Here is a 115343-nt window from a genome sequence, read left to right on the forward strand (position 1 = left end):
ATTTGCTCAAAGGAACAACCTAAATTAAAGGAAGTAGAGAAAGGGCATTTTGTTGCTTGTCATCTATATAATTAATAAGAGCGGTTTCATACCATAAATAGAATTAGTGTTATATCATTAATAAACTACATTTATATAATGATATAACACTTTAAATTTACTATATAAAATAAAGGAGAGTTACTTAAATTAAACATAGTCTGAATTTAGTAATTCTCCTTTTTATCTTAGTTATATTAAAAAATTATCTTGGAATAAATCCAATTTTCTTTTGCATTTTTCTAAGAGTTTTATTTGCTACATATGATGCTTTTGAAGCCCCTTCTTTATAAATAGCTTCTAAAGCTTTCTTATCTTTAAGAAGTTCATTAACTTTTGCTTGAATTGGAGCAAGTTCATTTACTAAAGCTTCTGCAACATCTGCTTTAAGCTCTGCATATCCTTTGCCTTCATATTTTTTTACTAAAGTTTCAGGACTCTTTTCTGTTATTGCAGACAAAATGTTTAAAAGATTTTTAACACCAGGTTGATCATCTGTATAATTAACAATTCCAAGACTGTCAGTTACGGCTCTTGAAATTTTCTTTCTTATAACATCTGGTGGATCCATGATTAAGATAAATGAATTTAAGTTATCATCTGATTTTGACATTTTCTTAGTTGGCTCTTGTAGATTCATTATCTTAGCACCAGTTTTAGGAACATATCCATCTGGTATTTTAAATGTAGGGCTGTAAGTATTATTAAATCTTGCAGCTATATCTCTTGCAAGTTCTAAATGTTGGATTTGGTCTTTACCAACAGGAACTAAATCAGTTTGATATAATAATATATCAGCTGCCATAAGTACAGGATATGTAAATAATCCTGCTCCTACTGAATCTCCGGCTTTCTTTGATTTATCCTTATATTGAGTCATTCTTGAAAGTTCTCCAATATATGAATTACAAGTTAAAAGCCATGCTCCTTCTGAATGAGCTGGTACATGAGATTGAATGAAAAGAGTATTCTTTTCAGGATCAATTCCACATGCTAAATATATTGAAAGAAGTTCTAATGTTCTTCTTCTTAAATCTGCAGGTTTTTGAGGAACTGTTATTGCATGTAAATCTACAACGCAGAAGTAACTGTTATATTCATCTTGAAGTTTCACCCAATTTTTTATAGCTCCAAGATAGTTACCTATTGTAAGGTCTCCTGAAGGCTGAATTCCACTAAAGATGACTTTTTTAGCTTCGCTATTTTCCATAGTGCTTCACTCCTTAATTTAAACTAAAGTCATAATATAAATTATAATTGGTATTGCCTAGTAATGTCAATTTGTATGTACTATGTAAATAGGCAGTTTACTTATATTATTTAGATATATATGGTACTTTGAACATATAAAAAATGCTTAGGTAAAATAATAAAACCTAAGCATTTGTGGGAATATTAATAATTAAAATTAGATAATAGATAGTAAACTTTGTAATAGACTTTACTGGTATATAGTGAGCTTTATAATGATCTTTAATTATAATTTTTCTATTCCTTTGACTGTGTGCCTGATGGGAAGAAAAAGTTACCGCTAATATGGGATTCTTTAAAATCTTGTTTACTATTAGTTTGATTATTACTTTCACTGTTATTTTGATTGTTATTTTGTGAATCAGTATAATTACCAAATACATAGGAGCCGCTTGATTCATCTTGATCACTACAATTATTAGTTTCATTTTGGTTATTATAATTATTATTGCTGTCTAAAGTACTTTGATTATTAGGATAATTTCCATTGCTAGAGTTAATTTGATTATTATAATTGTTCTGGTTATTTAAAATACTTTGAGCATTAGGGTAATTCCTATTGTTAAAGTTGTTTGGAGTAGTTGCACCATTATTAGTAGTACTATTAAAGTAATTTTGATTACCATAAATGTTTTGATTGATTTGATTGCCTTGACTACTTGGGATACCTTGATTATCCGAGTTGCCTTGATTAATTGGGTTACCATAATTATTTGGATTGCCCTGAGTGTTTGAGATACCTTGATTATTCGGGTTACCCTGAGTGTTTGGGGCACCTTGATTATTCGGGTTGCCCTGATTGTTTGGAGTATCATGATTATTCGGGTTGCCCTGATTGTTTGGAGTATCATGATTATTTGGATTGCCCTGATTGTTTGGGTTACCATAATTATTCGAGTTGCCCTGAGTGTTTGAGATACCTTGATTATTAGGATTGCTTTGATTAATTGGGCTACTTTGATTATTCGAGTTGCCTTGATTAGTCGGGTTATCATGATTATTAGAAGCACATTGATTATTTGCTGGAGTATTTACGTTTCCAGCAGCTTGAGCCTTTAAATTTTTATTCCATCTATAATAGTAAATAGCAAATGTTATAAATGGCATTATACCAAGTAGTACTAAAGCAATTAATTGATAATATTTTAAAAAGTCAAAGAAGATATAATGATTTTTTGTAATAAAAAATGCACATATATAGGCAATTATCGAATAAACAATGGCATATACCCTTTTGTTTGAGAACTTATCTTTATAAAGATAAAGTATAGCAACAGCACAAAGAACATATTTAAGAAACCATAAACAAGTTGTCTTTGATATAAATAATAAATCACCAAATTCTATAAACCCTTGAAGCTCTATACGCTGAGTTCTTAAAAATTCAGGATAATATATATTACTAGCTCTTAAGGGACCAAAGGTTGTAACAGCAGATGTAACACTTGCTACTGAAATGAATACAATAATTAATCCAGCTATAAGAGTAAATTTACTTAGCTTTTCCTTTTTCTCTACATATTTTAAGAATGGAAAAGTAACTGCTGTCGAACAAAAAGAACCAAGTATAAGTAGTATACATAGAATAAACTCTTTATTTATCCCAAGGCCCATTATAGGTAAAAGATAAGTGTAATGTTGATATGAGAAGGTAAATAACTCAACAATAAACATTGTTGAGAATACAAGTATAATGGTAACTGTTATTACAATTAATAATGTTTCAAGTCTTCTTGTAATTAAATAAGCAGCAGGTATTATAAAAAATAGTAAACTATACCAAATTGGTGTTTCGATAAATATATTAGAATGTATTGAATCACTTTGAGCTGCAGTAGATTCAATTGATGTTAAAAATAGTGTAAGTGCAAAAATAAAAATAAATATATTACCAATATTTTTAGGATATGCTCCTTTAAATATTAACTTAATATCGAAAGTATTTGTCTTTTTACATACATATATAATGAAGTATAAATAAGCTAAGTAAATAATTCCTGCAATAATTCCAGCAATCCATGTATCAGCACCCCCCATACTAATAAAAATGGAAGAATAACTTCTTAAACCTATAAATGAAACAACGCATATAAAAAATAAATAATGTTTGCTTGATAGTTTATTCATTAAATCACCTCTAAAACTCTAAGTTACAACATTCAAGTATAGTATTAGCAAAATAATGAATATTAAACATTTCTGGAGGAATAATATTTTTAGGTGATGCAGATGAAAAATAATTTAGAAATAATCAAAGAAAGATTTAAAGATAGCTTTGATGTCAAGTATAGAGAAATTAATGGACCTTTAGGTAAGACAACATTAGTTTTTATTGATAATCTTTGTAGTACACAATTTCTTAGTGACTACATTGTAAGTCCAATAAGAAGTAAAAAGGTAAGATGTCAAAGCCTTGAAGATCTAATTACTAATGTATTAGAAATTAATATTGCAAACTTTGTAGAGAACAAAACAAGTATAGATGATGCAATGCTTCATATAGTTTCAGGAGATGTTGTCATATTTGTTGAAGGCTATGAAGAAATGATTTATTGCGAAGTTAAAGGTTATGTAAGAAGAGGTGTTGGAGTCCCTCTTACTGAATCAGTAGTAAAGGGTCCAAGAGAAGGTTTTAATGAATTATTTGTTGATAACATAGCACTTATTAGAAGAAGAATAAAAAATCCAGATCTTAAGTTTGAACCTATATATGTAGGTGATAAAAGCCAAACAGTTGTATGTGTAGCGTATATAAAGGAAGTTGCGCCAGACAATTTAATAAATTACATAAAAAGTGTTATTAAAAATATGGATATGGAGTTTATATTAGATACTAATTATGTAGAAAGCCAACTTAGAGAATCAAATTCAGCATTTGACACTATTGGATATACAGAAAAGCCAGATGAAGCAGCTTCTAAGATAATGGAAGGAAGAGTAGCTGTATTAGTTGATGGTACACCATTTGTAATAACAGCTCCATATTTTTTTATAGAGAATTTTCAAGCACCAGATGATTATTATTTGAATAAAACCTATACTAATTTTACAAGGGTAATAAGATGGATGGCATTCGTTTTTGCAACTTTTATACCAAGTATGTATGTTGCAATTATAACTTATCACCCTTCTCTTATACCATCATTATTTTTATTTAGATTAGCAGTTTCAAGGGCTGGTGTGCCACTATCAACAGTAGTAGAAGTTCTGGTCATGATTTTTGCATTTCAGATAATTAAAGAAGCTGGACTTAGACTTCCACAGCCAATTGGGGGAGCTATGAGTATTGTTGCAGCTCTTATTTTAGGAGATGCAGCAGTTGGAGCTGGTATTGCATCTAGGATAACTATAATAGTTGTAGCCCTTAGTACATTAAGCTATTTCTTAGTACCAAAGCTTTATGGAGCTTTATCAATTTGGTCTGTTATATTTGTAATAGTAGCAGGATTTTATGGACTTCCAGGAGTATTTATTACTTTCCTTATATTCTTAACAAGACTTGCAGATTTAAAATCAACTGGATATTCTTATCTATTCCCAATTGGAAGTATAGATACATTTAAATTTAAGGATGTAATATACAGAGGAAGACTTGATAGAATATCTAAGAAGATAATTGGGGAGGGAAAGGAATATGAAAAAGAATGGAAAAAGAATATTTAGTTTAATATTAATAATTCTTATGGTACCTACTATATTATCTGGATGCTTTAATTATAATGAAATAAATCAAATAACATTTGTAACAAGTGCAATTTTTGATATTGATGATACAGGAAATGTTATATTGTATTTAGACTCTATGAGACCATATAGAAATACAAGTGAAAGTTCAGATAATGGTAAGAGAGTGATATATAAAGGTGTTGGTAAGACAGCACTTGAAGCTATAAGAGATGTAAATATGGCTTCAAGTTATAAAATTAACTTTACTCAAAATAGAGCATTAATATTTACTGAAGCTGCTGCAAAACAAGGGATAAATAAATTTTTAAATTTAATAAATAACGATCAGGAATTCCAAGTAAAACCATATGCATTTGTATACTTTGGAGATGTTAAAAATTTAATTGATATTAGTCAAAATGATGAGGAGTATATAGGACTATTTTTAAATGATTTAGTTGATAAAAATAAAAAAAATCCAAGGAGTATAATAAGTAACATAAATGACTATATAGTAGACTCAGAAATAGGAAATAATTATGCAGTGATGAGTGGGTTAGAAATTAGAAAAGATGTTGTAGACCAAAGAGTTGAGTTATCTGGTGGAGTACTTATGAGAGATAATAAAATGATTGAAAAAATAGATGTTACAGATGGAATGAGCTACAATTTTTTAATGGATAAAATAAAAACAGGAACATTAGAAATAGCAAATCCTCAAATGAATGAGGGATTCGTAACACTAGAGATCTTAAATAGCAAGACAAAGACAAACGTTGAATATAAAGATGATAAAGTTACGCTTAATAAAAAGATAAAAGTAAAGGCTGTAATTGCTGAGGCACAAGGAAGATTTGTTGTTTCTAAGGAAGCATTAGATACTTTGAAAGCTAAAGCTGAACAAAATATAAAAGATTATCTTGAACAATTTTTTTATGGCTTTATTGATAAAGATATAGATATTTTGCAAGTTGAAAGACTATTAGAAATTAAATATCCACAGAAAGTTATAGAGGATGTATTATCAAAAATTGATTTTAATTTAGATGTAGAAATAAATATTCAAGGTGGAGATAGAGTAGAAAGTAGTCTTGTTTAATTTGAAAAATATGCTATTGTTAGATAGATTTAGATAAATTATAAAGTGATATTATAGACTATATGTGAATTAGTCTATAATGTCACTTATTTTTTTATTATAAAATATAATTATATGTATAAAACTATTAGTAATAGAGTTAATTAATAGAAATATAATATAAGATAGAGAGGTTTAAAACTTTTTAACTAGATAATCAACAGGACAAGTATTTAATTTGGAGAAAGGGAAGAAAAATTGTGGATAGAAAAAAATTAAACTCCTTAATTAAAAGAGAAGAAGGACAAAAATTAGATTTTAAGTTAAAACTAGACCTATTAACTGACAATGGTAAAAAGGAATTTGCAAAGGATATATGTGCAATTGCAAATTGTAATGGTGGAAGAGGATATATTGTTGTTGGAGTAAGGGATAAAAGTAAGATGATAGAGGGAATAAAAGAAGAGGACATGTTTACAGAAGAGAAAGTCCAACAGATTATATCATCAAGATGCGATCCACCTATTCCTATTATTGTTGATTTTCTTAAGGTAGATAGCAAGACTGTTGCTATAATTACAATATGTGATGGTCAGCAGAGACCATATCAAATTAAAGAACATGGAATATTTTATACAAGAAGAGGTTCAATAACAGATGTTATGAGAAGAAGTGAACTTATTGCAGCCTTTGAAGATAATATGGAACTAACAGTTGAAACCACAAGTGTTATAAGAAGTAATATTAATATGCTAGATGAAAATTTACTAAAGTTATATTTTAGGCAAAAAGGAATAGAACTTAATAAAGATAATAAAGAGTTTTTACTTCAAAGTGCAGGCATAATTAATTTTGTTGATAGATTAAATGGGTATAGATGCACTTATGGTGGATTACTTGTGTTTTCAGAGGTTAATAATTTATGCATCCCAAATAATATGATAAAGATAGTCAATAAATCAAAAAATCAAAGCAAAAGAAATAAGGGAAACAATAAGTGTGATAGTTCTGATATTAGAATAGTACAAGGTAGTCTACTTACAATGGTAGATAAAGCAGAAAAAGAAATAAATAGTATTATGCCAAGTAACTATCCATCATGTACGATTGTAGAAGCTATAAAAAATGCTATTTTGTATAGAGAGTATACAGAAATTAATAAGATTATAGAGGTAGTCATTACTGATAAAAGTGTAGCAATTACAAGTCCTGGTGATTTTATAGATAAAACAGTTGATTTTAATAAGTTATCCTGCAGCAAAAGAAACATGTGGATATATGAGAAATTAATAAGCTTAGATAAACAAAAGAGATTTTTAAATGATGGGAATGGTTTATCCAGAATTAAGAGTGCCTTTAAAGGTAAAAATAGAGTAAGATTCATTAATTCTAAATCGCAGAATTCATTTAAAGTTATACTGCCTGGAACTTTTTAAAATATTTATCTATAAAATGATAAAACTTTTATTAAAATTAGGATTAAATTTAAAATGATGAATATAATGTAATATAACTATAAATAAGGGGTGGTCCTAATGATTCAAGTATTTTGTAACAGGAGAGGTTCAGGAAAGACAAAGAAACTAATTGAACTTGCAAATACTCATTTAGATAAAGTTAGAGGAGATTCAGTATATATAGACGATGATTCAAGATACATGAGGCAGGTAGATAGAAAGATAAGGTTTATATCCACAGAAGAATTTGGAGTAAATGATTGCGAGAGTTTTTATGGAATGCTTTGTGGTGTTATTGCAGAAAATTATGATGTAGAGAATATTTATATTGATGGTTTACTTGGTATTGTTTCATGTTCAATTCAGGAAACTTCTAGTTTGTTTAAAAGATTAAGATCACTTTCAGCCAGATTCAATATTAATATATTCATAAATATAAATTATGAATTCAAAGAGGATATTCCAGAGTTCATAAGAGCTCACGTTAGAGATCACGTTGCGTAGGTTTGTTTAATTTTGAAATAGTTATTTATGAAAACAATTACTTTGTATTAAAGAATTTGAATTAGAAATACACTTGAGTATATTAGCATGGGATATAAATCAAGATAATCATATATTAATAGTAAAATATAAATTACTATCTAAAATTAGAGATACTATAGGCTTTTATTACATTAGTTAAAAGCTTATAGTATCTTGTAATTTTGGGTAATTTAATTTTAAAAGGTAAAAATTAACGTATTAAACATAAAAATCAAATAATGGTGATGAAGTAGTGAATAAAGGTTGTTTTTATTGCAAAAATAACATATAGAATATATACTATTTATATGTAAACGTAGGAAAGAATTAAAGACTTGGAGGATAATAGAATGGCTAATGTATTAGATCAATTATTAGAACGTGGATACATAAAACAATTTACACATGAAAAAGAGACTAGAGAATTATTAGAAAAAGAAAAGATAACTTTTTATATAGGATTCGATCCAACAGCAGATAGCTTACATGTTGGACACTTTATCGCTATGATGTTTATGGCGCATATGCAAAGAGCAGGACATAGACCAATAGCATTACTTGGTGGTGGAACTGCAATGGTTGGAGATCCAAGTGGAAAAACTGATATGAGAAAGATGCTTACTAAAGAGCAAATTCAACATAATGTTGATTCAATAAAGAAACAAATGGAAAGATTCATTGATTTTACAGATGATAAAGCAATCATAGTAAATAATGGAGATTGGTTATTAGACTTAAATTACATAGAGTTCTTAAGAGAGATTGGAGCACATTTTACAGTTAACAGGATGCTTTCAGCTGAATGCTTTAAGAAAAGACTTGAAACTGAAAATGGCCTTTCATTCTTAGAATTTAACTACATGTTAATGCAAGGATATGATTTCTATGTATTAAACAAAAAGTACAACTGTAAGATGGAACTTGGTGGAGACGATCAATGGTCAAACATGATTGCTGGTGTTGATTTAGTTAGAAAGAAATCACAAGAAAGTGTATTTGCAATGACTTGTTCACTTTTAACTAACAGCCAAGGTGAAAAGATGGGTAAAACTGTTGGAGGAGCTTTATGGCTTGATCCTGAAAAAGTTTCACCATTTGATTTCTATCAATACTGGAGAAATGTTGCAGATGCTGATGTAGAAAAATGCTTAAAGCTATTAACATTCCTACCTATGGATGAAATAAACAAACTTTCAAGTCTTGAGGGTGCAGAAATAAATGAAGCTAAGAAAGTACTTGCATTTGAAGTAACTAGCTTAGTTCACGGAGAAGAAGAAGCTAAGAAAGCTGAAGAGGCTTCAGAGGCACTTTTCGCAGGTGGAAATGATATGACTAATGTTCCAACTGAGGTAATCAAGAAGGAAATGGTAGGCGGAAGCTTATTAGATGCATTAGTTGAAGTTAAGATATTCCCATCAAAGGCTGAAGGTAAGAGATTAATGAAGCAAGGTGGAGTTACAATAAATGATGAAAAAGTTACTGACTTTATGAGAACATTAGAAGAAAGTGACTTTGTAGATGGATCAGCTCTAGTTAAAAGAGGAAAGAAGAAGTTCTACAAATTAATAGTTGAATAATTTATAGTGTAATCACTGAATAATATAGTTTAAAGGCTTAATGATTTATATAATCATTTAATTTAGTAACTTATTATTAGTTAAATAAAAGCCCCCTAATTTGTTTGTTAATTAGGGGGCTTTAAAATATCTTATAAAATTATTTGTTTTTTAATTTATTCTATTGAAGTTATGTAATTTTTGACGTTGCCTACAACATCATTCTCACCTACATAAACTATTATATCGTGTTCGTTTATAGTAAAGTATGGTCCGGGAGAAAGGTATAATTGATCATTTCTTTTAATTCCAACTATAGTAGCCCCAGTATTATGCCAAAAGTTTAACTCACCTAAGCTTTTTCCAATCATTAAGCTATTTGGTTGAACCAAGCTCTCGTAGGGAACAATAAGACCTACATTTCTAAGTTGAGTAGCAAATTCAATAAGATTTTCAATGTTACTTTCTAGACTCTTCTCTAGAGTTTTCTTCTCATCTAACAGAGTATAAATTTGCTCCTTGATATTTGTAAACTCACTTTTAGTCTTGAATTTTTTCAAAAATTCATTAGCATTATCTTTGCTGGCAATTTTTATTCCGCTCTTTTCTTCTACAATTACAACATCCATATCTTTTAATAAAGCAATTGCGCGACGTATTGTCTCAGGAGAAACGTTGTATATACTTACAAGTGTAGAACGACCAGAAAGTTTCTCACCTTCAGTAAATCCACCATTTACTATTCTTGAAGCAATATCAATTGCTATTTTTAAGTATGTTGGAGTTGATGTTTTTCTTGCCATATTAATCACTCCTATCAGTGAATAATTGTACCATAAATTAATGAAACATAATAGATGGAATGATAAATAGTATATATGATAATATTTACTAAAGTTATTGGAAATCATTAAGGATATGATGATATAATAAAGCAGAGTTTAGAATTTGTATACATAAATAGAAAGGTGATTAAATAATGGCGTTATATGCTATATCAGATTTGCATTTAGCTTTAAGTGGGGATAAGCCAATGGATATATTTGGGGAGCACTGGAGCAAACATGATGAAAAAATAAAAGAAAATTGGTTATCTAAGATAAATGAAGATGATACTGTATTAATTGCAGGGGATATTTCTTGGGCGATGAAATCAGGTGAAAGTGAAGCTGATCTTAACTGGATTGAAAGTCTTCCAGGAAAAAAGATAATATCAAAGGGAAATCATGATTATTGGTGGGGAAGTATTAGCAAATTAAACAGTATGTTTGAAAAGACAAAGTTTCTTCAAAATAATTTTTATGAATATGGAGAATATGCAATCTGTGGTACAAGAGGATGGATATGTCCTGGTACTGATAGATTTACTTCTCACGATGAAAAAATATATTCAAGAGAGGGGATAAGACTTAGACTTTCTTTAGATGAAGCAAAGAAAAAAGGATTTACTAAGTTTATTGTAATGCTACATTACCCTCCAACTAATGAAAAGTTTATGCCATCACAATTTACTGAAATTTGTACAGAGTATGGTGTTGAAAAAGTAATTTATGGTCATCTTCATGGAAATTGTTTAAATAGAGTATTAGAAGGTGAATTTAAAGGCGTTGAATATATAATGACAGCAGCGGACTTTTTAGACTTTAATCCAAAACTTATAAAAGAATAATAGATTTTCTTATCTTTAAAATATAAATGGGGGAGACGTTTTTTTAATTGATTTAAAGTAATAAATAAATTAAAAAATGTTTCCTCCATATTTTATTTATTAATACTAAAGAAAAACACAAATAGATATTATAAAAATTAAATTTATATTTATCATTAATTGAGTTAAATATTTATAGAAACTAGCTATAATTTAATAGCATAAAATGAAATATTTTTGATGAATTTCATTGAATATGAATATCTATAAAGACATTACATACGGAAAAGTTTTTGGTATAATAAAGTGTAGTAATAGGAATAGGTGGGTTATTTATGGCGATTAATGATTGGAAGAGTTTTTTAATGCCCTATGAACAGGCAGTAGAAGAATTAAAGGTTAAGCTAAGAAGTATAAGAAAAGAGTACAGAAAGAGAAAAGAATATTCTCCAATTGAGTTCGTTACTGGAAGAGTCAAGGAAGTATCAAGTATTTTAGAGAAGGCTAATAAATTTGGAATTCCTGTAGATAGAATAAGATTTGAAATGGAAGATATAGCTGGTATAAGGGTCATGTGCCAGTTTGTTGATGATATAGATAGAGTGGTCGAACTGCTTAGAGAAAGAAAAGATATGCAAGTCTTATATGAGAAAGATTATGTTAGAGGGGTAAAATCTAGTGGATATAGAAGTTACCATATGATTATTAAGTATACTGTAAATATGGTTGATGGTCCTTTAGATATACTAGCAGAATTTCAAATAAGAACTTTAGCTATGAATTTCTGGGCAACAATAGAACATTCACTAAATTATAAATATAAACAACAAATACCAGTTGAACTTAAGCAAAAACTAAAAAGTGCAGCAGATGCAGCTTTTCAGCTTGATGAAGAAATGCTAGAAATTAAAGATGAAATAAAAGATGCTCAAAAGTTATTTGAAGTAAAATCAGCAATTATTTCAGACATAATGAATCAAATTCTAGTATTAATATCTTTAGGGAAAATCCCAGAAGCAAGTAGATATGAAAAGTCCTTAAATAAATTAATTGAAAATGGGGATGTTTGGGAACTTAACAATTTACTTAGCTCAATAAAAAAAGAAGTGGATAAGTATAAAGATTAAAATATAAAGATTAGAATATAAATATTAAAATATATTTAAAAAATCAGCATAGATTTGGTTTTCCAAATTATGTTGATTTTTTTTATTAAGATTAAAAAAAATAATGAATTATATAGACTAATTTTCCAAAAACTAATGTTGAGCAAAATAGTAAGAAATGATATAATTATAAAATAATAATTATTAATAGATATTTAATATTAAATATTTATTAATTGACGATAAATTTTAGTTTGTTAAATAAATAATAAATTTAAGGTAATAAAGCAGATAATAAATAAGAAAATATTATAGTGTGTAAGTAAAAAAAACATTGTGTTATGAGGTGTTACAATGGATGAAAAAAGTATAATTAAAATGATAGAACAAAATCCAATGAAGATTGGAGAGATAGAAAATCAAACTGAAGATATGAAAATAGCAGCTCTTAAGGGAAGCGGAATGACTATAAAATTTATGAAGAATCCAAGCATTGAGCTTCAAAAGCTAGCAATAAGGAATGATCCGTTATCAATAGAGTATATAGATAATTTAGATGAAGAAATTGCAATACTTGCAGTTAGAACATTATGGAATTCATTAAAATATATAAAATATCCAAGTGAAAGAGTTATAAAAGAAGCTATAAATACAAAGGGATGGGCAATTCAATATGTAAAGAATCCTAGTGAAGAACTGCAACTTTTAGCAGTATCAAAAGACTATGATGCAATAAAATATATAGAAAATCCAAGTGAAGAAGTACAAGAAACTGCAGTTAAAAATTATTGGGGAGCTATAAGATTTATAAAGAATCCAACACTTAAAGTTCAAAGACTTTCTATAATGGAAGATGATGAGGCTATAAATTATATTCAAGGTTATTCTTACGATGAGATGAAGCTATTTATAAAAGATAATATAAATGTAGTCAAATATCTTTATGAGAGTATAGATCCAGAGCTTGTAGTGGATGTATTAATTGAAAAATTACGTGATAAAGAAATGACTAAAGAGTATATGAGGAACTTTTTAGATCTAGAGATTTTAGATATGGATAAAGTATTTTTTATTAAAGAATATGGAGATAAAGAAACAAAGAAGCTTTTAGTAGATTGCAAGCTTTAGGGGAGGATTATAAATGAGATATTCAGAAGTTTTAAGTGCAGCAGAATTAGTTATGGAAGGAAATGACGTTCCTTTAATTATAGGAGAAAGTGGAATAGGTAAAACAGCTTTAGCACGTGAAATTGCTAAGAAAAATAATTATACCCTTATTACAATTGATGCAAATCTATTAAAAGAGGGAGAAATAGGAGGTCTTCCAACGGTTGAGTGTGGAAGAACCAAATATGCAACTCATAACAAGTTAGTGCAAGTATGTGAGTGCACTAATCTTGAGAGAACAGTATTGCTTTTCATTGATGAATTAAATAGATGTGAACATGCAGTACAGCAAGAACTTATGAATCTAATTTTAAATAGAGAAATAAATGGATTTGTTCTTCATGATAATGTTAAGATACTTGCTGCTATGAACCCATCAAATAAATATGAAAATTATAGAGATAGTGAATATGCAGTAGTTGATATGGATCCAGCTCAAGAAGATAGATTTGTTTGGCTTGAAATGGATGTTGATGTTAAAGAGTGGATTAAATGGGGCATGAGCAAGAGTGGGAATATAGATGAGGATATAATTGAATTTATATCAACATTCCCAGAATACCTTCACACTCCACACTCAAATGATAGTATAAAAGCAACACCAAGAAGCTATGAAAGAGTTTCTAAAGCTTATAAGATATATAAGAAGAATAAAGAAAGATATTCTTTTGATGTATTTTTAAGTACTGTTAAAGGTAATTTAGGAGTAAGTATATCAACAGATTTTGCAAGCTTTATAAAAAGTAAGAAGAAACCGATGGTTAAAGCTGAAGAAGTATTTAGCTATGATATACTCCCAAGTCATATAAAAGAAAGACTTGAAAGTGAGAATAATTCAAGACTTTATATTTTAGCAAAGACATGTTTATTCTACCTTGATGGATTAGATGAATTTAATAATGAACTTTCAATCTTTGGAGAAATATTAAACTATTATCCAAGAGATTTAAGGCTTGGAATTATGAAGGAAATTAAGAGTGAAGGAAGCAGAAAGGTATATGAAGGACTTCTAGATGAAGATGAATTCTTAGAGGCGTTCTTTGCTATATATGAATATTAGATATAAGTATGGTATAAATAAATCCATAGATTAGGAGGAATGGTATGGCGGTAGCATTTGAAGATAAGAGGAGTTTATTATTAAAAGAAGCTCTAAATTTTCAGGATATAAATGATATCTCAGCTAAGTTTAAGAGAGAATTTTTAAACTTAGTTGAAGGAATAATAATAGATCAAATAGAAATTGAGGAAGGTTTCTTTGGAAACTTTATGCTTAAAGTAGATAGGGAAATAAAGCTTGATATATCATGGCCACTTGCAACCATTCCAACTATTGATGGATTTAAGATGTATTTTAATCCAATATTATTTCTTAATAGTTCAAAGAGAGAAATGGGAGCTCTTTTTAAGCATGAAATATATCATATAATGTTTAATCATTATGAGAGAGAAAGGGAGCTTAAAAACTCTTATAGTAAAGAAGCTGTAAGTGTTGCTATGGATATTTCAATAAATCAATTTATAAAACACCTTCCAATGGAGTGCAAGAGAATTGATTCTGTCAAGATGGAATACAATATAAATTTAAAAGATGAAATGACCGTTGAATACTATGCAAAAGAAATAGATGAGGCAATAAAAAAGCGAGAAGAAAAAAATAAGAATAAAAAGAAAAAGAATGAGAGCGACAAAATAAAAAGAGAATACGATACTGAATCAGCTCATGATGTATGGGAAAACCTTGAGATGGATAAAGATAGAGTAAAAGAGCTTACTAAAAAAACTGCAATTAGCTCTATAAAGGGGGATACTCCTAAAAATATATTAGATATAGTTGCAAAGTATAAAGAAAAGGAAGAAATAAACTGGCAAGAGTTTCTTAAAAGAATTCTTCCGACTGTAAAGAGTGGATATAAGAAGACCATAGTTAGAAGAGATAGGAGACAGCCAGATAGAGTAGAACTTAGAGGTACTTTAAGAGATACCATTCCAGAGTTAATTGTAGCAATTGATATTAGTGCCAGTATGAGCGAAGATGATGTACGCAAGATTATGGTTGAAGTACTTGCTATAACTAGGAGTAGAGTAGATAAGATAAAAGTTATTGAATGCGATGATATGATAAGACGAGTTTATGATATTAGAACACCTAGAGATATAAAGGAGAGAAGTAGTAAAAATGGAGCCACTAAATTCTCGCCAGTATTTGAATATATAAAAGATAATAGGCTTTCAGATAGAGTTTTAATTTATTTTACAGATGGTGTAGGTGAAGAGGAGCTTACAGTAAAGCCGACTTTAAAGAATGTTATATGGGTATTAACTGGAGAAGGTAAACTTTCTTTAAAAGAAAAATTTGGAGTTATAAAGAATATAAAGGTTAAAAAGAAAGTTGGCGAAGGTGGCTCAGCAGCTATTGAAATGATGAGGGAAGTTGGGCATGAATGGCATAGATAAAATATATACTCAATTAAAAGAAGGTATATAAAATAGTTTCAATTATCAGTGTAGAGGATACTATATCGTAATAATTCAGTTATTGGAAAATTTTTAGGTGAAAAGTTAACTTGAATTCACAAAATATAAATAAAAGCTTTCTAAAATTAATAATTAATCAAAAAATACTCTATTTGTAGTATAATTGTAACCTTTATGTTAAAATTGTTAATGTGAGGGGGAGAGTAAGTATGCAGAAAGGGAAAAAATATAAGAATCATTCAATCATACTCATAGTAATTTTGTTAATAAGTTTTTTAATAAACATTTTTGTTTATATTGATAATATAGAATACAAACATAGAGTTGGGATTAATTCATATAAAAATATAGAGAGTATTAAAGTCAAAAATGATAAAACTCTTGAGATAGTAAATAAGGCTATAGAAGTAAATAAAATTAGTAATGAGGAACTATTAACACTGTATACAAACTACAGTGATATTTCAGATTGTGTAATAGAACTATGGGATGATTATAAATTTTATAGTGAAAATGATAGCAATAGTTTATTTAAAAAGAATATTGATACTAGTTCAATAATAGAGAATGAAGTGTATTCTAGAATTGAGAGCTATTTGAGCAATACATTGATAAATATAATGAATACTGAAAAAAATGAGCTTCTTCTTAAAGAAAAAGACCTAAGAGATTTTATTGTTATGAAAGATTTATCTACTAAAATGAATGATATATTTTTAGAATTTAATGAAACAACCTTAAAAGGTATAGATGGTAAAGAGAAAGAAAAGGTAGTTGTTAAAAAGAAATATTGGATAGATGTTTTAAATAAGATCAATAGAACAAGTAGTGAATATATAGATTATGATTTTACAAGAGATGTTAGTGTATCTAAAGTAATTTATTAATATTAATAAGAGCTTTATAATAGTTTAAACTATTATAAAGCTCTTATTTTTTAGTAATTAAAATCTATATAATTAGTAATATTCAACTTCAGCATTGGAAAAGAAATAATATTTTAAGAAATAAAATAAGGATATATATATAATAATAAAGAAGATTTAATAATTAAAAATCAAAATAATATTTCTGAGATAGCTTAGATTAAATAATATGCAATAATGATATTAAATAGCATAAATTAGATAATGTGACATATTAAATATATAAAAAAAGCGCAGTATACAGTAAACTACGCTTTTTTTAAATTAAAATAATTTAATTACTTATAATTAGTGACATCCGCCGCCACATGAACCGCATCCACCTTCTGGAGCGATAACTGGTTTTAAGCTTAAGCCGTTTCCGTTATTTTCTTCAGCTGAAAGTAAGATAAATCCACCGAATTCTTCGATTAATCTTTTTTCTATAACGAAGTTTATGTCATTAACTACTTCTACTACGTCGTCATCAGTTGCTTCATCAACAGTTATGTTAAATACTGGACCGCTACAAGCCATTCCACCTAAGTTAATTCTTATATTATAATTTTCAACTTTGTTTTCGTCTAAAAATTCTTTAAATTCTTTGTAAGCATCTTCGCTTATTGTCATATTTTTCATTTTTTTCACCTGTCCTTATTTTAAAATTAAAAATAGTCTTAATGATATTATAACACAATTTAATTCAAAGTAAACCAGTCAGAATTAAAAATATTTGTGTACAATAAAAAAAATAAAGGTATACTAGATTTTAGAGCGAATTTATTATAAGTAAGATACTATATAAATGTAGAAAGGATGGTTTTTAGTGAAACCATATGACAGAAATTTTGTATTAGAAAAAATAAAAGAATATAATGAAAAGATTCATGAAGGAAGAGTAAATAATCATGAAATAATAAGGACAAATGGAATAAAAGGAAATATCCATGGATACCTTTATGAACATGATGATGAAATAGATATAGATATTTTAGAACTTGTAGGAAATGATAAATTTTGGATGAAGCTTAGTCCTAGAGAAATAGAGAGCTCATATGGAATTATAAAGCAAGCACATGGAAGAGTTGGAATCGTTGGACTTGGACTTGGCTACGTGGTACAAGAAATAGCTAAAAGTGATAAAGTTTCTGAAGTAGTTGTTTATGAATTTGAAAAAGATATAATAGAGCTTTATAAAAAGAATTTTGGTGAAAATGAAAAGATAAAAATAATTAATAAAGATGCTTATAAAGTTAAGGGCGAAAAATTTGATTATTTTTATGTTGATATATATGAGTACAAATTAACAGAACAAGTAGTTAGTGATTATAAACACTTCAATGAGGCTCTTGATATTGAAGATTATGTGTTTTGGGGTGTTGAACATTTCCTATTAAGTTGTAGATATGAAGATATAGTATGGGTATATATTCCTGAAATATGGATGGAACTTAGTAAGCATATATTTGCAGCACTTCAACAGTCAGGATATTTAGAGTGGTATAAGCAATTAGATAGTAAACTTGTTAAAAAGGTTCTTGAAGAGTTTAAAGAAATCCTAAATGATTAATGATATTTTAAAGGTTCATAAAAGGAAGTAAATATAATAAAAAGTAAAATGAATAAATCATCATAATAATTCTAAAACTACTAAAGTACGTAATGGCTTATATTTTGGTATAGAAAATACCTTTAAGAATATTTAGTTTTAAAATACTTAGGAGGAATTTATTATGAAGGTTACTAATTCAGAAGAACTATCTAAAAAGATGGAAGAGATTAGATTAGCTCAAAAGGAATATGCAACATATACCCAAGAGCAGGTAGATGACATATTTAGAGCTGCTGCAATGGCGGCTAACAATGCAAGAATAAAGCTTGCAAAAGTAGCTGTTCTAGAAAGTGGAATGGGTATAGTTGAAGATAAAGTTATTAAGAATCATTTTGCAGCTGAATATATTTATAATCAATATAAAGATATGAAAACTTGTGGAATAATAGATAAAGATAATACTTTTGGGGTTACAAAAGTTGCAGAGCCAATAGGGGTCGTTGCTGCAATTGTACCAACTACAAACCCTACATCAACAGCTATATTTAAAGCTTTGATATCCCTTAAAACAAGAAATGCCATAATAATATCACCTCATCCAAGAGCTAAGAATGCAACAATTGAGGCTGCTAAGATAATATTAGATGCAGCAGTTAAAGCAGGGGCACCTTCTAATATTATTGGATGGATTGATGAACCATCAGTTGAACTTTCTCAAAAGGTTATGCATGAAGCTGATATAATCCTTGCAACTGGAGGACCTGCAATGGTTAAGGCTGCTTATTCATCAGGTAAGCCGGCTATTGGAGTTGGAGCAGGAAATACTCCAGCAATCATTGATGAGACAGCACATATTAAGATGGCTGTTAATTCAATTTTATTATCCAAAACTTTTGATAATGGAGTGATATGTGCATCTGAGCAAAGCATTATTGCTATTGATGATGTATATGATGAAGTTCGTGCAGAACTTATGAATAGAGGAGCATATCTTTTAAATGATAGAGAATGTGAAAAGGTAAGAAAGATTATATTAAATGAAAAAGGAGGACTTAACTCTGCAATAGTTGGTCAATCTGCATATAATATTGCGAAGATGGCTGGAGTTAAAGTACCTCAAGATGCTAAGGTTTTAGTTGGAGAAGTTGAATCAGTAGAACTTGAAGAGCCATTCTCTCATGAAAAATTATCACCTATATTAGGAATGTATAGAGCGCATAACTTTGATGATGCACTAAAGAAAGCTTCAAGACTTATAGAACTTGGAGGTTTTGGTCATACATCAGTTCTTTATACAGATCAAATAAAATCAAAAGATAGAATGGATAAGTTTGGTACGACTATGAAGACTGCAAGAACTTTAGTAAATATGCCTTCTTCTCAAGGAGCAATTGGAGATATATTTAACTTTAAGTTAGCACCATCTCTTACTCTTGGTTGTGGATCATGGGGAGGAAACTCAGTTTCTGAAAATGTTGGTCCTAAGCACTTATTAAATATTAAAAGTGTAGCTGAGAGGAGAGAAAATATGCTATGGTTTAGAGTTCCTGAGAAAACTTACTTTAAATATGGTTGTCTACCTATAGCACTTAAAGAGCTATGTGATATGGGAAAGAAAAAAGCATTTATAGTAACTGATAAGGTATTATTTGAGCTTGGATATACTGATAAGGTTGTGGAAGTTTTAGAAGATTGCGGTATTGAATTTAAGATGTTTACAGATGTGGAGCCAGATCCAACTCTTGCAGCAGCTAAGATGGGTGCAGAACAAATGCTTTCATTTAATCCAGATGTAATAATTGCAGTTGGTGGTGGATCACCAATGGATGCAGCTAAGATTATGTGGGTAATGTATGAACATCCAGATGTTAAATTTGATGAGCTTGCAATGAGATTTATGGATATAAGAAAGAGAGTATTTAAGTTCCCAGAGCTAGGCAATAAGGCAATGATGGTATCAATACCAACATCAGCAGGAACAGGATCAGAAGTAACTCCTTTTGCAGTTATAACTGACGAAAAGACAGGAGTTAAATATCCATTAGCAGATTATGAATTAACACCTAATATGGCTATAATTGATACTGCACTTATGATGAGTATGCCAAAAGGATTAACAGCGGCTTCAGGCGTAGATGTATTAGTGCATGCACTAGAAGCTTATGTATCAGTTCTTGCATCTGAATTTACAAATGGATTAGCACTTGAATCTATTAGATTAGTATTTAAGTATTTACCAATCTCTTATATAAATGGAGCAGAGAATGTTAAAGCGAGAGAAAAGATGGCTCATGCTGCATCCATGGCAGGTATGGCATTTGCGAATGCATTCTTAGGTATTTGTCACTCAATGGCACATAAATTAGGAGCATTCCACCATATACCACATGGTATGGCAAATGCACTTTTAATTAAGGAAGTTATTAAGTTCAATGCAAGTGATGCTCCAAGAAAGCAAGCAGCATTCCCACAATATAAATATCCAAATGCTAAGTGGAGATATGCAAGAGTTGCTGGATACTTAGGACTTCCAGGAGAAAATGATGATGAAAAAGTGGAAAGCTTACTTAAAGCTATAGATGAATTAAATGAAACTGTTGGAATGCCAAAATCAATTAAAGAAGCTGGAGTTTCAGAGGATAAATTCTATGCAACTTTAGATGAAATGGTAGAGCAGGCATTTGATGATCAATGTACTGGAGCAAATCCAAGATATCCATTAATGAGTGAAATAAAACAAATGTACATAAATGCATATAATGGATATAAGAATTATGATGCTGTTAAAGAGGCTGGCAGAAGTGTAGATGAAGAATATTCTGAAGACTATGGCTATGCAGGTGAAGGAACGGAAGAATAAAATTATATAAATTTAGGATTATAGATTTAAAGTTTTAGCACTTTAAAATTTGAAATAACAAAAAGGAAGGTATATAAAGTACCTTCTTTTTTATTTTAAAGAAAATAATCTGCTTTTACTGGGGAATTATGATTAGTTATATATTTATTTTATATAAAAGTATAAAAAGTTGACGTACTATAAAATAAAAAATATAGTACGTCAAATTTATAAAATACTAAATTAAGCATTGTTTTTATAGCTTATGACTTTTCTTATAATCAGGGTTTTTCCTAACTTTTTTATTAAAGTTAAGAACTAATGCAGTAGAAAAGATAAGAATTACTATAAAAGCAATAAAATACATTAAAGAAAATGATTTATAGATAGAACCTTCATTAAAGATACTACTTGCAAAGGTGCAAGTTGGAGCTTTAATGGCTAAAAGTGAAGTTAGTGATACAGCTGCTAAACTAAATTTTTCTTTAAATCTATTCAATTAAATGACCTCCTTTAAATAAAGAGTTTCATATATTCAATATATTAATATTAAAGAAAAATGTAATTTATGTTTCATAGTAAATATATAATTTTTTATGGAAAGCTTAAATAAACAATATTAAAAATATAGGAATTAGCGGAACTATTATTATCATCCAAGTTGTCTTCTTTGCCCAATTTAACACAAGACCATTTCCAGATCTTTTAGGAATAAATATTGAAGGATCTTCTGGATTATAATAAAATACTCCAAGTTTCCAAAGTGTAGAGTTACTTTGAATAATGGTATTATTATTAAGTTGACTAGCGTTAAAAAGCATCATCACTCTATGATTTATTATTAAGTAATTTACACATATATTAAATACAATAAGTATAGTAAAAAGTATAAAAAGATTAGCATTAGGATATTTTGAAAATGTTATAAATGATAAAGTTAAAAGAAATATAGAGCTTATAATATAATGTTTAAAATAAAGTTTAGTAAAGTTAATTTCAGAATCGAAGGATTCATCTACCTTTACTCCAAAGATTGTATCATCACTACTCATAAAGGGTAAGATACATCCAATTGAAAATAAAATCAACAAATTAAAGTAAAGAAAAATTGTAGAAATATTAATAATCATATTTTGTATCCCTCCTTAATGTATGGAAATTAGTATATGTAAATTCGTATTATTTTATACTTTAATATTATCATTAACACATGAAAAAAATGGAAAGAAATCATAAAGAAACTATTAAGTAATTAGAAATAATATTAATGTATATAAAACAGTAATTTATACTTCTAATTTGAGAATTGACAATTAACAATATATGCTGTCGAGATTTAATTTATTAGTATACTTTATAAATTAATAATATTACTTTTATACTTTAATTATGGTTATTTTAAGCATGAATTTAAGGATTTATAAAATAATAATTAGGAAATATAAAAGGAACTTTGCAAAACCTTGCAAAGTTCCTTTATATATTTATAAACTAATTAATAATGTAATATTATTTTACAACTATATTAACAAGTCTTCCTTTGATAACAATAACCTTAACGATATTCTTACCTTCAGTATTCTTAACTATATTTTCATCAGCTAAAGCAGCAGCTTTTATACCTTCTTCATCAAGATCAGAAGCTACGTTTATCTTAGATTTGATTTTACCATTAACTTGGATAGCTATTTCAACTTCATCTTTAACTAAAGCCTTAGAATCAAACATTGGCCATGATTCATTAAATACTGAAGTAGTATTTCCAAATAGGCTCCATTGTTCTTCTGCAAAGTGTGGTGCAAATGGTGCAAGGATTTTTATAAAGCTTTCGCAAACTTCTTTTAAGAATGAAGCATTTACAACTTCTTCTTTGTTATACTTTGATAGTGCATTTACAAATTCCATCATTCTTGCTATTGCAGTATTAAATTGCATCTTTTCGCCATCTTCAGTAACACCCTTAATTGCAGTGTTAAGCCAGAAGTTAAGTTCCTTTTCAGCCTTATCTATAGTAGTCTTTGAATTTCCTGAATTAATAGCTTCTCTTGCAGTTTCAAGATTTCTTTCAATTCTATCTACGAATCTACCAACAGATTTAATTCCATCATCACTCCAAGTTCCACCTTCAGTGTAAGCAAATCCAAACATTAAGTACATTCTAAATACGTCAGCACCATATTCTTTAATGTAGTCATCTGGTGATATAGTATTTCCCTTTGATTTACTCATTTTAAGTCCATCTGGTCCTAAGATTAATCCTTGGTGAACTAATGAAGTAAATGGTTCATCAAAGTTTAGGTATCCCATATCTCTAAGAGCTTTAGTTATGAATCTTGCATATAAAAGGTGCATACAAGCATGCTCAGGTCCACCAACATACATATCAACTGGAAGCATCTTATCTATAAGTTTCTTATTAAATGGAGCTTCAGTATTTTTGTTATCTGGATATCTTAAGTAGTACCATGATGAACAAACAAATGTATCTAAAGTATCAACTTCTCTCTTAGCTTTTCCGTTGCAGCATGGGCAAGTTGTGTTAACGAACTCTTCGCACTTAGCTAGTGGTGACTTACCATCTGGTGTAAATTCAACATCATATGGTAATTTAACTGGAAGATCTTTTTCAGGTACTGGTACAGTTCCACATTTTTCACAATATATCATTGGAATTGGAGCTCCCCAGTATCTTTGTCTTGATACAAGCCAGTCTCTTAATCTATAGTTAACCTTTTGGCTACCTTCATTAGTTTCTGCTAATTTTTCAACGATTTTAATTTTAGCTTCTTTTGTAGTTAATCCATCAAATTCTCCAGAATTAACTAATACTCCATGTTCGCAGTATGGAAGTTCAGTTTCTGATCCATCTTTAGCAGCTATAACTCTGTTTATTGGAAGATTGAACTTTGTAGCAAAAGCAAAGTCTCTTTCATCATGAGCAGGAACTGCCATTACAGCACCAGTTCCATAGCTAGCAAGAACATAGTCTCCAACCCAGATAGGAACTTCTTTTCCGTTTATAGGGTTTATAGCATAAGCACCAGTAAATACTCCTGTCTTTTCTTTAGAAATTGATTGTCTTTCTATTTCTGATTGCTTAGCAGTTTCTTCTTTATAAGCTTCAACTGCATCTTTATTTTCTGGAGTTACTATTTTATCAACTAATTTATTTTCAGGAGCTAAAACAACATATGAAACTCCACATAAAGTATCAACTCTTGTTGTGAATACATCAAATGTTAAATCATGATCTTTAATCTTGAATGTAACCTCAGCACCAGTTGACTTACCAATCCAGTGTTTTTGCATTGATACAGTTTTTTCTGGCCAGTTAAGTCCATCTAACTTTTCAAGTAATTCATCAGCGTAATCAGTGATTTTTAAGAACCATTGAGTTAAGTCTTTCTTAGTTACTTCTGTATCACATCTTTCACATAATCCATCAACAACTTGCTCATTAGCTAAAACAGTGTTACATGATGGACACCAGTTAACAGGAGCTTGCTTTCTGTAAGCTAATCCTTTTTTGTATAATTCTAAGAATAACCATTGAGTCCATTTATAGTAATCAGGTCTACATGTTACAACTTCATTTTCCCAGTTAAACATAGCACCCATTGCTTTAAGTTGAGCTTCCATAGTTACAATATTTTTATCAGTTGAATCTTGTGGGTGGATACCAGTCTTTATAGCAAAGTTTTCAGCAGGTAATCCAAAAGCATCAAATCCCATTGGTTGGAATACATTATATCCATTCATTCTCTTAAATCTAGCCCAAGTATCTACTGGTCCGTAGTTGAACCAGTGACCAGCATGTAGCTGACTTCCTGATGGATAAGAGAACATTTCTAATACATAAAGTTTTTTATCTAAGTTTGTAGGATCGAATTTATATAATTCTTCTTTTTCCCATTTGTCTTGCCATTTCTTATCAATAGCAGTTCCATAGTTTCCCATAGTTTGTGCCTCCTTAATATTTCAAAAATAATAATCTAAAGTAGAATTATTATTTAATATAAATTACATTTGTAAAATTACAATTTAATTATGTAGATGAGTGAAAGTATATATTATAATCTTTTAACTTACCTTTAATTCATTAAGATACTTTATAAATAATCCATTAGGATTCTTTATAAAGTTTTAGGGTTTTGGGTAAGGTGAAAATAGTACTTATTTATATAAGAATAAGACTGTAAATATAGAATAAAAATAGTATTAATCTATATAAGTTAAGTATATTTTGAGAATAAAAAAAACCTCTCATCTCTTAAAATATAAGAGACGAAAGGATACTTCCGCGTTACCACTCTTGTTAGAAAATTTTATAATATAATAAAACTTCCTCACTCAATAATTTAACGGTTAAACCGTACTTGACTTATCATCAAGTAAGCTCATAGACAAGTTCCTATATTTGCAATGCTGTTTTGCACCAAACAACAGCTCTCTAAAATTACAAGGTTATAGTACTACTTCTAATCATAGCAATGAAATATATAATTGTAATCATTTCTTATAATTATATATTAATGGACAACTTTAAGTCAATAGTGATAGATAAGTTAAGTTTTCTTTATACTTAATGCATTATCGATAGAAAGAAATAATTATAAAAACTTTTTATTCATGAGAATTTTATACATTCAATTACTTTAGGGAAGAGTTTCAAAAAGGAAATTAATATATACATAAATAGGAAAAAATGCTTATATTTCTCTCTCATTTGTGTATAATTAAATATATAGATTAACGAATAGTAGTAAGGTATTATATCATAAAAAGGAGGAGTTATATGTCAGTAAAAGATTATTTGAAAATTTTTTCTAAGGATGCATTTGTAGTGTGTTACATTGTTAAATTTAAGAATGAAGGTATTGATATTAATGGTTATGAAGAATTAAAAAAGGGTATACAATGGTCAAAACATGGTCAAAACAGTTATTATGCATATTGTGAATTAACCAAGGAAAAATTAATTGATCTGATATGTAAAGAAATTGGAATAGAATCAAATGATATTATAGTAATAAATCCATCGGAACTTTCAGGTATAAGGTTTTAGTAATTTAAACTATAGTAATTATTACTTTTCTGATTTTAGTTTTAATGCATATAAGACAATCGAATAATATTAAAATATTACGAGATTAAAGGGTGTTCATAGGACATCCTTTAATTTAGCCGTAATTACATATTATTTTAAAACAAAGTCATTTCTATTTATAGAATATAAACAAAGTTATATTAGAAGATAGTTGGGTATATTAATATATTTAAAAATATAAGGAACTAAGAGTAAATCATACGAGATAATAGGAAGTGTGATGACGGAAGAGATGGATTCAATTTAATGCGTATTGCATTAAAATAGTACTAATAGACCTAAATAGGCAGGTTTGATATTAATTGAATATAATAATATAATTTTAATAAGGGTGTTAATGATTTAAACAATTTATATCAAACAAAGAATTTAGGAGAGTGATATTTTGTGTTCGACGAGAAAGAACCTGAGAAGCGTATTATTAGTAATAATTGGCTCAGGTATCTTAGCTTTTGGAAGCTATAATTTTAATTATCAAAATGGTGTAACAGAGGGAGGAGTATTAGGATTAATACTCTTAGTGAAAAATGTCTTTGATATTTCACCATCAATAACAAATCTTATAATTGATTTCTCATTATTTGCACTTGGTGCAAGATTTTTTGGGAAGAGATTCTTATTATGTTCAATATTTGCAACAGTATGTTTCTCAACTTCATATGGTATATTTGAAAGAATAGGTTTTGTTGTACCAAATTTAAACGAGCATATGTTATTTGCGAGTATATTTGCAGGAATATTTGTAGGAATTGGAGCTGGACTAGTACTTCGTGGAGGAGGAGCGTCAGGTGGAGATGATGTTATTGCACTTTTAGGTAATAAATTTACACCCCTTAAAGTAAATCATGTTTATTTATTAAGTGATGCAATAATTCTTATAATATCTTTAGTTTATCTAGACCTTATACAAGTTATGTTTTCTATTGTAGCTGTGCTTATAAGTGGTAAATTAATAGGTATTATATATGAATACAAAAATGATGATATACAAGATAATAATGTTGAAGATAAAGGTACTGAAGATGCTGAAAATAATGAGGGAATAAAAGGTGATTCATTAACAGCATAGTATATTATAGATTTTTTAGAGTAGTTTTTTAACTACTCTTTTTATTTTGAATAAATTTAGGAACGATAATATATATTACTGCTTAGGAATAAGTAGATGTAAGAAAATTTATAAGAATAAAATTAAGGATAGATACTGTGTAAAATAAAATTTCGAAATATAATTAAAATAATTGAAATTTTATTTATGAAAACTATTGCAAATAAAATATAGCATGATATAATAAAGATGAAATTAAATTTCTTTTTAAAATATAGAAATGTTGAAATTTTATTTCAAACAAAAGGGAGATGAGGGAGAAAGATGCAGGTGAATTTAAAAAGATTAGATACGGAAAAAAGAAATTGTAATAGTAAAAATATAGACAAGCTCTCAACAAGAGAAATTGTGAAATTGATAAATGACGAAGATAAGAAAGTTGCACTTGCAGTTGAAGAAGTATTACAAGATATAGCTAATGCTATTGATTTAATATATGGACAGATCAAAAGAAGCGGGAGATTAATTTACATAGGGGCTGGAACTTCAGGTAGACTTGGCGTGTTAGATGCATCAGAGTGTCCACCAACTTATGGAGTTAGTTTTGATTTAGTAAGAGGAATAATTGCAGGTGGAGAAGGTGCTATGTTTAAAGCTAAAGAAGGTGCAGAAGATTCCAAAGAGCTTGCAGTAGAGGATTTAAAATCTATAGGGTTTAATGAAAATGATGCTTTAGTTGGAATTGCAGCATCTGGGAGAACTCCATATGTAATAGGTGGACTTGAATATGCAAGAGAAATTGGTGCAAAGTCTGTTTCCATATGTTGCGTTAATAATGGGGAAGTTTCTAAGTATTCAGATATATCAATAGAAGTTATCCCAGGTGCAGAAGTTGTTACTGGATCTACTAGAATGAAAGCTGGAACTGCGCAGAAGATGATTTTAAACATGATTTCAACTGGAGTTATGATAAAGTATGGTAAGGTATATGAAAATTTAATGATAGACTTAAAGCCTACAAATAAGAAATTAGTTGAGAGAGCTAAAGTAATAATAATGGAATCTACAGGATGTGAGAGAGAAACTGCAGAAGAATTTTTCTACAAATCTTCTGAAAACGTTAAACTGGCGATTTTTATGATTCTTTCAGGGTTAGAAGTTGAAGATGCAATTAAGGCGCTAGAAGAAAGCGAAGGCAGAATATCACAAGCATTAGAAAGATTAAAATAGGAGGAAAGATTTATGAGTAATTTAAATATGGAAGAAATAATTTTTGAGATAATAGGTAATGCAGGAGAAGCAAAGGGGTTAGCCTATGAAGCTTTAAGTGCCGCACAAGAAGGAGAATATGAAAAAGCAGATGAGCTTTTAAAAGAAGCTGATAATGCATTATTAAACGTTCACTCAGTCCAAACAAAATTAATTCAAGAAGAAGCAGCAGGAAGAAAAACAGAAGTATCATTACTTATGGTACATGCACAAGACCATCTAATGGCAGCTATAGAATCAAAGACTTTAATAGAAGGTATGATAAAACTTCATAAAAAGGTTGATGGGAAATAAAAAATGTTAGCTGTAGGATTGATGTCAGGTACATCATTAGATGGCATAGATGCTGCATTAGTTGAGATTAAAGGGTGTGGATTAAATACGGAAGTTAATCTAGTGGAATTTGAAACTTACAAAATTCCAGATGAAATAAAGAGTGAAATAAAGAGAGCTTGTTTAGAGGATAAATCATCAGTAGATTTAATCTGTAGTTTGAATTTTAAGCTTGGAGAGCTATTTGCTGATGCTGTAATCAATATTTGTAATAAGGCTAATATTGATATAAGTAAATTAGATTATGTAGCATCTCATGGGCAAACTATATACCATATTCCTAGAAACAAATGTGATTTAGTTAAATCTACTTTGCAGATAGGAGAAGCAAGTGTAATTGCATATAGAACAGGCACACTTGTAGTATCTAATTTTAGGGTTATGGATATGGCAGCTCATGGAGAAGGGGCTCCACTTGTTCCATATACAGAGTATATTTTGTATAGCGAAAAAGGAAAAGGAGTAGCCCTTCAAAATATAGGTGGAATAGGGAATGTAACATTTCTACCAGCAAGTAATTGTATAGATGATATCTTTGCCTTTGATACAGGTCCTGGAAATATGGCTATTGATGAAGCTTGCAATATACTATTTGGTATTCCTTATGATAAAGATGGAGAGATAGCATCGAAAGGAATAGTTAATAATGAAATGTTAGATGAACTTATGAGTATCAAATATATTAATGAAAAACCACCAAAAACAACAGGAAGAGAAGATTTTGGACAAAGATTTGTTGAAAAAATCATATCTAAATATAGCAATTTAAAGGGTGAGGATATAGTAGCCACATTAACAATGTTTACTGCAAAAACAATATCCCATAATTATAAAAAGTTTATCATTCCAAATAATAAATTGGAAAGAGTAATAATAGCAGGTGGTGGAGCTCATAATAAGACTTTAATTAGATTTATAAAAGAAGAGTTAGAAGATATTGATGTATTAATACAAGAAGATATAGGCTTTTCATCAGATGCTAAGGAAGCAATAGCATTTGCTGTATTAGGAAATGAAACATTAAATAACAATTTTTCAAATGTTCCATCAGCGACTGGTGCAAAGGAGAAAGTGATATTAGGTCAGATAACAATGAGTCCAAGAGTATTTATGGAAGGAGACAGAAAGTATGGTTTCAAAATGTGTAAAGAGTAAAAAAACTACTCAAGTTAAAGCATTTGCAAATGGTAGAACAGATTATGGGATTCCAACTTTTAGCTTTAAAAGTAGCTTAGTGATTATGCTAGGTGCAGTGATTTCAACATTTATTGTACCATATATACTTAGTTTTATTGGAATAGATTTCAAAACAGGAGTAGTAATTGGAAATGCTACAATTACAAGTTATACACTGGCTTATTCAAGATATTTCATAGAAACTAATAAGAAGTACTGCAAAGGATTTTGGATGACATATGGAGGGTTTGCATTAGCATTTTGCATAATAGCATTTTTCTGGATGTATTTAGGAGCCTATATTTAAAAGATTATATTTAAAATTTATATTAAAAAATTAATTAAAAGAAAATTTTAGGAGGATTTATTATGAAAGTATTATTTGTTTGTTCTCAAGGAATGTCAAGTGCAATAGCTGTAAATGCACTAAAAAAAGCAGGAGAGAAAGCAGGATTAGACATGGAAGTTTTAGCTGTTAGTACTCAAGAGTTTGAAGAAGAAGTAAAAGATGGATATGATATTGCAATGGTTGCACCACAAGTTAGACATAGATTTGATTACTTAAAGGAATATGCAGATAGTGCAAACGTTCCATGTGTATTAATTAAACCACAAGCTTATAGCCCACTTGGAGGTCCTAAACTTTTAGAACAAGTTAAGGAAACTCTTAAATTATAATTTTTATTTAAAATGGGGGAGGGAATTATATGTTAGAGAAAATTACTGACTTTTTAGAGAACAAGCTATCAATGCCAATGGCAAGGTTAGCTGAACAAAGACATCTACGTGCTATTCGTGATGGTATCATAGCAACTCTACCACTTATTATTGTAGGATCATTCTTCTTAATTATTGCATTTCCACCATTACCTGATTCATGGGGAATAACACAATACTTGAAAGAAAACGCAAGTACAATTTTATTACCTTATCGTATGACAATGTATATTATGACCATGTATGCGACTTGGGGTATAGGGTATAGCCTTGCAAAATCATATAAGCTTGATGGAGTTACAGGCGGAATATTAGCTGCAATAGCATTTATGATGACTATTGTTCCTCAAGTTGTTGAAGGTATGGGATTTGTAATGCCTATGGGTAACATGGGTGGAGGCGGAATGTTCGTTGGAATAGTTGTTTCTATATTTGCTGTAGAGGTTCTGAGGTTTACTACAACAAAGAACTTTAGAATAAAGATGCCAGAACAAGTTCCACCATCAGTTGCAAGATCATTTGAAGCACTTACACCTACTGCAATAGTTATATTATTTATGGGTGTTGTATCATACTTCTTAAAATTTGATTGGCATGGATTTATAGCAAAGGTTGTTGATCCATTAGTATCAGCATCAGATACATTACCAAGTGTTTTAATATTAGTATTCTTAATTACATTATTCTGGTCATTTGGTATTCATGGAGTATCAATTATAGGATCACTTGCTAGACCATTATGGTTACAACTTTTAGATCAAAACACTGCAGCAGTAGCAGCAGGACAAACAGCAACAGGAATAGCAGCAGAACCATTCTATCAATGGTTTATATGGGTCGGAGGATCAGGAGCTACAATAGGACTTGTAATATTAATGGCTACAATATGTAAGTCAAAGTATGGTAAGAGCCTTGGAAGAACAGCTTTAGTTCCAGGAATATTTAACATAAACGAACCAGTAATATTTGGAGCACCGATAGTATTAAATCCAATACTTATAATACCGTTCGTAATAACTCCAATGGTTTCAGCTATAGTAGCTTGGTTTGCCATGAGCTTCGATCTCGTAAATAAAGTTACAGTGACAGCACCATGGACACTTCCAGGACCTATAGGAGCATTCCTAGCAACTGGAGGAGACTGGAGAGCTTCTGTTTTAAATATAATATGTATAATAATTTCACTAATAATCTACTATCCATTTGTAAAAATGTATGATAAAAAATTATTAGCTGAAGAGACAACTGGAGAAGGAAATATAATCTAGTAAATATAATAATGACTATGGGAATGCTCAATGGAGGAAAATATATATCTCTTCATTGGGCATTCTGATTAATAAATAAAAGTAAAATATATTGTAAAAAGCGTCATTATGTAATGTATAGCAAATATTTTAATAAGTAAATAAAAGTAAGATTTGAGGAGATGTTAGTATGGGAAGACTTGGAATATCAATATATGAAGAAAAGAGTACAGAAAAAGAAATATATGAATACATAGATAAGGCAAAGGAATGTGGATTTAGCAGAATTTTCTCATGCCTTTTATCGGTTAAAGATAGTAAAGAGAATATAATTAAAAAGTTTAAAGGTATAAATACTTATGCTAAAAATAGAGGTTTTGAAGTTATAGTGGATGTAAGCCCTAGGATATTTGATGAGCTTGGCATAAGTTATAAAGATTTAAGCTTCTTTAAAGAGATTGAAGCTGATGGATTAAGACTTGATATGGGATTTACAGGACTTGAGGAATCTTTAATGACTTTTAATAAAGAAGGATTAAAAATTGAAATAAATATGAGTAATAATACAAGTTATATAGATACAATAATGGACTATATGCCAAATAAAGATAACTTAATAGCTTGCCATAATTTTTATCCTCATAGATATAGTGGATTAAATTTCGATCATTTTGTTAAGTGTACAGAGAGATTCAATAAATATGGTTTAAGAACAGCTGCATTTATAACTAGTCAGAATAAGGATAGTTTTGGACCATGGCCTGTAACTGATGGGCTACCAACTTTAGAGATGCATAGAAATATACCAATAGAAGTACAAGCAAAACATTTAATCGCTATGGGAAACATAGATGATATTATAATTTCAAATTGCTATCCAACAGAGGCAGAGCTTTTAAAACTTAGAAATATGAGAAAAGATATGGTGACATTTGAAGTTAGATTAGAGGAGAATGTACCAGAAATAGAGAAGAAGATTTTATTTGAAGAACTACATTTTAATAGAGGGGATTTCTCAGATAATTTAATAAGATCAACAGCAAGTAGAGTAAAATACAAAGGTCATGATTTTAAGGTTTTTAATCCAAAGGAAGACATTAAAAAGGGAGATATAATAATCGAAAGTAGTGAATATGGTCATTATGCTGGAGAGCTTCAAATTGCGAGAAGCGATATGAAAAACAGTGGTAAATCAAATGTAGTTGGAAGAGTAAGAGACGAGGAGATATTCTTATTAGATTATATTAAGCCATGGCAAAAGTTCACTTTTACTTCTATGGAAAACTTATAAATTAAAATAATAGTTAATAAAGATATAAGCAGTATATTGGATGGATTACAAGAAAATTTAATTTTTTACATTTAAACTGAGCAGAATTAATAAAAAATATTATAAGGTACCAAACATTTAGCAATTAAGCTAATTTAGTATTTAAAAATTAGGGGGAAATATTAATGGTAAGGAAAAAGTTTATTTTATTATCAACAGTATTAGCTGCATTAATGGGAGGACAGACTATAATAACATCTGCAAGTAGTATTAAAGAAGAACCACTTTTCAAGTATGGAACTAATGAACCTATACTATTACACGGGGAGCAAATTACAGTACCATCTAAATTTCAGGATAAAAAGGAGGATTTTAGAGCAACTTGGGTATCTACGGTAAGCAATATAGACTTTCCTAAAATAGCTAAAGAGGAAGAGTTTAGATTTGAATTTACAAAGGTAGTAAAAAAGGTAAAAGAATTAGGTCTAAATGCTGTGATTTTTCAAGTGAGACCTATGTTAGATGCTTGGTATCAATCTTCAATAAATCCATCATCAGAATTTATTGATGGAACTCAAGGTGGGAAATTAAGCTTTGATCCACTAAAGATTGCGATAGAATTAGCACATAAGGAAGGGTTAGAGCTCCATGCATGGTTTAATCCTTATAGGGTAACTAATAAAACTACCGATTATAGAAGAAAAGAAGATAAGCTAAAAGAATTAGACGATATGAATTTTGCTAAAAAGAACCCTGATTTAGTATACGAATTTGCAAATAAGCTATATTTAGATCCAGGTAGACCAGAAGTCCTTAATCATATAGTAGACACAATAGAGGAAGTTTTAAATAATTATGATGTAGATGCAATGCATTTTGATGATTATTTCTATCCATATAAAACAACATTTAAGAAAGTACTAGGCTATGATGAAAATGGAAAACCTATAGTAGATACAAATAGCACTACAATGGCAATGAGAGATAGTGATGCTGATTTTGAAACATTTAAAAATTATAATAGAGGTTTTGATGATATCCATAAATGGAGAGAAGACAATATAAATTTACTTGTAAAAGAAGTAAAAGATACTATCTCAAATCATAATAATAAAACGAAAAGTAGTGTTCAATTTGGTATAAGTCCATTTGGAATATGGGGACATGCTGAAGAAATAGAGGGGGGATCACATACACCTACTACATCTACAGCAAGTATAAACGATTATGTAAATACAAGAAAATGGGTTAAGGAAGAAATGGTAGATTATTTAATACCACAAATATATTGGCAATTTAATCAACCAGCAGCACCTTACGGAGAGTTAGTTGATTGGTGGAATGAGCAGTTTGAAGGTGTAGAAGAAACACAATTATATATTGGACATCCAAATTATAAGATAATAGAAAACTCAGCAAAAGATTTTGATAATCCTGATGAGATACCATCACAGTTAAGATTTAATCAGAAATATGATAATGTAAAAGGTAGTGCATTTTTCTCTTATAATAAGCTAGATGGAAGAAACCATATAAAATTAATGAGTTCATATGATCTTATAGGAGCAAGGTTTAATTTAGATAATAGAATTGAAAGTATGAATACAGTAAATAGAGATGATGTTAACAAGAAAACTACAGAGACAATACAAGAATATTATAAAACTTCTGCTAAAACTCCAGCAAAGCCTTGGTTAGATCATGAAAAGACTTCGGCGGTAAATGGTTTAAATGGAAAGAATAAGGATGGGAAAGTTACTTTAAGGTGGAAAGATAAAAATAGTGATACTAGATTTTATCAAATATATAGAGTAGAAGGCAGGGTTAAAAATATAGATAGAAATGATGCTAAGAATGTTATAGCACGTTTTGGGATAGATAATGGAACACAATTTACAGATAATACGGCTGATAGCAAAAAGACTTATACTTATGGAGTAACTATTATAGATAAAGCAGGTAATGAATCAGATATTAATACATTTACTGTAAAGGGTAAAAAATAATCTATATAAACTATTAAAATAATTTTTATATAAATAAAATAAGGATGGATTAGTTTAGAATAAAGGAGCAGAAGTATATGTACTATTTAGGAATAGATGGTGGTGGCACCAAAACACAATTTACAATAATAAATGAAAATGTAGAGGTTATTCAATCCATAAAAAAAGGTACATCCCATTTTAAACAGATTGGCTTGGATGGAGTAGAAAATGTTTTAAGAGATGGGTTAAATGAAGTATTACTTGAAAGTGGTATAAGTGTAGATGAGATAAAGGGAGTAGGTATTGGGATTGCAGGGTATGGAAATATACAGAAGGATAGAGAAGGTCTTGAAAGAGTTGTAGAAAGAGTATTTAAGGATTTTAAATATACTTTAAGAAATGATGTTGAGATAGCTTTAGCTGGAGCATTAAATGGAGAAGATGGTATAGTTATAGTTTCAGGAACAGGATCTATAGCATTATCTAAAATAGGTGATAAGTATAAGAGATGTGGAGGCTGGGGATATTCTATAGGGGATGAAGGGTCTGCTTACTGGATAGGTAAAAGAATTATAGAGACATTCTCTAAAGAAGCTGATGGAAGATTGGAAAAAACACATATATATGAGATAATTAAGAAAATGTTAGCTCTATCAAATGACTATGATATTATTAAATATATTAATGAGGATATAAAAGCTGATAGGTTGGAAGTAGCAAAATTTTCAAAGGTTTGTTTTGAAGCAGCAAAGCTTAGAGATAAAAATGCAATTAATATATTCAATTCTGCATCAAAGGAACTTTCAGAATTGATAAATCTATTAATGAAAGATTTTGAAGGTTATAATATAAAAGTATCTTATCTTGGTGGCGTATTTAAATCAGGAGAATTTATTTTAAATCCATTAATAGAATTATTAGATAAAAAATGTGTTTTAATTCCTCCAAAATATACAGCGGATATAGGAGCGGCCATAATTGCATTAAAAAATGATGAGTACAAGGTACTTTAGTATTACAAATGAAATTAGGAGATGAAATATGAGTTGTTTATATATTATAAGACAAGGAATGAATGGATTTACAGATGTTGAAAAAAAGATAGGTAAATATATTCTTTCAAATAAAGATGAGGTAATTAATATTTCAGCACAAGAACTTGCAGATAAGGTATCTGTATCACCAGCTGGAATAGTTAGATTCTCAAAAAAGTTAGGCTTTAAAGGCTTTACTGCTTTAAAGGTAGAACTTGCAAAGGAAAATGAAGAGGAAATAGTAGATTTTAGCGAGATGATTAGTGAAGATGATGATACAAAAACCATGATAAAAAAAGCTATAAGATCTAATATTAATACATTAGAGCAGACATGTAAGCTTATAAATATTGATGTAGTAAATAATGCAATAGATACTATAGCTAATGCAAAAAAAGTATATCTTTATGGTGTTGGTGCATCAGGACTTATTGCCTTAGATTTTCAGTATAAATTACTTAGAATAAAAAAAGATGTAATATATAACCATGATTCTCATATACAACTTGCTACTGCATCTCATATAGAAAAAGATGATGTAGCTATAGGAATAAGCTACAGCGGTGAAACAAAGGAAATTAATATTGCCATAAATGAAGCTAAAAATAATGGTGCTAAAACTATTGCTATAACAAAATATAATAGTAGTACGTTATCAAAAAATGCTGATATGTGTCTTTATATACCAAATGAAGAAAAGGAACTAAGACTTGGGGCTATAGCGTCAAGAATGTCAGCTTTAACATTAATTGATATTTTATATCTTGGAATTGTAAAGGGTAATATATCAAAAACGAAAAACTATATTACTGAAACTAGAAAAATAATTGAAAAAATAAAATAAGAAAATTAATATAAAAACTAAAATAATGATGCCTAGCAATTAGATAAAATTAATTGCTGGGCAGCATTATTTTTAAATTACTATTTATTTGTATTCGTAAGTCTTAAATAATAAGTATGTTAATTGAAGTAGTTTTTGCGATTTTTAAGTACACTCTTTTTGTCTACTTTGCTTAAATAATAATATTCTAGATACAGCCATTAAAACTGGAATCTCAATAAGTGGTCCAACTATAAGGGCAACAGCAATCATAGGTCTATCAGAGAAATAAGCTACAGCAATTGCAAGAGCTATTGGTGAATTTCTAGCTAATGTAGTTAAATTTAAAGCTGCTGTATCTTCATAGGGCATATTTAACTTGAACCCAATAAACTGCCCAAGTAAGAATACTATAAAGAAAAATAGTAATAAAGGAATTAGTAGTTTTAAAAATATGCTTGGATGTGATAAAAATACCTTTCCTTGTGATGCAAACATTGAAAGTATAGCTAAATTTAAAAACCATCCTTGAAGGCTGCAACATTTTTTTGATACTGTTTCATTAAAATATGTATATCCTTTAATCTTAATAATTATATTTCTAATTATTATAGAAAGTATAAGAGGAATAATTAAATTTATTATAGTACTACTTATTAGTTCTATTGAATTAAACTTAATACTTGTACCGCATATTAATAATACATATAAAGGTAGTAATACAATTTGAAGTATAAAGTTTAATGGAAGAAGAGATGCACCAAGAGCAGTGTTCCCTTTAGCTATCTCTGTGAAGATTAAATACCAATCAGTACAAGGGGTAACAGTAAGCATAACAAATCCAATTAATAAATCAGCTTCATTAATTAAAAATAATTTACCTAATATAAATATTAGCATAGGTGTTATTATAAAATTTATTATTATTGCTGTAGAAGTGAATTTTATATTTTTTAAAGAAGTCTTTATGTTTCCAAAGGGAATCTGAAGAAATAATAAAAATAGCATTAATGTAAGAAATGGCATGATAAGCTTATCAGATAGATTAGATATAAAGTCTAATTGTCCAATAAAAATACCAATAAAAGCTATAATAATTATAATCAAGCTTTGGAACTTATCTTTTGTATCCAATTTAATGTCCTCCTAATATAAGTTTTCTAAACTCTAATATAGAAGTATATCATTAATGATAATTAATATCAATTTCGAGAAAATAAGAAGAAACCATAGCTAGGTTGTTAAGGGTGTAACAGCTAACTATGATTCGATTTAATATATTATTATATAAGAAGTAAAAATAATAAATTGATATAACTATAAATGTTAATTAAATGATAACAGATAGTTAATAGCCTTTACGAATTAAAGTATTATCATAGTAAATGATACATACTTTTTATACCTATAATTAATAAATTAGAATTATCAATAAAATAGCTAAAATTAAATTTAATAATTTAGATACATAGCTGTTAAATAGAAATTTGATAAAACTAGGAGATGACGAGAATGGACTGGGTACCATTTAAAAAGATAGAAAAATCAATAACAAACAGACTTCATAAAAGAGATAAAAAGAAATATGGCATATATGAAGCTGAAGTAGAAGAGATGGAAGAATTTTTAGCTATTGATGATTGTGATGAATTAATTAGACAAGGATATAATTTTTTAGAAGGTAAAAATGGCTTTGATAAAAATATTAGAAAGGCCATTTCTTTATTTGAAAGAGCAGAATCATTTGCAAGTGTACATGCAGCAATGATTTTATGTATAATTTACTCTAAAGGTGGTAGAGAAGTTAAGGCTGATGGATCTAAGAGTCATTACTATTATAAGCTTGCAGAAAAGCATATGAAATCTACTAAAAGTGAAGCAAAATCTGCTATGAAAATTTTAGAAAAAGGTGATGGTAATTTAATAAAATCTAATGATAATAGATTAGATGGACTTAAAAAGCTTGCGAAGGAGCTAAATAAGGGAAATTGATATTAAATTCAGAAAATAAAAAATATTTAACAGCTAAAATAATAAGCCTAGTACAATGAATTTATTGTACTAGGCTTATTTAATTTATCAAAATATCAAAAATGTTAAATGTTTTTAATGAAAATATAAATAGACAATGTAGGAAATTAGGGCCAATATTTGAAAATGTAACTATCATGTTATAGAATGTTAACAAATATCATATTTTGTTGACAAATAAGACTTGAAAATAAATTAAATTCTTTTTATGTTAACTAAAAAAAATACAAAAGCAATAAAAAAACTGGAGGATTTATAAATATGATAAAAAGAAAAGTAAGTAAAATACTGGCTATAGCTACTATATTCTGTTCGGCAATTGCAATTACACCTAACGCTACACAAGCTAATGCAACTCAGTTTAATGCGGAGAGAAGCTCTGTATCAATTGGTAAAGTTACAGCAAAAAGTGGACTAAATATTAGAAAAAGTGCAACTACAAGTTCACAAATACTTAGAACTATTCCTTATAATGGACAAGTCAATATAAAGAGTAAAAGTGGAAGTTGGTACTATATAGAATACAATGGTACTCAGGGCTATGTAAGTGATAGTTATATAAATCAAATTTCAAGTGGTAATTCAGGAAGTAATTCAAATGCACAAACTCAAACAACTGGAACTGGAAGAGTTACAGCAAGAAGTGGGTTAAATTTAAGAAAGAGTGCATCTACAAGTTCAGGGATAATAAGAACTATCCCATATAATGGACAAGTCAATATAAAGAACAAAAGTGGAAGTTGGTATTATGTAGAATATAATGGCTCTTATGGATATGTAAGCGATGATTATGTTCAAAAGACTTCAAGTGTCAGCTCTAATTCACAAGATTCAAGCAGCAATTCAAATACGCAAACTCAAATAAATGGATATGGAAAAGTTACAGCAAGAAGTGGATTAAATTTAAGAAAAGGCGCATCTACAGGCTCAGGATTAATAACAACTATTCCATACAACTCTCAAGTTAAATTAAAGAGTAAAAGTGGAAACTGGTACTATGTAGAGTATAATGGTTCTTTAGGATATGTAAACGCAGATTATGTACAAAAAACTTCAGGTAGTAGTTCAAATTCACAAAATACAAATAACACATCTTCTAAATACAATAAAGTTTTGAGTGCTATGAAATCTCAAATTGGTAAGCCATATCTTTATGGAGGATCGTCACCATCAACAGGTTTTGATTGCTCTGGACTTATGCAATGGGGATTTAAACAAGCTGGAATTAACATAGGTAGAACTACTTATGACCAAGTAAAAGCAGGTTCAGCTGTAAATATTAATAGTGCAAAACCAGGAGATTTATTAGTTTATTCTAGTAAGGAACATATTGGTATGTATATAGGAAATGGACAATGGATAGAAGCACCTAGTACAGGAAAAACTGTAAGAATTGCGAGTGTACCTTGGAACAAGATAGGATATGCAAGAAGAGTAATAAATTAATATAAGTTTTTAAAGTAAGACCTTTTAGGTAGTTTTAATAAAACTATTTAAAAGGTCTTTTATTTTATAGTTTCCTATTACTCCCAAAAGTCATCAAATGAGCTCTAAATTTTATAAAAATGTAACGCTATAAAGAGATAACCTTTAAATTATGAAGATATAATTCTTAAAATATAATTAGTAATTAGAAATTTAGAATATTTAAAGATATAAAATAATAAAAATACAGTAATATTAAGTTTTTTGGAGGGGTATAATTTGAACGTTATTTCAGAAATTTTTGGCTCAATGATAAGTCAAGGAATACTAGGGTGGGCTGTTATATTTGTTATTTTAGCTCTTGGAAGTTATGGAGTATATTTAAGTATTAAACTTAAGAGAAATTATGAAGGGTTAAGGGAGGAATTTGAAAGTAGCATAGTTATAAATGAAGATACAGGAGAGAAGGATCTTAAGGGGACAGCACTTTATGAAATATCAGAAGAATTTAAAATGAGTGCAAGCAAAGGAACAGAGAATATTAATACTGAAGTCCTTATGGAGAAAAATTTAAGAAAATATATAAATATTAATGAAAGAGTAATTCATTTACTACCATCTACTTCTATTGCATTAGGTATTCTTGGAACATTTTTAGGTCTGACTGTCGCAATTCACTCAACTAATGGTGTGTTAGAGTCTGGAATTAAAACCATGGATGTATTTTTAAATAAGATGGGGGTGCCACTACAAGGTATGGCTAGTGCCTTCTGGACAAGTATCTTTGGTGTAATAATGTCACTTGTTTTAAATTCTGTAATACAAATGGTAAAAAGAGAAAAGGAAGAATTCTATGATGATGTTGAAGATTATTTAGATAATATTTTATATAGTGAACATGCTTTTAGCTTTGTAACTCAATTTGAAAGATTTAATGATACTATATCAGCTTCTATGATTACATTAACTAAAGAGATGAGATCATTATTCCAAGAAGGAATTGATGAACTAGTTTCAAACATAAATAAAAATACTATCGATATGACTGAGTCTGCAAAAGTTTTATCTAATTACACTAAGGATTTAGAAATGGTTATATCATCCCTTAATAAATCAGTTGATAACTTTAAAGAGCCAATTGATATGTTTAAGTCTTCAATAGATGATTTTGATATAACAACTGAAAAATTAGAATTTGTTATGAATACTTCAGTAACTAGACTTTCTGATAAGATAGATGTTTTATCAGAAGTATTAAATAAGCTTGATATGAGTATAGAAGGAGAAAAGGAATCTATCGAGCTTATAAATGAAGAGTTTAGAGGTTATAAAGAAGGTTTAGATAAGAGCTATAGAGAGCTTATACGTGGAACAGAGAATATCAATAAATCAATTGAAGATAGTAATAGTCGTGCAAGTGAGCAAATTGAAAGCTTAAGAGAAGGATATGCAGGCTTTGAATCTGGCATAAATGACTTTGTATCTAATGTAGAAATGTTAAGAGAAGGAATAGGAGAAGTTATATCTAAGGTATTAAGAGAGGAACTTGCAAATATTTCAGAGGAAATATCAAATAAACTTCAAAAATCAATTAGAGGAATTGAAGAGGCAACAGAAAGCTTAAGCTACAATACAAGAACTGTTGGGGAACTTGTTCGTGCAACAAATGAATGGGTAGCTGCAACTAGTGATGAGTAGGGGAGGCGAAGCTTTATGAAGATAAGAAGCAGAAAGTATAGGACTAGGGAAGAGGGTCCATCTTACTGGCCTTCTTTTGTAGATGTAATGACAGCAGCTACATTAGTTTTCTTCTTCCTTATGATTATATCTATGACAGTTTCTTCTCTATTCGTAGATAATATATCTAAAAAGAGAGAAGAGATTTATAATTCAATTCAAGAGAATCTAGATAAGAATGAAGTCAATGAATATATTATGTACTTTGATAGAGAAGAAGGAAAGATGGTTTTAAATACAGAAACATTCTTTGATACTGATAAATGGATATTAAAAGATGAAGGAAAAACTCTAGCAAATCAGCTTAATAAGATATTTTATCTACTTTTAAATGAAAAAGGAATAGCACCTGAAATTGAGTATATAGAGGTTGTAGGACATACAGATTATGCAGGAGATACAATTTCAAATAGAAAACTTTCTACAGAACGTGCTATGAGCTTTTTAAATGCTATGGTTCCGATGGATAGTCCTTTAGAAAATGAATTTGGAGGAAAGTTTAAAGCCGCTGGTATGTCAGAATTTGAAACTAATCCAGATAAGAAAGATAGAGATAAAAAAGAGTATTCTAAGGAAGATATTGAAAAGACTAAGGATCAAAGAAAGATTGAAATAAAAATGGTATTTTCTAATAGAGATTTAGAAGAGGCTATAAGGTCTAGAGCAAGTGAGTAGGAGGGCTTTATGAGTAATATGATTTATAGAGATTATGAGGAAATTACAACAGATGATGCCTTTAGCTATAAAGAAAGTACTTCCTTAGAAGATAAAGTTTTGTATTACAAAAAAGATATTGGACTTCATAAAAGATTTGAAGTTAAGTATGAAAGTGATGGGCCACTTTATGATATAAGAGTTATTCATAATGATCATAATGAAATTATAAAGTGTGATGTATTTAATACTATTGATGAAAAGAAAGTTAAGATAGCTGTTGATATTCCAAAAGGTCTTACTAGAGAATACAGTTTTAAAGAGACAATTCTTATATATACAGATTATGATATTAGAGAATTTTCATTTTCTATTGAATGTATAGATGGAAGTTCCAACGAAAATAATATTATAAAACTTGAAGAGATTTTATTTTTTAATAGAAGTGAAGAGAATCTATTAAAGATAGTAAATGGAATAAAAAGAGTTGATGATATATTAGAAATTACAAAGAAAGCACCAGCTATATTAAATAATGAGCTTAGTATAAATACTTATATTAAAATAATAAAAAGGTGTAGGTCTTTAAGCAAAGAGAATATCAAGCTTTCAATGTTTTGTGAGGAACTTCTAAAAAAGAAAGGAATACTTCTAAAGGATATTATAGAACCACTTAAAGATATGTATAAGAAAGGATTAGTCACTAAAAATACAAGAGATGTATTAAGATACCTAAGAATAGGTAGCTCCAGTGATGAAGAACTTAATGCTGCATTAATAAATGTTAAAGTTAAGCTTAAGGTTGTTGATGAAGAATTTATACATGGATTAATAATTCTATATAGTAGGTCAGATAATAAGAAATCATTAGATAAGATTTTAAATATTATTCTATATTCTGATAATGTTAAGTATAATGACGAGCTATTAAAGATAATATTTGATTTCTATAGGAGAAATAATGATGTAAATTCTTTAATTATTGTATGTAGAGAGCTTAAAAATAGGGGAATACCTTTAAAGGATTATGGTATACAAATTAAAGATAGAAATTTACTTGTTAAAGCCTACAGAAAGAATATATTAATAGATTGGAAAGAGCTTTTAGAATACTCAGAAGATTATTATAAAAGAAGTATTTATATAAGGGATGCTTTAGTAAATATATTAGAAGAAATTATTACAAAGGGAAAAGATAAGGATAAGAGATATATTTGTGTAAAGTATAAAACAGTAATAAGAGATTTAAGTAATTATAGTAGAGTAGTTTATAGATATTATATAGAAAATGTAATGGATTCTTACACTAAAAAGAATTTAGATAAGATTATAACATTAGAAAATTACCTAAATAATATTGGCGAAGGTATTGAAGATTCTAAAAGGATAGAGATACTTGAGAATATAATAGATTTTTATATAAAAAATGGAGATGAAAAGAAGTATATATCTTATTTGAAATACTATATTGTTAACTTAGCTACACGGGATGAAAACAAGTGTCTTAAGAGAATTATAGAAAATAATCTTTTAAATATAGAATTCTTAGGAACTTTTATAATGAGAGATGGTCTTGCAGAAGTATGTAGAGATGATGACATTTTAGAGATTGTAACTAAGGGAGTAATTAAAAATAAGAAGCAGGATCTTTTAGTTGTTATATTAAAAGAATATAAGAAGATGGAAAGAAAAGATAAGTATATTCCTATATTAAAAGAGCTTATTATAAACGGAAGTTTCATAAATAATTATGCTTATAATAAGCTTATAATTCCAATATATAATGAACTTCCAAATGATGAAAAAATAGATATATATGAGCTTCTGATAAAGAGAAAAGATCTTCCAATAAGCTTTAGAGAAAAAAATTATAATATCTATAGAAGTAAGGAGAATGAAACTTGTATAGTAAAAAATTTCTTAAATGGAAATTCAGATAGTGCACTTTCCAAAACTCTTGCCCTTAAAGAATGTTTTAATAGTGATGAGGAATTTTTAAAGACTATACAAAAAGGAAAAGATGATCCAGAAGTCTTAGCTATCGTATTAAAAAAGATAGAGAGTAAATTCTACAAAGATAAGGATTATGTTAAAAAATTAATATCACTATTACGATCAAAAAATAAAGAGATTAAGAAGATTGAAGGATATATAAGAGATTATTATAAGTATAAAGATAATCTTAAACTTCTATATATCTTTGGAAATATGAGAGTTTTAAGAAGAAAATCATCTAATGTATGTGATTTTGTAATACTAAAGGGAATATTTAATAAAGAAGAATCAAAGGGATACCTATTTAAAAGTGATGGTTCTAAAAATATAATTAAAAAATATCTAAAAGAAGCTAGTATAGGATTTAGAGAAATAGATTCAAAAATTTTAATTATAAATAATGAAATAGAAGATATAAAAAAAGAAAAGAAAGATACAATTAGCCTAGAGATTAGAAATATACTAAATCTTATAAAACTTCAACAAGGACTAATACTAAATGGAAGCATGATAGTTGATTTTAGAGCGAATTCATTTAAATATATAAATGGAGTAATATTGCCTAAGAATTTAGAAGATTTAGTTCCTTATAAGAAGGAGTATGTATGCAGGAATAGGGAGCTTTTTGAGAATGATAAGATTGTTACTAATGATAAAGGAAGGCTAATTATAAATGAAAAGAATATAGTTAATTTAATAAAGTATTTTTTACATTTAAGGCTTGAATTAATAGACAAGAAATCATTAGATGAAAATGAATTTAGGGTATTAAATTCTATTATGAAAGATATAATTCAAAATAAGGAAGTAAATACTTATGGAGGATTAAGAGATGCTTTAAAAAATACAGATAAATCATCAGTTGAAGAATTTAAAGTATACAAGTATCCTAAATATTTAGAAGAATATCCAAAGCTTAAAAATCTATTTAAAGAGAGGGTTCTTGAGCTCATTCTTAATAGAGGAGATACTAGAAAAAGGGCAAAAGAAATTGCTATAAATTATGATTTAGAGGTATCTAAAAAGGAAGAGTATTTCAGCTACTTAATTGATTGTTTTAATGAGCATTACTTTGATTTAGATATGTTTGAACTTCAAGAGATTTATGAAAAAGTAATAGCAATGATAAAAGAAGATAGCACTATAACTAGAAATTTCCAAAATGAACTTATAGAGCTATTTTTAAATACACCTAAAAAGTGCAATTATGATAGCCTTGAAGTGTTAATGGAAGTTAGAAGTTTAGCTGGGATAGAGAATCTTCAATATATAGAAGAGAAAATGATAAGTTAATTAGAAAAATAGATATAGTGGAAGCATTATATCTATTTTTATTTTATAATTTAAAAGTTTCCAAAGTTTTAATAATTACTGCTTATTGATAATTATTATCTAAAGTTATAATATATAAATGAAAATAAATTTATATATTATTAGGAGAAGAAAATGAAAAAGCTTAACATAACTCATAATGGTGAGATTATTACATTTACTCTTATAAGAAAAAATGTAAAGAATATAAACCTTAGAGTTAAAGGAACAGGAGAAACTATAGTAACAGCAAATCCTAGGGTTGATGAAGAGTATATTATAGATTTCTTAAAGAGAAAAATGCCTTGGATAATAGGACATAGAGAGAAGTTTAAAGAGAGAAGAGAATCAATTCAAAAAGAAAAGGATAGAACTAGCGAAGATAGTATTTGGTATCTTGGAAAGGTATATAAAGTTAAAGCCGTTAAGAGTGAAAAAGAATATGTAAAGCGAGGAAAAGATGATATTTATGTATTTTTAAAAGATAAGGATAATGAGAAAAGAGTTAATACACTTTTAAGCAAGTGGTATGGAGAGAGTTGCTTAGAGGTATTCACATCTATATATGGAAGTATGTTTAAGAAATTTGGTTCTTATATGATTCCACATGTTGATATAAAGGTTAGAAAAATGAAAAGTAGATGGGGATCTTGCAATCCAGTAAAGAAAAGAGTAACTCTAAATAGTGAACTTATGAAAACACCAATGGAGTGTATTGAATTTGTAATAGCTCATGAGCTTGCCCATTTAGTTGAAGCAAATCATAGTAAAGCTTTCTATGAGGTTTTAACTAAGGTAATGCCAGACTGGAAGAAAAGAAAAGAAGTATTAAATAAGTTTTGTTTATAGAATGAACTTTTATAGCTTATTTAGGAGCATAATATTTTTTATAATCTTTTAATTTTTAAGAATATAAGAAACATTATGTTCCTATTTATTTTTATTAAAATTAATTTTTTATTCTGAATATGAAGGTTTAAAAGCTTATAAGAAGTTTACATATGATTAATTTATAATAATATTAGAGTGTTAATTGTATATATATATAGTTATGCGAAGTAAGACTTAAGGATTTATCATTTAATATAATAAGCACTGTATATTTTACTTGATAGATGATATAATTTCAAATGAAAAGGATTAAATTAAAATAATAATTTAAATAAAGTATAGATTTAACCGTAGTATAATGGGGGGACAAAATTGAGTAATAAAGAAAAAATTGAGATATGTTTAGCAGAACTAACAGATGAAGCATTTAAATCTAATAGAAGTGGTGGAGTAGAAACCCTTGAAATATCAGAACGATTAAATTTAAGAAGAAATGTTGTTAGCCATTATTTAAACGTTTTAGTAGCAGAAGATAAAGTTATCAAAATAAAAAGTAGACCTGTACAATTTATTCACAGAGAGACTTTAAATAAGTATAGAAATAAAAAGAGTAGTGAAATAAAAGATGGATCTATTGAAGGAGTTATATATAATGAATTTATGTCTATAAGTAATTTACTTATAGAATATGATGAAAATAGATTAAGCTTAAAAGAAATTAGAAAAGAGATTAGCATAATAATGAATAAATGTTTAAGCAGTATTGTATATAGTGAAAATCCTGCTAAAAATGATATTTTGGAGAAAGAATATTTAAATATAATTAGCAAGTCTCTTGAAATAGTTCATGATAATTATGGACTTAAATATTATGGGAATACTGCTAAAGTATTCAGTAGAATAATCTTATTTTTTATGAAACATAAATGTCTAAATTCTGTATGGTCAGAGGAAGAGAAAAAGAAACTTCAAGAAATATTAAATAGAAAGTTATCTAAAGAATACATAATGGTAAATAAGCTTACCTTAAATATTAAAAATAATATGGAGTGTGACATAGGTTTTAATACTAAGCTTTTTATAACACTATATATTTTAATTACAATGAAAAATAATAATTTAAAGGTGAATGCCTTAATAATTGCTCATGGGTATTCAACTGCAAGTAGTATTGCAAGTACAGTAAATCAATACTTTGGAGAGTTTATATTTAATACATTTGATATACCTATAAATATGCCAAAGGAAGAGATTGTACGAATAATAAAGGAATATATAAAATCAGTAGATAATGAGGAAGATACAATAGTTTTAGTTGATATGGAATCGCTACTGTCTATCGCTAGTGATTTAGAGGATATAGTACAGGGGGATATTGGAGTTATAAATAATATAACAACAAATGTTGCTATAAATATTGCAGAGAAGATGATAGATGGGAAAGGCATACCAGATATAATTGACTACATAAAAAAAGAAGAAAAGTCAAAATGTAGACTTATTAAAGGTAAAAAGAAAAAGAAAGCTATACTTACAACATGTATTTCTGGAATAGGTACTTCTGTAAAAATAAAAGAATTACTTTTAAAGTGTATAGGGGATGTAGATATCGATATAATCCCTTATGAATATGGAAGTCTAGCTAATAAAGGAATTGATGATGAAATTTTTTCGAAGTATGATGTAAAGCTTATAATAAGTACAACCAATCTGAAAATAGACGGTATAAACTGCATCTTATTAGAAAGTCTAATAAATTCTGATTCAGATAGAAAGCTTGAAAAATTATTATTAGAGTTTTTGGATAAAGAGCATATTAAGATTATAAGAAGAGACATTGCAAAGATGTTCTCACTTCAAAATATAATAAATCAATTAACTATATTAAATCCAAATAAGATAATAAATGAAGTTGATATAATAATAAGTAAAATGGAAAGAAAGTTTAAAAAAGTATTTTCATTAGATCTTAGGATGCTTTTATATATTCATATAAGCGTTATGATAGAGAGGCTTATATTAAATCAAGGAATGGTCTTTGAAGAAGATGATAGGAAGTATGTTAAGAATAATAAAAAGATTATAGAAGTCATAGAAGATAGCTTTAAAGATACTGCAAAAGAATATAATTTTTACTTAACAACTAAAGAAATTCAAATCGTTCAAGAAATAATAGAAAGTAGATTAGGGAAGATAAAAGTTTAATATTTAAATAAAAAAGAAGTGAGCCATATGGCTCACTTCTTTTTTGAAGAATTTAAGCTGTATCTTATCTTTATAAAAATGATACTTTTATTTTAATATAAATTAATGAAAATCCTATTAACAAAATATTTGTTTTTGCTTAAGAATATATTAAACAATTCTGACTTTGAAATTTTTATTATAATTATAAATGGAGTTAAATTCATGAATGAAAATTCTAAATATATTATTGGTGAATTTGTGAAGTTGTATTCAAAATTGATATTATTTTATAAACGTAGTGGTAATGCGGAGTGAGACGTATTATTGTGAAGCTTTATTCTTTGAAATATTAATTATTATTGAAATACTGATTCTTATATTGATTTTAGAAAGTTGCGGGAGTATACTATTAACAAATAATAATTATTAATTAATATTAAAGGTTTGAGATTTATTAGCTAATGAATTTGTAGTATTGAATTTATACAGATGAGGAGATAAGGTTATGGATGAAAAAAATATACTTTCTACTGCTGCTGGCGCTCCAGTGGGAAATGATAATCAATCACTTTCAACAGATGAAGGATATGTTGGTATACAAGATAGCGAGTTAATTGAAAAACTTGCTCATTTCACAAGAGAAAGAATTCCAGAAAGAGTTGTTCATGCAAAGGCTGCTGGAGCACATGGATATTTTGAGGTTACAAATGATGTATCAAAATATACAAAAGCTAAATTCTTATCAGAAGTAGGTAAGAAAACAGAAGTACTTGCAAGAATATCAACAGTTGGTGGTGAATCAGGTACAGCTGACACTGCAAGAGATCCAAGAGGGTTTGCTTTAAAATTTTATACTGAAGACGGGAATTATGATATGGTTGGAAACAATACACCTGTTTTCTTCATTAGAGATGCTATAAAGTTCCCAGATTTCGTACACACTCAAAAGAGAAATCCACAAACTCATTTAAAAGATGCAAATATGTACTGGGATTTCTTATCACTTACTCCAGAATCAATACATCAGGTAGTTTATATGTTTACAGATAGTGGGACACCAAAAGATATAAGACATATAAATGGATTTTCAAGTCATGCATACATGTGGTATAACGAAAAGAACGAGTATGTATGGGTTAAATATACATTTAAAACTGACCAAGGAAGAGAAAATCTTACTGTTGAAGAAGCAGAAGAATTAGCTAGTAAAAACCCTGATAGCACTATATCAGATCTTTTTGAGAATATAGAGAAAGGAAATTTCCCAAGCTGGACTGTATATGTTCAAATAATGACACCAGAACAAGCTGAAAAATATGAGTTTGACCCATTTGATGTTACAAAGGTTTGGTATCATAAGGATTTCCCACTAATTCCATTTGGGAAATTAGTTCTAAATAGAAATCCAGAAAATTATTTTGAAGAAATTGAACAAGCAGCCTTTTCTCCAAGTAATTTTGTTCCAGGAATAGCAGCTTCACCAGATAAGTTGTTACAAGGTAGATTATTTGCATATAAGGATGCCCAAAGATACAGACTTGGTACTAATCATGATCAATTACCAGTCAATGCTCCAAAATCTAATGTTAATACAAAACAAAGAGATGGACAAATGAATTTAAATAATGGTGGATCAAGACCAAACTATTTCCCAAATTCATTTGAAGATATATCCACAGATGAGAAATATAATCCACCAGCAGTAGATGTAAGTGGTATATTAGCAAAGCATAAACTAGATGTAGAAGATATAGATTTTGTTCAACCAGGAGAATTCTATAGAAGAGTTCTTAAACCACAAGAAAAAATTAACTTAGTTCATAATATTGTATTACATCTTGGTAAAGCTGTTGAAAACATTCAATATAGGCAAGTAGCTTTATTCTATAAAGTTGATGTTGAACTTGGAACTAAAGTAGCAGAACAATTAAAATTAGATGTTAATAGAGTGAAAGATCTTGCAGAAATGTCTCAAGAAGATAGGGTGAAAGCAACTTTAAATTATTAATAAAAAAGTCAGTTTAAGTTTTAGCTGATTTAAGCCTGTAGATAGAAGGACTTTTTCTTTTAGGAAAAAGTCCTTTTAATATTTTATATAATTAATTTTAAAGTATATCAGTATAATATTTGATTTATATTACCAAAGTTTATTTTGATTGTAAGACATAAGAAAGGTTACTTTGTTGGTATGAAGTAGATGGTTTGGATATTTAGTTCTATAATTAATAGATAATTAATTAATATAAATTATCAACTAATATTAAATAAATTTTAACGAAAATAAAATTCAAAATATAAATGGTGGATTATTATGGAAGAAATTTGAATAAATTATTAATAACTGATTTTATGTATTGAGGTCAAATTTGTATAGTGTTAGAATTGGTTTTAACAAAATGAGTAGATTTCATTATGTTAATAAAATCTATAAACTGAAGAATTATACTCTGTATATTTACATTTTATATATAGAGTTTGTATTGTAACTGACTAATTTATTTAAATTAATACTTAGAAATATAAATTAGTCTTTTTTTATGCAGAAATGAACTAAATAATAAAAATTGAATAACCATATTTAGGAACTGTGAGATACATTCTGTATTTGGGCACTTGGAATGTATGGAGTTGGTAGTGCAACCGACTAATTTATTTTTTAATTACTGTTATAGAAATTTTTATACCAATTATTTTTTAATATTGGGATAGAGCTTTTTATACAAATTAAATATAAGTTAGTCTTTTTTTATACAAAAATTAACTAATTATATAATAAAAAATTGAATAACACATATTTAGGAACTGTGAAATACATTCTGTATTTGGGCACTTGGAATGTATGGAGTTGGTAGTGCAACCGACTAATTTATTTTTTAATTACTGTTATAAAACTTTTTATGCCAATTATTTTTTTAATACTAGCATAGAACTTTTTATACAAATTAAATATAAGTTAGTCTTTTTTTATGCATAAATGAGCTAATTATATAATGAAAAAATTGAATAACACATATTTAGGAACTATGAAATACATTCTGTATTTGGGCACTTGGAATGTATGGAGTTAGTAGTGCAACCGACTAATTTATTTTTTAATTACTGCTATAGAACTTTCTATACAAATTAAATATAAATTAGTCTTTTTTTATGCAAATAGAATGAAATGAACAACAGGAATTTGTTAAACTAAAAAATTTTAGAAAGGACTGATAATGAAAGGATTATTTAAGAATAAGTGAAGGAGAAATTATCTTATGGGAATTTTAAGAAAATTTAAAAAGGAGGGATTATATGAGTCATAAGAGAAAAGAGTTTTTTGCATTTCTTGCTATAGTAGTGGTAGTTAATATGATTACTAGTATGTTTTTACCTACTGCATCAGTTTTGGCAGCAACAACTTCAAAAGGTAACTCTAATATAGAAGTTAAGATAACTAGTGATAAAAAGACTGTAGAATCAGGCAATCAGATTACATTTAATCTAGAATATAAAGTTGTTGGTGGACAGGGTTCTATAAAAGAGGGGGATGTTTTAGAGTTTAAACTACCTGATGAATTTAGTAATATAAAACCTAAATATCCACCAGAACATTTTAAAGATGTAGAGGTACATGGAACTACTGTAAGAGCTATATTTAGTAAAGGAGTAGAAACAGCTATTGCTGGATATATGTCAATAGTAGCAACTGCAAAAAATGTAAATAATAATACTCCAGCTAGAGTTGAAGTAAATGTAAATGGTACAACACAATACTTAGATGTAGAAGTAACACCTAAACCAGAAGATCCAAATACAGATCCAAATCCAAATCCGAATCCAGCAGATAGGCAGTTATTAAAGAGTGTTGAAAATGCTATTGGTTGGGAAGGAAATAAAATGTTAGCTAATATAGCAAAACCAGTGGTTGGAAAAAGTACAAAGTATACTATATATATAAATGAAAAATATGCACCAATGCATAATGTATCCTTAGATGATACTATGCCAGAAGGTACAGAGCTTTTAAAGGATTCTATAAAAATTTATGAAATACCATATGGTGGATCAGCAAAAGATGTAACTAAGGATATGATAAATAAGATGAATATAAGTTCTAATAGATTATATTTATACTTAGATTACACAGATAAACAATACAGAATAGAGTATTCTGCAAAGTATAATACTGAGTATCCTCAATATATAAATACAGCTAAGCTTTCACAATATGGAAAAGATACTATAAATAGTTCAACAATAGTTAAACCTATAGTTGATGATAGGATGATTAGTAAAAGCTATAGAAGTGAAAATGAAATTAAAGATAAGGATGGAAGGTCCACATTTGTTGTAAGTAAGATAGGAGACAGTGTAGATTATACAGTTGATGTAAATCCTAATAATGCTAGTATAAAAAATGCAATATTTGAAGATAACTTCCCAAAAGGAATGCAGCTTGTTGATGGCAGCGTACAGGTTGGAGAAAAAGATATAAGTGGAAACTTTAAATGGATAACAGATAGTATTAAAGGTAATATAAGTACAACCAATAACAAAATGACTATAAATCTTGGAGACACAAACAAGCACTATTATATATACTACAAACTTAAAGTAACTGATAGATATAAAGAATATAACAATAATGCAAAAATATCTTATGATGGAACATCACAGGAAGTAAATTCAGAAATTAATTATGAGATGAATGCAGGTGCAATAAATGCACAAAAATTAGTTGATAAAACAGAGATTAAAAAGGGTGACGATCAGATAGTTACTTATACAATAAACTTTGATTGTTATGGATATTTTAATCAAAATTATTTAAGTTTAGTTGATAATTTAGATAGTAGATTAAAGATTGTAGGAGTTGAGGTACCAAAGGAATTTACAGCAAAAGTAGCAGATGGAAACAAAGTTACTGTAGTAAATGATAAAGGTTCAATAGACTATGGACAAAAGCTTCAAGTAAAGATAAAAGCTGATTTTAGTAATATACCAGATGGAACAACGATAAGAAATGTAGCTAAAATAGATAAAGCTACAACAAATGAAGTTACTACTAAAAAAGGATATGTTTTTGAAGTTAGGAAGATTGATAGTTATACAAAAGAAGCTTTAAAAGGAGCAAAATTTGAACTTTTAGATAGCAATAAAAATTTAATTGATACTGTAACAAGTGACTCAGAGGGAAATATAAAGCATAACGTTGATGCTCCAGGAGATTATTATCTTAAAGAAGTAGAAGCTCCAAAGGGATATGTTTTAGATACTTCAGAAAAGAAATTTACTATAAAAGATAGTGATATAGGAACAGTTGTTAATATAGGAAATTTAGAAAATAACATAAAGACTGGATCAGTAAATCTTACTAAAGAAGATAGTGAGACAGCTCAAAAGTTAGAAGGAGCAGAATTTAAGTTATATTCTAAGGATGATAAAGAAATAGGAACATATACAACAAATAAAGATGGCTCAATAGAAGTAAAAGACTTAAGACCAGGGAGTTATTATTTTCTTGAAACAAAAGCACCAGAAGGTTATGACATAGATAACTCAAAGCATGAGTTTACAATTGCTTTAGGGGGAACAGAGACTCCTATAAACTTAGTGGTAAAAAATAACATTAAAAAAGGCGAGGCTGTACTAATTAAAGAGGATGCAGATACTGGAGAAAAACTTCAAGGTGCTGTATACGGACTTTATGATTCATCAGATAAGCTTATAGAACAAATAACAACTGATGAAAATGGTAAAGCTATGGTAAGTAGTAAGCTAAGACCAGGAACCTATTACTTTAAAGAAATAACAGCACCAAAGGGATACAACCTAAGTGATGAGAAAATACCTGTTGAGATAAGAACAGGAGGAATTGCAAATCCAGAGAAAGTAATTGCAAAAGATTCAATAATGCTAGGATCTGTAAAACTTATAAAGGTTGATAGCAAAACAGGTGGAAAACTTAAAGGTGCAGTATATGGAATATATGATGCAGATAATAACTTAGTAGATAAGGTTACAACAGGTGATAATGGAGAAGTAACAACTACTGATTTAAGACCAGGAAAGTATTATTTTAAAGAGATAACAGCACCAGTTGGCTATGAAGTTAATGAAGCTAAATATCCATTTGAAATAATTTTGGGACAAACATCACAGATTCAAGAAATAACAGCTAGTGATAACATAATATTAGGTTCAGTAAATCTTATTAAAGAGGATAGTGAAACATCTCAGAAGTTAGGTGGAGCAGAGTTTGATTTATATAAGGTAAATAATGATTCTACTAATGGATTAGTTAGATTAATAAAATCACTATTTAAATCAAATGATGAGAAGATAGGAACATATACTACAGATGAAAATGGACAAATATCAGTAAAAGATTTAAGACCAGGAAACTATTATTTTGTTGAAACAAAAGCACCAGAAGGATATGAATTAGATAATTCAAAGCATGAATTTGAGGTGGTTTTAGGTAAAGCAGAAAATGCTATACAACTAGTAGCTAAAAATAATATTAAAAAAGGTGAAGCTATCTTAGTTAAGGAAGATAGTAAAACAGGAGAAAAGCTACAAGGTGCTATATATGGGCTTTACGACTCATCAGATAAACTTATAGAACAGATAACAACTGATGAAAATGGTCAAGCTATAGTAGGCACTAAGTTAAGACCAGGAAACTATTACTTTAAGGAAATAAAAGCACCAAATGGATATAACATAAGTGATGAGAAAATATCTGTTGAGATAAAAATAGGTGGGATTACAGATCCAAAAAGTGCAATTGCAAAAGATTCAGTTATTTTAGGTTCAGCAAAACTTATAAAAGTAGATAGCAAAACTGGTGGAAAACTTAAAGGTGCAGTATATGGAATATATGATGCAGACAATAATTTAGTAGATAAAGTTACAACAGGAGATAATGGGGAAGTAACAGCTACTGATTTAAGACCAGGAAAGTATTACTTTAGAGAAATTACAGCTCCATTTGGATATGAGTTAAATCAAACTAAGTATCCATTTGAGATAATTTTAGGAGAGACATCAAAGGCTCCAGAGATAACAGCTAATGATGATGTAATATTAGGTTCAGCAAAACTTATAAAGACTGATAGTAAAACAGGAGAAAAACTTCAAGGTGCAGTATATGGAGTATATAATTCAGATAATGAGTTAGTGGAGAAAGTTACAACAGGAGATAATGGGGAAACAACAGCCACTAATTTAAGACCAGGTAAGTATTACTTTAAAGAAATACAAGCACCACTTGGATATGCTTTAAGCAAAACACAATATCCATTTGAGATAATTTTAGGAGAAACATCAAAGGTTCCAGAAATAACAGCTAATGATGACATGATTTTAGGCTCAGTAAATCTTATTAAAGAGGATAGTGAAACATCTCAGAAATTAGAAGGAGCAGAATTTAAATTATATTCTCAAGACAATACAGAGCTAGGAACATATACTACAGATAAAAATGGATCAATAGAAGTAAAAGACTTAAGAGCAGGAACTTATTACTTTGTAGAAACAAAAGCACCAGAAGGATACGCTTTAGATAGATCAAAGTATGAGTTTAAAATAGTTTTAGGTAAAACTGATACTCCAATACAATTAACAGTAAAAAATAATATTAAAAAAGGTGAAGCTATCTTAGTTAAAGAAGATAGTAAAACAGGGGAAAAACTTCAAGGTGCTATATATGGAATATATGATTCATCAGATACTCTTATAGAAAAGGTAACAACTGATGAAGATGGTAAGGCTGTAGTAAGTAGTAAGTTAAGACCAGGTAGTTATTACTTTAAAGAAATAACAGCACCTAAGGGGTATAACATAAGTGATGAGAAAATACCTGTTGAGATAAAAATAGGAGGAATTGCAGATCCAGAAATAACAGTTGCAAGAGATTCAGTTATTTTAGGATCAGCAAAACTTATAAAGGTTGATAGCAAAACTGGTGGAAAACTTAAAGGTGCAGTATATGGAATATATGATGCAGACAATAATTTAGTAGATAAGGTTACAACAGGAGATAATGGAGAGGTAACAGCTACTGATTTAAGACCAGGAAAATATTATTTCAGAGAAATAACAGCTCCATTTGGATATGAATTAAATCAAGCTAAATATCCATTTGAGATAATTTTAGGTGAAACATCAAAGGTTCCAGAAGTAACAGCTAATGATGATATACTTTTAGGCTCAGTAAATCTTATTAAAGAAGATAGTGAAACAGCTCAAAGACTAGAAGGAGCAGAGTTTGATCTATATAAAGTAAATGATAAATCAACTAATAGTAATTCAATAATAAGGGCAATATCAGACTTCATTACTCCAGATAGTAGTAAGATAGGAACTTATACTACAGATGAAAATGGAGCAATATCAGTAAAGGACTTAAGACCAGGAAACTATTATTTTGTGGAGACAAAGTCACCAATAGGATATGAGTTAGATAGTTCAAAGCATGAATTTAAAGTAACATTAGGTGAAACTAATACTCCAATACAATTAACAGTAAATAATAACATCAAAAAAGGTGAAGCTATATTAGTTAAGGAAGATAGTAAAACAGGAGAAAAGCTTCAAGGTGCTATATATGGGCTTTACGACTCATCAGATAAACTTATAGAACAGGTAACAACTGATGAAAATGGGCAAGCTATAGTAAGCACTAAGTTAAGACCAGGCAACTATTACTTTAAGGAAATACAAGCACCAAATGGATATAACATAAGTGATGAAAAAATACCTGTTGAGATAAAAGCAGGAGGAGTTTCAGAGAGAGAAAGTGTAATTGCAAAAGATTCAGTTATTTTAGGGTCAGCAAAACTTATAAAGGTTGATAGCAAAACAGGTGGAAAACTTAAGGGTGCAGTATATGGAATATATGATGCAGATAATAATTTAGTAGATAAGGTTACAACAGGAGATAATGGAGAAGTAACAGCTACCGATTTAAGACCAGGTAAATATTATTTTAAAGAGATAACAGCTCCATTTGGATATGAATTAAGTAAAACTAAGTATCCGTTTGAGATAATCTTAGGAGAAACATCAAAGGTTCCAGAAGTAACTGCTAGTAATGATGTGATATTAGGTTCAGCAAAGCTTATAAAGGTGGATAGTGAGACAGGTGAACAATTAGAAGGCGCAGTATATGGAATATATGATACAGATAATAATTTAGTAGATAAAGTTACAACAAAAAATAATGGAGAAGTAACAGCTACTAATTTAAGGCCAGGCAAATATTACTTTAAGGAAATAAAAGCACCAATTGGATATGCATTAAGTCAAACTAAATATCCATTTGAAATAATTTTGGGAGAAACATCAAAGGTTCCAGAAGTAACAGTTAAAAATGATATACTTTTAGGGTCAGTAAATCTTACTAAAGAGGATAGTGAAACGAGCAAGAGATTAGAAGGTGCAGAATTTAAACTGTATTCAAAAGATAATAAGAATCTTGGAACATATACTACAGATAAGAATGGTTCATTAGAAGTAAAGAATTTAAGACCAGGAACTTACTATTTTATTGAAACAAAAGCACCAAATGGATATGTGCTAGATAGTTCGAAACATGAATTTAAAATAGTATTAGGAAAAACAGAAGAGGCAACTAAGTTAGTTATAAAAAATGATATAGAAAAAGGAGAAGCTATCTTAGTTAAAGAAGATTCAGATAATGGAGAAAGACTTAAAGGTGCTATATATGGACTATATGATTCATCAGATAATCTTATAGAGAAGGTTACAACAAATGAGAATGGTAAAGCTATAGTAAGTACTAAATTAAGACCAGGAAAGTATTACTTTAAGGAAATACAAGCGCCTAATGGATACAATATAAGTAATGAAAAAATATCAGTTGAAATAAATACTGGTGGAGCAGTAAATCCAGAGGTAGCAATTGCAAAAGATAATGTTATATTAGGATCAGCAAAACTTATAAAGATTGATAGCAAAACTGGTGGAAAACTTAAAGGTGCAGTATATGGAATATATGATGAAGACAATAACTTAGTAGAGAAGGTTACAACAGGAGATAATGGAGAAGTAACAGCTACTGATTTAAGACCAGGAAAGTATTATTTTAGAGAAATTACAGCTCCATTTGGATATGAATTAAGCCAAACTAAATATCCATTTGAGATAATTTTAGGTGAAACATCAAAGGTTCCAGAAATAACTGCTAATGATGATATACTTTTAGGATCAGTAAATCTTATTAAAGAAGATAGTGAAACATCTCAGAAGTTAGGTGGAGCGGAGTTTGATTTATATAAAGTAAATGATAAATCAACTAATAGTAATTCAATAATAAGAGCAATATCAGATTTAATTACTCCAGATAGTAGCAAGATAGGAACATATACTACAGATGAAAATGGATCAATATCAGTAAAAGACTTAAGGCCAGGAGATTATTATTTTGTAGAAACAAAGGCACCAGTAGGATATGAGTTAGATAATTCAAAGCATGAATTTAAAATAACTTTAGGTAAAACTGAAAGTCCTATGGAATTAGTAGTTAAGAATACTAAGATAAAAGAAGATAAGCCTAAGGAAGAAGATCCTAAAGAAAATGATGATCCAAAGGATAACAATAATAAACCAAACACAAATGATAAGATAGATAAACCAAAGGATAAAGAAACTATTGATAATAGTAAAAAAGATATTATTCCGAAGACTGGCTATGAGATGAAATATTTATATGCATTTATTATAATAGCAGTAGGTATAATGTTATTGATTTTAGCAAAAAAAAGAAATAGGAAATAAATTAAAAAAACACAACTAAGTTTTAGTTGTGTTTTTTTTGTTAGTCTATGTCTTTATTTAATGTTTAAATCTTTATAAAAATTAGGAGGATTAATGATACCCTTCTAATTTTTATTTATATTACAACTTTTTCTACTGCCGTCTTTATTAAAAACCTTTTTCAAGTGTACTTCATCAAGAATAATCATAGTAATAAAACCTATTAAAATTATTATATTTTCATAAACAATACTAATATCTTCAAATAAGTGACTTAAAAGAAATCCTAAAGCTAGATAAATAAAACTCAATATAATAAGAGCATTTGCTGAATATTTTTGTGCCTCATTCCATGTATCTTGATTTTTCATTGATGATGGAGTTCTATAACCATATATACCATTCATCTTTTGTGGTGGAAAAGCCTTAAATATAAAACCAATGATTATACATACTATTCCTATAGTACCTATCATATTTACCTCCTAAATTCATTAATAATGAAATGATTTTAACTATATAATATAAGTTCACCTATATTCTCTATAATTTCCATATATATTATTATTGTAATACTAATAATTATGGAAAGGAAGTAGTTATTATGGTATCTAAGAAGTTTCATATTGTGTTAATATTATTTATGATAATTTTTACGTTGGTTAAGGATTGTGCATCTCTAAAATATTTTGTCTTAAGTATTATAATGCTTTCATTTATAATAATAGGTTTAGGAGTAACTTGTTACAGGGATAAAAGTGAGTAGAATATATATAACAATATATAATTATTATGAAATATAGAGAAATAATTTTTTTTGTTAACTAAATCTTTAAAATTATCATGAACATTAATGTATGAATATGAACTATATAAAGAGACTTTATTGAAGTAATGATATAAAATATAGAAAATTTAATAACAAGTAGATAAATGTCAGATAATATATATTTGATAAATTGTAAAAAGTATTAAGAAAATATTCTAAAAATAATAAAGATATAAACTATTGTTAAGAAGAACTAGTAAAAATAGTTCTTCTATTTTTGACTTTTTTTTGGCAGTTGATATACTGATTATGTATTTGAATGTAATTTCAAATAAGTAATAATTTAAATACATAATAAGCTCTGGATTATTAAAAGTATATAATTCGTTTTAATTAAAAGCACGATGAAGAGAGATTAAATAAAAATTTAAAAAGGAGAGAGTGATTTATGGAGCAGAAGGGCGAACATAATGGAAAGAAAAAGATATTAAAATGCATTCCGTTGGTTATTTGGATAGTAGCAATAATATTTTTAATATTAACTTCTCCATCACTTACAAAACTAGTTAGTGAAAAGGGAGGAGTACAGCTACCAAATGGTTATTCTTCAAAAGTAGCAGAACAATTAGCTAAAGATCACGGGCTAAATTCTAATGATTCTTGTATAGCAGTTTTCCATTCAGATAGTGAACTTACAAGCGCAAATAAAGAAAATATAAAACAGACTGTAAATAATTTAAAAAATGATGAAAGTAATCTCCATATATCAAATGTATTAGATAGCTTTAATAATCCACAGTTAAAATCTCAAATGGTATCAAAGGATAATAAAACAATAATTGTATTATTTACATTAAATTCAACTCCAGAAAATATTAAAGATATAAGAGCTGCACTTGAATCTAAGATAAAGACACAAGGCGTTCAGACTTATCTTACAGGAAGTAAATTAATACAAGCTGATGTAAATATAGCAGCACAGAAAGGTCTTCAAAAGACAGAGGGTATAACAATAGTATTTATACTAGTTGTACTTATAATAGTATTTAGATCAATAATTGCACCATTTATTCCATTAATGACAATTGGAATAAGTTATCTTGTGGCTCAAGATTTTGTAGCTATATTAGCTCATAGGTTTAATTTTCCACTTTCAAATTATACGCAGATATTTATGATTTGTATAATGTTTGGTATAGGTACAGACTACTCAATTCTATTATTAAGTAGATTTAAAGCGGAATTATCAAATGGAAAAGATAGATTCGAAGCTATAAAAACAACCTATAAAACAGCAGGTAAGACAGTATTATTTAGTGCAACACCAGTATTTGTAGTATTTGCTTCACTTAATTTTATTTCTTTTAATCTTTATAGAAGTGCAGTAGCTGTTGCAATTGGTATAGTATTTTTAGTACTAGCTTTATTTACAATAGTTCCAGCATTTATGGCTTTACTTGGTAAGAATGTATTCTGGCCTTCTAAAAAGAATACTGGAGAAAAAGAAAATAAATTATGGGGAAAGCTTGGCTTATTTGCTTTTAAAAAACCAGTACAAACACTTATTATGGTTGCTGTTGTAACTATTCCATTCATTATATTAAACAACTGGGACGAATCCTTTAATAATGTAAATGAAATAGGAAATCAGTATTCTTCAAAACAAGGTTTTAATATTTTAACTGATAGTTTTGGTGAAGGAAAGGCTTCTACAACATCAATTTATATTGAAAATGATGTTAATATGAAAACGCCAGAGTATATTGCATTAATAGAAAAGATATCAGAGGATATTAAAAATTCTAATAGCAATATAACTTCAGTTTTAAGTGTTACAAGACCAGAAGGCACAAGATTAGATCAGATTTATGTAAATGATCAAGCAAGTCAAGTTAATAAGGGAGTAGATAAAGCTACAAATGGAATAAATACGGTTAAGGATGGATTAAGTAGTGCAAGTGATAAATTAAATGATTCAAAACCTCAGCTTTCTACTGCACAAAAGGACGTTACAAAACTTCAAAATGGTACATCTAAGACAAAAGATGGGGTAGAGCAACTACAACAGGCATTAAATGAATTAACTAATAGTATAAACTTAGAAACAACTGGTACAAATAAATTAAAATCAGGAATTGCAGATGCAAAGAGTAAATTAGAAGAATTAAAAACAGGACAAAATGAAATACAAAATGGCTATGTAGAAGTAGCGAAAAATCTAAATGAAGTATCAAGTAAATTAAATGGATTTACTCAAAAAATTAATTCAGGTGCAAATGCAATAGATACTTCAGAACTTCAAAAAATATTTAATTCTCTTAACTCTAACTTAACAGAATATATAAATAAACATCCTGAAGTTATGGGAGATAATAACTTTAAAGCTGTAGTTAATTATATAGAGCAATTAGCTAAAGAAACAGGTGGTTTACAAAAGCAAATAGAAAATCAAGTAGCTAGTAAAATAAAGGGTGCCATTGGTCAATTAAATGATTTAAATAATGGAATTAAGCTTTTAGCTACTTCAATGAACGAGTTAAATTCAAAATCTGCTGAAGTAAGTAAAGGACTAGGTGAATTTAACAGTGGTATTAGTCAATTAGAGACAGGGTTAGATGCCTTAGATAATGGACTAGATAAAACAGATAGCGGAAGCAAAAAAATATTAGGTAAAGTACCTGAAATATCAAGTGCATTAACTGAAATTAAATCAGGACAAGCTCAAATAAAGAATGGATTTAAAGAGTTTTCAAATCAAGTTGATGAATTATCTTCTGGATTATCATCAGGTGCAAATGGTTTAGAAGAAATTCAAAATGGACTTAAATATGCTAATGGTTTCATTAATGATTGGGCAAATCTTTCATACAATGATTCAGGAATATCTGTTCCAGTACAAATATTTAATAATAGTGAATTCCAAAAAGCATTAAATCAATATATTAGCCCAGATGGAAAGCTAACAGAAATAAATGTATCATTTAATGAGAATCCATATTCTAATGAAGCTATATCAGAGATACCAAAGCTTAAAGACACTGTAGAGAATAGTGTTAAGGGAACTAAGCTTGAAAATGCTAATGTTGGTATTGGTGGTATAGTTAGTACAAGCTATGAAACTAAATTAATGGCAAATACAGATTATAAGAAAGCAGTAGCATTTGTTATTATTGGTGTATCAATTGTATTAGTTTGTATATTAAGATCATTAGTTATGCCAATTTACTTAATGGCATCTCTAATATTAACTTACTTTACTTCATTAAGTATAGTAGAGATTATTGTAGAAAAGATAATGGGGTATCCAGGAATATCATGGATAACATCCTTCTTTGGATTTGTAGTTTTAATGGCACTTGGAATAGATTATTCTATATTTATAATGACAAGATTTAATCAATATGAAGGTATGCCAATTAAAGAGCGTATGATTAAGACAATGAAGGTAATGGGAGGAGTTATAATTTCTGCTGTAATTATATTAAGTGGAACATTTGCAGCATTACTTCCATCAGGAGTTCTATCTCTTGTTGAAATATCATTAGTTGTACTTACAGGAATACTTCTTTATGCAATAGTTATTCTTCCATTATTTATACCAGCTATGGTTAGAATATTTAGAGAAGCAAGTTGGTGGCCATTTATGGGAAAAAAGATTGAAGATAAAACAGAAAATAAAATAGAAACTGTAGATGATAGTAAAGAAGAATAATATAAATAAAAAGGAGTAGAAATACTCCTTTTTATTTATATACATTTTATGGTAGTTTAATCATAATTATAATAAGATATTATATAAGATATCTTATTAAAAAAGGGGGTAATTTATTGTGGATAAAATTCAAGTTAAATCCTTAATTAAATGTGCAATTTGGGGAATAGTATGGTCTGCTATATTATTTGGTGCTGCAATTGTAATATCTAAATATACAGAGCATGTATTTAAAGATGTTCTGTTTATTGAAGGTATTCTCTTTGTAATTATTGGTATTTTTTCATGTGTTGGAGGAGATCCTATGGGGGTATCACTTCAAGGACTTGGGCAAAATAATGCTCAATATATAGGAAGTACTAATCTTGAAATATCTAAGATAGAGAAAGATAGAGGAAGAAATAGCTTTAAGACAACAATAAGTGCAAGTATAAGCATGATGTCACTAATTATTGGTGGAATACTATGTATTATAATTAATTTTATAATCTAGAGAAATTTTAAAGGATGAGAAGTAAAGGTATATAATATATTACAAAATAGAGTAGAGATACTCCTTTTTCTTTTGGTTAGTTTAAAGAAAACTAATGTTATACGAATGCTATAGTAAAAGTATAATTTATAATATATAATCAAAATAATATTATGGCAATATGCTTTGTTATGAGAGGATGACAAACTAATGGAGAAGTTTAAAGCAGAAATTAAAAAATTAGAAGATAAAAATGGAGCTTATATTGAAATTCCATTTGATGTTGAAAAAACTTATGGAAGTAAAAGAGTTAAGGTAAAAGCAACTTTTGATGGGGTTAATTATAGAGGTTCAATAGTTAAGATGGGAGCTCCTTGTTATATTATAGGAATTACTCAAGCTATAAGAAAAACTATTGGAAAAGAGCCTGGAGATATTATTGATGTAACGATTGAGAAGGATGACGAGGAAAGGGTAGTTGTACCTCCAAAGGAATTAGTTAATGGTATGGAAAGTGATAATGAAATAAAGGTTTTTTGGAATGGTTTATCATTTTCAATGCAAAGAAAATATGTTAATTGGATAGAGTCAGCCAAAAAAGAGGAAACAAGAATTAAGCGTATAAATACAGCTTTAGAAAAACTTAAAAATAAAGAAAAGATATAAGCAAATTTGAAATAGATAACTAAAATAAAAAGCTATTAGTTTAATTAAACTAATAGCTTTAAGACAACACTAAGTGGCTTTCACTAATTATTGGTGGGATACCATGCATTGTAATTAATTTTATAATTTAATATCTTTATAGAATTAATTGAGTATAAGTACTCTAATTACAATAAATAATTTATAGAATAATATTATATAAATAAGTTTGAAATATTTGTAATGAGTAATTATAATTATTTATAGTATTTAAGAGAGTGAGGATTTAAAGAATGAGATACGAGGTACTATTATTTGATGCAGATGAGACGTTATTTGATTTTAGAAAAGGAGAGAATTTTGCCTTTTTAAAATGCATAGATGATTTTAATTTATCGGAAGATAAAGAAGCTTGCATTAAATTATATAAAGAGATAAATACTCTTATATGGCAGGAGTTTGAGAAGGGGTTAATTACATCAAAAGATTTAAAGATTGAAAGATTTAGAAGATTACTTAAAGCATTAAATATTGAAAGAGATGCTGAAGAAATTAGTAATACTTATATGAAATACCTAGGTATGTCCACATTTTTATTTGATGGAGTAGAGGAACTTATTAAGAGTTTAAGTAAAAAGTATAGACTAGTTATTGTAACCAATGGGCTAAAAGAAGTACAAACTAACAGGATAAGTAAATCTACTATAGGAAAATACTTTGAGGCAGTTATTATTTCAGATGGAATTGGAATAGCAAAGCCAGATGCTAGAATATTTGAATATGCATTAGATAGCATAAAGTATAGAGATAAGAGTAAAGTATTGATGATAGGAGATAGTTTATCATCAGATATTAAAGGCGGAATAAATGCAGGAATTGATACTTGTCTTTATAATCCAGATAAAAAGGTTAATGATACTAATATAAAATCTACATATGAGATACATAAATTAGAGGATTTAAAGAACATTCTATAAAAGTTTTGGGCATCAATCTTTACAGATTGGTGCTTCTTTATTAACAGATAAACTCAAAAAAATTCAAATTTATTATGTATAATGATTTATAAAATAAGAATTAAATGGAGAAGTAAAAATGAATAAAGAAACAGTATTTGTTATTGGAGATAGTATATCTTTAAATTATGGACCTTATTTAGAGGACATGATTAGAAATAAATATAACTATGGAAGAAAAAGCAATTTAGAAGATGCAATGGAGGATTTAGATAAACCTATTGGGGCAAATGCTGGTGATAGTTCAATGGTATTAGAGTATTTGAAAGAAGAATATGATAAAGGTGTTAGATACGAAATATTGTTACTAAATTGTGGGTTGCATGATGTAAGAGTAGATAGGGATACTAAAAAAATTCAGATAGATGAAGAGACTTATGAAAAGAACTTAAACGAGGTTATTGGATTAGCTAATAAGATGGCTAAAAAGGTATTTTGGATTACAACAACTCCTGTTGATGATGAAATTCATAACAAGAGAAAGTTTGGATTTTTGCGTTATAACAAGGATGTTTTAAAATACAATAAAATAGCAGATAAAATCATGATGGATAATGGTGTATCATCTATTGATCTTTATAAATTTACAAGTACTTTAGGAAAAGATATTTATAGAGATCATGTACATTTTAAAGAAGATATAGTAAAAATGCAGAGTTCATTTATAGCTGGATATTTATTTGGATTGTATATTTAGTTTAAAATGGAGGAAAAAATAATGAAGATGAGGTCAGCTTTTACATGTCCTGTTTTGAATTAGAATATGAGATGATAAAACGAAATTTGAATTAGTAGATTATATGATAAAAGAAAAGATGATAACTTGCATAGACATTTCATTGTCTTGTAATTTAATCAATATTTAAACTAGGGATAAAGGAGAGATATTATGAAAGTAACCAGTGCAGGCATCAATAATGGTGTCATTGAAGAAAAGTATGGTAAAAAGGGGAGTGAATTTAATAGTTTTGGGATGCCAACATATTCTTTACCTATAAAGATAGAAGATGCACCAGCAAATACAGTATCTTTTGCTTTAGTATTAGAAGATAAGGATGCTTACCCTGTAACTAAAGGATTCACATGGATTCATTGGGTTGCAGCCAATATAACTAAAGACCATATTAGAGAAAATGAAAGTCAAAATGCTAAAGATTTTATTCAAGGGGTTAATAGTTGGCATAGTGAACTTGGAGGAAACTTAAGTAGAGGAGAATCAAGTTACTATGGTGGAATGGCACCTCCAGATGCACCTCACATATATGAAATTCATGTTTTTGCATTAGATAAATTACTTGATTTAAAAGATGGATTCTATTTAAATGAATTATACAAAGAGATGGAAGGTCATATTATAGATCAAGATACATTAAAAGGTGTTTATAAAAATTAGTTAGAATAAATATATATTATATATAAATAAAGAACTTAGATACTTTAAAATATCTAAGTTCTTTATTTATTTTAGATTTAATAATTTATTTAATCTATTAAGGTACTTAAGAGTTAGTGAGAGCTTTTTTATAAATTAATTATATAATGACTTTATACATATTTGATTAAATAATATATAACATATATCCAGCTCATTAATCCATGTAGTATTGCCCATGGTATTGAATGCCATGCAGTATAAGATATTATCATTGCTAGGCAAGAACCAAAAGAAAGTCCAGACCTAACAGTTTTTTTTACTATAACGTTCCTATTATCATTAGTATTTTGTTTAACTTCATTATTTTCTATATAGAACACCCCTTTAAATTGATATATGTAAAAAAATGGTTTACCATTAATATTAAGTATAAGATATAATGGAATAAATTTCAAAGATTTATATGAGAGAAATTTATAATAGTATATTTTAGATATAGTGATTATTTAAAATTAATCTTATGGGTATAGTAAATAAGATTTGTAAAGAATTAAATATAATAAGTTGTATTTATATAGCATAAATAATTTTATAGAGGATAACTTTATTTATTGAAAGGGAGATGGGATTATAGTATGGGGGATAAAAGAAGACGGAAATTTATAAGTAATAGAAAAATAAAAATGATAATAAGTGGTATTTTAGTTATAGCTGTAATTTTTATTGTAAGTCATTTGACACCTTCTGCTGCAATTAGAAGTGATTTATTTTTTAAAGGATATTTTATAAAATCAATTATAGCAGATATAGAATTTAATGAAGAGCAGCACAATTTAGATAAAGAAACATTAGAAGATGAGAATTCTAAAATATATACTGTTAAAAATAAAGGATTTACAGATAGAAATTGATTTCTGATAAATAATTTTAAAGTTAAAAAGGTAGGTTTTTTATATTTTGCAAACAATTATGGTGAAGCTTAAATTATATTTTTGTATATGTTTATTTTAGAGTTTAAATTATAATTTTTCATATAATTAATAAGAATGAAAAAAGTCACAGTTTTAATCTGTGACTTTTTCTAATATAATTGGATGTTATCTTCATCTAATATATTAACAATTTCATCATTTGGAATAGTATCAGTTACTATTCCTTGAATATCATCTACTGTTGCAAATTTATAATTACCATCAATATAGAACTTTTTGTTTTCCATAACTAAGAAAGTTTTCTTGCTAGATTCAATTATTGCAGTTTTAGTTATTCCATCCTCAATATCAAAAGTTGTAACACTTTTATCAAAAACATCAATTCCAGAGCTGCCTATAAAGGATTTATCAAATTTATATCTTCTAATAAGATCAATTGTAACAGGACCAACAAATCCGTTTAAATTCTTACTTAATATTCCTGAAGTAGCTATTACTATTATATTATTATCTTCACTAGATAAAATATTTATTATATCTAGCATGTTTGTAACAACTGTAACTCTCTTTTTACTTGAAGCTAATAGTTTTGCAATTAAAATATTAGTAGTTGATAAATCTAGAAAGATTGTATCTCTATCCTCAATAATATCTACGGCTTTTTTTGCTATTATATTCTTCTTAGAAAGATCTATTTTTTTACGATCAGAGAATTCATAAATTTGTTTAGATTTACGAAGCTTAATAGCACCACCATAAGTTCTTTGAAGTTTATCCATTTGTTCTAATTGCTTTAAGTCTTTTCTAATACAGTCTTCTGTAACACTGAATTTTTTACTTAAGTCCTTAACTTTAACTTTCCCTTCATTATCCAAGATATTTAATATTTCATCTAATCTTTCTTTGTTAAACAATATAAAAACTCCAATCTATATAAATTTAATAATATTTTATAGAATAAATAATCTAAAATCAAATAATTATATATTAATTTAATAAAAATAATATATAATTTTTATACTGATTATATGGGTATATTATGAAAGTCATAAAGAAAAGTACTAAGTGTTTTCTTTATGACTTAGTACTTTTGCCGGCCCATAAAATATTACGCTAGGCATTATCCTATGACGCTATAATGATGCCTTTAAAAATATTATAAGAGAAAAATTCGGCGAAATCAATAGTAAATAATAAATAATAATAAAAAACAATAATAAATAATAAACAAAGAGAGATATATTTTAAAACATAATTATTTTATTAATGTTAATAATTTAAAGAATATAAATATTATTTAAACTACATATTAATTTTGTAAATATTAAGTAACCCACACTGTAAACAAATGATTAAAATAGAAGATTAATACAAATTAATTATATATAATGAAATATGGAAAAAGGTATTAGTTAGGGGGATGAATAAACTAATGATAAAACTCGAAAACATTAATAAAAGATACACTATGGGTAAAGAAGTTTTTAATGCTTTAGATAATATAAATCTAGAGGTTGAAAATGGAGACTTCATGGCTATAGTAGGTCCTTCAGGATCAGGTAAATCTACTCTTATGCATATTATAGGGGGACTTGATAAACCAACTACTGGACAAGTTATCGTAGATGGCAAAGACATAAGTACTTCAAAGGAAAAAGAACTTGCAAAGTATAGAAGTACAAAGACTGGATTTATATTTCAAAATTTTAATTTAGAATCAACACAGACTGCACTTGAAAATGTTATGATGCCACTTATATTTGCAGGGGTATCTGGAAAGAAAAGAGTTGAAATGGCAACTGAAGCCTTAGAGAAAGTTGGACTTAAAGATAAGATTAGAAATAGACCAACAGAAATGTCAGGGGGACAAAGACAAAGGGTTGCTATTGCAAGAGCTCTTGTAAATAATCCAGAGATAATATTTGCAGATGAACCAACAGGTAACCTAGATTCTAAATCTGGAGCACAAATAATGCAATTACTTAAGGATCTTAATAAAAAGGGATACACAATTATTATGGTTACTCATAATAATGAACAAGCAAATGAGGTTAAGACATTAGTAACTATTAAGGATGGAAAAATAGAGGGGATAAGAAAAAATGAAATTTAAAGATTACATAAAGATGGCTTTTTCTAATTTAGGAAGAAGAAAGCTTAGAACATTTTTAACGGCTTTTGCAGTAGCTATTGGAGTCATGCTTATAATTACAATGGTAAGCCTCGGAAAAGGCGTTGAAAATTTAATAACAGATTCTTTAGAAGAATTCAATAACATAAATTCTATAACAGTTATACCTACTGAGTATAAAGATGATGTAGATGATAGTGCAAATACTAATGAAAATGCAGTAGCAGATACAAAGTTTAAAGAGATTACAAAAGAAAATATAAATAAGATTAAAGAAAAAGGGGACGTTCAAGATATAGTTTCAATGTTTAATGCTAGTATTAGTAGCATCAAGCTTGGAGATAAGGATGTTAAACTTGCCTCTGTTAATGGGGTAGATACTAATTACAGTATATATGGAAAGTCAAATGTTGATTCAGCAAGACAAAAGAAGAAAGATGATAGTATAGATTACTTAATATCAGGTGATTTAATTAAAGATAATAATGCAAGTGAATGTATGATTACAGAAAAGCTTTCAAAGAAATTAGGAATAGATAATACTAAAGACATGATAGGAAAAGAAATAGAGATAATAGCAGATAAAAGTTTTGCTAATATAAAGGAGAAACCACTGAGCCTAAAGGTAAAAGTAGTTGGAGTAATAAATGAAAAAGTAAATGAATCAGATAGTGTAATTACAACAATTGGAGTGGCAGATAAGATAAATAAATTTATGAAAAACAATGAATACACTTATGCAAAAGTTGGACCAACAACTATAAATGTTAATGTTAAAAATGCTTCTGATGTTAAGACAATTAATGAGTATATTCAAAAAGATTTAGGATATACAACATTCTCATTGGAAGATGTTGCAGAGAGAGTTAAATCAATATTTATAGTTATTAAATCAATACTTGCAATTGGTGGGGCAATAGTTCTATTTGTTGCAGCACTTGGAGTAATAAATACAATGGTTATGTCTATTTATGAAAGAACTAAATCTATTGGTGTTATGAAAGCTGTTGGTGCATCTAAAGGCGATATTAAGGCAATATTCTTAGTAGAGTCTGGAGCAATTGGATTTATAGGGGGAGTACTTGGAACATTATTCTCTTTATTTAACTTAGTTGTAATTAAGGCAATTGCAACGTATGTATTAAAATCTAAAGGAGTTACAGATACATCATTTTTAGATAATGTATTTGCATCACCACTTAAGATATGTTTAATAACAATAAGCTTTGCGATAATAATTACAATATTAGCTGGATTATATCCATCATCAAGGGCAGCTAAGCTTAACCCAATTGATGCATTAAAGTATGAGTAATTAAAATAAGTAATAAATTATTTATAAAAAAATCATTACAAATTAATTTTTAGTCTTTATAATTTTGTTACAATAATTATATATAAAAGTAGAGAGAAGTGAGATGGTACATATGAAAAAATTTGATATCAATGAATTACTTAAACAAATAATAATTATTAACAGCAATATTAAAAGTGGAGATAAAGAAAAATTAATTAAGGATATAAATTATTCAGAATTAACAAGCTTAGAAGCTTTAAAGGTAATAGAGGGAGTTATAAACTACGGTGTATTACTTAAAGAAGAGCAATTAGAGGATCTTCCAAGGGTTGATTGTAAGAAGTTAAATACAGCATTATATTTACTACTTAAATATTATAGGATAATGGATATTGAAAGTTTAGATGATGGATTAGATTCAATGCTTAGTATAAATATAGATTCAACAGATGGGGGATTCTATGAAAAAGATACTATTGCACCTGTATCTGCTATAAATGATATTATAGAAGATTATGCTTCAGGTTCTAGACCTTCAGAATTCGAAGATTATGACTTAGCAAGTAATGAGATAAGTCTTTATGAAGTTAAGATTGATTATGGAAATAAGAGTATGATAAGAGAATTTGAAAGAACAATTTTTAGTTAAGAATATGTTATAATAATAAAAACTCCAGCAAATTTATTTGTTGGAGTTTTTAATTCGTAATTTAAGAAAACTGTGTATTATTCATTCAAAAAATCTATTGTTTCTTCTGTCCAATCAGTTGGACCTTCATTTGATTTAATAAATTTTCTCCAATATCGGCCTGTCTCTTTATCAAATATTATAATATTTGAGTCGTTAGGGCTTATCATCTCATATCTATTCTTATTAACTATATCATTTTCAGTAAAATGCTTAAAAGAATAAATTATCGCTCCTCCCAAAATAAGAAAACCTATGACAATTGATATTCCTATACTAATTGCGGACTTTTTTTCCAAGTTATCCTCCCCCTTTTTTTAAAAATACAATTGTACATTAATCCATATGTTTAATTACAACATAAATTCCATAAAATTATAGTTATTTATAAATATCAGCATAATTTATTTTAGTCTGTTCTTTAAGTTTTTTTATTTTCTTTTTCAAGCCTTTTAATGATTCTTCCAAACTTTCAATAAGAAGCTGCAAAGTGAAATTTTAGGGTGTAGTAGATTGTTAAAGATTAATCTAGATATATATAAATAGTATTTTTATAGAGCTAAAAAGAATTTCTATTGTAGGTTTTAGTGATTTAAATTGATATTATTATATATTTTTCACATAAAGATGAGGAGATTATTCTTAATTGAAAACTAATGAATATGTCGAAATTGATAATAAATTCACTAAAAATTAAAAATATTTAATAAAAATTCAAAAAACTATTGACCATTAAACCTTTACATGATAATATTTGGATTGTAAAGGATATTTATACAAGTTAACAATTGGATTGTTACTCAATAAGGAGGCAATACCTAAGTCAAAATTTAATTCTTACATTATCTATACGCAAAGAACCATACTTTTTGTGGTCTATTAGTGTGCAGTTATATGTTTAGAATAACTTTGATTTGGGTATTTTTTATTTACAAATAAATTAAAAAAAATATTTAAGTTAATAATGGTGTCGCGACTAATTAATTATAAAAAAAGTAATTTTGGAAAGGGAGAATAATTTTATGGCTTTTAGAATTAAGAAAAAAACACTTATAGCTACTGTTTTAGCAGCAACTGTAATTGCTGGAAACCTAGGGGGAATAAACGCATTAGCAAAGGATAGAAGAGATCAGGTTACAGATTTTAAAAATGTACTTAATGTAACTGCAAATCCTACATCAGAAATATATGGATCATATTCAACAAATAAGTATAATAACTTTTCAGATATGGGAGCTTGGCATGGATACTACCTTCCAAGTAAGGATGCAACAAATATTTACGGGGGATTTGCAGGGCCTGTAATTATAGGGGAAGAGTATCCTGTAAATATGTCAGATACAATAAGCAAAATAGAAGTTAAAAATGCTGATAATAATGAACTATATGATTTAACAAAAGCTAAAAAGGTAAGTTTTGATTATTATCCAGGAAAATTAGTGCAAGTATATGAAATGCAAGATTTTAACTTAAATTTAGAACTTATATTTGCATCAAATAGAAGTGCACTTGTAAGAACAGAAATTGAGAATAAGACAGACAAAGAACTAAACTTAGATGTCCAATGGACTGGAAGTATTTTTGGAGAATTTAATACAGGTAAAAAAGTTATAGATTTAAAACAAAGCTTAAAGGCTACAAACACTGGAGTAGAGGTTAACTTCTCAGATTTTAGAGATACATGGAACTTTTTCTCAACTCCTGAAACTAAGTTTACAGTTAAATATGATGGTAACGTAGAAACTAAGGTTGAAGGAAAAGAATATACTACCAAATTAAAAGATGCAGTGAAAATAGCACCTAAGGGAGAATTTAAAACATATTCAACTCAAAGTTATACATTTACTGATAAGGAACTTAAACAAGAAAATAAAAAGTTAGATGATTTTATTAAAAATGGAGACAAGCACTTTGCAGATAACAATACGCGTTGGCAAGGATATTTAGATAAAACATTTGAAAAGGTAGAGAGCACAAGAAACCCAGAATATAAAAATGCTGCTGTAAAATCAGTTGAAACATTAACTACAAACTGGAGAAGTGCAGCAGGTGCTATAAAGCATGATGGTATAGTACCTTCAATGTCATACAAATGGTTTATAGGAATGTGGGCATGGGATTCATGGAAGCAAGCAGTTGCTACAGCAAACTTTAATGGAGATTTAGCTAAGGATAATATTAGAGCATTATTTGATTATCAAATAAGTAGTAAGGATGATGTTAGACCACAGGATAAGGGCGCAATAATTGATGCAATATTCTATAACAAAGATGGAGCTAGAGGAGAAGATGGCGGTAACTGGAATGAGAGAAACTCAAAGCCAGCATTAGCAGCTTGGGCTGTTTGGAATGTATATGAAGCAACAGGGGATAAGTCTTTCTTAAAAGAAATGTATCCAAAACTTGTTGAGTACCATAACTGGTGGTATACAAATAGAGACCACGATAAAAATGGTATAGCAGAATATGGCGGAATGGTACATGATGCTCATTGGTTATACGATGAAAATGGAAATATAGTAAAAGATAAAGATGGAAATCCTAAATTTAATGAGGATGAAGTAATCTTAGCTGCTGCTTGGGAAAGTGGTATGGATAATGCTACTAGATTCGATAAAGAAGGAGCAGGCGGAGAAGATATTGGAGTTAAGGTATTTGAAAATAAAGATAAGAAGGGAAAGCTTATTGGATATTCAATAAACCAAGAATCAGCTGATTTAAATGCATATCTTTATGCAGAAAAAGCTTTCTTAAAATCAATGGCAGAAGAACTTGGAAATAATGGCGATGCTAAAAAGTATGAGAAAGAAGCAGATTATGTAAGAGAATATGTAAGTGAAAATATGTTTGATGAAAAGACAGGATTCTTCTATGATCTTCAAATAAGTGCAGATGGAAAGAAAAAGAACATGTTAGATGAAAGAGGAAAAGGAACTGAAGGTTGGATTCCTCTATGGGCTAAGATGGCAACACAAGAACAAGCTGAAATGGTTAAAGATAATATGACTGACCCAGGAAAGTTTGATACATTTGTACCATTCCCAACAGCTTCAAAGGATAATTCAAAGTACGATCCAAATAAATATTGGAGAGGACCAGTTTGGATGGACCAAGCTTTATATGGTGTAGAAGCTCTTCAAAATTATGGATTTGATAAAGATGCAGAAAGAATGGCAAAGAAATTATTTAATAATGCAGAAGGACTTATGGGAGATGGACCAATAAGAGAAAATTATAATCCTGAAACAGGTAAGGGACTTCATACAACAAACTTCAGTTGGTCAGCATCAGCTTACTACTTAATGTACCAAAATACATTAACTTCAAAAGATACAACATCACAAGATGGAATAGCAATTCCAGTAGTCGATACTGATAATGGCAACAAACCAGATGATGGAAATAAGCCAGACGATGGAAATAAGCCAGATGACGGAAACAAACCAGACGACGGAAACAAACCAGACGATGGAAATAAACCAGATGACGGAAATAAGCCAGGCGATGAAAACAAACCAGGCGATGAGAACAAGCCAGGGGCAGACAATAGTAAGCCAGTACCACCAACTGGATATGCATTTGGATTTGCAGGACTTGCAGCAGCTGCAGCTTCAATAGGTGTAGGTGTTAGAATGCTTAAGAGAAGAAAGAAATAATAAATTTATTTAAAAGCTTCTTAAGTAATTAAAAATTACTAAGGTAAATATTATAAATAAGATTATTAAGCTAAATAGTCTAAATTAGATTACTAAGGTAAGTAAATTTGATAAGATGAATAATGAAGTGAGTATTAGAAACTTATGTTTTTAATACTCACTTTTATTAATATCTGACATTTTATTATCTTGAACCTTCAAAGCAAATTCCATACAATCACTCTCTTTTTTTGTTTCCGTTTTTATCCCTAAATATTGCTTGTTTTAAAATTTAATATATAATTTTAATTAAAAGAAACATAATAGATTTAGATCAAATATAAAAACTATCAATTAAGATAATACGAAAAAATTTAGACTATATTGGAAACAGTGCGGATCATCAGTTATCAATTATTACTGGAGGCAATTGGGAAAACATTTGATCAGTTGGATCAGAAGTATATAAATATAATATAAGTACACACAAATATGGATGGATTAAAACACAAATTAACTTATCTTATACTTTAAAAGTTATTAGCAATGGTTGGGCAAGCTCTGCTGCTGGTGGATATTTTTTCAGAAAGTAGGTAATTAAATTGAGTAAAAAAGAAAAAAGAATAGAAGAACAAGATGATTTATTAGCAAGAGTTTATGATTTAATTTTAAATACACAAACTCTTGATGATGAACGTTCTAAACTGATTGAATTTAAGAATGCAGTTGAAAGCGGAAAAGATTTTGAGCGACAACTAATGGACTTAGCAGAAGCTTTACGACAACTAGCAGTTCTCAAGTTCAAGGATAAAGAAACACTTAGTGCAGGAGTTGGTAAATTTTACATGGACATTTCTACTACTGGATTACTTAAAAAGAATTTGGGTATTGGCTTGGCTGCACTTGGCTTTTTAGGTAAATAAAGAATTCACTTTCTATATTCTTTTATTACTTGCTCTAATTCTTTACATTTTACATTTGGTGTTGTTAATGTTAGGTTTTTAATACCTATATTTAATAGTTTTTATACTATGCATGTATAAAGTTTTAGATATATTTTTATTTAATAAAGATTAAAAGGCGAGTGATATAATATAATAAATAAGAAGTAAGAGGTGATAAATAGCGTGTTTAATACTTTAAGTTATATAGGGAAAAAACTTAATGATTCAGGTGTAGTATGGGGAGTAGGTGCCTCATTATTATTAAATCAATTTAGTCTTATAGATAAACCTAATGATATAGATATTTTTGTAGATATTAAAGATATTGATAAAGTAGATGAAATTCTTAAAGGTATTGGTGATAAAAAGCCATGGGAAAAAGCTTATACATATTCAACAAAGTATTTTTACGAGTATGTAATAAATGGTGTTGATATTGATGTAATGGCTGGGTTTAGAATTAATCATAATAGTGGAGTATTTGAATATGTTTTTGATAATAGGTCAATTTCAGAAACTAGAAAAATTAATGGAGTTGATATTCCTTTTACTTCTTTAGAAGATTGGTATGTAATTTATCAATTGATTCCGAGTAGAGAAGCGAAGGTAAATATGATAGAAAAATATATAATATCAAATGGAATTAAGAGATATGATTTATTAGAGAGAATGTTAGAAGGAAATTTGCCATTAGAAGTTAGAGAGAAAGTTAAGAATATGTTATCTTCATAATGAAAATAAAAGCTATGAAAATCTTATGATATCCATAGCTTTTTTTGTACTATAATTATTTAATTAAAAGTGAATTTATAAAAGTTTATTTAAGTCTTTTTATAGTATTTCTTTTTCAAGTTCTATACAATCATATTTGTTCTCAGAAAAATTACCTTTTATTTCAACATTAGTCAAGAGATAAAGTCCACACTTATGCCCTAGTTTTATACCATTCCAATTTTAAAATTATACTTATTAATAGAAAGTGAGTTAGAATATAGTGCCTTAGCAAAAATAATAGTTGAAATACAATTTAAATTTGAATAATTAGTTGGTGAAGGTTTAGATATTGATTTTTTTATATTTACTATATATATTAAAAATGTTTTATAATGTTAAAGATGTTAATGAAGAGTATAAAGATATATTAAATAAAACCGATAATTATAATTAGTAGTATTGTAATAATGCTGAATATAGCTATATATATAAATTTGATTTGGAGAAAATAGAAGTTATAAAAAGTGAAGTATATTCAGCAAGAAAAAGCTATTTTAAACGTGTTAAGTTAAAGTTGTTTCCCAAGGAGACAACTTTTTAATATTTAATAAGAAGGAGTGATTTTTATGAATTTAAATGATGAATTAGAAATAGTAAGGTACATAATAGATGAAAAAAAAATTATCTATTATAGCAATAGGAGGAGAAAAGGAAATCGAAATAAGTGCAGAAAAAGAAGAAATCGAAGAATAAAACGATCTACTATCAAAAGAGATTATTATAGTTTCATTTGATAGAAAGATATTAAAATTTGATTCAGTAGGAGAGTAATATGTTAAATGAATATAGATTAAAATTTTTTAATTCCTTCTTGTATAGATTATTTGATCTAAACAAGGGGATTTTTTTAAATTCAACTGATAGTGAATATGATTTAGATGAATTTAATTATGAATACATAGAAAAAGGAATGATTGTAGCACTAGCAATGTATATTGATGATAAATTAGCTATTGCAGATGCTGTAATGTTAAGTGAAATAAAAAAAGAGGAAGGGAAGGTTTATTTAAGCAATGGATTATGTTTTAACAAAAATGGAGAACTAATAGATCCTAAAAATTATAATATTTAGAGGTGAATTATGTATAAAGGATATAAAAAGAAGTCGTTAGATGAAAAGAGAAAAGAAGTGGAGTTATTAATAAGTAATGTTCAAAAAAGAATAGAAAAGATCTTTGATACTCCAGAAAATATGAAGGAGTATTTTTCTTTTAAGACAAAGTTTTATAGTTATTCTCATAATAATATTATCTTAATGCAGGAACAATCTAATGGAACAGTTGAAGATTAGTTATTATGTCTTTTGTAAAGAAAAGGATTTCAAGTAAATAAGGGTGAAAAAGGAATAAAGATATTAGTAGAAGTTAGAGAAAAAGTTAAGAATATTTTATCTTCATAATACAATAAAAGCCGTGAAAATCTTATGATTTTCATGGCTTTTATTGTATTATGATTACTTAAATTCAAGTGAATTTATAAAGTCTATTTAAGTTTTTTTATAGTATTTCTTTTTCAAGTACATAAGTTTCAATATGTAAGTCATGGGGATTAAGTATCTTAACTATTTTAAATCCGCATTTATTTACATAAAAGTTATGATTTCTTTTTGAGAAACCGGGTGTTTCAGTAGTCCATTTCTTAGTGTTTGGATATTTAGACTCGATATATTTCCACACTTTTAATCCTATACCGTTATTATGAACATCAGGATCTATAAAGATATTACCTAAGTAGTTTTCTTGATTTTCATTTATAAACACAATAAAGCTTCCTATAAGTCTATTATCTAATAATATTTTATAGGATTCAGAAGGTGATTCTAAAGCCCACTTCCTTAGAAAGTCTCCATTATCATATCCAGTAGGTCCATCTTTTTCATTATCTGTATGAAGCTTAGAATCAGAGTCGAAAGCTCTTGTCATTATATCGGTTAAGGGAAAAATGTCATCTTTAGTTATAGGTTCAAATATTAGAGTTTTATTATTATCCATATCTTATCTCCTTTACAATATTGAAGAGTTTAGCTAATTACTATAATATACCTATTATAACATTGTTTACATAATATTCTGTAATACTAATTCTAATAAAATATTTATAAATATAAGGGAACCTTATATAGATATTGAATATCTAATGGTCATAAGGGAGGGATAATGTGGAATCAATAAATTTTTTAAGAGGAAACTTTATAGTAGAAAAATCTGATATAAGTTTAGCAAAGAAGGGGAGTAGCGAGGCATTTACTAAGTTAATGCAGGATAATCTAGATTCTATGTACAGAGTATCAAAAGGTATATTAACTAATGAAGTAGATGTTGAAGATGCTATACAAAATACAATTTATAAAGCTTATAAAAATATAAAATCATTAAAAAAGGATAAGTATTTTAAAACTTGGTTAATCAGAATTTTAATTAATGAATCTAATAAAATTTATTCTAAGAGCAAAAGAATTTATAGTAAAGCTGAAGAAGAGACATATACAATTGATAAAGGTGGTCACATAGATTTATATAATGCTATAAGTAATTTGCCAGAGGAATTTAAAGTGACTACAATATTATTTTACTTTGATGATATGAGTCATAAGGAGATAGCTAAAACTTTAGATATTGCAGAGGGAACTGTAAAATCAAGGCTATCTAGAGCAAAAGAAAGACTTTATGTAATGCTTAAGGAAAAGTAGAGGAGGATATTATGGATAAGTTTGATATGGAATTAAAGGAGATGGCAAAAAAATCTGAAGTTAAAGCTTCAAATGAACTTAGGGAGAAAGTTAATAAAACTTGTAGAAGGGCAAGAATAAAATATATGTTTAAAAGTGTAAGTAAGGTAGCGGTAATTTTTATAGCTTGTATATTTACATTAGGATTTAGTATTCCAGCATTTGCAGATCAAGTCCCTATAGTAAGAAATGTTATAGAATATTTAAATAAAAAATTTGATAGGAATGGATATGAGAATGTGGTAGAGGGAGTTAGAAAGTCTATTAAAGCAGGAGATTATTCAATTAATATTGAAGATGTATATTATGATGATTTAGAAATGACGTTATTTTATACAGTTACTAGTGATAAGCCATTAGATAAAGCAAAAAAATATTGGTTTGATGCTGATATGAAGATGAATGTTGATTGTGGTTATGAGTATTCAATAGAAGAGGGAAGCCTTATTGATGAAAATACTTTTGCTGGAATGATGACATTTAATTTTATTCAAAATTATAAGGAGTCTAATGAGATAAAGATGCCATATAAGCTTGATGTAGACTTAAATATAAGTGATTTATTTATTGGTTTTGGAGATAAGAAGAAAGAGATTCCAGTTGAAAAAAATATATTAAAGTTATCATTGGATAATAAAGCAAATTCTATTAAAGAGTATAAGGTAAATAAAGTAATAGAAAATGATGGAGATAAAATTGAAATTCTTAAAGTAAAGAGGTACCCAGCAAGGATACTTGTAGAGAATAGAATTAGCATCAATAAAAAGGGCAAAAAGTTAGACTTTATAGTATGGGATGCTAAAAAAGAATTAAAGTATATTGCAGGATTTGAAAACAAAGAAGAAAATTCATATCTGAATCAATATATAATGCCTGAAGGTGATGAAATTTATATAGTTCCTATACTTAGAGATAAAGATAATATAGAAGTATTAAAAGATAAAATTATAAAAGTGAATTTAAAGTAGAGAGAGGATAGTTAAGCTATCCTTTTTTTATATGTAATAGTAAATGTATTTAATTATTGAGAATTTAGAATTAGTTATATAAGTCATTAAAGATATATATTATGCTATAATTGTAATAAAAAGTAAGTGAAGTTAGTATAAGATAAATATTATTGGTATTAGTGATGGCAATTGAAATGGAGGGGCATATATGATGATTGAAAAAACAAATATATTATCAGATGAACAGATAAAGGACATTAAGGCTTTAGAAGATATTGTTTTTAAGGAGGAGAATCTAAAGAATAATGCCTTTTTATCTAATGAAATTAACTTTGATAAAACAGTTCCATGTTTTTATATGGCATATGAAAAGGATGAATTGGTCGCTTTTCTAAATACATTTATACCAAGTCCAAGTGAAGGAGAAGTTATAGTATTTACTCATCCAAAGTTCAGGAGAAAAGGATATTTCAAAGCTTTGTTTCAGTGTGCTAAAGAAGAGTTATTAAAAGCAGGTATTGAAAAAGTTTTATTAGCAATTGAGCCAAAAAGTAAAAGTGGCTTTGCAGTTTTGGGAAGATTTAATGAAGCAAAGTGGGAGCATTCAGAATATAAAATGGCTCATGATGGAGTTGAAGGAATACCCAAATATTCACACTTAAATTTTATAGAACTTGATAATTCAAATAGAGAAATATATGTTGGGATTAATTTAGAATCATTTTCAAATTTAGAATACAACCCCAATTTTATTGATACTATAATAGATTCGGAAAGTAGAAAAGGATATATAGCTTATGAAAATGAAATTCCTATAGGAGCTTTCGCTCTAAAGTATGATAAAGAAGAAGCTTATATCTATAATGTTGGAATTAATTCTAAATATCGTGGAAGAGGATTTGGAAAGGAACTTATGGGATATGCAATAAAGGTTGGGCTTGCAAAGTGTGATAAGGCAGTGCTTGATGTAGATTCTAGTAACCCAATAGCTCTTAATTTATATAAAAAATGTGGTTTTAAGACTGATTGTCAGGTGGATTATTACGATTATAAGTTAATATAGATATAGATTAATTAATGATAAATAGTTACTATTCCTAAAGAAAAAATATAAGTTGTTAGAGTATAAGGTGTATATAATTAAAGGAGGATTAAACTTATGGATTTTAGAATGATTTTCGTTGGATTATTTATAGGATTATTTGTTTTCTTAGGAGTCATTTTTTCAATGGGAAAGGGAGCATTTCTTATTGCGGGACTTAATACAATGTCAAAGGAAGAGAAAGCAGAATATAATGTACCTGCCTTATGCAAATACATGGGTAAATTCATGTTTGTAATTGCTCTTTCTATATTACTATTTGCTTTAAGTGAAGTATTTGAAAAGAAGATATTATTTATCATAGGGGAAGTAATCATGTATATTTCTATAATATTTACTTTAATTTATATGAATGTAAGTAAGAAATTTAAGAAATAATATTTTTAAAAGCTATTATCAGTACTCATAATATAGTACTGATAATAGCTTTTAATTCTAATTGAATAAATTAATAGGAATTAATTGTGGATATTTAATATATTTTCCATAAAAACTTTGGGATATATGGTAATCTAATATTAATTATCTAAAATAGACATATTGATTTAAAAATAATCTTACTTTTAGATAATTGTATTTTTAATTTTTACGTGATTTAATAAAGCTACTATAAGTCAGTATATATTAACTATCATTATAAGTATGAAGTAAAAAGCAGAGCTGGCTTCATTTAAGAATGAAATTCTTTTATTAACATTTTGTAGTTATATTTTTTTAGTGAAAATTATTTCTAAAGGTTCATCTTCTAATAGGAGGCTACCGGCGTCTTTATATTCTAATTTCCTATAGAAATGTTGTGAATTCTCATTGGATAAAGTTGATGTCATAACTAATTTATAACCTTTGTTTTTCATCTCATTTTCCCAGAAATTAATTAAATCTTTTCCAATGCCATTATTTCTATAGTTTTCATCAATATAAAGCATATTCATAAATGGTGTATTATCCCAGAAGTAGCCATATCTTAGCCAACCAATATTTTTATTATCGTGGTTTCTTACTATAATAATTTCTTTTGTTTTGATTTTAGTGTTTAGTAGTTCTTTCGATATATGTTTATCATTATCAAGTATATATTGAAAGGCTAGTTCACTTGCATACTCAATTTTCATTGCTATCCCTCACTTTACTTTATAATGTTTTTTTGATAACTTTAATTTTAATTTTTACGTGATTCAATAAAGCAGACTATGAGTCCGTATATACTAGCTATTACTGCAAGTATAAAGTAAAAAGCAGAGCCTGTTCCATTTAAGAAGGCGTGTAGGCCGGATGTACCATTGTAGTCAATAGGACTAATAACAGAAAGGGAGAATAGTGTTAATGTAATTAGTGTTCCAACTAATAGAATGGTCGCTCCAAAAAACATTTTTTTCATTTATAATACCTCCAGAAGTTGTAGTTTTACATGGCAATTATTCATTAAACTAGATTAATATGATATACTTATGATAACATATATTGGATAAAATGTATTAGGGTGTTGGGGGGATTATGAAAAGGAAAGCAAGAAAATATATAGTAATTCTTATTGGAATTTTGGTTTTAGTATTACCATTTCTTCCATATAAAATAGCAAGAACTTTAGATAATTCGGATTATACAATGATAAAGGTTTATCACTCACAAATGGCTGGATTTGCAGCAAAAGGTCATAATTTAGAAGGGGAAAGTATATATGGAAATACTCCAAAATTAACTACATTTACAGAAGGAAATCCTAAATATATAGATTTTGATTTTTATGGAACATTTAAAGAAGACAAAAATAATAATACTAAATTTGAAGTTAAAAAGTGGTATCCATCAAGTGGATACGTAAGATTATACGATACTGTTTTATGGGAGAAATATTTAAGGATAATATATATGATTATTGTAATTCCTACAGGAATATCATTAATTACAGCAATGATTTTTGGAATTGGAAAAGTAAAGGAGAAAATTTAATTGAACTATTAAAATATGATACATTATTTAAAAGTTCTTCATATGATAAAGAAACGTAGAAAAAATAAAGGATACTCTTAAGTATCCTTTATTTTGTTACTATATTCATAAGCCTAGGTATTTTGCTGTATTTAAGAGTTTCAGTTTTCCTTAGTATAAAAATACTTAAGGCAAGACCAGGTATACTTAGGTTCCAAAATAATGAATAGCTTATTATGTTTAATATATATAGTGTAAATATTAATAGTAAATAAGATATATTAGCTATTTTAAGTATAGAAAAATTATTCATTTATATTATCCTCTCAATAGGTTATAAAAATTTTTGTATAAGGCTAGGAAAATTTTTTACTATATAATTTAACTCCTAATACTAACACAGTAATTTAAACAGTTTTAATTTTAAATATAAATCTAACGTTATGCGTATCATCCCATATTGTTTCAACTACATATCCATAAGTTCCAGGCTTTTTTGGAGCAGTAATTGTGTAATTAGACATTTCAACTTCTTTATGATCTTCATTTGATTTAATATTTTCATTTATAGAATATACTTTAAATGTTTCAATATCTTTAGTAAATGACAAGTTTAATTTAATGTCAGTGTTACATGAAACAGTAGAATAACCAATTTCAGATAATTTCTCTAAATCATATGTTCCTAAGTCAAAGCTATTACCCCCGTAGGAAGCAAACCAAGTACCTCCATTTGTTTCTGCATAAAATTCAATATCATCGCTAGAGGAACTAACTTTTAATTCAGGATGAGTATATGGAAATTTGAAGTATGATAAGATGGATAATGTAATTATTGATATTATAGAAAATAAGAAGATAAATAATAAAATATTAGCGTTAAATTTCTTCATGAAGACCTCCTCTTTTTGTTATATTATAACATATATTGGGAATTATCAAATTGAATATTAGGATTAATAAATAAAAAAAACTCCAAAACTGTTAAGGTGCAGAAGGTTTCTAGACCAGCACATCAACAATTTAGAAGTATACTTTTATGAAGAAGGACAATAGAAAATTATCACACACTACGTGGAGGTGTGTGTAACGAATTTGAGCTCACCCCAACTATAATCGAAATGAAGGTGGATGCTTGTCTAAATAAAGTAGGTAGTTTATTTATTTACATGCGAACTTTTATACAAAACTAGTATGGCTGCTGATATAAAGATCATACCCATAAAAGCGGGTGAAGCATGACCAAGTGATACATAGATTTGACCTCCAATTATAGGTCCAATCATTCTTGCTAAAGCCTGAATAGATTGGCTACCTCCTTGAATCCTTCCTTGTTCACTGGAATCAACAGACTTGGAGAGCATCCCATTGAATGAAGGCCCAAATATCGAATCACCAAAACCAAATATAAACATTCCAGCGATAAAAAGAGGATAGAATGAAAACAAAGCTGATGCTGCAATAAGACTGTAGCCTATAATCTCAGAAGCCATTCCAAGAATTGCTATCTGTTTATCACTAAGTTTTATCACAAGCTTTGGCATTATGAAACCTTGTGAAATGATGTCTTGGAAGCCCATAATTGAAAACATAAGTCCAATTATTGCAGGTGACCAATTAAAAGTATCTATTGTAAATTGTGAAAAAACTGCTTGCAGGGATCCGTTTGGTATCCAAAGTAAGAATGCTGAGACAAGTAGCCTTTTTAAGCTTTTCATGGAAAGTATGTCTGCAAGCTGTGTGAACGGATTAAGTCTTACAAAGGTAATCTCTTTTAGTCTATTATTCTTCTTAAGGCTCTCAGGCATATAAAAAACTCCATAAACAACATTCAATAAAGTTATTATTGCTCCAAAATACATTGGTACAGAATAACCAAACTTGGCAAGTAATCCGCCTATAGTTGGGCCAATGACGGTACCTACACCTACAACTGCACTTACCCATCCAAAGTATTTGGTTCGCTGTTCTCTAGGAATGATATCTGCAAAATATGCGAAAATAGTGCTTATGCTTCCGCCTGTTATACCTTCTATTATACGCCCCGCAAATAGTACCCATAGAGATCCTCCTATACCAAAAACTAAGTACCCAATTGCGGAACCAAAAAGGCATAATAAGAGTAATGGACGACGGCCATATTTGTCGCTCAAAGCCCCAAGTCCGGGAGCTACAAAAAATACGCAGACTGCATAAACAGATGTCAGTAGTGTAACAACTATAGCTTGTTCTCCTGGATTGCTTGTATAAGGTTGTACTAAGAATGGAACGACAGGTGTGATGATACTGAAGCCTATTCCGCAAAGAAACATAGAGATAAGACCGAATATTAAAGCATGTTTATCTACGGTCTGTTCTGTGTTCTGTTCATTGTATGATTTAAATTTGAACACTTAAATTCTCCTTTCAAAAGTTAATATTTTGTTTCTTTGTCAACAAAAATAATATCGTAATTTTGTTTCCTTGTCAACAAAATAATAGCGATAAAAAATGCAGCCTGTTCTCAATAGAGTTTTTGGCTGCCTACGGTTTTATTTTCATTATTCAAATTTATTTCGACTTAGTATCTATCTCTAGTTTTTTTATTTCTTCATCCAAATGATTACTATACTTTTCCACTAAGCTAAGCATATTGTCAAATTGTTCATCGGTTACCTTCTCAAATACGGCTTTATCACGCTTGCGAAACTCTTGGTGCAGTTCCTCATGGATTTTATAAATTACTTTCCCTTGCTCAGTAAGCCTAAAGTAGATTTCTTTCTTGTTATCCTGTTTCTGGTAGCTCTCGATAAGGCCTTTTTCTATGAGTTTTTTAGTTAATTTACTTATGGCACCTCTAGTCATATAAAAGGATTCTGCAAGTTTTGTAACATTGGAGTCTATATTTCTTCCAATGTATTCAATACAATGTACTTCGGAAGGTTTATAACCCTTAAGACTGTCTTCCATCTTAAATTTATTAAGCCAAGATATCTTGTTTAATAAATCCCTTAAACCCATCATGACCTGTTCTTCTTTGTTCATGGACTGTCCTCCCATCCGTTGGTGCATTAACAATATTATATTAAAGTTTTGTTTCTATTTCAACAATACTAAAATAATTACTTTATGAATTAAGCTATAAGTGAAAAAAAGAGATCCAGAAAGGGTCTAAGTACCGCGTAAATAAACTTTAGTTATCATTTTCTTCTTATATTAAAATGTAGTTTTGTATTTTTATTAAATATAGAAAGTGATATGATAAATATAATATTATTTTGAGAGTATTTTCCAGTATGACTCTAATTTAATTGAGGTTAGATATTATAATTAATATGATTTTCAGAGGGGTATCATGATATATAGATATTAAGATATTGTACATAAGGGAATATAAAATATAAATTTGCATGGAGGTAATTATGATTGGTTTAAAGAGAAATACAGTAAAGTTATATCCACATTCAAATGAATGGGGAAACTTAGCAGAAGCTACAATAAAGGATTTAAAAGATATATTTTCAGATAAGGCGGTGGATGTCCAGCATGTAGGAAGTACATCTATAAAGGAGATTAAAGCTAAGCCTATTATTGATATTGCTGTTGGAGTAAAATCTTTTGAAGATGTAGAGAAACTTATTGAAACTCTTGAAGATAAGGGATTTATTCATGTAAAAAAGAATGATGATGAGAGTCAAAGGTTCTTTAGCTGTGGTGATTTTGATGCTAATACTAGAACACATCATATTCATGTTGTTATATTTGAAGATAAAGAATGGTGTGATTATATTAAGTTTAGGGATACTTTAAATAATGATGTTAGTAAGAGAAGGGCCTATGAAGAGTTAAAATTAAATTTAGAGAAGAAGTATCCAAATAACAGATGTGAGTATACAGAAGCAAAGGCTGATTTTATAAGTGGTATCTTGAATGGATAATTGAAGTTGACTTAGCTAAATAAAGGAGCTTGAATAGGCACTAAAGTATGAAAAATGGTAAGAATAATCAATAAAAATAATTAATTTGTATGCTACGGGCAGACCAATCCCCTAAAATTTTTATATAAAATATACTTATAAGATAAAATTATAATATATTCTTAGGGGGAGCGTATAAATGAGATTATTTAAGAAATCAAAGATATTAATATTAGGATTATTAGTAATGATGATAGGTGCAGGATTCGTTGGATGTACGGATACAAGCGATTCTGCTAAAGCTTCAGGAGATGATAAAAAGGCTGAAGAACAAAAACAGGAAGAAAAGGTATATGGAGTAGGAGATATTTACAAATATAAAGATGATTATTCACTTAAAATTGATAGTGTTAAGACTACAAAAGAAAGAAATCAATTTGAAGATAAGAAGGCAAAAGAGGTTGTAATTATAACTTACACTTATGAAAATTTAAATAGTGATAAAGATTTATTTATAGATTCTATGGCATTTAAGGTATATGATGCTGATGGAAATGCAGTAGACACTTATCCAGCAAATATAGAAAAGATGCCAAAAGCAGTTTCAAAGGGTAGAAAATGCACTGCACAAATGGCTTATGCAGTAAATAGTGGAGATACTTTAGAGTTTGAGTATTATGATAATATGTTTAACAGCAAGAAGGATACAATATTTAAGCTAAACTTTAAAAACTAATATAAGTATTATAAAGATTGGATTTGTTAAATTATATTATGAGAAATATAGTTAAAAACGAGGAATATATTGCGTTAATAAAACGTTGTGTATTACTCGTTTTATTTTTTTATTTAATTTTGGGCCGTAATTTAAGGGGGGGTAAATTAATGAAGAAAATTTGTTCTTTGAAAATTGAAAGATAGATAAAAAATATGATATTTAGAAAATATGTTACAATTAACTCGTAATAGTATAATAGTGTGTAAGAATTATATAATAGTAAAACATGATTAACTTAAAATAGAGAGGAAAATAAAATATATGTATAACAATATCAAAAACATTTTAAAAGAAAACAATATAAAATTTGAAGAATATGACCATGAACCTATTCTATCATTTGAAAAAGCAAAAGAAGTAAGAGAAAGATTACAATATAACGGAGTAGAAAGCAAAAGTTTATTTATAAAAGACAAGTCTGGAAATTACTATATATTTGTAACAACAGAAGGGAAAAAACTAGATTCAAAAGTTGTAAAAAATATTGTAGGTGGAAAAGTATCTATCTGTTCAGGAGAAGAACTAATGCAAATAACACAATGTATGCCTGGATGTGTATCACCTTTTGGATATGAAGAAAATATATCTCTTATAATAGATGAAGATATATTTAATCATGATAAAATAATTTTCTCACCAGGAGTACCAGAAAAGACATTTATTATTAAATCTAATGAATTTAAAGAAGTACTAAACAATATAAATAATACAGTTTATAAATACGTATAATAATGATTCTGCTCACAATTTTAATTTAGCATAGTTTGGATTCAGAAAACATAACAGTAGAAGTCATGCTTAAAGAGAGCATTAGCAAACTACACCAAGTACAGACAACTTGTGATATTGCTATAATAATTACTGTTAATTCTCAAAATTAATATATTGCGAAGATACAATTAAATATAAATTAATGAAAATACCGTATTATTTAGAAAGAAATATGCGGTATTTTTAGTTCTTAATTCCAAGATATTATGTACTAAATATATAAGGATAAATTAGTATATGAAATATATCATAAAAGAATCGGAAAATATAATTTTGAGAAAGACTAAAGTTGAAAATTTAGAATTTGTTATTAATGTAGAACGACAGAGAGCAAATGCTCAATATTATAGGTTAATGGACAAAAGATCAACAAACTATAATTAATGTTGCAGACAATTGGCTAATCTTATCATTTTTATTTATCACTTTGATAACTTGTCTGCATTTTTTTCTGAGGTATTAATCATTAATTTTATTAGGAAATAAAATGGTATTTCCCATAACAAGCAATATACTCCATATATTAGATATGGAATGTGATTATATCATTATGATATCATAAATAAAAATAACATCATTTCCATACTTAAATAACAAAGGAGGAAACATGACGAATGATAAAAAATTTCACTTACTACTACTACTTACTTTAATTGGTGTATTTATATGGTCAGCGATTAATCCTAAAGACTTATTTACATGGTTTTTAGAAATTTTACCAGCACTAATAGGGAGTTTAGTATTGATATATTTATATCCTAAATATAAGTTTTCAAATTTTTTATATCTACTTATTTGGATACATTCAATAATTCTAATTGTTGGAGGGCATTATACTTATGCTGAAATGCCTGTTTTTAATTTGATTAGAGATACTTTTGGTTTAAGTAGAAATTACTATGATAGATTAGGTCATTTTGCACAAGGGTTTATTCCTGCAATCATAGTAAGAGAAGTGCTTATAAAAAATGAAGTTTTAAATAAAAAGAAGTATTTATCTTTTATAGTTATTTGTATATGCCTTACGATTAGTGCTTCTTATGAGTTACTTGAATTTGGAGTTGCAAGGGTTACTGGAGATAGTGCTGAATCATTCTTAGGAACACAGGGAGATATTTGGGATACACAATGGGATATGTTAATGGCATTAGTAGGCTCTATTACTTCTTTGAGTTTATTGAAATCATATCATGATAAAAAACTTAATCAAGAAATTTTAAAAGATATACGGAAAACTTGATAAATTTAGATTTTTATATAAGATATAATCAATCATAATGTTAAGATATTACGAAGATACAATTAAATATAAATTAATGAAAATACCGCATTATTTAGAAAGGAATATGCGGTATTTTTTGTTCGCAATTCCATAATATTTCGAACTAAATGATCTTTGAAAATTGAATAATACGGTATTTATAAAATATGTTATAATTTACTTAAAACGGTAGTAATTTTTGAGTTAGAGAAATTAGATTTTGGAAACTATTATTTTTATCAGGAGGAAAACACATGGAATACGTTATTTCTGTACTATTGATTATTAGTGGTATGCTGGCATTTAATGAAATCTCTATATTAAAGAGAAGAGTAAAAAGTCAAGAAGATTGTCTAAATCAATTATGCAAACTAACAGGACATGACAACTTATCATCTTATTGGGTTTCAGATGAATTAAAAGAACTCGCCATTCATCTAAAACGAACTGGAAAAGAAGTTGAAGCTATAAAAAGAATTCGTGAACAAACACAAATGTCTCTAATAGAAGCAAAACAGTATGTTGAAAAATTAGATTAGTTGATAGGAATACGAATGTGTTAAAATACAGTTTGTTGATTAGAATATTTAAGATATAAGGAAAAATATAATTAAAATACCGTATTATTCAAAATAGAATATACGGTATTTAAAATTTATATGAAAATTTTGGTATAATTAATTCGTGATTGTCAATCTTATACTATAAATTAAATTGTCAGGAGGAAATAATGGATAATATTATGAAAGACAAATTAATTAATATCACAAAAGAAAAGTTTCAAGAGGGTGATTCAGCTCATGATATCTATCATACTCTTAGGGTTTTAAAAAATGCTGAATTTATAGCAAGGAAAGAAAATGGAGATTTAGATATTATTGTTCCTTCTGCATTATTTCATGATATTATTTGCTATCCAAAAGATAGTGAGAAGTCAAAATATTCAGCAGGTGAGAGTGCAGATTTTGCAGCTAGTATATTAGAATCATTACCTTATTATCCTAAGGATAAAATATCAAAAGTGCACACATCAATAAGAGAATGTTCATTTTCTAAAGGTATAATTCCAGAATTCCTTGAAGCTAAGATATTACAGGATGCAGATCGTTTAGAGGCAACAGGAGCCATTTCTATAATGAGAACCTTTGCCTCTGCTGGGTTAATGAATAGTAAGTTATATAAATTTGATGACCCTTTTTGCAGGGAAAGAGATCCAGATAGTTTAAATTACGCTTTAGACTTATTTTATAATAGGCTTTTAATAGTAAAGGATTTAATGCATACTGAAACTGCAAAAAATATTGCAGAAAGACGAACTAAAATTTTGTATGATTTTTTAAATTCTTTAGAAGAAGAACTATATGAAATAGAAGTATGAGGGAATAATTAAGTTAGTAATTGTTATATATATTGTTAATTAAGGAATGTATAAGGGGGCTATTATGAATCATAAGGGAACAAAAAGAATAGAGACTAAAAATTTAATTTTAAGAAAGTTTGAATTATCAGATGCAGAGGCTATGTATAAAAATTGGGCGAATGACTCAGAGGTTACAAAGTTTCTTACTTGGAAACCACATGGTAACATTGAAGTTTCGAGGGATATCTTAAAAAGTTGGATAGATGAATATGAAAATTCAAATTTTTATCAATGGGCTATTGTACTAAAATCAAATGGAGATGAACCTATTGGATGTATAAGTATTGTACGTCAAGATGAAGAGATAGGAATGGTTCATGTTGGTTATTGCATCGGGAAAAAGTGGTGGAATCGAGGGGTTACTTCAGAAGCACTAAATGCTTTAATTAAATATTTTGTAGATGAGGTTGGAGCAAATCGTATTGAATCAAGACATGATCCGTTAAACCAAAACTCTGGAAAAGTAATGATGAAATGTGGATTGAAATACGAAGGAACAATGAGAAAGGCAGATATAAATAATCAAGGAATTTGTGATTATTCTATGTATGCATTACTTGCAGAAGAGTATCTTAGAGAATAGTAGTAAAATAATTTGATAGTATTAACTATAATTGGGCTATAATAATTTAAAATATAAAGTTTAATTTAAGAGTTATGTAAAGTAATATATAAGATTTAAAGAAGATATATTAAGTAATTAAGTGTAGTTATCTAGATTAGATAACTACACTTTTTTGTCTTAACCATTTCTTTAAATTACTTTTGATAATTTCAAATACTAAACTATACAAAACACAAACACATAGCACATTCATATAATGTAGTAAGTTTTTAACAAAGGCAATATATAGCGTAATAAAAGGATGTGAATACAATGGAGATTAATAAGAAAGAAATAGAACTTAATAAGGAAGAGGAGCAGATTAAAACAGAAAAGCTAACGGGAAAAGAAAAGGGTCAGGTTAAAAAGGAAGAAAAGCCAATGGAGGAAGAAAAGGGTCAGGCTAAAAAAGAAGGAGAGCTAAAGGAAGAAGAGGAAGTTAAAACGGAAGAAGAGCTAAGGGAAGAAGGGGAAGTTAAAAAGGAAGAAGAAGAGATGAAAAAAGAAGAAGAGGAAGTTAAAACAGAAGAAGAAGCAAATGAAGAAGAGGAGAAAATTAAAAAAGAAGAAAAGCCAAGTAATAGAGACGGAAGACAAAATAGAAAAGTTAACCCTTCTGATCCGGACACTATTTCTAAATTTAGAGATCCTTTAGTGATTCCCCCTATTGCAAGATCAATAAATAGTTGTGATAACACAAATAAAAATCCTTATTATAATATTGTAATGAGGGAAGCAAGACATAAATTCCATAGGGATTTTCCATTCACTAAAATATGGGGATATAATGGAATATATCCTGGACCAACTATTGAGGTAGCTAAGGACTCAGCTATTTCTGTAAAGTGGACTAATTACCTTCCTGATAAACATTTCCTTCCAATAGATCATAGTCTTCATAGTACTATTGATCTTCCAGATGTGAGAAGCGTAGTTCATGTACATGGAGCAAATGTAGACTCTGATAGTGATGGTCATCCAGAAGCTTGGTTTACAAAAGATTACTCACAGGTAGGAAAAAAATTCACAAGAAAAGTTTATGAATATACTAATCATCAACCAGGTACTACTTTATGGTACCATGATCATTCTATGGGGATAACAAGATTAAATGTTTATGCTGGTCTTGCTGGTTTCTATATTATTAGAGATAGTTTAGAAAAAAGACTTAATCTTCCTAGGGGAAGATATGAAATACCACTTCTTATACAAGATAAAAGCTTTAATGAGGATGGTTCATTATTCTACCCTGATAGAGTAGTAAATAATCCAAATGCGCCGATCCCTTCAATAGTAGGGTTATTCTTTGGAAACACTATAGCGGTAAATGGAAAGTTATGGCCTTATCTTAATGTAGAGCCTCGTAAATATAGATTTAGAATTTTAAATGGTTCTAATGGAAGACCATATGATTTAAGCTTATCAAATGGTGAAAGTTTTTATCAAATAGGTACTGATGGTGGATTCATTGATCACACGATGGAGGTTTCAAGCATAACTTTAGAACCAGCTGAAAGAGTGGATGTTATCATAGACTTTTCAAAATTTAAAGGAGAAGAGATTACATTATTAAATTCAGGATTTGGTGCTGACAATAATACTAATGTAATAATGAAATTTAAGGTTGTTATGCCTTTAACTGATGCAGATACAAGTGAAATCCCAGAAGAAATAAATCATGCTGAGCCTATAAATCAAACTTTAGTTAAAAATACTAGATTCCTACCACTAACTCAAAGATTAGATAGATTTAATAGACAAATGTTCTTATTAGATGATAAAACTTGGACAGATCCTACTACTGAAAAACCTGAAATAGATAGTATAGAGATATGGAATATAATAAATACATTCCCATTTCCACATCCTATTCATGTGCATTTAGTTCAATTTAAAATACTAGATAGGACACCTTTTGATGTTGAAGAGTATCGAAGAACAGGAGAAATTGTGTTTACTGGACCACCAGAGGAACCTTTAGATTTTGAAAAGGGATTTAAGGATACGGTAAGAGTTGATGGTGGAAAGATTACAAGAATTATTATGCACTTTAAAGATCATGTAGGTGACTTTGTATGGCATTGTCATATACTTGAACATGAGGATTATGATATGATGAGACCTCTTAGGGTTCTAAAAGATTAGTTTAAATATCTAATTACAATGGTAAAAAAATAAGAGACTCATTAATATATTTCTAATTATAGAAAATATAATTAGAAAGTTTATGGTGTGTATTAAGTTATAAAAGTCATATAAATAAAATATATAAATTAAATGTAAATAAATATGAATTTAATACGTTTTTAGAGTATAAAAACGTATCAATATATCTAGAAAAAATGATGAAAATGCATTGAATCATGTAAAAAGACAATGTGAGTAAATACTAAAAAGGCAGATATACAGGGAGGTATATCTGCCTTTCATATTATAAAATAGTATAAATTTAGCACTCTAAAGTAATAAAATCTGTTATGAATGCAAATTCATAAAGATTTAACATAGATTTAACATTGAAATTTTAAAAATAAATTTTAAATTTAGGTTTTTTACTTTTATAGGAAATAAGGGATTAGATATAAGTTATATCAATGCTTAATAAAAATTTGATTATAATAGTTGGCTGTTTAGTAATACTAAATTTTTTATTTAGTATTTGTTTAACAAAAGATAATATTTTGAATAAATGTAATTAAGTTGAATATATGTAAGTTTATAGTGATAGAAAAAAGAAAAATTGTAATATATAATAAAGCCGAAAAATCTGAAATTTAGCTAAATATCAAAAAGTAATGAGAAGAGGTGTGTATGCAGTGAGTGAAAAAATAAAACTTTATGGATTTAATAATCTAACAAAAACATTAAGTTTTAACATCTATGATGTTTGTTATGCAAAAACAGAAAGAGAAAAAGAGGATTATATTAAATATATAGATGAGCAATATAATTCAGAGCGTTTAACAAAAATATTATGTGATGTAACAGAAATAATTGGAGCCCATGTACTTAATATTTCAAGACAAGACTATGAGCCACAAGGGGCTAGTGTTAATATCCTTATCACAGAGGAGGCACTACCAGTTGCCAATATTGATCCATCCTGTAACAAGGGGGAACTTTCATATGTGGATCTAAGAGATAGTATTGTGGGTCATTTAGATAAGAGTCACCTTACTGTGCATACATATCCAGAGTTTCATCCAAACAATGACATCATTTCTTTTAGAGTTGATATTGACGTTTCAACTTGTGGGATGATATCTCCATTAAATGCATTAGATTATTTAATAAATAGTTTTGACTCAGATGTAATCACTATGGATTATAGAGTTCGTGGATTTACAAGAGATGTTGATGGACGCAAGTGTTATATAGATCACGAGATGAAGACAATACAAGATTTTATAGATGACAATATATTAAAGCGTTATGATGCTATGGATGTAAATATGTATCAATCAAATATATTCCATACAAAGATGATGGTTAAAGATATTAAATTAAATAATTACTTATTCAATTCAGATCCATATGAATTATCACCAGATGAGAGAAGAGACATAAGAGATAGACTGACTAAAGAGATGATAGAAATTTATTGTGGAGTGAATGTTTATTAAGAAGGGAGGCTTAGTTTTTTGAATAAATTATCTCAAGAAAATGCCCCAATATATGAGGCGCTAAAGTGGTATAGAAACCAAAGAATAGTTCCTTTTGATGTGCCAGGACACAAGCAAGGTAGAGGAAATGAAGAACTTAGAGAGTTTTTAGGGGAAGATTGTTTATCAGTTGATGTAAATTCTATGAAACCTTTAGATAATCTTTGCCATCCAACATCAGTAATTAAAGATGCTGAAAGTTTAGCTGCAGAAGCTTTTGGTGCAGATAGAGCATTCTTTATGGTAAATGGAACAACTTCAGCAGTACAAGCTATGATTATGACTGTTTGTAAAGATGGAGATAAGATTATAATTCCAAGAAATGTTCATAGATCAGCTATTAATACTTTAATAATAGCTGGAATAAAGCCAGTTTATATTAATCCTGGAACACATGAGAAAACAGGTATTTCACTTGGAATGTCTATAAAGGATATAGAAAAAACAATACTAGAGAACAAGGATGCTAAAGCTATTTTTGTTAACAATCCAACTTATTATGGAATTTGTTCTCCACTTAAAGAAATAGTTAAGTTGGCTCATGAACATGGCATGTATGTTTTAGTTGATGAAGCACATGGAACACATTTTTACTTTGATAAGAATCTTCCACCATCAGCTATGGAAGCTGGTGCAGATATGGCAGCTGTTAGTATACATAAGACAGGAGGTTCTTTAACTCAAAGTTCAATTCTTCTTATGAAGTGTAATAATATAAATCCTGATTATGTAAGAACAGTTATAAATCTAACTCAAACAACAAGTGCATCTTATCTTTTATTATCATCTTTAGATATTGCAAGAAAGAATCTTGCAACTAATGGTGAAAAGATTTTTGAAGACATAGTAGAACTTGCAGAGTATGCAAGAAACGAAGTAAATAAAATTGGAGGCTACTATGCTTTTTCAAAAGAAATTGTAAATGGCGATAATATTTATGATTTTGATGTAACTAAATTAACTATAAATACTTTAGGGGTAGGACTAGCTGGAATAGAGGTATACGACATATTAAGAGATGACTATGGAATACAGATAGAACTTGGTGATACAGCTAATATTCTAGCAATAATATCAGTTGGTGATACAAAGTACAACATAGAAAGACTTGTATCAGCTTTAAGTGAGATTAAGAGAATCCACAAGAAGGAAGGGATTTTTATATTTGATCATGAGTATATAAATCCAATAGTTAAGGTTACTCCAAAGGAAGCATTTTATGCAGAGAAGACAAGTATCCCTCTGAAAGAGAGTGAAGGCAGAATAACAGGAGAATTTGTTATGTGTTATCCACCTGGAATACCAATATTAGCACCAGGGGAGCTTATAACAAAAGAGGCAATTGAGTGTATAGAGTATTCAAAATCAAAGGGAAGTTTAATAACTGGCCCTCAAGATATGAATATTGAATATATAAACGTTTTAATAGATTAAGGAGGTATGGAAAATGGAATTATGGTACACAGAAGAACATACAGATAAGGTTAGATTTTCAATTAAGGTTGAGGAGCAATTATTTAAGGGGCAAAGTGATTTTCAAAGAATAGATGTTTTTAAATCACAGGAGTTTGGAACTTTCTTTACACTAGATGGACTTATGATGGTAACAGAGAAGGATGAATTTATTTATCACGATATGATAGTTCATGTTCCCATGGCAACAAATCCTAATATAAAAAATGTATTAGTAATTGGAGCTGGAGATGGTGGAACTGTAAGAGAGCTTACAAGATATGAATCAATTGAAAAGATTGATATGGTTGAAATTGATAAGATGGTAGTTGATGTATGCAAGGAATACTTACCTCAAACTGCTTCAAAGCTTGATGATGAGAGAGTAACTTTATACTTTGAAGATGGATTAAAGTTTGTAAGAACAGTAGAAGATAAGTATGACTTAATAATTGTTGATTCAACTGACCCATTTGGACCAGGAGAAGGATTATTTACAAAAGAATTCTATGGAAACTGCTTTAAAGCTCTTAAAGAAGATGGGATTTTAGTAAATCAACATGAAAGTCCATATTATGAGGAATATGCAAAATCAATGAAGCGAGCTCATAAGAGAATAAAAGAATCATTCCCAATATGCAGAGTATATCAAGCACATATTCCAACATATCCTTCAGGACATTGGTTATTTGGATTTGCATCAAAGAAATATGATCCAATAAATAGTGAAAGCATAGAAGAGTGGAATAACTTAGGATTAAAGACTAAGTACTATAATACAGACCTTCACAAGGCTTCATTTGCTCTTCCAAACTACGTAAAGGAAATGCTAGAAGATGCAAATGAATAAGAATGTTAGTACATTTATAGGCTGTGAATCAGAGTATGATAAGTCAAGTGTTGTAGTATTTGGAGCACCTTTTGATTCAACTACATCCTTTAGACCAGGTACAAGATTTGCAAGTCAAACTATGAGGCTTGAATCTTGGGGACTTGAAAGTTATAGTCCATACCAAGATGATGACCTTTATGACATGAATATATTTGATGGTGGAGATTTGGAATTACCTTTTGGTAATACAGAAGGCTCACTTAAATGTATAGAGGACTTTGCAACTAAAGTAGTAGAAGATTTTAAGATTCCGGCTATGATTGGGGGAGAGCATTTAGTAACACTTGGAGCATTTAGGGGAGTATTTAAGAAATATCCTGATGTTCATGTAATACATTTTGATGCTCATGCAGATTTAAGAGATAGTTATTTAGAGCAAAAATTATCTCATGCAACAGTTCTTCATAGAGTTTGGGACTTAGTTGGAGATGATAAAATATTTCAATTTGGAATACGCTCAGGGGATAGAGAGGAATTCCTTTGGGGAAAAGATCATGTATTTACAAACAAATTTAACTGCGACAACTTAGAGTATGCAATTGAGAAAGTTAAAGAGCATCCAGTCTATGTAACTATAGATTTAGATGTGTTAGACCCATCAGTATTTCCTGGGACAGGAACTCCAGAACCAGGAGGAATAGAGTTTAATACCTTACTAAATTCTATTTTAAAGCTTAAAGGATTGAATATTGTTGGTTTTGATATTAATGAATTATCACCACAATATGATCAAACAGGAGTATCAACTGCTGTTGCATGTAAGGTGCTTAGAGAAATGTTACTTATAACAAATAGGTAATCTAAAAGAGTTTAAATATATTTTAATTGATTGAATTTCTAAAAAAGAAGCTAGAGAGAGGTATGTACTTTCTCTGACTTCTTATGGTTTTAAAAAAAGGATGTCTATTTGACATCCTTAAAATTTTTAGTATAAAAATTATGTATAAGTATTACTGAATACTTAGCAATTTACTGAATACTTAGTAATTCATTTGAAATTTCCTTAAATCTTTCATCGCTTATACCAAGCTTTTCCTTAAATATTTCATCATCCATTCTTACAACAATTACCTCATTAGGAGATATTTCTTTGATGATATTTTTAATTTTTTCGATTGATTCGTCATCATCGTTATAGCCTTTAATTATAGTTATTTCAAATATAAATTTCCCTTTATATTGTTTATTAAATGAAATCATATTTGAAATATATTCTTCTAATGTATATCCTTCAATAGGTCTTTGGAGTTTTTGGAAATCTTCTTCTGTTATTACTTTTATCTCTCCAATAACCTCATCACATTTATTAGCAATTTTTATATATTCATCTCTATCTAGTAAATATCCATTAGATAATAACCTTACAGGTATATTCTTGCTTTTGATAAGATCAATTATATCGTCAATTTTATCATTTACTAGGGCTTCACCTTTTGAGTTAATAAATACTAAATCTGCTTTTGTATCGTCTATCATACGTTCTAACTCAATTAATGAACTATCTATTTTATCAAATGATTTTGGGGTATCTACCTTATTTTGAGTTCTTCCAATAGGACAAAATATGCAGTCAAAGTTGCAATGCTTTTCTGGTAGTATATTAACTTCTAGTACCCTTTTTTCATCTTCAATATAAATATCTTTATAAGTAAAATTACCCATCACCGTAGCCCCCTAAATTACTGTATTGATACTTCTTTATTGTTAATATCAATAATAGAAATATTACATGTTCCACCTAAATCTCTCTGAACTGTTTCTGCTAAGTCTTTTAAAGCATTTTGGAATTCATCTAATCTTTTTTCATCAATTAATTCTATACATAAAAAAGCATTCTTTGTATTTTCAGTTAGCATGGTTCTTACTGATTCACGCCAATTAAAACACCTACAAATTGCACCTTCATTATCTTTATATACTATTTCACCTTCATAAGGTGGTTCACTTTTATCTGTTCCCAATGTAACAAAATTTTCATCTCCAACTGCTTTAGTTAACTTTATATCTCCAACAAATGTATCAATATCCTCACCACCACATGGTAATCCATATTTTAATGAAATAGAGTTATAAATATCAACTAGAGGATTAATAGTTCCTAGGTGATTTCCATTATGTACTCTCTTTAGTAACGCTTCAATAGATGATCTTGCACCTTTCTTTTTCTTAAACTTTTGAAAGGCATCTCTCCATACCTTTATAACTTCATTACTACTAAATTCTGGATTAGTTAAGTAATTTAAAGCTTCCTTTTCTGAAGAAGAAATAATATCTTTATATTTATCTTCATTTTTAATAGTGTTGTCTATTCCATCGCAAACAACAACACCAATCTTAGCATTAGGGAATATGTTCCAAAAGTCATCTTCAACAATAAATTTTTTCATTAGAATGTACCTCCTTAAAAATAAAAAATAAAAAAAGCCATAGGAATATTATTAAATATCTCCCAGGCTTTTATCCTTCCGTGTACACAGTTAATTGTGCGTTTTCTCTCGGACCTGCTAGTTAAAAACTACGGAACCCTAGAAAACTTAAATATATAATTAAATTACGATTTACAAGTCTAAATTTATAAGATAATTTTATCATACTAGTAAGTTTAAATCAAACATACGACTTGCTTTATAGAGCTTAATAAAATTTGCGAAGTTTTTAAAATAAAACAATAGATTGTAATTGATTTAATTTTTAAAAGATAAGAGAGCGAGATAGAACTCTTTCTAGCCTTCTTTCTTTTAGCAAAGGTTAAATTTATTATCCTTTTTGAAAACTTATTGTTAAATCCCAATTTACTTAATTTTATTATTATATAATGAAGAAAAGATAGTAAAAATTAAATATAGGGGGAAGTTAAAATGAAGATATTAAATAAAAGAATATTTATAATAATTGGAGCAATAATTTTATCACTTGCATTTGTTGGTTGCGGTAACGACGTAGTTACAAAGTCACTAAATGAAGCAAAACAAGATATAAATAATAAAGATTATGCAAAGGCAATGGATGCTCTGCAAATAGTAATAGACCAAGATAGTAATAATAAAGAAGCAAATAATCTTATGCAAATATTAGGAAATTATAATGGAGCAGTAATTCACTATAAAGATAAAGAATATAAGGCTGCTGAAAAGGAACTTAATGAAATAACAGCAGATTATAGTAACCTTGCTATTAAAGGTGATATAGATGAATTGAAGAGTGAAATTGCATTCCAAGAAAGTAAAACAAAGGTTGTAGATGAATATATAAACAAAGCAACTACATTGATAAAGCAAAAGAAATATAAAGAAGCTGATGCTGAGATAAAGAAAATAGATGTAAATTCACCAAGTAAAAAGCAACTAGAAAAGATTAATACTTTAAATAAGACTATAAAAGAGAATATTAATTAAAAGGAAAGAGACTATAATAAAATGGAACCTATAAGATAGACAATCGAAAAAGAGAGTCTATCTTATAGGTTCTTTTTTTGTACAATAAATTTAAGAGGTAAAAAAATCGTAATTTCGTATAAATTTTATTTGGTTAAATTATAATATCTTATATAATTTTTATTTATACCATTTACTTTGAGCTTCAAACATATCTTTATATTTTCCATTTTTATTTATTAAATCATAATGAGTCCCTATTTGAATTATTTGACCTCTTTCTAATACTATTATTTTATCTGCTATTTTAGCAGAGCCTACTCTATGAGTTACGATAATAGAAGTTTTACCTTTAGAAATTTCTTTAAATTTTTTATAAAGTCTAGTTTCTTCAAGAGGATCTATTGTGGCAGTTGGTTCATCTAAAATTTTAATTGATGAATTATTTATTATACTTCTAGCCATCGCAATGCGCTGCCATTCTCCACCAGATAAATCAACACCTTTTTGGTGAAATTTTCCTAGATTGCTATCTAAATCATTTTGAAGATTATTGGCTAGATTATTTAAATCTAATAAATCTAGTGCATCATATAGGTTATCAATATCATAGTTATTTATATTTCCAACAAGAATGTTATCCTTGAATGATATAGAATATTTTGCAAAATCTTGATATACAACTGAGAATAATGATTTAATCTCATTTTTACTATAATTCTTTAATGTAATTCCATTTATAAGTATTTTTCCTTTAAAATTGTCATACAATCCAGTTAAAAGTTTTGTTATAGTAGTTTTACCACAACCGTTGCTTCCAACAAACGCATAATGTTTACCAGCCACAATTTTAAAATTAATATTGTTTAATATGTAATTACTTGTTCCTGGATATTTAAAAGAAACATTTTTAAATTCAATTGTTTCAAGATTAAATAAGGAACTAGAAGGTTTAGCTAAGTATTCTTTATTCCCGTCAAGATTTAGAAGGCTCGAAAGATCTTTAAGATACTCTTTATTTTTTGCAAGGGAATCTGCAGCTTCTGGTAATTGCCATGATAAATTTTGTATTAAAGAAATTATATTATTTACTATAGAAATAAAAAGTCCTATTGATAAATAGCCTGTTTTTACTGGAAATATAAGAATTAATATAATAATTGAGCATAGAAGTGACGTTATTATTCCACTTAGTTTTGCCCTTATAAACCATTTAAGTTTTACTTTAAATTGTATTTTTATTGATATTTCATACTGTTGATGCCACAAATCATTTATTTTATCGCTATATTCAAATATGCTTCTTTCTTCAATAGAATTACGACCATTTAAGATATCAAATAAATATGAGACTCTTCTATTGTATTGTTAATATTGAATTGGATAATAAGAAAATTTAAAATATAGATTAATCCATTTAGTATAGAATTTTAAGTTTATCTTTTTACTTTTATTTTGAGTTATATAAAATATTTCTATATATTATATCATATATATAACAAATAGAATAAAGTGGTTTATTTCTAAATTTAAATTGGATAGGTTTAAAGGATTAATTTAAATAAGGGAGAGGATTATTATGGAGAAAAAACTTCTAAATATTAAGGATATTAAAATAAGCTTAGTGTTGACGTTACTATCAGCAATTGGAGGAGGACTTGTTGTATTAGGGCAAATAGATTCTATTCCAACTGAGGTGTCAGCTCAAATAACAAAAACTCAATTAATTATAGTAAGTAGTGTACAAGTAATAATTATGGCATTTGTATTAAGTTTTTTAGGATTAAAATTAGCAAGAGCTACAAATTTAAATAAAGGACTTCTAGGATATATTTATTCTGAAAAAGAAGATAGAAAAGGTAGTTATAAAATTAATTCAAAGAATCTATTAATTTCTATACTAGCAGCTTTTGTATATGCAGGAATAACTGTATTAAGTGAAAAATTTATATGGATACCTAATATACCAGAACTTGGAGGGGGAGCTCATTCTTTTGATTTAATGTATTTACTTTCAGGAATGATGTATGGTGGAATATTTGAAGAAATTATGTTAAGGCTATTTGTTATGTCATTAGTAGTATTTATTTTATACAAGCTATTTGCAGGTAAAAAAGATAAGTATAGTATACCAAGTTCTATTTACTGGATAGCTATAATAATAGCGGGATTATTATTTGGTTTAGGACATTTGCCTGCTACATTAGCTATGTTTGGTACTATCAATTCTATCATCATATTAAGAATGATGATACTAAATGGCATTGCAGCTATAATTTTTGGATGGTTGTATTGGAAAAAGGGTATAGAATATGCAATGATTGCACATATGTTTAGCCATGTATTTATGCAGTTAATCTGGTTACCGATATTGTTTTAATAGTATATAAAGTAGAAGCAGAAATACAAATATAGTATTTCTGGCTTTGATACTTTTATTTCAGAGAAGGAGTCAATTAGAACTAAAAATTTGATAGTTCATAGCAATACACCCCATAGTTACACTATGATAAATGAATTAAACTACTCGATAAATAGGAATTTGCAGAGGTGTTAATATGGAGCTTAGATTGGCTAACATTGATGACTTGCCATCGCTTAAAGCGATATATGAAAAAATAATCGTCTTTATGTTTTAGAGGAAAACAATGAGATAGTTTCCGCATTTTCTTTATGTAATTCAAATACAGGAGCTGAGTATGTGAAATGGGAAAAGAAACATGATAAAGTATTATATATTGATAGGCTTATAGTTAATATCAATTATTCAAGAAAAGGAATTGGAAGTGTAATACTTAATAAGGCGATCGCTCTTGCAAGAGATAAGGGTGCTAAATATTTAAGGCTTTTTGCTGTGGATATAAATAAACCTGCGATAAATCTTTACTATAAATAATGCAATAAAAATATATTAACTTAAAAGTGCACCTCATTAAGTGGATCGTATACAGTCTACTTAATGAGGTATATTTTATTTATAATAAAATTTAATTGTCTAAAGTAATAACTTCTATTGAATTTGAGGGGTTGGTAGGAAGTTTTTTAATATTAATCTTACATTCGGTATAGTCAGGAGAACTCTTTGTTATAATATCATCAGATTTATTTTTATTAGTTGTATATTCATTATTCTCAAAAGCGTTATTTATAATATAGCTATAAGATGTATTAATTGTTTGAGGTTCTAAATTTAAAAATGAATTAAAAAATAGAATAGAACCTAGTAAAATTATTGATTTCAAAAGTACCCCTCCTTAATAAAATACATATCTATCATTATGTATTATATATATTCTGCTAAATTTAAAATATTCAATTTAAATCAGAGTAGAGAAAAACATCATACTATATATAAAGATAGTTCTTTTTTAGATTTATAAAAATAATATTAAATAAATCTAGAATTACTGTGTATTTAAGGTAGGTGGTTTTTATGAAGAGAAAAGTATTAATACCACTAGATGGAAGTAATAGAGATTTAATTTCAATAAACTTCCTAAAAGAAAATTTTAATCCAGAAGATACAGAGGTCTTATTACTAAATGTAGGGGATATAGTTTATGCTCATGGAATTGTTGTATCACATTTAATTTCAATGGAGAAGGAAAATTCAGATAGGACGCTACAAAGAGCTTATGAGATACTAGATGACTTTGATTGCAAGATGGAATTTCAATTTGGATATGTAGATAAAACTATAGTTGAATACTCTATTACTTTTGAGAGTGATATTATAATCATGACTAAGGATACTAGAAAGGCATATATACCTTTCATGAGTTCTGTTACTTGTAAAGTAGTTAAAAAAGCAAAGTGTATAGTAATAGTATTGCCACAAGTTTAGAATAAGTTATAAGTTTAAATATTGCGTGAGGTAGCTGAAAAATTAGTTACCTCATTATTTTATTTTAAGGTATTATTAGACAATAATATTGCCTTGTTGTGCTTTGTGAAAGAATTATTACAACATAAATATAAATATACTAAAGTGAAGTTTTATGGCAAGTAGTTCCCATATTAAAACTAATAAATATTTATTTTTCAAGTTTAAATTTAAGATACCTATTTTTGGTATATATAAATTATTTACTTTAACAGAGCCAATTTTAAAAAGAATATTTTATAAATTTTAGAAGGAAATAGTAAGTAAATATAGAATTATATATAAAAGGAAGGTGATTTATGTGAAGAAAAAAGTATTGCTACCACTTGATGGAAGTGATAGAGATTTAATTGCAGTAAACTTCCTAAAGGAGAACTTTAAGCCACAAGAAACAGAGGTTATATTACTAAATGTAGGGGAAATAGTTTATGCTCATGGTATTGTTGTATCACACTTAATAGGTTCAGAAAAAGAACATGGTGGGAGAGTATTACAAAGAGCTTATGAAATTTTAAAAGATTTTCATTGCACTAAGGAATTCCAATTTGGATATGCAGATAAGGTTATAGTTGATTATGCAATTGATCTTAATGTTGATAGTATAATTATGGCGAAGAATACTAAAAAGAAATTTGTGCCGTTTATTGGTTCAGTAACTTCTAAAGTACTTAAAAAGTCAAAGTGTACAGTGATAGTATTACCACAGATTTAGAGTGAACTATATTAATTAGATTCAGAATGACTTAGTAATTAAATTTAGAGTGAACTGTTAATCAAATTTAGAATAAATTATTAATTGAATATAAGAAGAGGTAGTTAAAAATTTTAACTACCTCTTTATTTTATAATTTTTTATTTGTTAAGTTCAAGGAACAATATTATATCTTTTGAAATTATGTTTATGGCTTTCTAAAATTATATTTATATTTTTTTTATTAAGTCAAAGTTATCTTTAATTGCCTTTAAGGCTAAAGTTTCTCTATAAACCCAAGGACTTATAGTTTTACTAGTAGAATTTAAAATATTTTCATTTGTAGAAATAGCTTCATCTAATGTAATCCAAACTGGATCAAAGCCAAGCTCCTTTTCATAAAGGTCTAACTTTTGAGAAGTCTTTTCATGGGATACTTCACATAAATAGTAGGATGAAACCATTTCAAATATATCACCTATTTTAAAGTGATCTGGATGTCTTTCTATAATTAATCCTATATTATCTTTTACTTTAGTGACTATATATCCAGTTTCTTCTTTAACTTCTCTTTTTAATGTGTCTTCATGTATTTCATCAATAATAGCTCCACCACCTGGAAATTTATAATCACCATTATTAGAATGGACCATAAGAAACTTATCATCTCTAAATATGATACCGCGAACAGCTTCTCTATAGTTTATATTTATTCTATTGTTATTTATCTCTGTTATCCCTAATTTATAATTGAATACCATAAAATCCCTCCAGACGAAACTTAATCTATATAGTATGTGCTAGTTTTATAGTATTATACCACTTATCGTATAAATTTTTCTTAATAAAATAAACTATTACCCCACCAAGTGCCGCGAAAACTACATCCATAATATCAAATGATACATGTCTAGAAATAATTGGGGATATGAATTCAGCAATTATAAGTCCAATGGATGGTGTAATTATAAATAATATTTCATCTATTTTATTTTTATAAATAGATGTATCTGTACATGCCATATAAGCTGACAGAATTATAGGTCCCATTAAGCTAGGGAAAGAATCAGCAATAAAAAAATCAAATATTCCCCTACTATAAATATAAGGTCTGTAGATATTATCCATAAGTAAAAGTATTAATATACAAGTTAATATTAATATAAAACTTTTTTTCTTCATAAGTCACTTCCTTTTCAAATTAAATTGATTAATTTTGTTTTATACACAACAATTCTTCTAAATATTTTTTACTTTCTATTATCCATGAATGAGGATATAAAATCATACCATTATCTATAATATAATTTATGTAAGATAGACATGCTTTTTCTAAGGAAATGGATAGATCTTTGATTACTACATCATAAAATGGGGGTATCCCTTCTTGATCCCATGAAAGTTTATCAGAAATAAAAAGAGCCATATCATATTGTGATGGATTGGTTTTTAGAGTTGTGTGACACTCGATAGCAGATAATATAGTTTCATCTTCTATATTGAAATAATTCTTTGCTAGTAATTTTGAAATTCTTTGATGTAAGATAAAAGGATATTTTCTTTCTGATTCATCAATAAATAAATTGTTTTCCATCATATAAGCTAGCATATCATTAGGCTTGATTACTGCACTTATATCATGTATATAGCCGCATATAGCACATATATTTTTATCCAATCCGTACTTTTCTGCTATTTTACTATTTGTACTAGCAACATTAATAACATGTTCTAAAGTTTTTTGTTTATTGTTTTCTGAAAGAAAGTTATTTACATCAACTACTATATCTCCAGTAATTTCTGTAGTATTAACATATTTATAATCATCTAAATTCATTGGTATACCTCACTATATAGAATATTTAAGTGCAATTTATATGTAATTATTTATTGTAGAAATCATTAGTGTATTATATATGATAAGTACATTAATATAGCTTAAAATTAAAACAAGGCAGACTTTTTATAACCGCCTTGTCTTAGGAACTTACTAATTATTTAAATTATATTTCTTTAAAGTCAAGAAACCAACCTGATCGTCCTTTTTGAACAAGCTCACATTTATAATTAACATCATTTATACAGATTATTGCAGGTTTTGTTCTTTGAATAAATTCAAATTTAATATTTTCTTTAGCACAGTATTTTTCGATTTCAATGAAAAATTCTTCTCTATCACTTGGTTTTTCATCTAATTCAACATCAAAACCTTTTTTCAGAAGTTTAGCAAAAAATTCTTTACTCATAATAATATCTCCTTTTTATATCATGATATATTACACAATGGGTTATTATATAACTTATTATATCGTGTTATTTATCTAATTTCAAGATTTTATTGGGAAAATTACATAAAATTACCTTTGATATATTTATATTATAAAAGCTTTATAAGTATGTATACATATATAAGAATTATTGTCTAATAGAGACTATTATTATACAGAATTTAGATATAAAATATATGGTAAACAAGAAAAAATTACCATATATAATGAGGAATTTGTATAAGTTATTCTTTAATACAAATTGCTCATTATATTTGGTATGAAATTTTTAATGCAATCTAGATTAGTTTAAAAAAATGGTCAGAATATAAATTGCTAAACGTCTATATAGTGTAAAGAAAAAGAGGGGAGAAATAATATGACTGAAGACAAGTTAATAGAGGGTATATTAAATAATGATGTTGAAGCCTTTAGCCATTTATTAGACACATATTCGATTATAACTTTAAAGGTTATAAAAAGCATATTAAATAAGTCACACGAGGAAGATTTTATAGTGCAATGTTTTGATGATGTAATCTTAAAAGTGTGGAAAAGTATAGGGGATCACAATAGAAGTTGTGAATTAAAATATTGGATATGTACAATAGCTAAGAATAAGGCACTTGATTATAAAAGGAAATTAAATAAATGTTATGAGATGAAGGAGCTTAAAGATTTTGATATAAAGGATAAAAGTGCAGAGGAAGAATTCTTAATAAAAGAAGAAATGAAAATAGTACAGAAAGTTATGGATAGATTAAAGCCTAAAGAAAAGGAACTTTTTATAGATAAATTTATAATTGGACTAACTCAGAGGGAGCTGGAAAATAAATATATTGCAAATAGCAGTGTTATATATAAACGGATAAGTAGGCTTCGGGAAAAGATTCGGAAAATAAAGGTCGATTTAGATAAGGAGGATAACTGTTATGAGTAAAGGTAATATGATAAGTAAAGAAGAGCTAGAGATGTATGAAAAAACTGAAATAAATGAAGAGTTAGTAGAAAAAGCTAAGAAGAAGAGTAGCGATAGCTTTATGAGAGAAATGTTTAGAAAATCACTTATAGAATTAAAGAAGGAATTAGATGAAGATGAGAAGATTATAGATTATGTTAGAGGCTTTAATAATGAAATGGAAGAAACAAGATTATTTATGTCATTTGTTATACCAGCCTTTTCAAATCCAATATTCTTTAATTGGTCATCAACATCAGCTTTAGTAAAAACAAATAAAAGATTATTTGTAATTGAACTTGATATGTTTAATAAAACAGCAAATAAGTTTGAAATTAATAAAGATGATTTTACAATTTATAAGGATAAGAAATCAGCTACACTTATATTTAAAAGAGATAATTGTAAAGATTATAGTATTCAATTTAATACAGAAAGAGTAGATAGATTTAAGAATTTCTTAGAAGAGTACAATCTTAAAATGGTAAACAAGAAGTTTAAAAATGCTAAAAGTAGAATAAATAAGATACTATTTATAGTAGCTATGATTATGGTTATTGCTGTTATTATAAAATTGATACTTGTAGACTGTCTGCCTCTTATTAAGTAAATATAAAATTTATAATAAATATATAGATAAAATATATAGTAAATAAAATTATAAAAATAACAGAAGTAGTGGGCAATTTATATTATTTTATCAAAAGATACAAATTGTTCATTTTTGATTTATGAAAAAATAAGAATTTTAATATAACATATATGTTAAATAAAGAGCAGTATCAGTAAAGATAGGAATAAATGAAGACTAATATGGGCAAAACCACAGGAATAAAAATTAGTATATGGTAAGAAACTAATAGTATACAAAAGAGGGGAGAAATTAATATGATAGAAAATTTTGATTATGATATGTTTTATTCTACAAGCATTTTAGGAGTCAGCTTTATATTATTAGTTATAATGTATGTTATAAGTGCATATCCGCTTTATAAAATGGCAAAAAAGGCAGATCTTAAAAATAAATGGGTTATGTGGATACCGATAATTAATACATTTAAACTATATAATTTAGCAGGAGTATCAGGATGGCTAGTATGGTTAACATTTATACCTTTTATAGGATGGGTTATAGCAATAATAGTTTTATATAAAATATTTAGTAACTTTGGAGTAGGTATTCTTGGAAGTATATTAGGAATAGTATTTTCAGTAATAGGATTTTGGTACTTAGCATTAAGTAGCAGAAAGTTCATTGCAGATATAGATCCAAAATATAGAGAGGAATAGTTAGTATTTATTTTTGAAAAGTTCTGTATGCAAAATTTTAACCTATTTGTAATTAATTTTAATCAGTTTGTAGAAGAATTATAATTGTAAAAGAATTATAATTAACTTAAAGAAAACGAAGGATAACTAGAGAGGTGATTATATATGTTAAAAGAACAATTAATAAATGCATTATTATGGAATGAAAATGAAGCTGTAGTCAAGAGACTTGAAGAAGAGGCTAGCTTAAATGATATATTTGAAATGGACAATGGAAAAAGAGTTGTAAGAAAAGAAAATGAGAGCTTAGGAAATTACATAGATAGATGTACAACTCAATTAATGAGTAACTTTTCAAGAGAAAAATACGTAATACTTAAAAATCTTTATAAAAGCTATAATGATTCAGGAGATAGTAATGTAGCAATATATGAATCACTTCCAGTTAAGAAATCAAAAGTAGATTATAAAAAGAACGTAGCTTTAGGTTTAGGTGCATTAATTGCAGGAGTAGCTGCATTTAAATTATTTAAAAGAAAAAAATAGATATTTAATATTTAAAAGAAATACTAGCTAACATTTAAAATAAATGTTAGTCTACATATGAAAAATAGGGATTTAGATTATCTAATGATTAGAAATCTAAGTCCCTATTTTTGTAGAATGTTTTAATTAGATTTTGAAAGTATATAGGTACAAGTATATTATAATATATTCTTATTGGATAATATAGTAAAAAAGGTTAAATTTGTATATAATATTATTATACTATAAAGATAAGAATTTCATAAATTAAATGTTTTATAGAGAAAATATTATATTCAAATAAAAAGTTTTAAAAATAGAAGGGATATTTTTATGAATAGTAAAGATATTAAATTACTTTATTCTGCTTTAGGGGCTTTCATGCTTGTATTGTTACAAACTACTGTATTTCAAAATGCTTTAATGTTTTTAAATCTTATTGGAATACCTTATTTAGGTGATATAGCATTAGTACTAATTAATATGTTATCTTGTGTAGGTGTTATTGTTTTTATAATTTCATCTGTGAAGTTAATTAAGAATAATATTAAATTTAAAAATGAATAATCAATTACTTTAATAAAGAATACTAAAGATTTTAATATATACTACATAAAGATAAATTTAAATAACATTAGAAAAAAGCTAAAGGTGGAGCAGATATTTATGTATAAAGGAGGTGTTTAAATTTGGATATAGGTAGAATTATTTTAGCTATAATTGTTATAGCATATTGTACTTATAAGTTAACTAAAAATAATTTAACTAAAGGAAGAAAAAAATTACATGTATTTTGGATACTTTTATTTATTTATAGTATAACTTCATTTGTATTTATAATAAGACCGGAAAACTATACTGAAATAATGAGTATACAATCTTATGGAGCTGTGAGATTTTTAAATGCAACGCTGATAACTTCAGCCGCATTATTAGGAGTTAATATTTTATTTGAGAGTTTTAGAAAAAAACGAACTGCTTAAAATTCTATTAGAATATATTAGTGAAAGTATAAAAAATATTAATATTAGGACTATTAAAATAGCACATGATGATGAAAATCAAGAATAGATTTAGAAAGTAGAGAAGGTAATCTTCTTAATTAGTATGTAATAATGAAAATTAAAAGTTGATACAATGTGATGGGGAGGATTTATTATGAGCATAATGGTAGGTGTAGCAAATATATTTTTAACTATAATATATTTAATCTATTCAATAATATGTAGTAAAAATAAGAAGTCAGTGCCTATTTATTTTAATTTAGATAATTATGAAATTATAGATAAAAAGACTTTCTATCTATATAATTTATTATTTTCATTACTTTCATGTACAGTAAGCATTACTATAGGAATATTAATATCACTTGAATCCATAGAAATATACTTTATAATACTAGTTCCCCTGTTACTGCATAGTATTAATTTTATATTTAAAATGATATGTATTAGTAAAAAAATTATAAGTAAAATATAAATTGACAAAAGGTGCTTAATAGAACTTAAGCACCTTTTATCAATAATATTAAATGCAACTTGTATTTTTTATATCAATAAATATAAGGATAGGTGGAGAATATATACTGGATTTTAGTTATATATAAGTTGAATTCATTTGAAGATATAGTAAACGATAAAGGAAAGTTTAGTAGAACAAACTTATTAAAAGGAATTTGGTAATACCAAAGGATAAAGAAGGAATTTGTTAATAAAAACCCTAAATTAAGCTCTTTATGGTAATTAATATAGTCATTTGCATTATTTATGAATAAAATTACAAATAATACATTAAATGTAATATAGGTGAGAATATTTTAAAAATAATCACAAAAAAATTTGAATAATATCAATTTAATATAGTATTAAATAAACTATTATCAAAAAAATATGTATGTTAAAATTATGTATAAAATTTTAATATAGTTGAAAAAAACTTAGAAATATTATAAACTTATAATGAATTTGAATAATATGTTAAATATATATTAAAACAAAAGAGCGAAAATTGGAGGAACATAATGAGGGGGAAAAAGTTAATAATGTGTTTAGCCGCTGTAGTAGCTATAGGGGCAGCTGTGGCATGCACATCAAGGAACGAAATTGTTGAATTTACGAAAACTAATAATACTACTAGTAAAAAATCTGATGAAGAAATCAGCACAAATAAAGATGTAATATCACAAATAAACATAGAAGATGATTTAGAGGTAGTAGATAAGACTACTACTGATGATGATAATAAGAATTTATCTAATGAGACTAAAGATGTTGTAAAGCAAATAGAAGAGACAGAAATCTTTGGACAAGTTACAGAGAAGCCTGTAATGG

106 protein-coding genes, 4 riboswitches and 1 other annotated feature (2 of these 111 only partly in view) are annotated in these 115343 nt (G+C 27.9%); of the genes, 80 read left to right on the plus strand and 26 right to left on the minus strand.

Annotated elements, in window-relative coordinates; translation table 11 throughout:
* Window positions 1-75: the final stretch of an ABC transporter ATP-binding protein gene (locus K5V21_RS00705; protein ID WP_221858326.1), read on the plus strand. The gene continues 885 nt to the left of window position 1, outside the view; only the last 75 of its 960 coding nucleotides appear in the window; its start codon lies beyond the left edge, outside the window; the stop codon is at window positions 73-75.
* 169 nt (window positions 76-244) lie between these two features.
* Here K5V21_RS00705 and trpS read toward each other — a convergent pair whose 3' ends face one another.
* Together trpS and K5V21_RS19480 are read right to left on the minus strand one after the other, a co-directional pair.
* Entirely contained in the window at window positions 245-1249 is a 1005-nt protein-coding gene (trpS, locus tag K5V21_RS00710; RefSeq protein WP_221858328.1) for a tryptophan--tRNA ligase, read from the minus strand.
* Between the two features lie 278 nt (window positions 1250-1527).
* On the minus strand, window positions 1528-3417 hold the full coding sequence (locus K5V21_RS19480; protein WP_221858330.1) for a GerAB/ArcD/ProY family transporter: 1890 nt from the start codon (window positions 3415-3417) through the stop codon (window positions 1528-1530).
* Between the two features lie 102 nt (window positions 3418-3519).
* Between K5V21_RS19480 and K5V21_RS00720 the strand changes: the two genes are divergently transcribed.
* From K5V21_RS00720 to tyrS, 5 genes are all read left to right on the plus strand, one after another.
* The gene (locus K5V21_RS00720) at window positions 3520-4953 is read left to right on the plus strand and encodes a spore germination protein (protein WP_204593211.1); all 1434 of its coding nucleotides are present in this window, start codon (window positions 3520-3522) and stop codon (window positions 4951-4953) included.
* Window positions 4925-6055, plus strand: a complete 1131-nt coding sequence (locus K5V21_RS00725) for a Ger(x)C family spore germination protein (RefSeq protein ID WP_221858331.1) — start codon at window positions 4925-4927, stop codon at window positions 6053-6055. Before K5V21_RS00720 ends, K5V21_RS00725 begins: the two co-directional genes overlap by 29 nt.
* 239 nt (window positions 6056-6294) lie before the next feature.
* Window positions 6295-7470 (plus strand): AlbA family DNA-binding domain-containing protein, encoded by a 1176-nt coding sequence (locus K5V21_RS00730; protein WP_221858332.1) that lies wholly within the window; start codon window positions 6295-6297, stop codon window positions 7468-7470.
* Window positions 7471-7569: 99 nt separating this feature from the next.
* On the plus strand, window positions 7570-7995 hold the full coding sequence (locus K5V21_RS00735) for a hypothetical protein (protein WP_221858333.1): 426 nt from the start codon (window positions 7570-7572) through the stop codon (window positions 7993-7995).
* A 371-nt stretch (window positions 7996-8366) separates the two neighbouring features.
* Complete coding sequence (gene tyrS / locus K5V21_RS00740; protein ID WP_221858334.1) at window positions 8367-9593, plus strand: tyrosine--tRNA ligase; 1227 nt, start codon at window positions 8367-8369, stop codon at window positions 9591-9593.
* Window positions 9594-9748: 155 nt separating this feature from the next.
* Here tyrS and K5V21_RS00745 read toward each other — a convergent pair whose 3' ends face one another.
* Entirely contained in the window at window positions 9749-10375 is a 627-nt protein-coding gene (locus tag K5V21_RS00745) for a TrkA C-terminal domain-containing protein (RefSeq protein ID WP_221858335.1), read from the minus strand.
* 176 nt (window positions 10376-10551) lie between these two features.
* Here K5V21_RS00745 and K5V21_RS00750 point away from each other — a divergent pair, with 176 nt between their 5' ends.
* The 6 genes from K5V21_RS00750 (at window position 10552) to K5V21_RS00775 (ending at window position 16858) form a co-directional block, all read left to right on the plus strand.
* A complete protein-coding gene (locus tag K5V21_RS00750) occupies window positions 10552-11241 on the plus strand; it encodes a metallophosphoesterase (protein ID WP_221858336.1) in 690 nt (229 codons plus the stop codon).
* A gap of 314 nt (window positions 11242-11555) precedes the next feature.
* Window positions 11556-12347 (plus strand): GTP pyrophosphokinase, encoded by a 792-nt coding sequence (locus K5V21_RS00755; RefSeq protein ID WP_204593218.1) that lies wholly within the window; start codon window positions 11556-11558, stop codon window positions 12345-12347.
* Between the two features lie 333 nt (window positions 12348-12680).
* Entirely contained in the window at window positions 12681-13454 is a 774-nt protein-coding gene (locus tag K5V21_RS00760) for a hypothetical protein (protein WP_221858337.1), read from the plus strand.
* Between the two features lie 13 nt (window positions 13455-13467).
* Complete coding sequence (locus K5V21_RS00765) at window positions 13468-14553, plus strand: AAA family ATPase (protein WP_221858338.1); 1086 nt, start codon at window positions 13468-13470, stop codon at window positions 14551-14553.
* Between the two features lie 44 nt (window positions 14554-14597).
* A complete protein-coding gene (locus tag K5V21_RS00770) occupies window positions 14598-15950 on the plus strand; it encodes a vWA domain-containing protein (protein ID WP_221858339.1) in 1353 nt (450 codons plus the stop codon).
* A gap of 230 nt (window positions 15951-16180) precedes the next feature.
* A complete protein-coding gene (locus tag K5V21_RS00775) occupies window positions 16181-16858 on the plus strand; it encodes a hypothetical protein (RefSeq protein ID WP_204593222.1) in 678 nt (225 codons plus the stop codon).
* Window positions 16859-17185: 327 nt separating this feature from the next.
* Here the strand turns inward: K5V21_RS00775 and K5V21_RS00780 are convergent, their stop codons facing one another.
* Window positions 17186-17515, minus strand: a complete 330-nt coding sequence (locus K5V21_RS00780) for a HesB-like protein (RefSeq protein ID WP_204593223.1) — start codon at window positions 17513-17515, stop codon at window positions 17186-17188.
* Window positions 17516-17702: 187 nt separating this feature from the next.
* Between K5V21_RS00780 and K5V21_RS00785 the strand changes: the two genes are divergently transcribed.
* Both K5V21_RS00785 and adhE read left to right on the plus strand, forming a co-directional pair.
* Window positions 17703-18446 (plus strand): hypothetical protein, encoded by a 744-nt coding sequence (locus tag K5V21_RS00785; RefSeq protein ID WP_221858340.1) that lies wholly within the window; start codon window positions 17703-17705, stop codon window positions 18444-18446.
* Window positions 18447-18609: 163 nt separating this feature from the next.
* On the plus strand, window positions 18610-21288 hold the full coding sequence (gene adhE / locus K5V21_RS00790) for a bifunctional acetaldehyde-CoA/alcohol dehydrogenase (RefSeq protein ID WP_221858341.1): 2679 nt from the start codon (window positions 18610-18612) through the stop codon (window positions 21286-21288).
* A 235-nt stretch (window positions 21289-21523) separates the two neighbouring features.
* Here the strand turns inward: adhE and K5V21_RS00795 are convergent, their stop codons facing one another.
* The 3 genes from K5V21_RS00795 to leuS all read right to left on the minus strand — a co-directional run bounded on the left by K5V21_RS00795 (window position 21524) and on the right by leuS (window position 25224).
* Entirely contained in the window at window positions 21524-21766 is a 243-nt protein-coding gene (locus tag K5V21_RS00795; protein WP_221858342.1) for a hypothetical protein, read from the minus strand.
* Window positions 21767-21872: 106 nt separating this feature from the next.
* The gene (locus tag K5V21_RS00800; protein ID WP_221858343.1) at window positions 21873-22397 is read right to left on the minus strand and encodes a DUF5808 domain-containing protein; all 525 of its coding nucleotides are present in this window, start codon (window positions 22395-22397) and stop codon (window positions 21873-21875) included.
* Between the two features lie 379 nt (window positions 22398-22776).
* A complete protein-coding gene (leuS, locus tag K5V21_RS00805) occupies window positions 22777-25224 on the minus strand; it encodes a leucine--tRNA ligase (RefSeq protein WP_221858344.1) in 2448 nt (815 codons plus the stop codon).
* A gap of 320 nt (window positions 25225-25544) precedes the next feature.
* Window positions 25545-25762, minus strand: a binding site (T-box leader).
* A gap of 300 nt (window positions 25763-26062) precedes the next feature.
* Here leuS and K5V21_RS00810 point away from each other — a divergent pair.
* From K5V21_RS00810 to K5V21_RS00865, 12 genes are all read left to right on the plus strand, one after another.
* On the plus strand, window positions 26063-26332 hold the full coding sequence (locus K5V21_RS00810) for a hypothetical protein (protein WP_221858345.1): 270 nt from the start codon (window positions 26063-26065) through the stop codon (window positions 26330-26332).
* Window positions 26333-26759: 427 nt separating this feature from the next.
* On the plus strand, window positions 26760-27443 hold the full coding sequence (locus K5V21_RS00815) for a YitT family protein (RefSeq protein WP_221858347.1): 684 nt from the start codon (window positions 26760-26762) through the stop codon (window positions 27441-27443).
* Between the two features lie 303 nt (window positions 27444-27746).
* Window positions 27747-28652 (plus strand): N-acetylmuramic acid 6-phosphate etherase, encoded by a 906-nt coding sequence (gene murQ, locus K5V21_RS00820; RefSeq protein ID WP_204593232.1) that lies wholly within the window; start codon window positions 27747-27749, stop codon window positions 28650-28652.
* A gap of 12 nt (window positions 28653-28664) precedes the next feature.
* The gene (locus K5V21_RS00825) at window positions 28665-28985 is read left to right on the plus strand and encodes a PTS lactose/cellobiose transporter subunit IIA (protein ID WP_204593233.1); all 321 of its coding nucleotides are present in this window, start codon (window positions 28665-28667) and stop codon (window positions 28983-28985) included.
* A gap of 3 nt (window positions 28986-28988) precedes the next feature.
* Complete coding sequence (gene anmK / locus K5V21_RS00830; RefSeq protein WP_221858349.1) at window positions 28989-30179, plus strand: anhydro-N-acetylmuramic acid kinase AnmK; 1191 nt, start codon at window positions 28989-28991, stop codon at window positions 30177-30179.
* Complete coding sequence (locus K5V21_RS00835; RefSeq protein ID WP_204593235.1) at window positions 30154-30507, plus strand: hypothetical protein; 354 nt, start codon at window positions 30154-30156, stop codon at window positions 30505-30507. The genes anmK and K5V21_RS00835 overlap by 26 nt, the downstream gene beginning before the upstream one ends.
* A gap of 62 nt (window positions 30508-30569) precedes the next feature.
* Window positions 30570-30878, plus strand: coding sequence for a PTS sugar transporter subunit IIB (locus tag K5V21_RS00840; RefSeq protein ID WP_221858350.1), 309 nt, complete (start codon window positions 30570-30572; stop codon window positions 30876-30878).
* Window positions 30879-30907: 29 nt separating this feature from the next.
* Entirely contained in the window at window positions 30908-32185 is a 1278-nt protein-coding gene (locus K5V21_RS00845; RefSeq protein ID WP_204593237.1) for a PTS sugar transporter subunit IIC, read from the plus strand.
* Between the two features lie 169 nt (window positions 32186-32354).
* Window positions 32355-33455, plus strand: coding sequence for a DUF871 domain-containing protein (locus K5V21_RS00850; RefSeq protein WP_221858351.1), 1101 nt, complete (start codon window positions 32355-32357; stop codon window positions 33453-33455).
* Between the two features lie 164 nt (window positions 33456-33619).
* Window positions 33620-35440, plus strand: a complete 1821-nt coding sequence (locus K5V21_RS00855; RefSeq protein WP_221858352.1) for a glycoside hydrolase family 10 protein — start codon at window positions 33620-33622, stop codon at window positions 35438-35440.
* Window positions 35441-35517: 77 nt separating this feature from the next.
* Entirely contained in the window at window positions 35518-36435 is a 918-nt protein-coding gene (locus K5V21_RS00860) for an N-acetylglucosamine kinase (RefSeq protein WP_221858353.1), read from the plus strand.
* Between the two features lie 28 nt (window positions 36436-36463).
* Window positions 36464-37300, plus strand: a complete 837-nt coding sequence (locus tag K5V21_RS00865) for a MurR/RpiR family transcriptional regulator (RefSeq protein ID WP_221858354.1) — start codon at window positions 36464-36466, stop codon at window positions 37298-37300.
* A 144-nt stretch (window positions 37301-37444) separates the two neighbouring features.
* Here the strand turns inward: K5V21_RS00865 and K5V21_RS00870 are convergent, their stop codons facing one another.
* A complete protein-coding gene (locus tag K5V21_RS00870; protein ID WP_221858355.1) occupies window positions 37445-38413 on the minus strand; it encodes an arsenic resistance protein in 969 nt (322 codons plus the stop codon).
* Between the two features lie 378 nt (window positions 38414-38791).
* On the opposite strand from K5V21_RS00870, the gene K5V21_RS00875 reads away from it, so the two are divergent.
* From K5V21_RS00875 to K5V21_RS00915, 9 genes are all read left to right on the plus strand, one after another.
* Window positions 38792-39271, plus strand: coding sequence for an SEL1-like repeat protein (locus K5V21_RS00875; RefSeq protein ID WP_221858357.1), 480 nt, complete (start codon window positions 38792-38794; stop codon window positions 39269-39271).
* A 300-nt stretch (window positions 39272-39571) separates the two neighbouring features.
* A complete protein-coding gene (locus tag K5V21_RS00880) occupies window positions 39572-40756 on the plus strand; it encodes a C40 family peptidase (protein WP_221858359.1) in 1185 nt (394 codons plus the stop codon).
* Between the two features lie 258 nt (window positions 40757-41014).
* Window positions 41015-42433, plus strand: coding sequence for a hypothetical protein (locus K5V21_RS00885; RefSeq protein WP_221858361.1), 1419 nt, complete (start codon window positions 41015-41017; stop codon window positions 42431-42433).
* Between the two features lie 15 nt (window positions 42434-42448).
* The gene (locus K5V21_RS00890) at window positions 42449-43147 is read left to right on the plus strand and encodes an OmpA/MotB family protein (RefSeq protein ID WP_221858362.1); all 699 of its coding nucleotides are present in this window, start codon (window positions 42449-42451) and stop codon (window positions 43145-43147) included.
* 9 nt (window positions 43148-43156) lie between these two features.
* Window positions 43157-46414 carry a hypothetical protein gene (locus K5V21_RS00895; protein WP_221858363.1) on the plus strand — a complete coding sequence of 1086 codons (3258 nt, stop codon included), beginning with the start codon at window positions 43157-43159 and terminating at the stop codon, window positions 46412-46414.
* 153 nt (window positions 46415-46567) lie between these two features.
* Window positions 46568-47281, plus strand: coding sequence for a M48 family metallopeptidase (locus tag K5V21_RS00900; RefSeq protein ID WP_221858364.1), 714 nt, complete (start codon window positions 46568-46570; stop codon window positions 47279-47281).
* A 354-nt stretch (window positions 47282-47635) separates the two neighbouring features.
* Window positions 47636-49468, plus strand: coding sequence for a PRD domain-containing protein (locus K5V21_RS00905; RefSeq protein WP_221858365.1), 1833 nt, complete (start codon window positions 47636-47638; stop codon window positions 49466-49468).
* 487 nt (window positions 49469-49955) lie between these two features.
* Window positions 49956-51458: a catalase gene (locus tag K5V21_RS00910; RefSeq protein ID WP_221858366.1), complete on the plus strand. Its 1503-nt coding sequence runs from the start codon at window positions 49956-49958 to the stop codon at window positions 51456-51458.
* 563 nt (window positions 51459-52021) lie between these two features.
* Window positions 52022-52105: riboswitch (cyclic di-GMP riboswitch) on the plus strand.
* A 133-nt stretch (window positions 52106-52238) separates the two neighbouring features.
* A riboswitch (cyclic di-GMP riboswitch) is annotated at window positions 52239-52322 on the plus strand.
* Between the two features lie 135 nt (window positions 52323-52457).
* A riboswitch (cyclic di-GMP riboswitch) is annotated at window positions 52458-52541 on the plus strand.
* Window positions 52542-52741: 200 nt separating this feature from the next.
* Window positions 52742-60232, plus strand: a complete 7491-nt coding sequence (locus tag K5V21_RS00915; protein WP_221858367.1) for a SpaA isopeptide-forming pilin-related protein — start codon at window positions 52742-52744, stop codon at window positions 60230-60232.
* Window positions 60233-60336: 104 nt separating this feature from the next.
* On the opposite strand, the gene K5V21_RS00920 is transcribed toward K5V21_RS00915, so the two are convergent.
* Window positions 60337-60687 carry an SdpI family protein gene (locus K5V21_RS00920; RefSeq protein WP_221858368.1) on the minus strand — a complete coding sequence of 117 codons (351 nt, stop codon included), beginning with the start codon at window positions 60685-60687 and terminating at the stop codon, window positions 60337-60339.
* A gap of 741 nt (window positions 60688-61428) precedes the next feature.
* Here K5V21_RS00920 and K5V21_RS00925 point away from each other — a divergent pair.
* From K5V21_RS00925 to K5V21_RS00950, 6 genes are all read left to right on the plus strand, one after another.
* Window positions 61429-64692 carry an MMPL family transporter gene (locus tag K5V21_RS00925; protein WP_221858369.1) on the plus strand — a complete coding sequence of 1088 codons (3264 nt, stop codon included), beginning with the start codon at window positions 61429-61431 and terminating at the stop codon, window positions 64690-64692.
* A 118-nt stretch (window positions 64693-64810) separates the two neighbouring features.
* The gene (locus tag K5V21_RS00930) at window positions 64811-65185 is read left to right on the plus strand and encodes a hypothetical protein (protein WP_221858371.1); all 375 of its coding nucleotides are present in this window, start codon (window positions 64811-64813) and stop codon (window positions 65183-65185) included.
* Window positions 65186-65374: 189 nt separating this feature from the next.
* Entirely contained in the window at window positions 65375-65830 is a 456-nt protein-coding gene (locus tag K5V21_RS00935) for a YdeI/OmpD-associated family protein (RefSeq protein ID WP_221858373.1), read from the plus strand.
* A gap of 272 nt (window positions 65831-66102) precedes the next feature.
* Window positions 66103-66786, plus strand: coding sequence for a YjjG family noncanonical pyrimidine nucleotidase (locus tag K5V21_RS00940; protein ID WP_221858374.1), 684 nt, complete (start codon window positions 66103-66105; stop codon window positions 66784-66786).
* Window positions 66787-66904: 118 nt separating this feature from the next.
* Window positions 66905-67522 carry an SGNH/GDSL hydrolase family protein gene (locus tag K5V21_RS00945; protein ID WP_221858375.1) on the plus strand — a complete coding sequence of 206 codons (618 nt, stop codon included), beginning with the start codon at window positions 66905-66907 and terminating at the stop codon, window positions 67520-67522.
* 192 nt (window positions 67523-67714) lie between these two features.
* Window positions 67715-68218 carry a YbhB/YbcL family Raf kinase inhibitor-like protein gene (locus K5V21_RS00950; RefSeq protein WP_221858376.1) on the plus strand — a complete coding sequence of 168 codons (504 nt, stop codon included), beginning with the start codon at window positions 67715-67717 and terminating at the stop codon, window positions 68216-68218.
* A gap of 152 nt (window positions 68219-68370) precedes the next feature.
* On the opposite strand, the gene K5V21_RS00955 is transcribed toward K5V21_RS00950, so the two are convergent.
* On the minus strand, window positions 68371-68580 hold the full coding sequence (locus K5V21_RS00955) for a hypothetical protein (protein ID WP_245000608.1): 210 nt from the start codon (window positions 68578-68580) through the stop codon (window positions 68371-68373).
* A gap of 255 nt (window positions 68581-68835) precedes the next feature.
* Between K5V21_RS00955 and K5V21_RS00960 the strand changes: the two genes are divergently transcribed.
* A complete protein-coding gene (locus tag K5V21_RS00960; protein WP_221858377.1) occupies window positions 68836-69111 on the plus strand; it encodes a hypothetical protein in 276 nt (91 codons plus the stop codon).
* A gap of 170 nt (window positions 69112-69281) precedes the next feature.
* Here K5V21_RS00960 and K5V21_RS00965 read toward each other — a convergent pair whose 3' ends face one another.
* The gene (locus K5V21_RS00965; protein ID WP_221858378.1) at window positions 69282-70046 is read right to left on the minus strand and encodes a DeoR/GlpR family DNA-binding transcription regulator; all 765 of its coding nucleotides are present in this window, start codon (window positions 70044-70046) and stop codon (window positions 69282-69284) included.
* Between the two features lie 518 nt (window positions 70047-70564).
* Here K5V21_RS00965 and K5V21_RS00970 point away from each other — a divergent pair.
* The 3 genes from K5V21_RS00970 to K5V21_RS00980 all read left to right on the plus strand — a co-directional run bounded on the left by K5V21_RS00970 (window position 70565) and on the right by K5V21_RS00980 (window position 73209).
* Window positions 70565-71245: an ABC transporter ATP-binding protein gene (locus tag K5V21_RS00970; RefSeq protein WP_221858379.1), complete on the plus strand. Its 681-nt coding sequence runs from the start codon at window positions 70565-70567 to the stop codon at window positions 71243-71245.
* A complete protein-coding gene (locus K5V21_RS00975; protein ID WP_221858381.1) occupies window positions 71235-72578 on the plus strand; it encodes an ABC transporter permease in 1344 nt (447 codons plus the stop codon). Before K5V21_RS00970 ends, K5V21_RS00975 begins: the two co-directional genes overlap by 11 nt.
* Window positions 72579-72690: 112 nt before the next feature.
* Window positions 72691-73209 (plus strand): hypothetical protein, encoded by a 519-nt coding sequence (locus K5V21_RS00980; protein WP_221858383.1) that lies wholly within the window; start codon window positions 72691-72693, stop codon window positions 73207-73209.
* A gap of 77 nt (window positions 73210-73286) precedes the next feature.
* Here the strand turns inward: K5V21_RS00980 and K5V21_RS00985 are convergent, their stop codons facing one another.
* Entirely contained in the window at window positions 73287-73547 is a 261-nt protein-coding gene (locus K5V21_RS00985; RefSeq protein WP_221858385.1) for a hypothetical protein, read from the minus strand.
* A gap of 723 nt (window positions 73548-74270) precedes the next feature.
* On the opposite strand from K5V21_RS00985, the gene ygjK reads away from it, so the two are divergent.
* The 5 genes from ygjK (at window position 74271) to K5V21_RS01010 (ending at window position 79892) form a co-directional block, all read left to right on the plus strand.
* Entirely contained in the window at window positions 74271-76904 is a 2634-nt protein-coding gene (gene ygjK, locus K5V21_RS00990) for an alpha-glucosidase (protein WP_221858387.1), read from the plus strand.
* Between the two features lie 581 nt (window positions 76905-77485).
* Window positions 77486-77806 (plus strand): bacteriocin immunity protein, encoded by a 321-nt coding sequence (locus tag K5V21_RS00995; protein WP_245000594.1) that lies wholly within the window; start codon window positions 77486-77488, stop codon window positions 77804-77806.
* A gap of 204 nt (window positions 77807-78010) precedes the next feature.
* A complete protein-coding gene (locus K5V21_RS01000; RefSeq protein ID WP_307495107.1) occupies window positions 78011-78559 on the plus strand; it encodes a nucleotidyltransferase in 549 nt (182 codons plus the stop codon).
* 814 nt (window positions 78560-79373) lie between these two features.
* On the plus strand, window positions 79374-79673 hold the full coding sequence (locus K5V21_RS01005; RefSeq protein WP_221858391.1) for a hypothetical protein: 300 nt from the start codon (window positions 79374-79376) through the stop codon (window positions 79671-79673).
* A 9-nt stretch (window positions 79674-79682) separates the two neighbouring features.
* Entirely contained in the window at window positions 79683-79892 is a 210-nt protein-coding gene (locus K5V21_RS01010) for a hypothetical protein (RefSeq protein ID WP_221858393.1), read from the plus strand.
* Between the two features lie 205 nt (window positions 79893-80097).
* Here K5V21_RS01010 and K5V21_RS01015 read toward each other — a convergent pair whose 3' ends face one another.
* Complete coding sequence (locus tag K5V21_RS01015; RefSeq protein WP_221858395.1) at window positions 80098-80592, minus strand: GNAT family N-acetyltransferase; 495 nt, start codon at window positions 80590-80592, stop codon at window positions 80098-80100.
* A 167-nt stretch (window positions 80593-80759) separates the two neighbouring features.
* Here K5V21_RS01015 and K5V21_RS01020 point away from each other — a divergent pair, with 167 nt between their 5' ends.
* The 4 genes from K5V21_RS01020 to K5V21_RS01035 all read left to right on the plus strand — a co-directional run bounded on the left by K5V21_RS01020 (window position 80760) and on the right by K5V21_RS01035 (window position 83759).
* The gene (locus tag K5V21_RS01020) at window positions 80760-81290 is read left to right on the plus strand and encodes an RNA polymerase sigma factor (protein ID WP_307495103.1); all 531 of its coding nucleotides are present in this window, start codon (window positions 80760-80762) and stop codon (window positions 81288-81290) included.
* Between the two features lie 11 nt (window positions 81291-81301).
* A complete protein-coding gene (locus K5V21_RS01025; RefSeq protein WP_221858397.1) occupies window positions 81302-82297 on the plus strand; it encodes a DUF4179 domain-containing protein in 996 nt (331 codons plus the stop codon).
* Window positions 82298-82487: 190 nt separating this feature from the next.
* Complete coding sequence (locus tag K5V21_RS01030) at window positions 82488-83342, plus strand: GNAT family N-acetyltransferase (RefSeq protein WP_221858399.1); 855 nt, start codon at window positions 82488-82490, stop codon at window positions 83340-83342.
* Between the two features lie 96 nt (window positions 83343-83438).
* A complete protein-coding gene (locus K5V21_RS01035) occupies window positions 83439-83759 on the plus strand; it encodes a DUF3784 domain-containing protein (protein WP_245000595.1) in 321 nt (106 codons plus the stop codon).
* Window positions 83760-84085: 326 nt separating this feature from the next.
* Here the strand turns inward: K5V21_RS01035 and K5V21_RS01040 are convergent, their stop codons facing one another.
* Window positions 84086-84493, minus strand: a complete 408-nt coding sequence (locus K5V21_RS01040) for a GNAT family N-acetyltransferase (RefSeq protein ID WP_221858401.1) — start codon at window positions 84491-84493, stop codon at window positions 84086-84088.
* A gap of 47 nt (window positions 84494-84540) precedes the next feature.
* Window positions 84541-84759, minus strand: coding sequence for a hypothetical protein (locus K5V21_RS01045; protein WP_221858403.1), 219 nt, complete (start codon window positions 84757-84759; stop codon window positions 84541-84543).
* A gap of 116 nt (window positions 84760-84875) precedes the next feature.
* Between K5V21_RS01045 and K5V21_RS01050 the strand changes: the two genes are divergently transcribed.
* Complete coding sequence (locus K5V21_RS01050; RefSeq protein ID WP_221858405.1) at window positions 84876-85331, plus strand: hypothetical protein; 456 nt, start codon at window positions 84876-84878, stop codon at window positions 85329-85331.
* A 386-nt stretch (window positions 85332-85717) separates the two neighbouring features.
* Here K5V21_RS01050 and K5V21_RS01055 read toward each other — a convergent pair whose 3' ends face one another.
* The 3 genes from K5V21_RS01055 to K5V21_RS01065 form a co-directional block, all read right to left on the minus strand.
* On the minus strand, window positions 85718-86203 hold the full coding sequence (locus tag K5V21_RS01055; RefSeq protein WP_221858407.1) for a hypothetical protein: 486 nt from the start codon (window positions 86201-86203) through the stop codon (window positions 85718-85720).
* Between the two features lie 264 nt (window positions 86204-86467).
* Window positions 86468-87703, minus strand: coding sequence for an MFS transporter (locus tag K5V21_RS01060; protein ID WP_221858409.1), 1236 nt, complete (start codon window positions 87701-87703; stop codon window positions 86468-86470).
* 157 nt (window positions 87704-87860) lie between these two features.
* The gene (locus tag K5V21_RS01065; protein ID WP_221858411.1) at window positions 87861-88334 is read right to left on the minus strand and encodes a MarR family transcriptional regulator; all 474 of its coding nucleotides are present in this window, start codon (window positions 88332-88334) and stop codon (window positions 87861-87863) included.
* A 377-nt stretch (window positions 88335-88711) separates the two neighbouring features.
* Between K5V21_RS01065 and K5V21_RS01070 the strand changes: the two genes are divergently transcribed.
* The 12 genes from K5V21_RS01070 to speB all read left to right on the plus strand — a co-directional run bounded on the left by K5V21_RS01070 (window position 88712) and on the right by speB (window position 100845).
* A complete protein-coding gene (locus K5V21_RS01070; RefSeq protein WP_221858412.1) occupies window positions 88712-89227 on the plus strand; it encodes a GrpB family protein in 516 nt (171 codons plus the stop codon).
* A gap of 178 nt (window positions 89228-89405) precedes the next feature.
* The gene (locus tag K5V21_RS01075) at window positions 89406-89942 is read left to right on the plus strand and encodes a DUF4352 domain-containing protein (RefSeq protein WP_221858413.1); all 537 of its coding nucleotides are present in this window, start codon (window positions 89406-89408) and stop codon (window positions 89940-89942) included.
* Window positions 89943-90245: 303 nt separating this feature from the next.
* A complete protein-coding gene (locus tag K5V21_RS01080) occupies window positions 90246-90713 on the plus strand; it encodes a YbaK/EbsC family protein (protein WP_221858414.1) in 468 nt (155 codons plus the stop codon).
* A gap of 649 nt (window positions 90714-91362) precedes the next feature.
* Complete coding sequence (locus K5V21_RS01085; RefSeq protein ID WP_221858415.1) at window positions 91363-91995, plus strand: DUF2238 domain-containing protein; 633 nt, start codon at window positions 91363-91365, stop codon at window positions 91993-91995.
* Window positions 91996-92270: 275 nt separating this feature from the next.
* Window positions 92271-92555 carry a 50S ribosomal protein L7/L12 gene (locus K5V21_RS01090; protein WP_221858416.1) on the plus strand — a complete coding sequence of 95 codons (285 nt, stop codon included), beginning with the start codon at window positions 92271-92273 and terminating at the stop codon, window positions 92553-92555.
* Window positions 92556-92746: 191 nt separating this feature from the next.
* Window positions 92747-93394: an HD domain-containing protein gene (locus K5V21_RS01095; protein ID WP_221858417.1), complete on the plus strand. Its 648-nt coding sequence runs from the start codon at window positions 92747-92749 to the stop codon at window positions 93392-93394.
* 64 nt (window positions 93395-93458) lie between these two features.
* Window positions 93459-94019: a GNAT family N-acetyltransferase gene (locus K5V21_RS01100; RefSeq protein WP_221858418.1), complete on the plus strand. Its 561-nt coding sequence runs from the start codon at window positions 93459-93461 to the stop codon at window positions 94017-94019.
* A 294-nt stretch (window positions 94020-94313) separates the two neighbouring features.
* Window positions 94314-96185 carry a multicopper oxidase family protein gene (locus K5V21_RS01105; protein WP_245000596.1) on the plus strand — a complete coding sequence of 624 codons (1872 nt, stop codon included), beginning with the start codon at window positions 94314-94316 and terminating at the stop codon, window positions 96183-96185.
* Window positions 96186-96835: 650 nt separating this feature from the next.
* Window positions 96836-97663, plus strand: coding sequence for an adenosylmethionine decarboxylase (speD, locus tag K5V21_RS01110; protein WP_221858420.1), 828 nt, complete (start codon window positions 96836-96838; stop codon window positions 97661-97663).
* Between the two features lie 18 nt (window positions 97664-97681).
* On the plus strand, window positions 97682-99136 hold the full coding sequence (locus K5V21_RS01115) for an aminotransferase class I/II-fold pyridoxal phosphate-dependent enzyme (RefSeq protein ID WP_221858422.1): 1455 nt from the start codon (window positions 97682-97684) through the stop codon (window positions 99134-99136).
* 13 nt (window positions 99137-99149) lie between these two features.
* Window positions 99150-100004 (plus strand): polyamine aminopropyltransferase, encoded by an 855-nt coding sequence (gene speE / locus K5V21_RS01120; RefSeq protein WP_221858424.1) that lies wholly within the window; start codon window positions 99150-99152, stop codon window positions 100002-100004.
* Window positions 99991-100845, plus strand: coding sequence for an agmatinase (gene speB / locus K5V21_RS01125; protein ID WP_221858426.1), 855 nt, complete (start codon window positions 99991-99993; stop codon window positions 100843-100845). Before speE ends, speB begins: the two co-directional genes overlap by 14 nt.
* 170 nt (window positions 100846-101015) lie before the next feature.
* Here speB and K5V21_RS01130 read toward each other — a convergent pair whose 3' ends face one another.
* A complete protein-coding gene (locus K5V21_RS01130; RefSeq protein ID WP_221858428.1) occupies window positions 101016-101708 on the minus strand; it encodes a radical SAM protein in 693 nt (230 codons plus the stop codon).
* 17 nt (window positions 101709-101725) lie between these two features.
* Window positions 101726-102433, minus strand: a complete 708-nt coding sequence (locus tag K5V21_RS01135) for a B3/B4 domain-containing protein (RefSeq protein ID WP_221858430.1) — start codon at window positions 102431-102433, stop codon at window positions 101726-101728.
* A 57-nt stretch (window positions 102434-102490) separates the two neighbouring features.
* Window positions 102491-102586: riboswitch (guanidine-I (ykkC/yxkD leader) on the minus strand.
* Window positions 102587-102904: 318 nt separating this feature from the next.
* On the opposite strand from K5V21_RS01135, the gene K5V21_RS01140 reads away from it, so the two are divergent.
* Entirely contained in the window at window positions 102905-103441 is a 537-nt protein-coding gene (locus K5V21_RS01140) for a tetratricopeptide repeat protein (protein WP_221858431.1), read from the plus strand.
* A gap of 159 nt (window positions 103442-103600) precedes the next feature.
* Here the strand turns inward: K5V21_RS01140 and K5V21_RS01145 are convergent, their stop codons facing one another.
* Window positions 103601-104689: an ATP-binding cassette domain-containing protein gene (locus tag K5V21_RS01145; RefSeq protein WP_221858432.1), complete on the minus strand. Its 1089-nt coding sequence runs from the start codon at window positions 104687-104689 to the stop codon at window positions 103601-103603.
* Window positions 104690-104999: 310 nt separating this feature from the next.
* Here K5V21_RS01145 and K5V21_RS01150 point away from each other — a divergent pair, with 310 nt between their 5' ends.
* Together K5V21_RS01150 and K5V21_RS19295 are read left to right on the plus strand one after the other, a co-directional pair.
* Window positions 105000-105800, plus strand: a complete 801-nt coding sequence (locus tag K5V21_RS01150) for a CPBP family intramembrane glutamic endopeptidase (protein ID WP_221858433.1) — start codon at window positions 105000-105002, stop codon at window positions 105798-105800.
* 273 nt (window positions 105801-106073) lie between these two features.
* Window positions 106074-106316 (plus strand): GNAT family N-acetyltransferase, encoded by a 243-nt coding sequence (locus tag K5V21_RS19295; protein ID WP_307495161.1) that lies wholly within the window; start codon window positions 106074-106076, stop codon window positions 106314-106316.
* Between the two features lie 91 nt (window positions 106317-106407).
* Here the strand turns inward: K5V21_RS19295 and K5V21_RS01160 are convergent, their stop codons facing one another.
* The gene (locus K5V21_RS01160) at window positions 106408-106662 is read right to left on the minus strand and encodes a hypothetical protein (RefSeq protein ID WP_221858434.1); all 255 of its coding nucleotides are present in this window, start codon (window positions 106660-106662) and stop codon (window positions 106408-106410) included.
* Window positions 106663-106853: 191 nt separating this feature from the next.
* Here K5V21_RS01160 and K5V21_RS01165 point away from each other — a divergent pair, with 191 nt between their 5' ends.
* Entirely contained in the window at window positions 106854-107264 is a 411-nt protein-coding gene (locus tag K5V21_RS01165; protein ID WP_221858435.1) for a universal stress protein, read from the plus strand.
* Between the two features lie 340 nt (window positions 107265-107604).
* Window positions 107605-108015 carry a universal stress protein gene (locus K5V21_RS01170; RefSeq protein ID WP_204593300.1) on the plus strand — a complete coding sequence of 137 codons (411 nt, stop codon included), beginning with the start codon at window positions 107605-107607 and terminating at the stop codon, window positions 108013-108015.
* Between the two features lie 209 nt (window positions 108016-108224).
* Here the strand turns inward: K5V21_RS01170 and K5V21_RS01175 are convergent, their stop codons facing one another.
* From K5V21_RS01175 to K5V21_RS01190, 4 genes are all read right to left on the minus strand, one after another.
* The gene (locus tag K5V21_RS01175) at window positions 108225-108755 is read right to left on the minus strand and encodes an NUDIX hydrolase (protein ID WP_221858437.1); all 531 of its coding nucleotides are present in this window, start codon (window positions 108753-108755) and stop codon (window positions 108225-108227) included.
* A 25-nt stretch (window positions 108756-108780) separates the two neighbouring features.
* Window positions 108781-109176 (minus strand): hypothetical protein, encoded by a 396-nt coding sequence (locus K5V21_RS01180; protein ID WP_221858439.1) that lies wholly within the window; start codon window positions 109174-109176, stop codon window positions 108781-108783.
* Window positions 109177-109204: 28 nt separating this feature from the next.
* Window positions 109205-109831: an HD domain-containing protein gene (locus tag K5V21_RS01185; RefSeq protein WP_221858441.1), complete on the minus strand. Its 627-nt coding sequence runs from the start codon at window positions 109829-109831 to the stop codon at window positions 109205-109207.
* 166 nt (window positions 109832-109997) lie between these two features.
* On the minus strand, window positions 109998-110240 hold the full coding sequence (locus K5V21_RS01190) for a DUF4318 domain-containing protein (RefSeq protein ID WP_221858443.1): 243 nt from the start codon (window positions 110238-110240) through the stop codon (window positions 109998-110000).
* 400 nt (window positions 110241-110640) lie between these two features.
* On the opposite strand from K5V21_RS01190, the gene K5V21_RS01195 reads away from it, so the two are divergent.
* The 8 genes from K5V21_RS01195 to K5V21_RS01230 all read left to right on the plus strand — a co-directional run.
* Complete coding sequence (locus K5V21_RS01195) at window positions 110641-111201, plus strand: sigma-70 family RNA polymerase sigma factor (RefSeq protein WP_221858446.1); 561 nt, start codon at window positions 110641-110643, stop codon at window positions 111199-111201.
* Window positions 111194-111829 (plus strand): hypothetical protein, encoded by a 636-nt coding sequence (locus tag K5V21_RS01200; protein ID WP_221858448.1) that lies wholly within the window; start codon window positions 111194-111196, stop codon window positions 111827-111829. The genes K5V21_RS01195 and K5V21_RS01200 overlap by 8 nt, the downstream gene beginning before the upstream one ends.
* 278 nt (window positions 111830-112107) lie before the next feature.
* Window positions 112108-112509, plus strand: coding sequence for a DUF5684 domain-containing protein (locus tag K5V21_RS01205; protein ID WP_221858450.1), 402 nt, complete (start codon window positions 112108-112110; stop codon window positions 112507-112509).
* Between the two features lie 144 nt (window positions 112510-112653).
* Window positions 112654-113034 carry a hypothetical protein gene (locus K5V21_RS01210; protein WP_221858452.1) on the plus strand — a complete coding sequence of 127 codons (381 nt, stop codon included), beginning with the start codon at window positions 112654-112656 and terminating at the stop codon, window positions 113032-113034.
* 312 nt (window positions 113035-113346) lie between these two features.
* Complete coding sequence (locus K5V21_RS01215) at window positions 113347-113580, plus strand: hypothetical protein (RefSeq protein WP_221858454.1); 234 nt, start codon at window positions 113347-113349, stop codon at window positions 113578-113580.
* Between the two features lie 122 nt (window positions 113581-113702).
* Window positions 113703-113996 (plus strand): hypothetical protein, encoded by a 294-nt coding sequence (locus K5V21_RS01220; protein WP_204593308.1) that lies wholly within the window; start codon window positions 113703-113705, stop codon window positions 113994-113996.
* A gap of 175 nt (window positions 113997-114171) precedes the next feature.
* Window positions 114172-114492 (plus strand): hypothetical protein, encoded by a 321-nt coding sequence (locus tag K5V21_RS01225; protein WP_221858455.1) that lies wholly within the window; start codon window positions 114172-114174, stop codon window positions 114490-114492.
* A gap of 541 nt (window positions 114493-115033) precedes the next feature.
* On the plus strand, window positions 115034-115343 hold the 5' portion of the coding sequence (locus K5V21_RS01230; RefSeq protein ID WP_204593310.1) for a hypothetical protein. The gene runs 278 nt beyond the window's last position; the window shows 310 of its 588 coding nt (coding positions 1-310); it begins with the start codon at window positions 115034-115036; its stop codon lies beyond the right edge, outside the window.

It is taken from the genome of Clostridium sardiniense (assembly GCF_019753795.1).
GTDB lineage: Bacteria > Bacillota > Clostridia > Clostridiales > Clostridiaceae > Clostridium > Clostridium sardiniense.

Excerpts from the sequence above, each read along its gene's own strand:
- K5V21_RS00890 (WP_221858362.1), top strand. The coding sequence starts at position 42,449 with ATGAAGATAAGAAGCAGAAAGTATAGGACTAGGGAAGAGGGTCCATCT.
- K5V21_RS01140 (WP_221858431.1), top strand. The coding sequence starts at position 102,905 with ATGAAGATATTAAATAAAAGAATATTTATAATAATTGGAGCAATAATT.
- K5V21_RS01080 (WP_221858414.1), top strand. The coding sequence starts at position 90,246 with ATGTATAACAATATCAAAAACATTTTAAAAGAAAACAATATAAAATTT.
- K5V21_RS01075 (WP_221858413.1), top strand. The coding sequence starts at position 89,406 with ATGAGATTATTTAAGAAATCAAAGATATTAATATTAGGATTATTAGTA.
- K5V21_RS00945 (WP_221858375.1), top strand. The coding sequence starts at position 66,905 with ATGAATAAAGAAACAGTATTTGTTATTGGAGATAGTATATCTTTAAAT.
- K5V21_RS00910 (WP_221858366.1), top strand. The coding sequence starts at position 49,956 with ATGGATGAAAAAAATATACTTTCTACTGCTGCTGGCGCTCCAGTGGGA.
- K5V21_RS01090 (WP_221858416.1), top strand. The coding sequence starts at position 92,271 with ATGGAATACGTTATTTCTGTACTATTGATTATTAGTGGTATGCTGGCA.
- K5V21_RS01010 (WP_221858393.1), top strand. The coding sequence starts at position 79,683 with ATGTATAAAGGATATAAAAAGAAGTCGTTAGATGAAAAGAGAAAAGAA.
- speD (WP_221858420.1), top strand. The coding sequence starts at position 96,836 with ATGAGAAGAGGTGTGTATGCAGTGAGTGAAAAAATAAAACTTTATGGA.
- K5V21_RS01085 (WP_221858415.1), top strand. The coding sequence starts at position 91,363 with ATGACGAATGATAAAAAATTTCACTTACTACTACTACTTACTTTAATT.
- K5V21_RS00855 (WP_221858352.1), top strand. The coding sequence starts at position 33,620 with ATGGTAAGGAAAAAGTTTATTTTATTATCAACAGTATTAGCTGCATTA.
- K5V21_RS01035 (WP_245000595.1), top strand. The coding sequence starts at position 83,439 with ATGGATTTTAGAATGATTTTCGTTGGATTATTTATAGGATTATTTGTT.
- K5V21_RS00850 (WP_221858351.1), top strand. The coding sequence starts at position 32,355 with ATGGGAAGACTTGGAATATCAATATATGAAGAAAAGAGTACAGAAAAA.
- K5V21_RS00935 (WP_221858373.1), top strand. The coding sequence starts at position 65,375 with ATGGAGAAGTTTAAAGCAGAAATTAAAAAATTAGAAGATAAAAATGGA.
- K5V21_RS00835 (WP_204593235.1), top strand. The coding sequence starts at position 30,154 with ATGGTTTCAAAATGTGTAAAGAGTAAAAAAACTACTCAAGTTAAAGCA.
- tyrS (WP_221858334.1), top strand. The coding sequence starts at position 8,367 with ATGGCTAATGTATTAGATCAATTATTAGAACGTGGATACATAAAACAA.
- K5V21_RS00950 (WP_221858376.1), top strand. The coding sequence starts at position 67,715 with ATGAAAGTAACCAGTGCAGGCATCAATAATGGTGTCATTGAAGAAAAG.
- K5V21_RS00860 (WP_221858353.1), top strand. The coding sequence starts at position 35,518 with ATGTACTATTTAGGAATAGATGGTGGTGGCACCAAAACACAATTTACA.
- ygjK (WP_221858387.1), top strand. The coding sequence starts at position 74,271 with ATGGCTTTTAGAATTAAGAAAAAAACACTTATAGCTACTGTTTTAGCA.
- K5V21_RS00755 (WP_204593218.1), top strand. The coding sequence starts at position 11,556 with ATGGCGATTAATGATTGGAAGAGTTTTTTAATGCCCTATGAACAGGCA.
- K5V21_RS01175 (WP_221858437.1), bottom strand. The coding sequence starts at position 108,755 with ATGGTATTCAATTATAAATTAGGGATAACAGAGATAAATAACAATAGA.
- K5V21_RS01050 (WP_221858405.1), top strand. The coding sequence starts at position 84,876 with ATGAAAAGGAAAGCAAGAAAATATATAGTAATTCTTATTGGAATTTTG.
- K5V21_RS00865 (WP_221858354.1), top strand. The coding sequence starts at position 36,464 with ATGAGTTGTTTATATATTATAAGACAAGGAATGAATGGATTTACAGAT.
- leuS (WP_221858344.1), bottom strand. The coding sequence starts at position 25,224 with ATGGGAAACTATGGAACTGCTATTGATAAGAAATGGCAAGACAAATGG.
- speE (WP_221858424.1), top strand. The coding sequence starts at position 99,150 with ATGGAATTATGGTACACAGAAGAACATACAGATAAGGTTAGATTTTCA.
- K5V21_RS01005 (WP_221858391.1), top strand. The coding sequence starts at position 79,374 with ATGTTAAATGAATATAGATTAAAATTTTTTAATTCCTTCTTGTATAGA.
- K5V21_RS01205 (WP_221858450.1), top strand. The coding sequence starts at position 112,108 with ATGATAGAAAATTTTGATTATGATATGTTTTATTCTACAAGCATTTTA.
- K5V21_RS01030 (WP_221858399.1), top strand. The coding sequence starts at position 82,488 with ATGATGATTGAAAAAACAAATATATTATCAGATGAACAGATAAAGGAC.
- K5V21_RS00970 (WP_221858379.1), top strand. The coding sequence starts at position 70,565 with ATGATAAAACTCGAAAACATTAATAAAAGATACACTATGGGTAAAGAA.
- K5V21_RS01185 (WP_221858441.1), bottom strand. The coding sequence starts at position 109,831 with ATGAATTTAGATGATTATAAATATGTTAATACTACAGAAATTACTGGA.
- K5V21_RS01150 (WP_221858433.1), top strand. The coding sequence starts at position 105,000 with ATGGAGAAAAAACTTCTAAATATTAAGGATATTAAAATAAGCTTAGTG.
- K5V21_RS00845 (WP_204593237.1), top strand. The coding sequence starts at position 30,908 with ATGTTAGAGAAAATTACTGACTTTTTAGAGAACAAGCTATCAATGCCA.
- K5V21_RS00735 (WP_221858333.1), top strand. The coding sequence starts at position 7,570 with ATGATTCAAGTATTTTGTAACAGGAGAGGTTCAGGAAAGACAAAGAAA.
- K5V21_RS00725 (WP_221858331.1), top strand. The coding sequence starts at position 4,925 with ATGAAAAAGAATGGAAAAAGAATATTTAGTTTAATATTAATAATTCTT.
- K5V21_RS19480 (WP_221858330.1), bottom strand. The coding sequence starts at position 3,417 with ATGAATAAACTATCAAGCAAACATTATTTATTTTTTATATGCGTTGTT.
- K5V21_RS00810 (WP_221858345.1), top strand. The coding sequence starts at position 26,063 with ATGTCAGTAAAAGATTATTTGAAAATTTTTTCTAAGGATGCATTTGTA.
- K5V21_RS00875 (WP_221858357.1), top strand. The coding sequence starts at position 38,792 with ATGGACTGGGTACCATTTAAAAAGATAGAAAAATCAATAACAAACAGA.
- K5V21_RS00895 (WP_221858363.1), top strand. The coding sequence starts at position 43,157 with ATGAGTAATATGATTTATAGAGATTATGAGGAAATTACAACAGATGAT.
- K5V21_RS00825 (WP_204593233.1), top strand. The coding sequence starts at position 28,665 with ATGAGTAATTTAAATATGGAAGAAATAATTTTTGAGATAATAGGTAAT.
- K5V21_RS00745 (WP_221858335.1), bottom strand. The coding sequence starts at position 10,375 with ATGGCAAGAAAAACATCAACTCCAACATACTTAAAAATAGCAATTGAT.
- K5V21_RS00750 (WP_221858336.1), top strand. The coding sequence starts at position 10,552 with ATGGCGTTATATGCTATATCAGATTTGCATTTAGCTTTAAGTGGGGAT.
- K5V21_RS01095 (WP_221858417.1), top strand. The coding sequence starts at position 92,747 with ATGGATAATATTATGAAAGACAAATTAATTAATATCACAAAAGAAAAG.
- K5V21_RS00920 (WP_221858368.1), bottom strand. The coding sequence starts at position 60,687 with ATGATAGGTACTATAGGAATAGTATGTATAATCATTGGTTTTATATTT.
- K5V21_RS00980 (WP_221858383.1), top strand. The coding sequence starts at position 72,691 with ATGAAAAAATTTGATATCAATGAATTACTTAAACAAATAATAATTATT.
- K5V21_RS01040 (WP_221858401.1), bottom strand. The coding sequence starts at position 84,493 with ATGAAAATTGAGTATGCAAGTGAACTAGCCTTTCAATATATACTTGAT.
- K5V21_RS01210 (WP_221858452.1), top strand. The coding sequence starts at position 112,654 with ATGTTAAAAGAACAATTAATAAATGCATTATTATGGAATGAAAATGAA.
- K5V21_RS00975 (WP_221858381.1), top strand. The coding sequence starts at position 71,235 with ATGAAATTTAAAGATTACATAAAGATGGCTTTTTCTAATTTAGGAAGA.
- K5V21_RS01105 (WP_245000596.1), top strand. The coding sequence starts at position 94,314 with ATGGAGATTAATAAGAAAGAAATAGAACTTAATAAGGAAGAGGAGCAG.
- K5V21_RS00720 (WP_204593211.1), top strand. The coding sequence starts at position 3,520 with ATGAAAAATAATTTAGAAATAATCAAAGAAAGATTTAAAGATAGCTTT.
- K5V21_RS00765 (WP_221858338.1), top strand. The coding sequence starts at position 13,468 with ATGAGATATTCAGAAGTTTTAAGTGCAGCAGAATTAGTTATGGAAGGA.
- K5V21_RS00780 (WP_204593223.1), bottom strand. The coding sequence starts at position 17,515 with ATGAAAAATATGACAATAAGCGAAGATGCTTACAAAGAATTTAAAGAA.
- K5V21_RS00800 (WP_221858343.1), bottom strand. The coding sequence starts at position 22,397 with ATGATTATTAATATTTCTACAATTTTTCTTTACTTTAATTTGTTGATT.
- K5V21_RS00880 (WP_221858359.1), top strand. The coding sequence starts at position 39,572 with ATGATAAAAAGAAAAGTAAGTAAAATACTGGCTATAGCTACTATATTC.
- K5V21_RS01135 (WP_221858430.1), bottom strand. The coding sequence starts at position 102,433 with ATGAAAAAATTTATTGTTGAAGATGACTTTTGGAACATATTCCCTAAT.
- K5V21_RS01195 (WP_221858446.1), top strand. The coding sequence starts at position 110,641 with ATGACTGAAGACAAGTTAATAGAGGGTATATTAAATAATGATGTTGAA.
- K5V21_RS00940 (WP_221858374.1), top strand. The coding sequence starts at position 66,103 with ATGAGATACGAGGTACTATTATTTGATGCAGATGAGACGTTATTTGAT.
- K5V21_RS00915 (WP_221858367.1), top strand. The coding sequence starts at position 52,742 with ATGAGTCATAAGAGAAAAGAGTTTTTTGCATTTCTTGCTATAGTAGTG.
- K5V21_RS01165 (WP_221858435.1), top strand. The coding sequence starts at position 106,854 with ATGAAGAGAAAAGTATTAATACCACTAGATGGAAGTAATAGAGATTTA.
- murQ (WP_204593232.1), top strand. The coding sequence starts at position 27,747 with ATGCAGGTGAATTTAAAAAGATTAGATACGGAAAAAAGAAATTGTAAT.
- speB (WP_221858426.1), top strand. The coding sequence starts at position 99,991 with ATGCAAATGAATAAGAATGTTAGTACATTTATAGGCTGTGAATCAGAG.
- K5V21_RS00770 (WP_221858339.1), top strand. The coding sequence starts at position 14,598 with ATGGCGGTAGCATTTGAAGATAAGAGGAGTTTATTATTAAAAGAAGCT.
- K5V21_RS01190 (WP_221858443.1), bottom strand. The coding sequence starts at position 110,240 with ATGAGTAAAGAATTTTTTGCTAAACTTCTGAAAAAAGGTTTTGATGTT.
- K5V21_RS01130 (WP_221858428.1), bottom strand. The coding sequence starts at position 101,708 with ATGGGTAATTTTACTTATAAAGATATTTATATTGAAGATGAAAAAAGG.
- K5V21_RS00925 (WP_221858369.1), top strand. The coding sequence starts at position 61,429 with ATGGAGCAGAAGGGCGAACATAATGGAAAGAAAAAGATATTAAAATGC.
- K5V21_RS01180 (WP_221858439.1), bottom strand. The coding sequence starts at position 109,176 with ATGAAGAAAAAAAGTTTTATATTAATATTAACTTGTATATTAATACTT.
- K5V21_RS01055 (WP_221858407.1), bottom strand. The coding sequence starts at position 86,203 with ATGAAGAAATTTAACGCTAATATTTTATTATTTATCTTCTTATTTTCT.
- K5V21_RS01025 (WP_221858397.1), top strand. The coding sequence starts at position 81,302 with ATGGATAAGTTTGATATGGAATTAAAGGAGATGGCAAAAAAATCTGAA.
- trpS (WP_221858328.1), bottom strand. The coding sequence starts at position 1,249 with ATGGAAAATAGCGAAGCTAAAAAAGTCATCTTTAGTGGAATTCAGCCT.
- K5V21_RS01015 (WP_221858395.1), bottom strand. The coding sequence starts at position 80,592 with ATGGATAATAATAAAACTCTAATATTTGAACCTATAACTAAAGATGAC.
- adhE (WP_221858341.1), top strand. The coding sequence starts at position 18,610 with ATGAAGGTTACTAATTCAGAAGAACTATCTAAAAAGATGGAAGAGATT.
- K5V21_RS01225 (WP_221858455.1), top strand. The coding sequence starts at position 114,172 with ATGAGCATAATGGTAGGTGTAGCAAATATATTTTTAACTATAATATAT.
- K5V21_RS01100 (WP_221858418.1), top strand. The coding sequence starts at position 93,459 with ATGAATCATAAGGGAACAAAAAGAATAGAGACTAAAAATTTAATTTTA.
- K5V21_RS00760 (WP_221858337.1), top strand. The coding sequence starts at position 12,681 with ATGGATGAAAAAAGTATAATTAAAATGATAGAACAAAATCCAATGAAG.
- K5V21_RS01070 (WP_221858412.1), top strand. The coding sequence starts at position 88,712 with ATGATTGGTTTAAAGAGAAATACAGTAAAGTTATATCCACATTCAAAT.
- K5V21_RS01065 (WP_221858411.1), bottom strand. The coding sequence starts at position 88,334 with ATGAACAAAGAAGAACAGGTCATGATGGGTTTAAGGGATTTATTAAAC.
- K5V21_RS00840 (WP_221858350.1), top strand. The coding sequence starts at position 30,570 with ATGAAAGTATTATTTGTTTGTTCTCAAGGAATGTCAAGTGCAATAGCT.
- K5V21_RS01045 (WP_221858403.1), bottom strand. The coding sequence starts at position 84,759 with ATGAAAAAAATGTTTTTTGGAGCGACCATTCTATTAGTTGGAACACTA.
- K5V21_RS01215 (WP_221858454.1), top strand. The coding sequence starts at position 113,347 with ATGAATAGTAAAGATATTAAATTACTTTATTCTGCTTTAGGGGCTTTC.
- K5V21_RS00900 (WP_221858364.1), top strand. The coding sequence starts at position 46,568 with ATGAAAAAGCTTAACATAACTCATAATGGTGAGATTATTACATTTACT.
- K5V21_RS01200 (WP_221858448.1), top strand. The coding sequence starts at position 111,194 with ATGAGTAAAGGTAATATGATAAGTAAAGAAGAGCTAGAGATGTATGAA.
- K5V21_RS00775 (WP_204593222.1), top strand. The coding sequence starts at position 16,181 with ATGCAGAAAGGGAAAAAATATAAGAATCATTCAATCATACTCATAGTA.
- anmK (WP_221858349.1), top strand. The coding sequence starts at position 28,989 with ATGTTAGCTGTAGGATTGATGTCAGGTACATCATTAGATGGCATAGAT.
- K5V21_RS00960 (WP_221858377.1), top strand. The coding sequence starts at position 68,836 with ATGGGGGATAAAAGAAGACGGAAATTTATAAGTAATAGAAAAATAAAA.